Source organism: Vibrio sp. 10N.247.311.49, assembly GCF_041467655.1.
GTDB classification, from domain to species: Bacteria; Pseudomonadota; Gammaproteobacteria; order Enterobacterales; family Vibrionaceae; genus Vibrio; species Vibrio crassostreae_C.
On sequence record NZ_JBFSVA010000017.1, the window covers coordinates 1 to 102,250 of the forward strand.

Consider the following 102,250-nt stretch of genomic DNA (forward strand, 5'->3'; position numbering starts at 1 on the left):
TTTTTTACTTTCCATTCACCTTCACCGTAGACCTTTAGCCCTGTTGCATCAATGGCTAAATGCTGTATTGCGCCTCGGGTCTTTGTCTTGAATGACACATTAACCGTTTTGGCTCGTTTACTGATGCATGAATAATGAGGACATGACAACGGGAGTTGAGCGAGTTTGAAAACAGAATCGATGAATCCTTGTAACGCTCTCAACGGCATCGCGAATACTCGTTTAACCATGAGGGCGGTCGTAATGGCTAAGTCACTAAACAATCGAGGTCGACCTCGTTTACCTTGCTTGAGTTGCTTCCACTGTTGAATCGTTTCCTCATCAATCCAGAATGTCAGTGAGCCACGATTGATTAGGGCTTGGTTATATTGTTTCCAGTTAGTTGTTCTGTAGCGAGGCTTTGGCATTGCTCTAAGTATGTGAGTGAACTTAGATGATCTGATCGTAGCTTTAAGCATTAGTTCCCTGATTTAGGAAACAAAGCCGTGTACATCTGCAATCGTGGAACTCTAGAAACAAGCTGACCTTCACGAAGAATAAAGTTAGTCACAAAGCCATCAGCGGGTGCATAAATCTTGGTGCTATCAAGATCCCATTTTGCTTTATTCACCTTCTGAATTGTTTCGTTAAAGTCTGACTGACGGGATTCAACCGAGAGTTCCGCTTTGGTTATTTGTAGCTTGGCTTTCTCTACATCAGATTTCTTTTTGCTCAGCTGTGACTCAAGCTTGGCCACAGTGTACACAGCAGAATCGGCGACCGTTTGCTGGTTATCAATCATGCTTTCAGTGATCGTATTACGCACGACTCGGTTTTGTTCAAGATAACGCTTCAACGTTCTTTTCTGTAAGTCTCTATTTGACTGAGCAGCTGAAAGCTCACTTTGTGTCATTTCAAAATCATGTAACGCTGCCTGATAGCTGGATTCAGCGATTTTTACTTCTTCAGCCGCAGTGCTAACCGCTACGTTTGCCGAGTCGCGCGAAATCTTCGCTTGTTCATAAGCAATTTGATAAGGCTCGTTTTCAATCTCATAGATTAACTGCCCTTTCTCAATGCGTTGGTTCGGGGTGATATAAATCTGGTCGACCTTGCCCGAGACATTGGTTGAGGTTGGGCGAAGCTGAATGTGAGGAGACTGCACCACAGAGCCTCCCGACAAATCCATTGGTGTATAGTTAATTAATCCTACCCACACAAATAACAACCAACCACTGCCTCCTAGATAAGCGAATGCTTTAGTCCCTGTGTTCCAAGGCATGCCAACAAGCCTTAATAAATAGATGAACAAACACCAAACCGCTAAACCTTCTAACATTTAGACATCCTCTGATTGATTAACTTGAGCCGGAGAATTCCATAAATCACGCAGTCGGATAATGGCTTTTTCAAAATCTACAAACGCAATGATAATGGCGAGCACCCACACCCAGTGCCAAATGAAGCCAATCCAAGTGAGCGCGGTAATCAACCCTATCTGATGGTGGTCAGTCTTATGAGCCTTTTGAATAGGGATCTCGTGAAGCTTCCAAAAACCGAACAGGCCAGCCGCTATGGTGCTGATCAGCACGATAGCGGCTGCTATATGTAAAACGGTATCTGCAGAGGTTTCTACATAAGGGATACTGATTAAACTCATTGCTCATACTCTTGTAAATTAAGACCAACACAGGATATATGCCACCCACTTACAACGGCAATTTTAGATAAATTACGTCATATAAAATAACATGATGATATAAATCACCAGATAAGGTGTGCGATATATCAAAGTAGCAAGGTATTAAGTTCAGTAGCCTGACGCTATTAAGGAGAGCTGATGAGATTCACAGCTAACGCTGCTTAAGTAGGTGGGAATGCCGATAGAAAGATTAGATAACGACAAAACATGGCAAGTCATGCACCAACGTAGATTAAGCAAAGTAGGTGATGTCTATGATGTCTGTTGAAGTGGCTTTTTTACCTATACAAGTTTAGGCAGCTATTTCCGAACACAATGTTTTTATCAGTAATGGTTTACACACCATAAATACTAGAACATTAAGCCAATGGAACATTATTCAGCAGACTTATACCTCAACAAAAACACAAAAATTTAACATTTAGCTCTAAAAACACCACGCAGCGCAAACAATCACCCTAAAAGTAAACTATTCCTAGACACCCTCTTAGATCCCGCTAATATGACCGCCCATTCCACTAGTGTATAGTTGGATTTGGTACAACTTTATAAAAAAATACATCACTATAATAAATTAACAATTGCAGGTATTTTATGCAAAATCACAACATGCTCGCCCGCATCGCTCGTGGAAATCTCGTTCTACAGATCCTTGCTGGTATTGTTTTCGGTGTCGTTCTCGCCATGGTTTCTCCTTCAGCAGCTCAAGATGCAGGCCTATTAGGTAGTCTGTTTGTTGGTGCTCTGAAAGCTGTTGCCCCAATTTTAGTATTCATTCTTGTTGCAGCTTCTATCGCAAACCAAAAGAAAGGTCAGCATACTCATATGCGTCCAATCATTGTGCTTTACCTGATTGGTACGTTCTCTGCAGCACTGACTGCTGTAGTACTGAGCTTCATGTTCCCAACCACTTTGACACTGGTTGCTGGCGCTGAAGGTGCTAACCCTCCTCAAGGTATCGCGGAAGTTCTTCATACGCTTCTATTCAAGCTTGTAGATAACCCAGTTAGCGCACTAATGAACGCTAACTACATCGGTATTCTTGCTTGGGCAATCGGTCTTGGTCTTGCTCTGCACCACGCATCAGCAACAACAAAAGCGGTTTTCGAAGACCTTAGCCACAGTGTTTCACACATTGTTCGCTTCATTATTCGTCTTGCGCCATTTGGTATCTTCGGCCTTGTTTCGACTACATTCGCAACAACGGGCTTCGATGCACTAGCAAGCTACGGTCAACTGCTAGCGGTTCTACTAAGCTCAATGCTGATCATTGCTCTTGTCGTTAACCCACTGCTTGTCTTTGTAAAGACAAAACAGAACCCATACCCACTTGTGCTGCAATGTATTCGTGAGTCTGGTGTAACGGCATTCTTCACTCGTTCAAGCGCTGCAAACATCCCAGTGAACATGAACCTTTGTAAGAAGCTAGAGCTAGATGAAGATACTTACTCTGTATCAATCCCTCTAGGCGCAACCATCAACATGGCGGGTGCTGCAATCACCATCACTGTGTTAACGCTTGCCGCTGTACACACAATGGGTATTGAGATTGATATCTTCACTGCGATTCTACTAAGCCTTGTTGCTGCAATTTCAGCATGTGGCGCATCAGGCGTTGCCGGTGGTTCACTGCTACTGATTCCTCTAGCTTGTGGCCTATTCGGTATCTCAAACGATGTAGCGATGCAGGTTGTAGCGGTTGGTTTCATCATTGGTGTGATTCAAGATTCGGCTGAAACAGCGCTTAACAGCTCAACTGACGTAGTGTTCACTGCGGCTGTATGTAAAGCTGAGCAAAACAAAGCTTAACAGCTCTTAGTATTAGGCTTTAGCTCTAAGCTCTAAGCTCTAAGCTCTAAAAGCAAATAGCACACAAATAAAAAGGGAAGCATTCGCTTCCCTTTTTTGTTGTCTTGGTTTTCTAGATTACGGCTAGGAGCTATATAGATTTATAGCTTTATAGATTTATAGATTTATAGATTTATAGATTTATAGATTTATAGCTTCAGTCATTCTTGTCTAACTCATCAAAGATAACCAACACGTTTTAGTGGTTGCTTTTCCAGCTTGGATCCACTGCTGCCTGACTGAAGTCTAGAGAGTTAGGGCTTGCTTCTTTGTTATGCGTTGCTTGATCGCTGGGTGACCCTTGATTCGCAGCACCGCTATCATGGTTTGGCGTCGCCTGCTGGCTGTAATCGACGTTAGCACCTTGCTCACTCGACGCTTTGGTATCTAAATGACTACCATCGACATTTAACTCTTCGCCTTCTTCATCGGACGCTTCTTTCACTTTCTTAGGGATCGGTATATTGCGCTTGTAGAGCTTATTGAGCGCTTTAATGATTGAATGCTTAGTGATCGCTTCTTGAGTCAACTTAGTCATGATCGGCTTAGTCAGAGCTTGTAAGCCCACGACGGCATCGACACCCAGTTCACCACCAACTTTATCCCGCAAATGCTTCGCTTCTGAGTAGCCAAAATGAGCAGACAAAAATAGCCAGATATAAGCAATCGCGTTGCCGTGTTCACCATGGTCAATCCAAGCTTCGCCAGCTCTAAACATGGCTTCTGCACTGTTCTTTTCTGCGGCAGTTTCAAACCAGTACACCGCTTCGCCGTGATTCGGTTCAACACCAACACCGTTCAAATAGCTCATACCCAGTTTGATCTTGCCGTCTAGGTTGTTTTTTTCAGCGGCCTTTTGGTACCACTCGACAGAGCTTTCAGCCGAGTAATCTGGATTCTCTTTATCTAGACACCAGTCACCGATAAACAGCATCGCTTCGGTATTACCACCAGCCGCAGACTCTTCAATATAGGTATAACCCTTAGGGATGTTCTTATCGGTTCCACGACCAAAGACGAGCGCTTTGCCCATCTCGAATTTCGCCGATACGTCATTGTCTAAAGCAGAGATTGCTAGCTGCCAAAAGTTGGCTTTCTCTCTTAAAATGAGGTCTTCTTTACGCTTCATGCTTAGGCGCACAATGCCGTACATGCCATTGATATTATCGAGTTGCGCCGCTTTGTCGTACCAATACAGAGCTTCCTTTATATTGTTACGTTCAGCTTCTTTTGCCAAATACAGAATCGACGGTACATGACCGGTTTCGGCTTTGAAGTGACGCTCTTTTTGCTCTTGTATGCGCGCTTTTTCAATCGCTTTTCGGTAAGCGACAGCACGAGCCTTACGTTCTTGTTCCAAGCGCTGCTTTCTTAGCGATAAAGAGATCAGCCACACGGCGACAAGTATTAACGAAAGAGCCGTCGCACCAATTGCGATTCCCATTGTACTCATAAAATATTTAACCTAACTCGGCAGATACAAGACTCGACGTTGAGAGTGTGTTCTACCCATAGTGAATGTTATGTTTCGAATTACAGGGAAAAGTGCAGTTACTGGCACGTTCCGCCTTAAAATGAACTTAGTTCAGTATCTCAGGATTACATTGCGATAAGAAGCCTAGGAGGTTCAATCCGTATGCAGTCCATAGACGATGTGATCTTGCTTCAATATAGATAAATTATGAAGGCTGCCTTTCATCAGGAAAGTCCTAAAGCTTGGTGACGAAATTGATGTTTTTCCCATCAACAATTTCGTGCAACTGCCGTACAACTCTCTTACAGGAATAGCTCTATACCTAGGTCAATTGACCGTATATGTAAGCCAACTCGGCAACCGTCTTCGCTGAGAATTTCTTCATCAAGCTTGCTCGGTGTACTTCCACTGTTCTCATGGCAATGCACAATTCATCGGCTATTTTCTGGTTACGCTTACCGTCGATAATTTGTTTGAGGATGTCTATCTCACGCTCGGTTAACGACGCGTACGCTTGGCGATACACATTCATGTGTAAGTGCTTTTCTGAAGCGTCCAAACCTTGCTTGATCGCCTCAGCTAACTCATTGCCTTTAACTGGCTTTTGAAAGAAATTCACCGCGCCGGCTTGTAAGGCTTCAACCGCCATTGGCACATCACCGTGCCCCGTCAGGTAAATCACCGACAGTGGGCTCTGCGCTTTTACCATCAACTCATGAACTTGCTGCCCTCTCATCTCTGGCATTCGGCTGTCTAAAACCACACAACCCGGCGCACTCAAGTCCACTGAGTCTAAAAAACTGGGGCCATCTTCAAAAGCTGACACAGTGAAATCATGCTCTTCTAATAAGAACACCAACGAATCGCGCATCGACTCATCGTCATCAACCACATAGACAGGAAGCCTTTGATGAAGTTCAGACATAACAAGATTCCTTATGAATCATTTGAAAGAGAGAAAGGCAGTGTCACCGCAACATGACATCCATGTGGGGTGAGTGACGTGATCGTCATTTGACCACTGTGATCTTCAATAACATCTTGGCAAATCGCGAGCCCAAGCCCCAAGCCATTTTCTTTGCTGCTCACAAAGGCTTGAGTCACTTCTTGTTCAGTGAAATCTAAACCGGTGCCGTTATCGATAATCGACAACATTATTTTATCCGGTTGATACTCGGTAATCACTTTAATTGTCGATGGTTCGTTGTTTTTGTTACCAATATCAGACGTAGCGCTTTGTTCGCGATGCATCTGAGCATTACACGCATCAGTCGCATTGTTGATCAAATTTACAACCACCTGCTGCAATCCGACGGGGTCAACATGTAGCGTGATAGGTTTACCCACGACATAACGTTCAATGGTTATCTTGTGTTTCTGTAATCGAAATTGCAGTAGCTCGATGGTATCTGTAAGAAGAGCTTCTATATCAGTTTGAGATTTATCTGATGAGCGTTTTTTGATCATGTTTCTTAAGCGCTGGATGATCGCATCAGCACGGTCCACTTGCGACTGGATCTTCTCAAATACAGGCTCTATGTCAGTCAGCGGTTTGTTCTTCGAAATCCGCAGTAAACCACCTTCGCTATAATTCCGAATAGCTGCCAAAGGCTGATTAATCTCGTGTGCCAAGCTACTTCCCAGTTCACCAACTACCGCGATTCGTTGTGAGTGCTCTAGCTGTTCACTCTTACTTTTCAGCTTATAAAGCGTCGCTTCTAGTTGCTTTTTGCTGCGACTGAATTTGTATTCTAGCCAGAAGTGGTAAGCATTCAGAGACACGACAAGAATAAAGAACGCCCATGCCCACTGTTGATTGTACTTGAGCCAGATTAACGCTTCTTTCCACCAAGGTTGTTGCAGTGGATGCATGTCGAGTTGTTGATATAGCTTGTCGATCGCCAGCAAGCTTGTCGGTGACGTCCAACCCGATGCATTCGCTGCAATGGCCGGTGCGCTGCTCTTAGGCATCGCAAATAATACCTGACTCATCTGTTTGGCCAGTGCCGAAGAAGCCCGCTCTGTTTTGGCGAACGACCAGTTGGGGTACAACGGCGTAGACACTTGGCATCGGAATCCTTCTGGCGCTTGATTCTCGATAATTCGATATTGCCCCGCCACCAGCAAACCTTCACTGATCATGTTCTCAACTAAACAGCTTGGTACGACAGCCGCTTCAATGTGCCCTTCACGTAGTTGATACAAGCTGGCGTCGATCGGGAAACCTAAAAATTGGGTGTTAGAGAAAAAGTGGTTGGGATTAAGCCCTTGTTGCATCACTTGGTAACGCATAGTGAGGTAACCGCCAAACGCATTTTCAGAGACAGCAGCAATCGGCTTTCCACTAAGTTGCTCAAACGAGATATACGGTGACATTCTTCTGACCACTAATGCAGAACCGATACTGCGCGTGCTGCTCACACCTTGATCGTCGTAATTGTGACTGGTCATGGTCGCCATCCAAGAGAGCGCGTATTGACGTCCTAAACGCACTGCTTGGCCGGGATTGGTGACAACAAAATCGACCGTGACATCTTTCACCGCTTCCGCCATCTCTTCTAAGTTGAAAGGCTTGAGAACAAAGTGTTTGCCGGGAATGCGCTCCGACAACCAATCCATCGTCGGCTGCCAACGCTGCTGCGCGGAAAGCTTGCCTCGAATAGCCAGCACACCGACCTCAATCACCTGTTCCGACTCAACAGTGTTTGATGTTGTAATCTCTTGCTCCGCTTGAGCGGCTAAACAGATTCCTGCAGTTAGACTCAACCAACAAAGGCTAACGATTGATATTAGGTTTCGGACTGTCACTAAAATCTCTTTCTCCACACTGATGGCATGTTCACACTCGAATAACGCATTGACGACACGTTAAATAGAGCCTTTAAACAAAGCATAACAGCTAGATTGGTAAAACCACATTTGTTCTAGATCAACTTTGATCTGGGTATGTGGAAATCCACAATACCCCGCGTACGCCCAAAATCTGACAATGAGCCCAACAGATAGAATACCCATTTATAGGTACCAACATGGACTCATTGAAAAGACGGTTTCTCAGCCAATTCGGCAAGGTTTCCGCTGGTGCTGCGCTCATTCCCATCACCGGAATCAACACCGTAGTCGCAAGCACAGCCATTCGCAATAACAACCAACCTGACCGCAAAGGCGAAGTAGGTAAACGCTACGCCATGGCGGTTGATTTACGTAAGTGCGTTGGCTGTCAGGCGTGCACTGTTGGCTGTAGCGTTGAAAACCAAGCACCAATTGGCCAGTTCAGAACCACCGTAAAACAGTATGAAGTCTCCCTTGATGATGGTTCGACTGCTCAACAAGACGTGAAATCTTTCATGTTACCTCGCCTCTGTAATCACTGTGACAACGCCCCCTGCATCAAGGTTTGTCCAGTTCAAGCGACCTTCCAACGTGAAGACGGCATTGTAATGGTCGACAACGAACGCTGCGTAGCCTGTGCTTACTGCGTTCAAGCCTGCCCTTACGACGCTCGATTCATCAATAACGACACCCTTACCGCAGACAAATGCACCTTCTGCGCAAACCGCCTTGAAGACGGCTTACTGCCTGCTTGTGTAGAAACCTGTGTCGGTGGTGCTCGTGTGATTGGTGACCTCAAAGACCCAAACAGCGAAATTAACCGCCTGCTCAATGAAAACCAAGACGACATAAAAGTGCTTAAACCAGAGCAGAATACCAACCCCCATGTTTTCTATATCGGCATGAACGAGCGATTCGTTAGCCACATTGAAGGCCAACCTGCGATTTATGATCCAGCCGCCATCGATAACTCATCCTCTAGCAAACAAGAATTGGCAATCGCGACACAAGGCAAACAAGGAGAGACAGCATGAATATCACTGAAGTGTTAGTTCCCGCTCAAGAGATCGCTTGGCTACCGTGGGCGGTTCAATATTTCTTCTACATTGGTTCAGCTTACGCAGCGGCTATTCTGTTTTTGATTGCACTGATATTCAAAAACTCAACCAGCCATCAATTCCGTTCTGCCCTTGTGCTTGTGATGGCCATCGGCGCGATTGTTGGGCCATTAGCATTAACCGGTGATTTGCACCAACCGGGACGTGCTTGGCACTTCTACGCCCACATCACGCCTTGGTCATGGATGTCATTGGGCTCTCTGTTTCTGCCTTTGTTTTCTGGTCTGGCTGTTGCGACTGCTTGGGTTTACCTGCGTGATGACATCGCACAGCTCAAAGAGAGTGAAAACCCACTTCTAAAACGTTTGTCTTGGCTGACGCTAGGTAAATGGCAAATATCATCAAAGCTGATGATTGCACTCGCTGCTGTGACGGCTATTTCGGGCCTAAGCATCGCGCTTTATACAGGCGCAGAGATTGCGATTTTGGCGAGCCGACCGCTTTGGCATCAACCGGCTTCTCCACTACTTTGGTTCACGACCGCATTCTTTGCTGCTACAGGTTTAACGCTGTTGATTTGGGCTCTGCTGCCTTCAAGCAAACCAAGCTTAAAACCAACAGACCTAGCTCTGATACAAAGAACCATTACCTTGACAGGTGGCCTTGCCATCATTCTTACGTCGATTTGGGCATCTAACCATGGTCACATCAATCTCTATGAGAACAACGCTTGGGGAATCAACTTAGGCATCATGACCACCAGCATTTTGCTGTGCATGATCTTGGTTCTCCCCCTACAACGCCTATCGCAAAGCAAGCTAGGAATTGTCTGTGTAGCACTTGCGACCATGATTTCAGCATGGGCGGTACGTTGGGTCACCATGATGGAAGTTCAAACCATTCCACGTTTTGATGTAGGCCCATTCCCTTATGAACTGCCGATGGGTAGCGCTGGGTTACTTGGCATTATTGGTATGTGTGGCCTTTGGTTAGCGCTTGCGCTATTTGCTTCTGAAATCGTGTCTGCTGGATCGTCAAGAACAACTGGCTCTGCGACAAAGACAGCATCTAAGCCAAACCAAAACACACCGTCACCACTTAACCGCTCACATAGCTTGTAGTCTGAGGAATCATCATGGATAACAAACGTCGTCAATTTTTGAAAACAGGCCTTGCTGCCGGTGGTGTTGGAGCTTTTGCTGCAGGTTATGCGACAACCACAAAGCATATGGTTCACGGTGCTATTGATGGCACCGCAGGTAAGAAAACCAATCACATCCATCACGGTAATTCGTTAGAGACGGAATACAGTGTCGATGAACAAGGTAAGATTTCGCCGAATCCAAACCAACGCGTGGCACCATCAATGTGTTTCGGCTGCTGGACACTGTGTGGCTTGCGTGTACGTATCGATAATCGCAATGACGAGATCTTGCGTATCTCAGGTAACCCGTACCACCCGCTATCAAGTGATCAGCAAATCCCGTTCAAAACGCCTGTAAAAGACGCCTACATTGGCTTGTCTGGTGAATCTGGTATCAACAATCGTTCGACAGCCTGCGCCCGTGGTAATGGCATGTTAGAGATCCAAAACAGCCCATACCGAATCACTCAACCCTTAAAACGTGTTGGTAAACGAGGTGAAGGCAAGTGGGAGCCGATCAGCTACGAGCAACTTATCTCTGAGATCACCAAAGGTGGTGACTTGTTCGGTGAAGGCAAAGTTGAAGGCTTGCGATCGATTCGCGACATCGAAACACCACTCGATCCAAATAATCCTGAATACGGACCGAAAGCGAACCAGTTATTGGTGACCAATGCAGGTAATGAAGGTCGTGACGACATCTTGAAGCGCTTTGCATTTAACAGCTACGGCACACGCAACTTTGGTCACCACGGCTCTTACTGTGGTTACGCGTTCCGTGCGGGTTCAGGTGCGATCATGAACGATCTAGACAAGTTCTCGCACTTAAAACCAGATTTCAACAACGCAGAGTTCATTCTTTTCATCGGTATGTCTCCGGCTCAAGCGGGTAACCCGTTCAAGCGTCAAGCAAGACAGCTGGCTGAGGCTCGTACCAACGGAAAACTGAGCTACACCATTGTGACTCCAAGCCTTCCGGCAGGATCGTCAAGCCTTGCGGCGGGCGATCGCAATAACTGGCTACCGATCAAACCGGGCACCGATTCAGCATTAGTTCTTGGCATGATCCAATGGATCATCGAAAACCAACGCTACAATCACGACTTCTTGTCTCGCCCAAGTGCGCAAGCGATGCAAAAAGCAGGCACCACCCACTGGTGCAATGCATCTCACCTCGTGATCAGTGACGAGTCGCACCCACAAAATGGGCGTATGCTTCGTGCATCGGATATAGGGTTGCTAGAAACAGGCGAACCGATGTCTGACGATGACGGATTTATCGCACTTGATGTGACAACGTCACTATTGGCATCACATATTCAGGTGAATGAAGCGGCTCTGTTCGTCGATCAAGACGTAGAAGTTGATGGCCAGACTGTTCGTGTTAAGTCCTCTCTGCAAAGATTGAAGGAAGAAGCCTTCAAATATGACCTTGCATACTACAGTGAGCAGTGTGAGATCCCGCAGGACCAAATTATTGCGCTAGCGAAACGCTTTACCAGTTACGGGACGAAAGCAGTAGTGGATACTCACGGTGGCAACATGCACACCAACGGCTTCTACAACTCGTTCTCTATTCTGATGCTGAACGCGCTGATCGGTAACATCAACGCGAAAGGCGGTGCGATGGCGAAAGCAGGTGGCTACCCGACTTCTGTTGCAGGTCCACGTTACGACTTTACCAAGTTCAAGGGTAAGACTAAGCCGCAAGGTGTGTTCTTGTCTCGCAGCAAATTCCCGTATCACAAGACCAGCGAATACAAGCGTCGCGTTGCTGCAGGTGAATCACCTTACCCGACACGCGCGCCGTGGTATCCAATCTCAGCACCGCTGTTAACCGAGCATTTATCAGCTGCGATTGATGGCTACCCTTACCGAGCAAAGGCATGGATCAACCACATGGCGAACCCACTTTATGGTGTTCCGGGTTTAGACAACTTGCTGGGTGAAAAGCTTAAAGATCCAAAACAGCTTGGCTTGATCGTGTCTATCGATGCCTTCATCAATGAGACCACAGCGTTATCGGATTACCTCGTGCCAGACACAGTGACCTACGAAAGCTGGGGCATGGCAACCCCGTGGCATGGCGTCGCGACCAAAGCGATCACCGCTCGATGGCCGATTGTTGAACCTAAAACCTCACGCACTCAAGACGGGCGCGCCATTAACCTAGAGAACTTCTTTATTGATCTGGCGAAAACACTGGGCTTAGGTGGCTTCGGCGACAACGTAATCAAAGACAATCAAGGTAACTGGCACGGTATCCATAGCGCTGAAGATTTCTACCTGCGCTCGGCTGCTAACTTAGCGTTCGTAAAAGGTGGCGTGCCGAATGTAGACGCCGAAGATATTGTTTGGTCTGGTCTGGAGCGCCTAGTGCCTGTGATGAACAAAACGCTCAAGCCTGAAGAGATGCTCAAAGTAGCGTATATCTTTGCGCGTGGCGGTCGTTTTGAAGACGCCACCAATGCCTACACCAATGAAACCATGAAGTACAAATGGACCAAACCACTGGCTATTTGGAATGAAAAGCTTGGCACCTCTCGCAACACCATCAGTGGCGAGCAGTACATGGGTTGCCCGACATGGTATCCACAAAAGCTGGCAGACGGCACGCCATTAGCAGAGCAATTCCCAGCAAAAGAGTGGCCGTTCACCCTGACCAACTTTAAGTCCAACATTCACAGTGCGGTGTCCAACTTGTCACCACGCTTGGAGTCTATCAAAGGCGTGAACCCGGTTTACATTCACCCACAAGACGCCTCTTCTGCAGGCATCAAAACCGGTGACGTATTTGCCATTGAAACACCGAGCTCAACCACACACGCGTTGGCGATGGTGATTGATGGCATCAAACCGGGCACATTAGGCTTTGAACATGGATTTGGCCACAAAGAACTCGGTGAGCGTGCACACTGGATTGGTGACACACAACAACCGGTGAAAATGAAGTCAAACGATGGCGTTAACATCAATGATATTGGCTTGATTGATCCGACGAGAGAAGGCAAAGGCGTGATGTTGGATTGGGTTGTGGGCGCAGCAGCAAGACAAGCGCTTCCGGCTAAGATCTACAAGGTCTAGCTTAAACTCAGCAAGCTATAACTTAGGCACAGAGTCAAAACACTTCCTTATCTGATCTGCAGATGAGAACACAACAGGGCAACTTCGTCATTTGAGGTTGCTCTGCTTTTTCGCCCCCTTGATCTAGAAAAGCACCCTATTTGGATAAACGTCCAATCTACATAAAGTACCCAATCTAGATAAAGCATCCGCTCTAGATAGAGTAATCAACCCAAAGCCATTAGGTAATCTTCATTTCACCACAACTTTTTTAGCCCGCCTCCATAAAGCAGCTATGCTTATACAATCGGTGCCATAAAAGAGCCTTAACAAGCAGTTATACCGAGGCGAACATGGCAGTTCCCTTGCATTTCATAAACGGCAGTTGGATCAACCTATAGAAGTTCACATCAATACCATTATGGTGATTGAGGTTATTAATGTGAGACTCACCTCAAGTTCCAAGTGAATTAATGTGGAAATCCACAATAGCGCGAACAACCAATTATGTCGAAAATGCATACATTACAACCAATAGCGACGCCTCATGACTAAGCTGACAATTAAAACTCAAACTCTAACGCTTTGCATCGCTGCTCTAGGAAGCCTTTCTTTATCCGCTTTTGCACAAGCAGCACCTAATCCAATGCCAGAAGCCGCAGAAACTTGTAGCGGCTGCCATCAAGCCGACGGTAAAGGCATGCCCAACATTGCCCCTATGCTTGCAGGGCTCAATGCTGACTATCTAGAACATCAACTGGTTCTGTTCTCAAATGGTGAGCGTCAAAGCGCGATCATGAAGGGAATGGCTGACGGTGTATCTGATCCCGCTGTTCGTCGTGAAGTTGCAGAATACTTCGCTTCATTACCTTCATACGACTTCACCGATTTAGAACAACGCGGCTCACAAGCCGATATCGATAACCCGTATCGTAAACTTGTATTCCAAGGTGATTGGGATCGAAACATTCCTGCTTGTGCTACCTGTCATGGACCAAGTGGTATGGGCGTAGACAAATTTCCTCGCCTAGCGAGTCAGCATGCCGACTACATTCAGACTCAGCTCAACGCTTGGAAAAACGGCACTCGTAAGGGTGATGATTTAAACATGATGGGCAATATCGCCGGCAAGTTGACCGACGATGAGATCAAAAACCTCTCTTACTATTTCGCATCTTTCCGATACTAAAGGGCTCGCATGAAAACATTACTTCTAATTACCGCAACCCTTGCCTCTGGAATCGCTTATGCCGAAGGTGAGTTGCCCGATCGCCAAACCGAACTGCCCGCCGTTGAAAAACCACAAGATAATAAATATCTGGTGCCACGCGACTTGGTAGATATTCCTGATGGGGAATTTGGTGACAAAGTAAAACTGGGCTATTCCCTGTTTGTCGATTCACAACAGATGCGTGGTACGTTCGTCGGCAATGAACAAAACTGTGTCAACTGCCACATGCAAGCGGGCATGAAGCCTAACGCTGCCCCTCTTTGGGGTGCGTACATGGCCTACCCTGCGTATCGTTCTAAGAATGACAAGGTAAACAGCTACGCAGAACGTATCCAAGGTTGCTTCACCTACTCAATGAATGGTCTGCCACCGGCTGAGGGTTCAAAAGAGATGGTCGCACTGACGGCGTATTCATACTGGCTGGCGATGGGCGGCATCTTAGACAAGAACGGCATGCAAGATACACCCGTTCCTGAGATTAGCGATGCCGACTTACAAGTCGGTGGTAAAGCGGAAAGCTTCCCTCTCCCTGAAGAGCTGTTAAGCAAATACCCAATCGATGGCCGCAGTAAGTTGGCAGGGCGTGGCTATCCTAAGATTGATAATCCTGAACAAGAGCCATCGATAGCGCGTGGTGAAAAGGTTTACCAAACCAACTGCCAAACCTGTCATGGTCAAAATGGTGAAGGTATTAAAGGGGCTGACGGACGTTCATACTTTCCACCATTGTGGGGCGAAAACGCGTATAACTGGGGCGCGGGTATGCACCGGGTGAACACCGCTGCCTATTTCATCTATGAAAACATGCCGCTTGGAAAGAGCCAGCAACTTTCGATTCAAGATGCATGGGATGTGGCTGCATTTGTGAATAGTCATGAACGCCCACAAGATCCTCGATACAAGGGTGATGTTGCTAGCAATGCTAAGCGCTACCACAATCACCAAGGTTACTATGGCAAAGAAGTTGATGGTCATGTACTAGGTACCAAAGCTTATCCGAGTGGTAAAGAAGTGATTCATGAGCATTAATAGGTATTAGTGAATATGAGCCGTTCACGCCAGCTATAGCTATGCTTTACATTGTAAATCAGTGATAGCCGGAACAATTAAAAAGGAGCCAGATCGTGTGACGATCTGGCTCCTTTTTAGTTTGAACTATTAGAAACACAACTAACCTTGCTGCATCTTCTCCCAAATCGTCGGAGAGCCAATATAGTCTTGAACCGTAGTGATGAATTCTTTGACTAGTTTGGTTTGCTTACGGTGCGGATAGACAGCGTAGATTGCGGTATCAATCGTAGAGATCGGATAATCCGGCAGTAAAGTGACCAAGCCAAGTTCTTTCATTGAGGCATACAGGTTTGATTGGTCAAGGAAGCCATAGCCCAAGCCATCTTTTACGCAAGAGACCATGGTGCGAACATCACTCACCTTATAGTTGCCACGAATCGTCAGGCTCTGGAAAGTATTTCCTCCCGGCTCTTCACTGATTCTCAGATGATCGACCGTCATATCACCATTGGTATAAATCACAGCGGGTAACACGAGCAAATCTTGTGGCGTTTTAGGTTCACCATGCTGCTTCACAAAGTCGTTCGAGGCGACCAACATAAAGTTACTGTCGGCAATCTTCTTGGCAATCAAATTCGATTCAACAAGCTTGCTGAAGCGAAACGCGATATCAAACTGCCCTGCAATGATGTTGGCGATCTTATCGTCTAGTGAAAGTACGATCTGAACATCTGGGTACTTTCTCATGAACTGAGTTATGATAGGTTGCAGATATTGCTGCCCAAAATAGATCGGTGAAGTAATTCGTAGCACGCCTTTTGGCTCTGACTGGTATGAATCTGCAATGCCTTGAATCTGATTGATGGTGTCTTTCAGTACATAGGTTTGTGCGAGAATATCTTCCCCTGCCGACGTCAACGAAAACGAGCGTGTAGAGCGGTTCAGCAGCTGAACACCTAAATCTTGCTCGAGCTTTTTGATCTGTTTAGAGAGTGATGAGTTGTCCATATCATGTAAGGTTGCCGCTTTGGTAAACGACCCTTGTTGAACCACATCTAAGAACAATAACAACTGATTAGTATTTGGCACTGCGCCTCTCCTGAAATAAAACTCGACTAGCGTTCGTCTTTAGGGGTGTCCATCACAACCATAGTCGTAATAGATTGCACCTGAGCACATTCCCCAAGCACATCGGCATGAAACTTCTTATAGCCCGGTAGGTCTTTGGTTTCTACCCTTAGCAAGTACTCGTTGGCACCGGTAATGTTGTGACACTCCACCACCTCTTTTTCCATACTGACATGCTGTTCAAACTCTAGTTGAGCCGCTTTGCTGTGGCTCGATAAACCAATCGAAACGTAAGCAATAAAGCCAACGCCCATCAGGCCATTATCCAGAACTGCACGGTAACCTTGAATGATCCCTTTACGCTCGAGATCTTGTACTCGCCTTAAGGTCGCTGAAGCCGACAAACCAATTCGTTCAGAAAGCTCAATATTGGAGATTCTGCCGTCCAATTTAAGCTCTTGCAATATCCTTTCGTCAAATCTATCCATAAGTACTTATTATTGTGCATTAAGTGATAATTGAGGAAATAAAAGCACATAATTGCCTCACTTTCCACCTACTATGTTTCTCAACACGTGAAAGTCATGACCGGTCAGTCACTTCGTTCATTTTACTGCTGGAGAACCATAATGCCTTTAGAACAACTTAGCGCACTTGCCTTGTTTGCGTTTGTCTCGACCTTCACACCAGGTCCAAATAACATCATGCTCATGACATCAGGAGCAAATGTTGGCTTTGCCCGTACTATTCCACACATGCTTGGCATTGCTCTAGGGTTTGCAGCCATGTTGCTGCTGGTTGGCTTCGGTTTAATGGGCATTTTCAACGCGTACCCAGTTACTCACCAAATACTGAAATACCTGAGCCTTGCTTACCTCGTGTACCTTGCAATCAAGATAGCATTGAGCGGCAAAGCGAAAAGTACTGAAGCTTTTAAACCAATGACCTTCCTCGGCGCTGCCAGTTTTCAGTGGGTGAACCCTAAAGGTTGGTCAATGGCGCTGACTGCGATTTCAGTTTATAGCAGCGGCAGTTCATGGTGGGAACTTGCAATCATCGCAGGTATCTTCACGCTAGCCAACTTGCCTTCTGTGACCTTCTGGACGGTAGCAGGCAAGCAACTACAACACTGGTTAACAACACCAGTCCGCATTAAAAGCTTCAACTACGGTATGGCTGGCTTGCTTCTAGCATCGACCATTCCGATGCTCTAGTTGAATAACTTCTGTATTTTAACGGTTGGTACTCCTGTGCTAACCGTTATTCTCTTTATAAATAACCCACAAGTTCACTAAGCCAACGACCAAGCATCGTCTGCCCGCTCGGCGTTAACGTCCACACAAACGCCGCAACATTCACTGCCACTGTCACCCAATATATGGCTCTGAACGGCTGCTTCTGCGTTTTATGACGCAGCTTATCTTGAGCAATCAACGCCCCTAGCCAGCCACCAGCAACAGAAAAAATATGCAGAGTTTTCTCTGGCACACGCCAATTGCCATTGATCGCTGCTCGCTTGTCCTTCGCGTACACAAAAAACGTCACGAAACCGATAACCAAATACCACACCAACAGCGCTTTAGAACTTTCCGCAAACAACACAGACACCGCCACCAGAACCAAATAAGTGATAACGATTTGAATAGATGAAGACAACATGACTCCTTTTGAGCAACAGCTCACATACTGTAGCAATTACGCCCTGTAGATTTTGATAAGGATGAGTAAGGCATATTGTAATTCGGTTAGCCTGCAAAGAATAAACTAGCCCTTTCATCGCTACATAACATGATGGAAGTTAAAGGAATTATAAATATGTACAACCAAAAGTACGCCATCTACCAAGTTTTTACGCGTTTATTTGGCAATAAAAACACCCAACATGTTCCATGGGGCACAATCGAGCAAAATGGCGTCGGTAAGTTCAGTGATTTTACCGACAAAGCGCTGTCTGAAATCCGCAAACTCGGTATGACTCATATTTGGTATACCGGAGTGCCACATCATGCGCTCATCAATGACTACAAGCACCTTGGTATTTCAGACGATCACCCTAGCGTGGTAAAAGGCCGTGCGGGATCACCATATGCCGTCAAAGACTACTATTCCGTAAACCCAGATCTCGCAGACAACCCTGAATGCCGACTAGAGGAGTTCGAGGCACTAATCAAAAGAAGTCACGACAATGGTTTAAAAGTGATTATCGATATCGTACCGAATCACGTTGCGCGTCATTATAAAGGCTTAAACAACCCAGAAGGTGTCAGTGACTTCGGCGCTCAAGATGACACAACGCTGGAATACCACAAAGACAATAACTTCTACTACATTCCCAACAGCACCTTTGAATTGCCAGACATAGAGCCCGCCTTTACGCCGCTAGGTGGTGAACAGCACCCTAGCCTAAGCTCCCCGTTTATAGAGACGCCCGCCAAATGGACAGGTAACGGCTCACGTTTAGCCAAGCCTAGTTTCGACGATTGGTATGAAACCGTAAAGATTAATTACGGTGTGCGCCCTGACGGTTCAAAAGATTTCCCTGAGATCCCCAAAGACTATGCCCAACGCGATTACCGAGAGCATCACCAATTCTGGGAATCGGTCGCTGTGCCTAGCTCTTGGGTTAAGTTCCGAGACATCGCCTTGTTCTGGTTAGACAAAGGCGTTGATGGATTCCGTTACGACATGGCTGAAATGGTGCCAGTTGAGTTTTGGAGCTACCTCAACTCATCAATAAAGATGAAAAACCACGATGCCTTTCTGATGGCAGAGGTGTATCAGCCGGACTTGTACCGTGAATACATTCACTTAGGCAAGATGGACTACCTCTATGACAAGGTAGATCTGTACGACGCCCTCAAAGCCATCATGCAAGGCAAGGCTTCAACGGCAATCATCCCTGAAATCCAACATCAAATGCACGACATTGAACATCATATGCTGCATTTTTTGGATAACCATGACGAGCAACGAATCGCCTCACCAGAGTTGGTAGGCAATCCACATATCGCAAAGCCTGCGATGCTAGTTAGCGCTCTATTGAGCAGCTCTCCAACCATGATCTACTTTGGGCAAGAAGTCGGAGAACCCGGTGCGGAGAATGCAGGCTTTGGACAGCCCTCACGAACTTCCATATTTGACTACATCGGAGTCCCACAACACCAAAAGTGGATGAACCACGGCGCATTCGATGGTGAGTTACTAAACAATAACGAAAAGCAACTGCGTCACTTCTATCAAAAGGTAATGAACTTTTCGCTAGAGCACTCGTCGATGACAGGTGATTACCAAGACTTACACCAGTGCTGTAACTTAAGTGATTCAGTCTACGCATTTCTGCGCTCTGACCACCAAGAGCTAACCATTGTTGCAGCTAATTTCAGCCAACATACCACTGAAAATATTCACTTAAAGATTCCAAGTGATGTAATCCAAAAACTCAAATTAGTTGATGGTCGTTACATACTCAATGAATATATTGAAGGCATAGCGCAACAAGTGCTCGACATTGAGAACAGTGTTGGCAGTTTTAATATTGAATTGAAACCGCTGGCGTCTTTGGCTTGGGTGTTATCCTTAAATGGATGATATACCTATCAATATAAATTACCGAACAGCTCGCTTTTAGCTAATTGATAAATAACTTAATTTCCATATTAAATTAACACTCTCTCAATTCGATATATTACTCACAATAATAAGGATGAGCTCTCATCCTTATTAACTACGCCTAGCCTCTACGCCTTACATTATTGATATTATGCAAATGAGTCATTGATCCAATTAATTTAACAATAACCAAATACAAAGCGTGATATTGACACTAGGTTTCCTATATTTACGAATTTAAAATAACTTTATACATTGCCATCACAAATAGTTGACCTTGGTTAAAGCTAGGATATTCATCTTCATAAAAAGTGAAATATGGATATCAAAACGTGAACAACATAAATATTAATAAAATTATCTCTCTACGAAATACCTTCAACAATACCAAAAAGAAGAGCTTCAAACGCTCTACATTGGCCAAAGCAATGTTACCGCTCTTCACCGCTACTTTGATCGCGGGTTGTGGTAGTGATAATGATAGCGACAACGGTACAGCCCCTGGCAACAGTGGTTTATACCCTGCTGCTGAAAACGAAGTCGTTATTTACTACAAACGCGATGTTGCCGCTGCCAGCTCATCTGGCTCAACTTACGACGGTTGGGGGCTTCACCTTTGGAATGGTGAAGGCTGTACCAGCACAGACTTAGTCGGCATGGGGTTGAGTGAAACCGGAACCGATTGGAACAGCCCTTACGAATACGATGGTATCAGCGATACTTACGGTGCCTATTATGTGTTGAAAGTTGACCCAGATGCCTCTGACCCACACAAATGCATGAACTTCATCTTGCACAATGGTGATGAGAAAGCATTTGGCAGTGCGAACTCAAAAGTCGAGTTAACTAAGCTTGGCGATTCACAAGGCGTATTTGGTTTCCATGGCAGCAGCGAGTTGTACTACGACCCTATTTCAGAGCGACCAGTCAATATTGATGGTCAAAAAGCACACTGGCTAGATGCAACCACAATTGGTTGGGAAGCGGCTAGCAATGCAGACTCTGTGAAGCTTTTCTATGCACTAGACAACAGCATCACAATGAACGATGACAAAGAGATTGTCGGTGGAACTGCAATTGAACTAAGCAAAGACGGAGAACTATCTTCTGAATTGAAAGAGCGTTTCCGACACCTTGCAAGCTTACCTGCCCTAGCTATCGATGTTGACGACAGCACACTTCGCACTATTTTAAAATCTCAGATAATTTTTGTTGCCTACAATGCCAATGGCGATGTTATCTCTTCAACTGAGGTTCAAAAACCTGGTGTGCTTGATGCGGTATTTGCTAGCGAAGATGCTGGTAATGCAATGGCTGAAGAACTCGGCGCGATTGTTGAAGGCAGTGCGGCGACCTTCAAGCTTTGGGCACCAACCGCGCAAGATGTAGAGCTAGTTCTTTACAGCGAAGACCTGAAAAGCTCACAAGTTTTTCCAATGACAGAAAGCACTGAGACGGGTATTTGGGCGACTGACGCGGTACCTAACGCTGTCAACAGTTACTATCGCTACCAAGTGAAGGTTTACCACCCAACCACAGGCAACATTGAGACTCGCCTAGTGACAGACCCATATTCTCTCAGCTTATCGAAGAATTCGGCATACTCTCAAGTGATTGACCTAAATGATTCAACCTTGAAACCAGCGAACTGGGACAACTACCAACGACCAACCGTAGAAAAAGACGAAGACCACGTACTTTACGAATCACACCTACGTGACTTTAGCTTCAGCGATAAGCTCGGCACAGCTAGCCTAAATGGCAAGTACCTCGCTCTTACAGAAGCCGATCGTGAGTCGGTCAAACACCTACAAGCTCTCCAAGAAGCAGGTTTAACTACGCTGCATATCTTACCAGCATTTGATATCGCTACCGTCGATGAAGATGCCGCGAGCCGTGTTGATATCACCGACACCGTAGGAAAACTGTGTGATGTAAAACCGACAGCTACCTTATGTGGAAGCGAAGACGAAAACAAAGTCATCGAAGACGTACTCGATGGTTATGACCCTTCAACGGGTGACGCACAAGCATTAATGAATGACCTTCGTATGCTTGATAGCTTCAACTGGGGCTACGACCCATTCCATTACACAGTGCCTGAGGGAAGTTACGCGACCGATCCTAATGGTTCTCAGCGTATTCTCGAATTCCGTCAGATGGTCAAAGCTACGCACGACATGGATCTTAAGCTGATCATGGACGTGGTATACAACCACACCAATGCGTCTGGTGTGAACGATAAGTCGGTACTGGATAAGATTGTCCCTGGGTACTACCACCGTCTTAACGTCAACACTGGTGGCGTAGAAAACTCGACTTGTTGTGACAACACTGCGACCGAAAACCTGATGATGGGTAAATTGATGGTCGACTCACTTAAAGTGTGGGCTGACGACTACAAAGTGGATGGTTTCCGTTTTGACTTGATGGGCCACCAGCCAAAAGATGTAATGGTCGAAGCATTGGAAGAAGTGCGCAAAATCGACCCGAATACTCTGTTCTACGGGGAAGGCTGGGACTTTGGTGAAGTCGCCAACAACGCCCGCTTCGATCAAGCAAACCAAATCAATATGGCAGGTACTGAGATCGGTACATTCTCAGACCGTTTGCGTGACGCCGTTCGTGGTGGTAGTCCGTTCGACGGTGGCGTCGATTCAGCAGGCAACCACCCACTTCGCTTTAACCAAGGCTTTGGTAACGCAGCGATTGCCAATGAAGAAACCAAAGTTGATCAAGATTCGATCAATGGTCGTTTACATAACCAAGACCTTGTTCGTTTGGGGATGGCAGGTAACCTCGCAGAATACGTACTGATTGATTACAAAGGCGATACCAAATTGGGTAAAAACGTTGATTACAACGGCGCGCCAGCTGGTTACACCAAGATGCCTTCAGAGAACATTTCTTACGTATCGAAGCATGATAACCAAACGCTTTGGGATAACAACGCTTACAAAATCGCCACTGGTACTAGCTCTGCAGAACGTGCTCGTATGCAGTCTGTATCACTCTCGACCGTCATGTTGGGCCAAGGCATCCCGTTCATCCACATGGGGTCTGAACTGTTACGTTCTAAATCGATGCAGCGTGATTCTTACGACTCTGGCGATTGGTACAACCGTGTGATGTTTGATGGTACTGGCAATAACTGGAATGTTGGCTTACCTCGTGAAGACAAAGATGGTGCCAACTGGGAACTCATCAAAACCATCATTGCCGACAGCACAGCCAAGCCTGCAAAAGAGGACATTGACCTAACCAAGCAGCAATTCCTAGAGCTGTTAAAAATCCGCAGCTCAAGTGAACTGTTCCGCTTAGACACAGCAGAAGAAGTCATGAAGCGTGTCGACTTCCGCAATGTGGGCAAAGATCAAATCGAAGGCCTGATCGTGATGTCAATTGATGACGGAATCTCCACGGGCAAAGACCTAGATACTACCGCTGATGCGATTGTGGTTGTTATAAACTCAACGAGTAAATCTCAATCGTTCAAGATCACGGGAGCAACGGGCTTTACACTTCACACCGTTCAACAGAGCTCTGAAGATGACATTGTAAAAGGTGCAAGCTTCGCCGCTGAAACCTTCACAGTCCCTGCACTAACCACCGCTGTATTTGTACAAGCTCAAGGCGATGCACAAGGTGCTGGTTTGCCGGTTGATAACTCAGGCAAGGATGTATCGAGCATTCCGCCATACGGCCAAACAACCGTCTACGTTAAAGGTGACATGAATGGATGGGGCGCAACGGATGATTGGGCAATGAGCTTTGTCGCTAATGGTGTTTATTCTGTGACAGGCAACTTGGAAGCGGGTAACTATGGCTTCAAGTTTGCTGATGCTGATTGGGTATCACCTAACTTTGGTTGTGATTCCGTTGAACTTGCTGATGGATCAATCGACCTAGGTACTGATGGTAACTGCCAACTAAGCGTAACAGAAGCTGGTAGCTATACATTCACTCTGAATGCGATTCACGAGCTGGATGACGACGTAGATGGCCCAGTTGTTTCAGTAACCAAGAACTAAGTCTTAAAGCTTGGAATTCTAATAAAAAGATAATAAAACCAGCGAAAGCTAGCCTTTGGGAGACGTCAGTCTCCCTTTTTTACAACTATTGAACCCAGCAGATTTAAGCAAATAATAAACAACTGCATCGCCCATTAAAATTCGGGGCATTTCCAACCATACTTTATAGCCCCTACATTCGATTACATGGCTGAAAACTTAGAACTAAAGGGAAAGGATATTCCTTAGAACCGTTAAAACCAGATCTTAACGATATATCATAGTAGGAATGCCGCTCTCCCTTAAGTGAACAGAATTAATCCTGGCAGCCTTTTTTGAAGGGTTACGCCCTACAATTACGATTAAAATACATTCAATTCTCGATGTAATATTCTATCAACAGCAAAACACCGCAGTTGTTTGCGGTGTCGTTAAATTTTGATTAGGAAAACTTCCATGAACCGTAAACATATCATCAAAACCATCCAAATGGGCATCGTGACCACAGCATTGATGGGCGGGATGGCTTTGGCTAATACCACTGATCTTGTAGAATCTACCGACGCTGCTCGCGCCCTGGCACATACTCCTAGCACTGCAACAACGCAACAAATACAAGCTGAAAATGCCGCGCACAAACAGGCACTGCAAACACTTGAAAGCAACGGTAATGTTGATCAATATATGGAAACGGATAAAGCAGGGGAAACGACTACTGGTCACGTATCAAAATGCGAAAATACAGAAGTCCCTTTAGGCGAGAAAGTTGCTGAACATTGCAAATAAAAAGCATATACATTAAAGCGGTATTCGATAGGGTTCCTTAGAAGATGCTAACCGATGCTTAACTTACAAGCATTGCACTTTTAAAGGAACCCTTTATCTATATTACTTGGCGTTGACGGCTCGCACAAAGGCTTCTTGTGCACCTTCAATACCAAGGGCTTTTGCTTCATCTAATAAGCTAAGAGCTTTAGGAATATTGTCTTCAGTTACAGCTGTTTGAATCGCATTGTGATAGTAGGTTTGCGTTTCAGGTTGAATAGTATCGATTTTAGCAACAGCAGGTTTAGCATTAGATTCACTGTTTGATGAACCAATTGAGAAGAAGCTCGCTTTATCGATTGTAACTTCTATCTTACCAACGTTAGCATTTGGAATCGGGATATCTTTTACTTCAGGTAAATAATTACCACGGCCTTCCGCGTCCAAGCGAGCAGGATGGATCACATCAGTAAAACCACCAAGATCAGCTTGATCTGTATAGATAACTAAATAAACTGATTTTGCTGTTGTCGGTGGGTAAAAATCGTTCTCAGCAACGAGGCGGTTTCCTAAGTGTAGTCTTGGTTTTGCGTATTCGAAGCTCTCTTTACCATAACGCTCTAGCTCACGACCGTTTTCGTCATAGATGACCGCATTTGGAACAAACGCTGTGTCGCCGATAATGCTGGTGATATTAATCGAGTACTCACCGCGATCTGCAGGCAGTTCAACCGCGACTACAGGGCTGTTTATTCCTTGGTAATTTAATACTTGGCTATTTGGTGTCACATCAAAAATTGCCGAACTTGGTAGCTTCATAGGAGCAAATTGAAGACCAGCAATAGAGTTAACTTGTTCAGCTTGTGCAACTTGCACTTGCTCTACTACTTGCGCAGATTGGCAACCAGCCAATGCAACACAACCACTCAACATCAGAGCGCGAAAATACATAGTTCTTCCTTATTTTTATTTTTTTAAGAAATTTACTTAGTTAATTACCATAACGAAAATAATTAACCTAGGAAACCTTTTTACTAATCGTACATTCCTTAAAAAAATAGCCGACGTAAGCCGGCTATGAATTAGGACAGTTTAGGATTTTAAGCTAAGTGGCTTACCACCAAGCTTCAACTTGGATACCAACAACGAAATCGTTGTCAGCACCTTTAGCCTTTACAACACCATTTTCTTTAACTTCACCGAATGAATCGTTTTCTAGATCCATCAGGTAGCTACCGTATACGCGGATTTCAGGACGAGCCCAGAAGCTGTCACCCATTGCCCATGCTTGAGCAACAGTAAATTTAGCGCCACCAAAATCTTCTACACCAGTGCCAGCTTGATTAATCTGCTCACCCGCATTGTAGCCAGCTTCAAAAATAGTACGCATAGTGTTGTTCCACTTGTACATTGGACGAACAACTACAGAATATTGGTTGATGTCTTGCTTTGAAGCACCGATATCAGAACCAGCTAAGTAGGCAAGTTGGTGACCCATTTCCCAAGACTCGCCAAGGTTCATTACACCCCAGTTAAGGATTCGGTAACCGAAACCATCATCCTGGTCTCCAGAGCGGTCATAATAAGCACCAGAGCCCCACAAATTAGCCATTTGAACACCGTAACCAGCCGTACCTACTTGAACGACCGTTTGGTTAAAGCCATTGCTCATACCTTGGTGGATGATACCTGTAGCAAGTAGGCCGTCATCGCCATCGTATTTGCCATTCTTGTTTTCAGTACCGAAGTTGTATACAACTCCAAGCTCTAAGCTAGCATCTTCCCACAGACCGATATTCGCTAGGCGAGCATCAGCCATGTAACCAGCACCGTTCACATCTTCGCCATCTTGAATAATTGCTAGAGAAAGTTTTTGATTACCAACTGAAATATTTTCAATACCACCACCAGTACCTGATGTATTTAGAAAGTAGAAGTCAGTGATGTGAATATCTTTACGTTGGTAGTATGTTTTACCAGCCCAAAGTGTCGCTTCTTCATCAAAAGATAAGACGCCAGTTGCTTTAACAGCAAACTGAGCAACGTTAAAGTCACCGTCTTCCCAACCATTTGCGCCATCAGCACCAGAAGCAATCATTGACTCTAAACGCCAAGTTTGCTCACCAGTTTTTAGTTCTTCAGCCAGACCAAACTCAGAATAGTTGTCGTTTTCATTACCTAGACGGCCAATACCATTCTTCATGAATGAAACGTCACCACCATCATTTCCGCTAATACCAGTACCAGCACGCATGTAGCCATTAAAATCTACAGCGAACGCAGAGCCAGCAGCTAATGTAGTTGCCACTGCAGCAGCAATCAAACTTACTTTTTTCATTCTTAACTCCATTAAGGACGATTTATTTTAGGTTTTTATATTTTTGCTCTCTTGCGGCAACCAAAGGCAGTAATGGTAGTCGTAAGATAGAGAGGTTTAGGGTTTCCCCTGATTCGTTTCAACGGGGTCAATATTAAGAGGGGATGACAAGTTTGACTTCCTCCGCCCTGAACTAAATTAAGGGGGATGAGAAGGGAGTAGAAAATATACAGAATGGTGTTTTAAAGAGGTAGATCACTTAATATAGGAGGAGTAGACAGCACACAGATCTAATTATTCAACATAAGTGAGATCTAGCTCAAATATATAATTTGAACTTCATCGATGAATTATTTTTTTACCGTAATTAATCTGTGAAGTTGCTTGACCTTATTGTGACAAAGCTTTTTACTTATAGTTCACTGATGTCGATAAACGAACAAGAAATCAAGCAATGACTAGAACGCTCGCTCGCCCTTATCCGCTAGGCGCAACGCTAGGTAACACTGGCTGCAACTTCTCTATTTATTCTCCTGACTGTAAATCTCTTTCACTCGCTCTTTTTGACGAGAACGACGAATTCACCACTTATAAATTGGAAAATGAATACGCTGATATCAGATATGTCTTTATTGATGGTATTAAAGCGGGGCAAAAATACGGCTTCATTGCCGAAACGGACAATGGCCCTATCCTGCTTTCAGACCCGTATGCCAAAGCAATAAGCGAACCGCTCGATTACGTCACGCCATATACCAATGAAAAAAGCTTTGCTATGGCGAAATGTGTCGTTGTTGATGACACCTTCGATTGGCAAGATGTAGAAAAGCCACGCATTAGCCGCGAAGATACCGTTCTTTTTGAAACGCATGTAAAAGGTCTATCTCAACTGCACCCAGAAGTGGCTGCCAATACTAAAGGACGCTACTTAGGGTTAGTGAGCCCTGAAATGCTTGCGTTCTACAAACAGCAAAATATCAACTCTCTACAGCTTTTGCCCATTGCCGCATGTATGCATGAGCCTCATCTCTTGGACATGGATAAAGTGAACTATTGGGGTTACAACCCATATTTGTTCATGGTGCCAGACCCTCGCTACGCAGAAAAAGACGCTGTTAATGAACTCAAAACTGCAATTCGTGAGCTGCATCGCAATGGCATCGAAGTCATTCTAGATGTCGTGTACAACCACACAGCAGAAGGTGGGGAAGGCGGAACCACCTTCAACCTAAAAGCACTCGATAGCCGCTACTACATTAAACATGGCTGCCATTATGCGAATTTCACGGGTTGTGGAAACACAGTAGATCTCACCCACCAGCCCGCACTCAACTTAGTGATGGATACGCTTCGTTACTGGGTGAGTGAATTCAAAGTCGACGGCTTCCGTTTTGATTTGGCCGCGACGCTGGGACGTGAAGGCGATAATTACAACCCTGAAGCTGCTTTTTTCAAAGCCGTTGCTCAAGATCCTGTGCTCAAAGAGACCAAGTTGATTGCAGAACCGTGGGATATTGGCCCTAACGGTTATCAAGTAGGTAACTTTCCACTAGGCTGGAATGAATGTAACGACAAACTGCGTGATATCACACGTAGCTTCTGGCGCGGTGATCAAGGCTATCTAAAAGAGTTTGCGACGCGCTTAATGGGATCTCGCGATATCTACAGCGCAGCACACTGGCCATACAGACTAACCGTAAACTACATCACGTATCACGACGGCTTCACAATGCAAGATCTTGTCTCTTACAAACACAAGCACAATGAAGATAACGGCGAGAACAACCGAGATGGACACGGTGATAACCGCTCTGATAACTACGGTGTTGAAGGGGAAACCGAAAACCTATTGGTTGTTGCCACACGCGAAAAACAGAAACGTAACTTCATGGCGAGTCTGTTGTTTGCCTTTGGCATTCCACATATTCTGACAGCTGATGTGTTATCTCACACTCAAAAAGGCAACAACAACGCTTACTGTCAAGATAGTGTAACTAGCTGGATTAACTGGGAAGATTCTGAGCGAAAAACTTATTTCAAGACTTGGTTAGCTGAAATGATCTCTGCACGTCAACAATATATGGTGCCTTTTATTAAGGCGTTCAGCGGAGAAAAACGCAACTCGAACCGCATCTTCTGGAGCCGTGTCGATGGCACACTCATGGAGCATGATGATTGGAATCGTTTAAGCTCTGTTGCGCTGCACTTAGGTATTGGCAAAGACGGTGACGAATTGATTTATTTGATAAACCAAACCAACGCACCCGCTCGATTCTCGTTACCGACTGATCGCGACCAAAACTGGGTCACCATTTGTGATACCAACTTACGAAATGTAAAACCAGGTCATGCAGAAGGTGAAATGCTGCTATCGCCGACTTCGATGGCAATTTTGCACTACTCGCCAGATAACACTGATTTGATTGAAGTAAAAGCTAAGCTAGCTTAATAAAACGCCAAAAAACCATAAAGGCCAGTTATATTTATAGCTGGTTTTTTTATTAGCTGAATATCACATAAATCATTCTTTTATATGGAATCATTTGCATTGATGTGATGGATGAAACTGTTTAGTATTGCCGTACTATAAAAATGAATCTATAACGTCTTGGATATCATGGCTTTACCTAAAACACTTATTCGGCTTTTCAAACCATACATACTCTTACTAACCGGAGGAATGCTTTATTTAGCTATCGCTCAACTAGAGAAAGTTGAAACTACAGCAACTAACCAATCATCATCAAATATTCGTATCGCTAGTTCCACTATTCGCTCAAATATCGAAGCCGTTTTCGGCAAACTCTATTTTTTAGAAACCAGTCTAGGCTTGCCTAAAACGGCTCCAATCGGTGATAAAAAATTCAGAGAATTGAGTGATAATATTCTAAGAAGAACACCAAATTTCTCCGATATCGTTCGATACCAACCTAACTCCCAACATTATGTCTCCACTCGTGGCCTTCCTCTTTCCAATGAACAAATCGCCACAATACAATGGCATTCAATAGACGGTGTTGTAGAAGATTTTTACATCTCTTCCGTTTACCAAAAAGCCGATGGACGATGGGTTTTCGCCGTTAAACACACTGCAGAAAAGCTCAACGAAGAAACCTGGATTGAGTTTGATTTAATGCATACCACGCAAGGTTTAAGAGATTTAAAAACGCTTAATCACGGCTATGTATTTGTCGTTGACAGAGCAACAGAGCGACTGGTATTCCACCCGGATCCACAGCGTATCGGTTCTAAATCCATCAGCTTCCATGCAGGGATCAGCCACCAACTATCTCAAGGTGAATTGGCGGGTAAACATGAATACTACTATCAAGATAACTTCAAAATATCGGTATTTGACGCAGACAACAGCTTAAATTGGGTGTTCATTGCGGTCACCGATCGCCACGATATCTTAACCAGCTCACACCAATTTACGCTAACTGGCTTGGTACTTGGTTCACTGCTTCTATTGTGGATTGGCGCAAACTATTTGGCTTATCGTTTGAACGTGTCCTTGTCACAACTGAATAAAGTCGATGACCTTGTAAGCTTTAAACGAGAATTAAAATCCATACTGGATAGTTTCACCTACCAAAAAGGCATTCAATTCTGTCTCTATCAGCCTGAGAACCACGCATTCAGTACCATCGACTATCACGGAAACAAATCAACGGTACATTGTGACAAAGCCCTTGCCGAACGATTTACACCGGACACCATGGCTTACCGAAGCGGAAAGTACGCAGACCCATTAGCGTGTAAACTCAAAATACACCAACGCCATTACTGTATTCCTTTGCACTCTCGCAAGCAGTTGATCGCAGTGTTGTACGTAAACGCAAACTTACCGATCAGCCAGAGTATTCTGCGTATGATCAGAGATTACACGGAAGTCTCACTGTCCAACTTACTGCTTCAGCACCAGTTGAGTAGCAAGGACTTGATGACGCAATTAGACAACAAAAGTAGCTTTAATATTGCACTGGAAAACTACGCCAACCAGCCTGAAACCTATGTCGCTCTGCTTGATATCGATAACTTCGACCACGTAAACCGAGCCTACGGTGAAGCGGTGGGCGACAAGATGATCAAGCTGACTGCAGAATCGATACGCAGTTACTTCCCCAAGCCAAAGGGACTTTGCTTGGCTCGTGTTGGAGGAAAGGAGTTCGCAGTATTATTCAAAGCCAATGATGTGAAAGATGCCAAATTCCAGCTAGACCAGTGCAGAGTCGCAATCGCGGAGAAAACCATCGTCACTCCAGATATCACCTTATCGCTAGGGGTTAGCGTGGGATACTCGCAAATAGAGGGGGAAACAGACTCAGCTTTAGCGCTGGCGGAACAAGCGAAACTTATCGCGCAACAACTTGGTAAGAACCGAGTGGAAAGCCATATCAGAGCCGTTGCCAAAGCATCGTAAACCTATACTTACATTTCTGTAGCCACTACAAAGCACCTAGGATTCATACCCTAGGTGCTTTTGTTTTTATGGAAAGTCATTACAATGCGCGTTCAACACGACAATACCCCTTTTCTAACGACACGAGCCTTATGAAGCTAAGTAACCGACTGCAAACTCTCCATTCCCTTGTCAGCAATGACTACCAACATATTTGGGACTGTTGTTGTGATCACGGCTTCTTGGGTGTTCAACTGTTGTCGGATAACAAAGCACCTCAGCTTCACTTTGTCGATATTGTCCCGTCTCTTATGAGCGATTTGGAAAGCAAACTTACGCGTTACTTTCCGCAAGGTGCAATAGCAGAACAGAAAGTGACTAGCCAATGGCAAGTCTACTGTATGGATGTCGCCGCTATCCCGCTTGAGAAACATACTGGCAAACACCTGGTGATTATTGCGGGCGTCGGTGGCGATCTTACTCAAAAGCTCGTCGATGATATTCATCGTCAACACCCAGACAAAGCGATCGATTTCTTGCTTTGTCCGGTGCATCAGCAATTCGAGTTGAGAAGCCATTTAAAGGCGATCCATTTTGGTCTTATTGATGAAGTGTTGATTGAAGAGAACCGTCGTTACTACGAGATTTTATTGGTGAGTAATAGTCGCGGTGATTCAGAAAAGAGCCAAACCGTTAGCGAGATATCAAACGTCGGTGACAAGATCTGGACACCAAGTTGTGATGAACAAGTGAAGGTATCACAGCAATACAAAGCCAAAACATTGCAGCACTACTTACGTATCCATCAAGGACAAGAGAAGCAAGGCAAACCTAGCCAAGTAAAGCATATTATTGATGCTTACCAGGCGGTTAAGCCATAGTAAGTACTAACTTAATGGTTTGAATATTAAGAAAGTCAAATTAATAAAAAAGCCGATAGTTCAATGAGCTATCGGCTTTATTAATGCTATCGATTCAGTTTTAGCTTACTGTTCTTGTTTCTTATAAGCCACATCAGGCTCGTCAACTGTCTCTACCTCAGAAGGCTTATCAACCCCATAAACCGTATCAAGGTAGACGTCTTTCTCTTTCCACGTGCTGTTCAACCAATTGTGGAAGCGACGTTTAAAAGCCTTATCTTCAAAGTAATTACCGTTCACGTTCTCATCCATTGGATGCAATTTAATACGCACAACGACCTTAGTCATTTTGCCCTTCAGCATATCTTCAAACGGAGAGGTTTGGTTTTCAGGGTAAGCTAAGGTCACATCCACGATGCCATCCAAAATTGGGCCCATTGCAGATAAAGCAAATGCCACGCCCCCAGTTTTCGGCTTCAATAAGTGGCGATAAGGGGTCTTTGCTGACGCCAGTTTCTCGTGGTTTGCACGAGTCCCTTCAACAAAATTAACCAATGTTGTCGGTGCTAATTTGAACTTAGTACACGCTTTATTGATTGCATTAAAATCATCATTACGGCGTTCTGGGTTGCGTAATAGGAACTCACGAGAGTGGCGTCTCATGAATGGCATATCTAAGCCCCAGCAGGCCAATCCAACAAAGGGAACATACAACAGTTCGTGCTTGAGGAAGAACTTAGTCATCGGCATCTTGTCTTTCAAGATTGAAGACAAGATCACGATATCCGCCCAGCTCAGGTGATTCGACATCATCAGGTACCACTGCTTGGTCGAGATATCTTCCCCTCCTTCGACTTGCCACTCGATATCGTTATTCACATTCAACATCCAAAGGTTAAGCGAAGCCCAACACCAAAACGTGAAATTTGCTAAACGAGTACATGACTTTTGAACAATAGAGATTGGAAGAATCAGTTTGATGAGGCCAAAGAAGCTCACGGTAAACGCAGTCATTGCGGTATTGATAGTCACGAACAATACGTTCAAGGCCATACGAAGATTATCAAGCATAAAACACAGTTATATTGAGAACGAAAGCCGCCATTATACGCATCTATAAATTATTCTCTTCAGTAATTGATTGAATATCCTAGGGGTCAAACCACTCAACCTATGTTAACGATGTTCAACCAGCTAAAGTCTATTAAAACGAAACCAAAACACATGCACGAGTCATTTGGACTCAAATAGTATATTGTCTTTTTGACAACATTCGACCCAATAATTAACCTTTAATCAGTATTGATAAGCATTCTCATTATTGGCGTGGTACATGCAACTCTAAAGTGTAAATAGTTGAGTATCCTTAATGAGATAACTTCTCTTCTTAAAGGTGGATGATATGACAGATATTCCTCATGGTTTAGTTACAGGCAAAGTCCTAAACAAAACAGAATGGACAGATCAATTATTCTCACTCCAGGTTAGTGCACCTGTCTCTTCTTATCAGGCAGGTCAGTTCACGAAACTTGGCTTACTTAACAGTGAGGATGAGTTCGTAAGACGCGCCTATTCGATGGTGAACGCGCCAGAGCACGAACAAGGTCATCAACATCTGGAATTTTTGATTATTAAGGATCAGAACGGTCAGCTTTCACCTCAACTTCATGAGTTGAAGATGGGCGATGACATCTTTGTCGGCAAAGACCCAAGTGGCTTTATGACCTTAGATGAGATCCCAGAGATCGCCGACGATCTATGGATGCTTTCAACCGGAACCGCGGTAGGCCCATTTATCTCAATACTTGAGAGCATGCAGATACAGCAAAATGAGTTGGCTTCAGACAAAACCTCTTCATTCAAGAATCTGGTTCTAGTGCATGCTGTAAGAACAGAGCAAGACCTGACTTATCGAGATCGTATCACTCAACTCGTTAATCACTTTCAAGGGAGACTTAAATATGTGCCAATTATTTCTAGAGAATCAGTTACCGGAACTTTGCGCGGACGAATCCCAAATTTGTTACTTGGAGGCGACCTCGAGCAAGCCGCGTCTGTCGCTTTCAATCAAACCCGCAGTTTTTTCTACCTTTGCGGCAATCCGCAAATGGTTCGTGACACAAGCGAAGCGCTAACTAGCTTAGGTTTCGAAAAGCACTTACGCAGAAAACCCGGTCAATTCAGCAGTGAGAACTACTGGTAAATAACAACCGCCACTCGTTAGACAGAAGCACAACTTTCAAAGAACAGTTAGAGAAGAGGTTTTATATGAGTCATTTACGTATTCCGTCACACTGGAAAATTCAACGTTCCACACCCGAAAGTAATATTCATTCAATATTGATGAACTTATAAGCAAGCAACCTCGTAATGTGATTTTTAATGTTCAATAAGTGAAGACAAAAGATCAAATAACCATAGCAATTACAATGACTAATGGTGATAGACAAGAGAAAAAAACTCTAGCACACTGAATAGAGTTATTAGTTTTAATCCCGTTTCAGAGAATGAATTAGTGGGTTATTTATATTTTAGGTAAGAGAGGAAGCCATGCTCAACATTGCTTTTTTTAGCTCAAAATCATACGACGAAAAATCATTCGAACTGGCAAAAGGCGAACTCAACGCTGAGTTTCATTTTCACGATTTTCGACTCACCACAACAACAGCAAAAATGGCGCACGACAACGAAGTGGTTTGTGCGTTTGTAAACGATGACCTATCGCGAGACGCGTTAGAGATTCTTGCTCAAGGCGGCACCAAGTTAATCGCGATGCGCTGTGCGGGCTTTGACAAGGTCGACCTAGACGCAGCCAAAGAGTTTGGCTTGCAAGTGGTTCGCGTTCCGGCTTACTCACCAGAATCGGTAGCAGAACACACGGTTGGCATGATGATGTGTTTGAACCGTAAACTACACAAGGCATACCAACGCACTCGTGATGCGAACTTCTCTCTTGAGGGGTTAGTTGGCTTTAACTTCCACGGTAAAACGGTCGGTGTGATTGGCTCGGGTAAGATTGGCCTAGCGACGATGCGAATTCTGAAGGGTTTAGGCATGAATATCCTATGCTATGACCCATATCCAAACCCGTTAGCTGTTGAGTTAGGCGCTAAATACGTTGAACTCGATGAACTTTACCAAGAGTCTGATGTGATTTCTCTGCACTGTCCGATGAGTAAAGAGAACTACCACTTATTGGATGCAACGGCATTTGAGAAGATGAAAGATGGCGTGATGATCGTCAACACCAGCCGTGGTGAACTGCTGGATTCAACCGCAGCGATTGAAGCGCTCAAACAAAGCAAAATCGGCGCGCTTGGTCTTGATGTTTACGACAACGAGAAAGAGCTGTTCTTCCAAGACAAATCTAACGATGTGATTGTCGATGACGTATTCCGTCGCCTATCTGCTTGTCACAATGTATTGTTCACAGGTCACCAAGCTTTCTTGACCAAAGATGCTCTGTTCAACATCGCCAATACAACGCTCACCAGTGTTGATGCCTTCTTTGCTGGCAACACCAGCGGTAACGAACTCGTTTAATCGCTAATTGAGTTAATAGCAGACTGAGTTAAAAACAAACTAGGTCTACAAATACAAAGCCACGCTATTCTGAAGTGAACAGCGTGGCTTTGTCGTTTATCCAGTATCCTAAAAACGTTCCTAGACGCAGAAATGACAATCTTCGGTGTCTAAACCATACACGCCTTTTCGAATGGCAAGGTGCTCTTCACCCGCTTTAATGCCCATCTCATAACCTGCATTAAGAGTACTTTGATCCATAGTTAAACGCTTTACTGCGAACGCTTCTGGCGGCGCTATCACTTTAATGGTCGCATCTTTGGGTGGGTTACGAATGAACTCCAGAGATTGATTGTAGTTGTCGGCACGCACCGCCATCGACTCAGCAATATTTGGGAATTTCTTTAATAGTTTCTTCAGCATCCATTGGTGCTTTTGAGGCTTCATTCGGTAACTTAAAGGATGAGAAAGAATCACCGTAATGTCTCGCGCACCACGACGGTATGCTTCACGCACCGGAATCGAATCCGCGACACCACCATCGGTATAACAGCCACCAGAGAAACACGGTGTTTCGCGGTAAGCGATAGGTAAAGCGGTGGTCGCTTCCACCACGTTAGAAAGGTTTTCTGGCTTAATATGGTAGTAGTCTGCACTGCCCGTATCGACATTTGTGACAGCAGCAATGAGTGGGATACTTGAAAACAGCTCACCACAATCGAGCGGATAACGTTGATTGGATTCGTTCCATAACCATTTAACGTCTACCAAGTTGCCGCCCTTGGCAAAGCGAGCAGGGTTAAAGAAGGTCTTATCGGTCGCCATCGTGGTGATCACATCATAACTGCGTTTTGGTGCATGAGATAAGTAGCCAACCAGATTCGACACACCTGCAGATACGCCGATGGCAAAGTCATAAGGACGGAAATCGTCTTGCATAAAGGCGTCTAAAACTCCGGCAGCAAAAATGCCTCTCATTGCTCCACCTTCAACGATTAATGCGCTCTTATTCATCTCAAACTCTTCTACTTTATAAACTGATAGTCGTAGAATAATCCCATCACTCTTACAAAGATAATGGGATAGATTTATCAATTCGATAGGTAAAAACTATCAATGTGGATTATTAAATTTTTCAATGATTTAGGGTTGCTTAATAAACAGCGAGATCAAAAAAGGCCGTTGAGTGATTCACTCAACGGCCTTTCAATTAACGAATCAAGATGATTGATTACGACTTAAATTCGCTCACATCGATTTCAAGCAGTTTACCAATGCCTTCACCGTATGCAGGGTCAGCTTTGTAACAGTGTCTTAGGTGACGCAATTGAATCTCTTTTGGCACGCCGCCTAGGTTACGAGCAGTGTTATCAAAAAGAATCGCTTGCTTCTCTGGTGTCATTAGGCGGAACAAGTCACCCGGTTGCGAGAAGTAATCTTCATCTTCGCGGTGATCCCAGTGTGCTGCTGCGCCATCTAGGTTCAGTGCTGGTTCAGCGAAATCTGGTTGCTCAGCCCATTGACCTTCGTTGTTTGGCTCATAACCTAATGTGCCACCGAAGTTACCATCGACACGCATCGCGCCATCACGGTGGTAGCTGTGTACTGGGCAACGAGGCGCATTCACTGGAATGTGCTGATGGTTTACACCCAAACGGTAACGTTGTGCATCACCGTAAGCAAACAGACGACCTTGCAGCATTCTGTCTGGAGAGAAACTGATACCCGGAACCACGTTAGCAGGGTTGAATGCAGACTGCTCAACTTCAGCGAAGAAGTTCTCAGGGTTACGGTTAAGCTCTAGCTCACCCACTTCGATCAACGGGTAATCTGCATGAGGCCAGATCTTAGTCAAATCGAACGGGTTGTATGGAACCTTCGCTGCATCCGCCTCTGGCATCACTTGTACTTTCAACGTCCATTTCGGGAAATCTTGGTTATCGATGCTGTCTAGCAAATCACGTTGGTGGCTTTCGCGATCATCACCGATCACTTGTGCCGCTTCTTCGTCAGACAAGTTCTTAATACCTTGCTGAGATTTGAAGTGGAATTTAACCCAGAAACGTTCGTTGTCAGCATTGATGAAGCTGAACGTGTGACTGCCGAAACCATGCATGTGGCGGTAAGTCGCAGGGATACCGCGATCACTCATCACGATAGTAATTTGGTGAAGTGCTTCAGGTAAAGAAGTCCAGAAATCCCAGTTGTTCTTCGCGCTGCGCATGTTAGTGCGAGGGTCACGTTTCACGGCGTGGTTTAAGTCTGGGAACTTAAGAGGATCACGAAGGAAGAATACTGGCGTGTTGTTACCCACCATATCCCAGTTGCCTTCTTCAGTATAAAACTTCAATGCAAAGCCACGAATATCACGTTCAGCATCGGCAGCACCGCGCTCACCCGCAACTGTTGTGAAACGTGCAAACAAGTCGGTTTTTTTACCTATTTCAGAGAACAATTTTGCCTTGGTGTATTTTGTGATGTCGTGTGTAACGGTAAATGTGCCGTAAGCACCTGAGCCTTTCGCGTGCATACGACGCTCTGGAATCACTTCACGATCAAAATGGGCCAATTTCTCCAAAAACCAAACGTCTTGAAGAAGTTGTGGACCACGTTTGCCCGCCGTTTGAACATTCTGGTTATGAGCGACAGGACAACCTGCTGCTGTAGTTAGTTTTTTACTCATGATCGATTCCTTAGAGGGTAAATGTGCACAATCGTTGTGACACCGTAAATTTAAGTAGACCCAGCATTTAAACCATTGAATTAGTGTGGATAAAGAATAGGTCGGCATTAAAAATAAACATAATCGTTTCTATTTATCTTTGTTATAGATAAAACCTATCAAGTTGACTGTTCATTTCTTCACACGAGACTGAACAACAACATCCCCGCCAAAGTTGGCATAATCCCATAAGAAAGACCATGGTATCAGTTTGCGATCAAATTTCACTACTTGCATATTGAAATCATAGTTTGAGGGCATCGTTCAAAACTTTGGGCTTAGCAGAGTGGCGTTGAATTAATCGATGATGATATAGTCCACCATAATAAAATATATTGGATATTATCATGCACTCTAGCGACATTATGAAACTGGCAAATTTGGGCGTTAATATCGAAATTTCAAAAGATTCTTCATTGCATCCTTCTGATGCGTTAGAGGTCGTGAAGATTGTTGCTGAAATCGGTAGCCAAATCGTCATCAAGAAGAAATACCATACGGACTACCTAATTAAGATGGCTGAAGTAGGCCGTGATCATGTGACTATTGCTGTTTAAGAACAGCCACTATTTCGAAATTGACATAACCTCAGCTTCAACAGTTTAGAGCGACATGTTGATATAAAAATGCAGCATATTGGGGGGCAATATGCTGCATTTTCTCTTTTCGTTAGGAGCATTGAGAACGCAAAGAGAAACGGGTTAATCATTCTAAGTAGAGCTAGTGGTCAAACAACATCGGAACACCCGTTTGCACACATACCTCGTTCAAACGCTTTTGTGCCGTCAGAATATTCTCTTTCCAACGCTCATCTTGAGCCCACATCTCAATCACGAGTGGTACGACACACTCCGTTTCTTTCAATGTTTCAAAAATGGCATTAAAGTCGACTTCACCATCACCAATCACTAAGTCTCGAAATTGACCTTTGTATTCGTCAGTCACTTTATAAGTGTCTTTGAGGTGGATCTGAGTGATATGAGGCTTGCTCAACTTTAGTTCCGTCACTATGTCGTAATTCCAACCGGAGATATTACCCACATCTGGATACGCCGTGAAATACGGTGAATTGACTTCACGACTCAGCACTTCAAACTTGCTCAAAGAGTTCAAGTAATCGGTATCCATGATCTCCACAGCGAGCATAACGCCCGACCTTTCCGCCAACTGCGCAGAAAGCTTCATGCCTTCAATGAACCTCTGGTGAGTCACCTTATCCGCAGGCTCGTAGTAAACGTCATACCCAGCCAATTGGATGGTACGAATACCCAATTTGTAAGCGAGTGAGATCGCTTTTTCCATATGGATAGCCGCTTGTTCACGAATCACCGGATCTGCAGATCCAAATGGGAACTTGCGATGCGCGCTTAAACACATGGATTGCAGCGCTACACCATGCTTTTCACACAGGCGACGTAAGACATACACTTCATCGTCATTCCAATCCAAACGGCTACGGCGCTCGTCTGATTCATCTACCGATATCTCAAGAAAATCAAAGCCGAGCTCTTTGGTTGTTGCCAGTTTGTCTTCCCAGCTGAGTTCGTTAGGTAGGGCCTTCTCATAAAGCCCTACTCGGTGGCGTAATAAGTTTTGGTACATAACGCCTCCTAATTCCAGTAACGGTCGATCTGAGCTTTTAGTGCTTCTGCTGTTTCTTTACCTTTTTCACCCGCAAGTGCGCGACCTGCAATAAAGGTTTTCGCTTTAATGCCTTCAAATAGGTAAAGGTCTTCAGGCACGATGCCACCTGTGATAGAAAGCTCGATGCCCATTTCAGACAATGCACGCATCTTCACAAGATCTTCTTCAGTCCAGCCCACACCAGCTAATTCAGCGTCACGAGAACGGTGATAGATAGCTTGAGAGATACCTAGGTCGACCCAAGATTGAGCATCGTCCATTGTCCAATTGCCGTAAATTTCGATTTGTATTTCACCGTTAAATTCGTCAGCGACTTTCTTACACGCACCAATGGTTGCGATGTGTGCAGCCGCAGAAACGGTTATCCAATCAGCACCCGCTTCGAATGCCATTCGAGCCAAAATTGCGCCGCCATCGGTGGTTTTCATATCGCACACAAGGATATGGTCTGGGTGGTTTTTACGAAGGGTAGAAACCGCTGTCATCCCTTCAGCAAAAGCCAAAATAGTGCCCACTTCAATCACATCAACAAAGCTTTCAACGTTGTTTGCCACTTCAATTGCGGCAGGAAGATTTGTTTGGTCTAGGGCGATCTGAATCATTGGTTTAGTCATGTTGTTATCCTTTAATTTGTTCACGTATTAGACGGGCTAAGCCATCATGGTTGTTATCTGTTGAGCACACGCGTTGAACGTGTGATTTGACGATGTCATCAGCATTGAGCATCGCTATACCGAATCCGGCGTACTTAATCATGGATATGTCGTTGTGGTTATCACCGACGGCAATGACGTCATCGGCGTGATAACCGAGTTCTGCGATGTATTCAGCAAGGCGTAGGCCCTTACTGTTACCTTTTGCAGCAAAGTCGATTCGGTTTGACCAAGAACGCTCACCGTTGAAGTTCTCTCCTATCCATGGGTGTTGCATTAAACGGTCGACGGAATCTTGGCTCCCCTCTACCACAAACTTCCAAACGTGTTCAGCTTGTTGAGCTGTTTCTATGAATGATTCCACTTGGTAAATTTGTGGGCGATGTTGCTCTGGTGCCGTTTCAGCCCAGCTTTCCAATGCCAACATGTAGGCAAATGGGTTGTACTGTGAGTACGTCATGGCATGAGTTATATACATCACCATCTTGAGCTGAAACTCGTCAGCCATGTTAATGAAAGTAAGTGCTTTATCTTTCTCTATGGCGTTTTGAGTCAATACCGTTTCAGTTTGATAGTCATAAACATAAGTGCCGTTACAGCAGATGATTGGAGTATCTAGCCCCAATTCGTAATAGTAAGGTCGTGCTGCTGTGTGGTGTCGGCCAGTAACAATCATGACGTGACAACTTTGTTTGGCTTCTTGAATCGCCTTTTTTACTTCTGGATGAATCGTGTGATCATCCTTTAACACGGTTCCATCGAGATCTAACGCCAGCACTTTATACATAGAGTCCTCTACTTATTCCCTGAAGTCGGGCCTAATCAATATTGAAGCTACTTCGAATAGAAACGACTTACTTAAACGAAATCCGATTTACTGTTGGCCGTAATAAGCATTTTCACCGTGCTTACGTGAGTAGTGTTTGTCGGATAGTTCTGGCTGAATTTTGATGCCGCTATTCAAGGTGCGCGTTGCCAACGCCATTGCCGACACTTCTTCTAATACCACCGCGTTATGAACGGCGTCGTTGGCATCTTTGCCCCAAGAGAACGGCGCATGTCCTGCAACAATCACACTTGGAACGGCCATTGGATCGATTCGACGTTGCTTGAACTCTTCAATAATCACCAAGCCAGTATTTTTCTCGTACTCTTCAGAAATTTCAGAGTGAGACAATCGACGTGTACATGGGATGTCACCGTAGAAATAATCAGCGTGAGTGGTGCCTAAGGCTGGGATGTCGATACCCGCTTGTGCCCAAATGGTGGCACTGCGTGAATGCGTGTGAACAATGCCACTCACTTCAGGGAAAGCTTTATAGAGCTCTAAGTGCGTTGCGGTATCGCTTGAAGGATTGAGTTTCCCTTCAACAACCTTGCCTTCGAGATCGACGACCACCATGTCTTCAGCCGTCATATCACTGTATTCGACACCTGATGGTTTAATCGCTATCACTCCGTTAACACGGTCAAACTCAGAGACATTACCCCAAGTAAATGTCACCAAACCGTATTTCGGAAGTTGCAAATTGGCTTCTAAAACACGTTGTTTCAATTGGCTATATTTAGACATCGTTGCCTCCTTACGCCGCTTCCGCTTGAAGCAATGCAGCATCAATTAAACGCGCCACTTCTTCTGGGCTTTTGCACGCGCGAAGTTTTGAGAAGTCTTCATCGAATTCAATCAAGTTCGCCACTTGCATGGTGCCTTCGATGTGCTCTTCTGAGTCCTTACCCGCTAGTGTTATCAGCACATCTACAGGCTCATCAACACCTTCAAACGTAATTGGCGTTTCAAGCACGGTTAGCGCAAACCCAGTACGAATAACACCGTCTTCAGGGCGGCAATGTGGCAGTGCGAACGCATCGTGAATACAGATATAAGGGCCTTCTTCACCAATCGCTTTGGTAATCGCGTCGTAGTAACGCTCTTCTGCAATACCCGCTTTCACCAATGCATCAGTCCCAAGCTTGATCGCCGCTTTCCAGTCAGCTGCTTTTGCGTTCAGTAGGATAGAGTTATTCTTGATAAGAGATTCTTTTAAGTTCATGTTATTGCTCACTTATATAATTGTTTTTATTGGCTCAGCAGTGCGACACCACTGAGCCGTTTTTAATTATTTATGGAAGTTGTTCTCGATGATGGAAACAAGTTCGTCGCCGAAAGTTTTCACCATAATCATGTTCTTAACCGCTAACTGTTGCTTACCTTCCGGCAGACCCGTGATCTTCGCTGCAAGAGCAACCGAAGTAACGATGATGTCGAATGAACCAAGGTGTGATTTGTAATCAGTGATGGCGCTGTTAAAGGTCGAGCTTGGGATGCCTTTCTTGTCCAAATACTCTTTGATTTTCTTAGAGCACATCATTGAAGAACCTTGTCCTGAGCCACAGCACACTAAGACACGAACCGGTTTCTGGTCAGCGGCTGGTGAGATTCGAGTTTCTGATGTTGTAGAAGCTGCCGTTGTTGAAACAGATGGTGCTTCAGCGGTTGCTGTCGATTGTTGTGGAACCGCGACTTCAACCTCAATACCTTCAGGCGTTACTGCGGTCATTGTTTCAGCAGCAGCTTCTGCGTCTTCTTCAGCTCGTAGTTGCTTAGAAGCGAAGTACATGTAGATGCCAGCCAAAGCCAAAATCACAAAGAAGAACATGCTAGAGCTTGAGATACCTTGCATGATTGGTGGGAATACCAGAGCCCAGTCAGCCATGCCCATCCAGCCATTAAACTCAGTACCTGATTGAGCGAAGATATGGATTGCCCACGCAGAGCCAACCACTTCGATGATGCCCATCACGAAACAGATCTTCATCACCGCTTTCCAGCCACCAAAGTGGTTAGCAAACACACCGATAGTGGCGTTCGAGAAGAACATTGGGATAAAGCCAGGAATGATCATGATTGGTGCGTCAAACGCTAGCATTGCAAGAACAGCGGTGAATTGACCCACTGCGCCCCACATGAAACCAAATACCATTGCGTTAGGAGAGTAGGCGTAAATAGCAGCACAATCGATTGCTAAAACAGCGTTAGGAATAAGGCGTTGAGAAATACCGTTAAATGCCTCGGACAGTTCCGCAACGAACATGCGAACACCAGTAACGATGACTTGAATGGCAACAGCGAATTTCAAACCAGTTTCAAAAATGTAGATAAACCAGTGCGTTTTACCTGCCATGTCCTGAAGGTTATCAAGACCGAACGAAAGAAGAATAATGCCGAAGAAGCCAGTCATTACTAACGTTGTTGCAGCGATACTGTCGTGGAAAATGTGTAACCACTTAGGCAGTTTGATGTGGTCAACACTGTCGTTCTTGTCGCCAAGCTTCGGTGCAACCTTGGTGGCTACCCATGAAGCAAACTGTTGTTGGTGACCAATCGAGAAACCCGCACCACCAGTGACTTCTTGAGTCGGCTTGAACATGATGTTTGAGGAGATACCCCAGTACAACGCCATCAATATTGCTGAATAAATAATGGTTTCCCACATACCTGCACCAAGCACGAAGTAGAAAACAGCAATGAGGCCAGCTTGCTGGAACATGATATGCCCAGTCAGCATGATGGTTCTGATACCCGTAATACGTCGGAAGGCAACAAGTAGAATGTTTAGCCCAAGAGCCAGTAATACTGCATACCCAACCCAAGAGTAGTTGTCGCCCATGGCTTCCATGGTGGACATCATGGAGGTGTACGGGTCAATTACCGATCCCGTTAATCCATGTATTTCACTCATTTTTTCAATAACCGGTTTAAAACCCGCTACCAATGTTCCTGCACCTACCTGCACTATCATGAAACCAACGATGGTTTTAATAGAGCCGGAGATAACAGTTGTTGCGTCACGTTTTAGAAGGATGTAGCCGAGACAAGTAACAAGACCGAGTAGCAACGGTGCTTTGGTCATTACCTGACTGTAAAAAATATAGAAAATATCGTATAAGAATTCCATATCTTTACCCCTGATTGATTTTTAATTTTAATGATTTGTAGGATGTGATGATTCTAGTTTTGCTCACGAACTAGACTTTACCAATCAAAAGTAATCATTCAATGCTCACTTGTGATTACTTTGATTTATATCAATTAACCATACCCAGAATGTGCTTAATTGAGCTTTAGATCACACGTAAAAATTATAAATACAATAAAATCAACAACTTATAAAACATTGTGATTAATGTCTGGTTTTTATAGCGATGTGGTTTGACAATCATGATGGTGATTATTAGAATCAAAACAAATCAAAAGTAATCATTAAATTGTCACAACGACAAAAAGAGTGATAAATATGAATGAAGTACAAAGACATAACGGCATCTTGTCGCTGTTAGAAGATATGCAGACAATCAACGTCTCTCATATTATTGATAAATTTAGCGTTTCTCCTGCTACTGCTAGGCGCGATATCGCTAAGTTAGATGAAGTTGGCCGACTTAGAAAAATTCGAAATGGTGCGGAACGAGTAGAAACTCAGAAGAGAAAGTGGTCACCACTGAATATCAACAGCACTGAGTTCTATGAAGAGAAATCAGAGATTGCACAAGCAGCAGCTGGACTTTGCGAGGCTGGCGATACAGTCGTTATCAACTGTGGTTCTACTGCGTTCCTACTTGGACAACAGTTATGTGGGGAAGATGTTCAGATCGTAACGAACTACTTTCCACTCGCAAGCTACTTGATCAACGAAGATCATGACGATGTCATCATCATTGGTGGTCAATACAACAAAGCGCAGAACATCTTTCTAAACCCTGCCCCTAATTCATTAGGCGGCTATGCGGGAAACTGGATGTTCACCTCAGGTAAAGGCTTAACCGATGCCGGGCTGTACAAAGCCGACATGTTAACGGCCGTAGCCGAACAACAAATGCTCGAACAGGTCGATAAGCTTGTCGTCGTGGTCGATAGCTCAAAAGTTGGACAACGTACCGGAATGCTCTTTTGCAGCACCAAGCAAATAGACATCGTCATCACCGGTAAAGACGCCAATCCCGAAGTCGTAAAACTGATTGAAGCTCAAGGGACGCAAGTCATCCTAGTTTAAATCGCAGGGCTAACTAGCCCACCAATAATAATAAATTTAGCTCAGTGCCTTAATCCAAATTAAGGCGCTCGGCTCCCTACATCCAAAATTAATCAAATTATTGAAATAAAAGGTATTATCATGAGCAATGTAAACGAAATCACTCGCGAGTCTTGGATCCTAAATACATTCCCTGAGTGGGGCACATGGTTAAATGAAGAGATTGAACAAACAGTTGTGCAACCGGGTACGTTTTCTATGTGGTGGCTGGGTTGTACAGGTATTTGGCTAAAATCAGAAGAAGGTGCAAACCTATCAATGGACTTCTGGTGTGGTACTGGTAAAAAAACACAAGCCGTTCAAAAAATGAAAAACCAGCACCAAATGATGCGTATGGGCGGTGTGGAAGCACTTCAACCAAACCTACGTACCGCGATCTTCCCATTGGACCCTTTCGCTATCAAAGAGATCGATGCAGTTATGGCATCTCATGACCACGGCGACCACATTGATATCAACGTTGCAGCGGCAGTTCTACAAAACTGCGGCGACCACGTTAAATTCATTGGCCCTAAAGCGTGTGTTGATTTATGGATGAAATGGGGTGTGCCAGAAGATCGTTGTGTTATTGCTAAAGTTGGCGACGAGATCAAAATCAAAGACGTGAACATCAAGGTTCTTGACGCATTCGACCGTACAGCTCTAGTGACACTTCCTGAAGGAACATCTTCCCTAGACAAAGAAATTCTAGACGGAATGGACGACCGTGCAGTGAACTACCTAGTAGAAACAACAGGCGGTTCAGTTTACCACTCTGGTGATTCTCACTACTCAAACTACTATGCTAAACACGGTAATGACCACAAGATCGACGTTGCACTGCTTTCTTACGGTGAGAACCCACGTGGCGTAACAGACAAAATGACATCTTCAGACATTCTTCGTGCTGCTGAGTCTTTGAACTGTGAAGTAGTTGTTCCGTTCCACCACGACATTTGGGCTAACTTCCAAAATGACCCGCGTGAAATCGAAATGCTGTGGAACATGAAGAAAGAACGTCTTCAATACGGCTTCGCACCTTTCTTCTGGCAAGTTGGTGGTAAATACACATACCCAACAGATAAAGGCCGCATGCACTACCAGCACTTCCGTGGCTTTGCAGACATCTTCACAAATGACCCAGAACTGCCATACCGCGCATTCTTGTAAACATTAAGAAAAGCACTAACTAGGGAGCAATGCGCTCCCTTTTTTTATCATCGAATAAGGATGTTGATATGGTATTACGTGAGTTCAAAAAACATTTCAGTCGTGGCGACCTGAAAGCAGCAATTGGTGTCGTGTCCCCTGGAGCTAATGGTTATTACTTAATGGTCAAAAGTCATAAGTGGGGAGTAAACAGCTTTCTTGAATCCGACAGAAAAATGCAACCCAGGGTATTCAAGACTCAACAAGCTTTGTTGAACGCCGCTAAAGCAATCGGTTTTTCCTACCACTCGATTGATATCCAACATTTATAATCAAGATGGTTAGATATTGGGTTGATTCTGTTATCGGTGTCGCTTCGTAAAATAACCAAACATTCAGAGCCTGAATACCACAACTCCAAAATCATCTATTTATCCACTCGATAAAAATAATTCTTACAATTAAGCGTGTTTATTCGTTAATAATATTGTTACTCAACGGCATAATAGTCATGAATCCATTCAAAGAGTTAGGTTATGTTCTACAAGCGTCTTTTGGTATTGGCTTTACCGCTTACTTTTGTGTTTTCCACCCATGCTGAAACGTTTGGTGAACGAATGGCGCGCATCGAACAAGAGAATGTACTGGCGAAAACCATGAGTGAAGAACAAGTTGAATTGATACAAAAAGTCGTACAGACCAACCACTGCGCTAAAGTGGCGTTAACCCATCACCAACGCATTTTGGGCCAATATAAGGTTGAGACATCTTCTTCTAAGGTATTCGTAAAATGGCGTCAACTCGGTAAGCAGTTAGACGCTCAATACGAGATGGATTACCCCGGCTACCCTAAGCACGCTTTTCAAGAATATCCTGCGGCTTCAGGCAAAGTCGATGGCTACCTTTTTGCTCTAATCGACAATGGTTTAAACGAGCAATCGTGGATCGCCAAAGAATTTAAGCAGTGTAAAAAGAATAAGCTCATATCCCGAACCTAAGCTCTAGTCTGCTCTGGTTCGAGAGTGCTCACTCGCATTAGTTCTAATAAAGTAAGAACAGCCCTTCATAACCGCCAATTTCTATTTCACTCACATAATCACCAACGTTACCGTTAGCATCAACAGGTTTCATTGGAACATCCAGCGCGATGGTGAGTTTTGCCGCGTCATAAAAGCTCGGATTCTTACCGTGGAAATCCGTGCGATACAACACACGACCATTGCTGAACTCTCTCGCTAACACCATGTCCTCAGGGCCACCAGCAACCACCTGATTTTCAGATTGATACATAAAGTACGTGAACGTCGGTAGAACGTGAGTGATACCATTGGGCAGATCAGCATGCACCATTTCGTTCATCGAGGAATCGCCAACGATGGTGTAGTCAGCAGGCTGAGGTGTCGTTGTCGAAAGCATCAAAGGAATCGGCGCAAAGCCATGTGGGATTTGATGACTCGGCTCTCCCAAGTCAACGGCCAATAACGAACTGGGTTGGTAGGCGATGTTTTTAGGGACACCACTTTGCCAGAAAGTGTCAGCCGTCGTATTGCCACTTCCATAGACGTAACCATTGTTCCACTGATTAAAGTAGCTATGTTGAGCGTGTCGATTGAGGTGGTAGATCGCTAGGGTCGAGTATTGGTCTTGCTTCCAATTATCTTCACTATTTCCAAGATACTGAACTCGCCCATAACGCGTTGTCGCCTGAAAAATAACACTTTGCCCATTGTAGGCGAGCGCAGAATTATCCCAGAATTTTGAGATCCCCGAGTAACCACTAAACCCAGTAGACGGAAAAATGTAGTGCTCGCGTAAATACAGAGAGCCCGCCTCGCTAAGATGAGACTGTCCATTTCGACCCAGTAAGTTCGCGGTTCCGATATTCAACCCAATCGACGCATCACTTTCTAAAGCAGAAAGATTTTTGAGAAACGCTGAAAATTGTTGCTTGTAGAGATCATCCGCTTGATTCGAACCCGCAACAGCTCCTAACTCTTGAACATGCCCGCCAGAGTGAACATAGAACTGGTTCGAGCCAATGAGTTTATTTGTGTCGTCGTTGTACGCACCATTCAAACCTTGTCTTGCCCAGCTTTGCTTGTAGTAGCGATGAATAGCAGATAGATAATCCGCGTTTGCGACGTTCGTTAGCGACCAAGATGAGTTAGCGCTCCACATTCGACCAAATGGCACCACTCTTGATTCCCAACGAAAACGTGCTGTCGCGTTCTTATTGGTTCGATTTCGATACTCGCTTGGCGACAAGTAGTTATCACCATCTAGGTCTGCAGACACATCAAAACCACGGATTTTTCGCCATTGGCTGATAGCATTGCCGTCCGGGGTTGAAGTCGGAGCATCGGTTAACTTGACGGTTGGAAAACTGTTTTTGAGTTTTACTTCTTTTAAACGCGGCCTGTCGTCGGCATTCTCACTTTGCCAACGAACTCTCACAACGTATAAGCGCCCACCATCTCTCAAAAAGGTTGAACCAAAATACTGGCCGCCGCCATAACTCGCACCGCTCCCATCATGAGTTGTAGCTCTTAACCAGTTATCCGGAAGGTTCCAGATCACCGATTGGTTTTTGGTCATATTGAGCGTTTTGTCTTTCTTTACATCAAGCCTTTCCCATTGTGAAACCCTACCCTGAGAATCAATAGCAGTTGGGTATTCAATCCAAAATTCACCGCTGCCAGCAAACTGTGAGAACTTAAAGGTCAGCCGTTCGAACTGTTCAGCATGATAGACATACAAAGCCCCACCCTGTTCGAAATTCTCAAACACATCGGCATCCCACGGAGGCTCTTGATACAACCAAAAACCAGCATGGTCTTCACTGGCTGTATAACCCAAGATCATAGGTTTTCGGTTTAAAAGGGTCTTTTCGCCATGAGTTTTATCAACTTCGGCAATGACAGTATCTTCAGAAAAGTGCAGGAAATAGTCTTCGAAATTGAGGCCTTCTAACTCAGCTTGGTTACGGAGATCGTTCTCCAACCAACCCGAGTTCATCGCCATGACTTGGTTGTACATATAACCAATTGTCGTGGCCCGCTCATTGTCGGCTTTGTCGGCATAAGCTCCGAACACAATATCACTGTTGGAAATTTCCCAATCAATGACGGCATTCGTAGATAGTGGGGAGCCCAAAAGATCAACACCAACTTCATGTTGCCCTGGCAGCACAACCGCTGTACCAACAGCAAAAGCGTAACCAGCGATTAAACATGACGGTATGAGTGCGAGCAGCCCAGAAATGTAGGTTTTCATGATTCAAATTTCCTAATCGATACTGTCATGCCTTAAATCACAAAACGAAAAGTCAGCCAACTTACGTGTCAATTTAGGAATCAAAATACGAAAAAAGTATCGACTACATGGCTCTATTGTTCAAGTGCTCGTCTGTCTTGTTTCATCGGTGGCAAGTAAAACGAGCAAATGCCGATTCAAAATCAATGCATTAAGGAAAATATAAGTTTTTGTGATTTTAATTTTATTTGGAAACCAAGTATCTCCGGCTAACGAGAAATCAGCTCAGACTTTCTCAAAATGAGAATAATACGGTTTGGAAGATGAGAAGTTATCAGAGCCTAGAACTCAGAATAGGACTTGGATTTGCTGTATCGAATCTCAGTTTGAGCGCCACACTATTGAAACTCAATTTGGATAGGCTGTCTAAACAAGAACGATGACAACGCTCCTTAAAGCCTCTTGTTCCACTTCCCTTGATGGTCGCGATCGCAATTTTCTTGCGTATCGTAGCTAACATGCTTATCGATATTCTTCAGTTGAATTCCAACTTGATTGAACGCTTGTTGAATAGCCCCTGAGACACTCTGTTGACCTTCGCCACTTAAGAAGTTCGTTCTATCCTGATTGGTATCGAATACACAGACAATTTTCAAACTTTGCGGAAAAGAGGAAAAGTTGACCGAGTGAGTCACCCACAAAAAACCATCGAAGCCTTTCAGCGTGTCTTCACAAACGTCAGTTAACACGTCTCTGATTTGATTCTCGATTTTCTTATCTGATTTACGCATGCGGCAAAGGTCCTATTTAACACCTTAAAAAATAAGGTTTTTCGGTCAGTTTCGTACTACCTGATATTGGACACTGTGGCGGTTTCAAATGCAAAGTATTTATTGGGGAGAGTCGACTGGAAGATATAGAGGAAACGCCTCATGTTTGATAGCTTACGAGGCGATCAAACATGAGACGAGTATAGAATTTACTAAAACATTAGCTCGCCGCTTGTTCCCAATCAGTTAATAACTTCATGATTACGCGAGAGTCTTGGTGGGTTGCCATTGGCGCAGCAAGTTGTGTATCACCTTGCTCAACCGCTTGGCGGATATTGCGCACTTGATAATGGAAACCATCACCTTGCGCTTCGACTTTCACTTCACGTGTCGACGTTTCATAGATCTCTACCGTAAACGTGTTTTCTGCCGTCGGTAGCCATGGATTAATATCTAGCGTGATACAGCCTTTGCTGCCTAGGATCGTAAAACCATGCTTTAAACCGTGGTCTTCAGCAGTGTGGATTTGTGCGGTAAAACGGTCGTTGAAATGCATCATCGCCGACGATTCACAGATATTGCCATCTTCGCCTCGTCGACCGATTGCTGAGATCTGCACGTCATCGAACACGCTCTCACCAAATTGCTGCTGCGCAACAGAGTGAATCAGCGACATTGGGTAACAGCCAAGGTTGTATAGCGCGCCTGTGCTCGCAGGATTCACGAACTGATCAATCGCCGCAACGTAGGAACCTTGAATTGAACGCACTTCGCCAATCTCACCAGTTGCCAGTTCTTGATGAAGCTTGGTGATAAGTGGATGGTTTAAATACATCAAACCTTCAGCAAAGAATACGCCCGCTTCTTTCACGGCTAGTAAAGCTTGCTCGGTTTTTTCCATATCTACCGACAAAGACTTCTCACACAAGATCGCTTTGCCTTTTTGAGCCGCTTTAATCACATACTCATGATGAACGTGGTTTGGTAGAGCAATGTAGATAATGTCGACCGACTCATCTTCAATCAAGGCTTCATAGTTGTTGAAGGTTCGTGTTGGCTGGTATTGGGCAGCAAACTCATTGAGTGTTTTCTCTGTGCGTCCAGCAACAGCATACAGCTCACTTTGAGCATCGCCTTTAATCGCATCCGCCATTACGCCTGAGATAAAGCTGGTTCCTAGGATTCCCCATTTCATGTCTTAGATCTCCTGCTCTTGTGCTTTGATAGGCCCACGTTGCGTTTCGAATGCTTGAACCAACTCGGTAATATCACGCTCAATAAACGCTTGGGTATGAGGCATCACAAAGTGCTGATTGATCGCCTCGCGGTTTACGTATTGCTCAAGCAAGATCACACGATCGCTTTGGCTTTGATCATAGGTTGCAATTGCTTGTAGGCAGCCCGGTTCGCTTTGCATGTCTAAACAAAACTGTTCGATAGCTTCGAGCGCAGCTGCTCGTTCTATGTTGGTTTTGATCTTAAGTTCGGCAGTAACAAAGATAGTTTCATTCGTTTGAGGCATTGCACACTCTTATTTTAGTTAATTATCGGTTTGCCATTAATATAATTAACCCCTAATAATTGATAAACTCACCTTTTGTTTATTGTTTATCAACCAAGAGTGTTCAATGGATAAGTTAACCAGCATGAAAGTCTTCGTCTATGTGGTGGAACAAGGTAGCTTTCGCAGCGCCGCAAACCACTTCAACCTGTCGGCGACCATGATAAGCAAACATGTCCATTCCTTAGAAGCCAGTTTGAAGTCTCAGCTGATCCACCGCACCACGCGTAAGCAATCGTTAACCGATTCAGGACAACTTTACTATCGTGAGTGTAAGCGAATTCTCGAAGACATCAGCAATGCAGAGAACCTGATTCAAACCTTGGAAAATCAACCACAAGGCACGGTAAAAATAAACTGCCCTGTCACCTATGGAAACAAGGTACTCGCCCCTATCGTAGCTAAGTTTCTCGCGCATCACCCAACCATTAACGTTGAGCTGATGTTGAATAATGACCTTGTTGATCCTTATTCATCTGACATTGACCTGATTGTGCGAATTGGTGACCTATACGATTCAAGCTTGGTCGCAAGGTATTTAGGGGATTATGAGATGTGTTACTGCGCGGCGCCCGCTTACCTAAACCAACATGCTGAAATCAGAGTATTGGAAGACTTGGCGCAGCACCCATCGCTTGGATTCAGTTACAGCAGCCAAGCTCCTCACGCCACACCGAATAAAGAACGTGTGCGCTTGATGTCGAATAATGGTGATGTGTTGCGGTATGCCGCCCTGCAGGGTGTGGGCGTGTTGTTGCAACCGACTATCTTAGTCGCAGAAGAGATTGATCGTGGAGCGCTGTTGGAAATCCTACCCGGCATGGCGCCGTTACCAAAGCCGATTCACTTGCTCTACAAAACCAAGCAACTGTCGTTGAAGAACAGAACCTTTGTCGAGTTCTTGTTAGCTGCGTTTGCTGAGTAACTAAGCGCTTTCTAAACAACAAAGACCGCTAGACTGTTTGCCATTGGCTCATCAAGCGCTTGCCAAGATCAGAGGGCGTGGTGTTATGGACGATCATCTCATCACATTGGTTGAACACCATGAAGTGTTTTAGTTCATCGCATAAAGCATGAACCAACAACTCATGGTTTTTAATTCGCTCTTCCACAACCAAGTTACGGATATTGAGCAAACCACTCTTCCTGTCGACCTTGCAATCCATTCGTGCCACCAGCTCACCTTGCCACAGAATCGGTAAGCTAAAATAACCAAACTGACGCTTGGCCTCTGGAACATAGCATTCTAGGAGGTAATCAAAGTTGAACAATGATTGCATTCGCTTTCGTTGAATCAGCAGGTTATCAAACGGAGACAGTATCTTAAGCTTGGTTCTGGAAAGAGGTTGATTCAGCAGTTCAAAAGCACCTGGCAGGACATAGTAATCAGAGCCTTGAATATCTACTTTCAGAACCTGCTTATCTTCAAGCATCTGTTGGAGTGCTCTCTGAATCAAAGGCTTTGTGTTCTTGAGTAGGTAGCTCATTTCCGACGCTATTCCAACTCCGTTAGCCTCTAAATAACGTGTTATCAGATGCTCGATGTACTCTTGTTCTGTCGGCTCAGAGGTATCAATTCCGCTCGGTAAAACTCGCTCGGTTAGGTCATACACCTTATGAAAGTTAACTCGGCTTGGCACCATTAAGTCGCCTTGCATGAACAATGTTTCTAATGCTTGCTTGGCCGGTTTACCGCCCCAACCGCCGGGGTTTGGCCTATCCCCTTCAAAATCTTTCGCCATCAACGGCCCTTCATTCTCAATACGTTTGAGAACATGAGCTATCAGTGCGTCATTCTTTTTATACCAATGCTTGAGCTTACCGCTCGCAAAGCCATTCTTGCGGTGTAGGCTGAATCGGAAGTCACGCATGGGTAAATACGCGGCGGCATGCGACCAATACTCAAATACTTCTCGACGCTCTAACAGCTTATCAAGATGGTTCAGTTGGTAATCTTGATTGCGATTCCAAAGCGTGTGGTGGTGAGCTCGCTGAATCACAGAGATGGTATCAATTTGCACATAGCCAAGGTTTTCAATCGCAGACAACGTGTTCGCCAAAGCGCCCCCATTGCGTTGCTTTTTAGGTGGCAACTTCTTAGGCGGCAGCTTTTGCGAAAGCAATACCAGTTTTTGCGCTTGAGCGAGTGACAGTGATTCCATGAAATTCAGACTCTAATTGATAGCAATGATCCGTTTATGATTCAGCAATAAGCTCTTGAAGAATCTGCTTGTAGGTTTCTACCGTCTGCGCGCCCGTTACTGCACTCTTACGGTTGAACACCACAGTAGGAACCGCAGAGATCCCCATGCGTTGCCATTCAAACTCTTGCGCTTCAATTTGCTTCAAGTTGTCGGTGTTCTTTAGGCGCTTCAGTGCCTTCGTTGAGTCTAAGCCAACCGCTTCAAGCTCTTGTGCAATGACTTCAAGATCGGACAGGTCTTTTTGCTCTGTGAAGTGAGCAGCAAAGAAGCGTAGCTTTAACTCAGTCTGTTTGCCGTGCGCTAGTGCAAAATCGAGAAGTACATGTAGATGACGTGAATTGACCATTCTCATACTGTCATAGAAATTGAAATCGAAACCAACCGCTTGGCCGCGAGCCGAAAGCTGTTCTCGTGAACGTTGGCTCTCTTCTGCGCTAGAACCGTATTTTCTCATGATATGGGCACGCAGGTTTTCGCCCTCTTGCGGCATGTCAGGGTTAAGCTCAAACGGCTGCCATTCAAGTTCAATCTGGTCTTCTAAACCAAGTTCCGCAACGGCTAGCTCTAAGTTTTTGTAACCGACTACGCACCACGGGCACATTACGTCAGAAATAATATCAAGTTGAAGTTTCTTGCTCATAATCATTCCAAATATCGTTACTAAGGCGTATCCAATTCAAAGTGAATACCCATCTTTCTGGTTAGACTACAACAAGCTGAACACTCGTTCAAATTTAACTCAATACAACAGCAGCCAACAAAAAAGCCAACTCATTTTCACGAGTTGGCTTTGATAAAAATCGAATCTAGCTTAAGAGCGTTACGCTAGCAACTTCTCAAGTACTTGGAACACACCCGCGTCAACGTTACTTGGCGCGCCAAAACGCGCGATCTCTTTTAACTTTGGATGCGCGTTTTCCATCGCGTAAGAGTGGTAGCTCTCTTTAAGCATTTCCAAGTCATTTAGGTAATCACCAAAGCTCATGGTCTGCTCGTAAGTGAAACCTAATGTGTTCTGTAGATGTTTAATCGCCGCACCTTTTGACGCTTCAGCGTTCATCACATCTAACCAAATTTTTGCGCTTACAACCACTTGGTAGTTCTCACCGAATTTGGCATCAATAGTTGGGTTCACTTTCTCTTGTGAACCGTCGAAGTGACAGATAGCCACCTTGATGAAATCGTCTTCTACCGCCAGTAAGTCTTCTACTTGCTCACGGCGATGGTAGTACTTAGAGATCTCCGCCAGAGCACGCTCATCTTTGGTTTCGATGTATGCCGATTTCTTACCGCATAGCACCACATGCGCGCCTTCAATAGCTCGAGCTTCTTTAATGATCTCTTTAATGGCATCGGTATCAAGCAAGCAGCTGTAAAGTTCTTGGCCTTTGTGCATCACTAATGTGCCGTTTTCAGCAATAAACATCATGCGATCTTTAAGCGGGGAAAATGTTTCTAGCAAGCTGTAATACTGGCGGCCAGACGCGGCAGCAAAAATAATATCTTGCGCTTCTAAGCGCTCATAAAGATTGAAAAACTCAGGGTCGAGCTTTCCATGCTCATCGAGTAAGGTGCCATCCATATCAGTCGCGATAAATTTGATGTTTTGTTGGGGCATGTCGGGCGTACCTATTATTGGATTATGATCATTCGTTATCTTGAGTAACGGTTCTGGGTTCGATTATATCGCTAGAGTCGCTGGTGAATACAATGCTTATTTTACCGCCTGTCAGTCACTGTTTCACATCTTTCCAAGGCAAACGCTAACAGAAGCGCATTCCAGTTTGAAGGGTTAAGTCCTACATACAAGATGTGCGTTAGATCACACTCCACTATATTCTTTCCCGTCTCTCCATCACTTTATTCCGACCACAGTCATTATGATTTTAGCTATTATTACGACCTTGCTTTGCATCGTTACCGTCAAGTTTCTAATCACACTTGCGAACTTAGAGCGCCATCGTATTCACATTGAACCTAAAATATCGTTCAAAAGAACTGAGTGGCCGACTGTTTCCGTCATTATTCCTGCGCGAAATGAAGAAGACAATATTGAAATCAGCCTTGGCTCTCTATTGAAGCAGAGCTACCCAAAAGACAAGTTTGAAGTCATTGTTGTTGATGACTTTTCTACTGACTCAACCCGTGCAAAAGTAGAAGCATTGATCAGTAAGTTCGACGTTAACGCGCGCTGTATTTCAGGTAGAACGTTACCGACCGGATGGCTTGGTAAGAGCAATGCATGTATGGCTGGCGCACTCAACGCGAGCGGTGAATATGTGTATTTCATTGATGCAGATACCGATTCAGCACCCGCGATGCTACAGAGCGTTATCGACTTTGCTATCCAACAAAAAACTGATCTCTTATCGTTTAATCCAAAACAAACTTTTGCGTCTGTGGCAGAAAAAGCGACCTTGCCGGGCATCTTTCTATCGATCGCATCTTATATGAACTTTAAAAACTCGAACGACATGACTAAGGAAGAAGCGATTGCTAACGGTCAGGCGATGTTGTTTACCCGAAAATCCTACGACGCAGTCGGTGGACACGCCGCAGTAGCAAACGCGATATCGGAAGACATCGCCTTTGCAAAAGTCATGAAGGTCAATGGATTTAAGATTTTCTGGGCATTTGCAGACAAACTAATGAGTACGCACATGTATTCAGACTTCAACTCAATCTGGGCTGGCTTTTCCAAAAACATGAATCTTATTGTGAATTGTCAATCGCAAGCACAAGCTTTAAAAGTCTTCATCAAAGCCAACATCATCGCATGGGCGGGACCGCTTTTGATGCTGGTATCGGCGAACGCCTTCATCAGTGACATGTCTGCCATTCATGCTTATTCGCTCATTGTCAGCTCTGTGATGCTCTTGGTGTCGATCGTCACCTACTTCATTTTGGTTAAGGAACTGTTTGTTCCCGCAAAATTTGCGTTAACCGTACCCTTCGGTATTTGTGTTCAAAGCCTACTCGTGCTGAACAGTTACCGCTTATCTAAAACCAATAAAATCAGCTGGAAAGGGCGCTCATTAACATGATGAATAAGATTATTACTTTGCTTCTTCTTGCTTGTTCAGTTTCGGTGTTTGCATCAGACACCGATGGCTGGTCACTGGCACGCGATAAAAAAGGCATCGAGGTTTATAACCGTAAAATTGAAGGCAGTCACTTTAAAGAATTTCGAGCAGAAGGCGACATCAACGCGTCCCTCACTTCTATTATCGCACTCTTTATCGATACCTCTGTTGGCACGCAATGGGTAGAAAACATCGATGACATGGAAGAAATAGAGCATTTTAGTGCGGCGCACACGATCACCAAAACCTATACCAAGGCACCTTGGCCAGTTGCCGATCGTGAAGCTATCGTAGAGAACGTCATCACTCAAGATCCAAAGACGATAGTTGTCACCATTGATCAGCATGGTAGGCCTGATTACCTGCCAAACAATAATAAAAAAATCATCAGAGTGGCTGAATTAGAGGCGAGTTGGATCCTGACACCAATCGACGAAAACACCACCCATATCTCTTATCGAGTATTGAGTGATCCAGGTGGCGATATTCCGTATTGGCTCATTAACATGGTGGCCGTTTCTCAGCCTTACAACACGCTTCGCGGGTTATCTAAGATGTTGGATTCTGGTGAGTACACCGATCGGCGCCTTGATTTCATCGAGAACTACACGTCACTTTAACAATGCAATGAATACTCTAGAGGTCTATATTGTGAAATTTCCATTCTCTCCAATCGCAGCGATATTGCTTGTAGCATCAAGTTCAGTATTTGCTAATCAAATCATTGTCGATACTAAAGGTGTTGATGAAACACAGTATCACGCCGATCTGTATGAATGTGAGCAATACGCTCAACAAGTGAAGCCTGAAGAGGTCGATTCTCTTGGCAGCGATATTGTCGGTTCAACCGCTAAGGGTGCAGCGCTGGGTGCGGTTGGTGGAGCCGTCTCTGGCGGGAGTGGTCATGATGGTGCAAAAATTGGTGCTGGCATCGGTATTATCAGCGGCGCTTTAAAGCACGGTGCTCAAAAAAGACAATCCGCCGAGCTATCTGAGCAGCAGAAGTTTCAAGTGAATCGTAACTGTATGATCAACCGAGGCTATACCGTTCTTAACTAGCGGATAACCGAGCAAAATGGCGTTTAATCGATGTTCACGCCATTTTGCGTAGCTGAGTCAAAGCAGAGTTCAACCATAGTCCCTGAATCGCCACCTTAAAGTTCGTTCAAATAGACAGTGAGCATTGACCCCTATTTAAAATAGGCTTATCATTAATCGTCTTTTAACGATTAATGAAAGTGAGACGTCAATATGAACTCAACTTGCTCGACATCTGGTGGCTGTTCTCTGCCCATCGAACACGGTGATGCTAAAGCAGAAAAGCAAATGGCCGCACTGGCGAAAGCACTCGCTCACCCAGCAAGAATACGTATATTGAGTATCCTTTCCACGTTAGAAAAATCGGGCGGCTGCTTGAACAGTGATCTGGTGAGTGAATTGGGTTTAGCTCAATCAACGGTATCAGAGCACTTAAGAATATTGAAAGCCTCAGGTTTTATTACGGCTGAGTCGATTCCGCCGAAGATGTGTTACCGCATCGACCGCGACAATATTCAACGCTTCGAATCGATATTTAACAGCATTTTAAAATAGAAGTTCACGCTTGAATGATCGGCTTTGATAGCCTTTACTTTTAAGCGTGTTTTTTTGCCACAACCAATCGTTTTTCGACGATTTACGATATCAACTAAGAGAGATTATCATGAAACCAAAGTTAGGTTTTCTAGATCGCTACTTAACACTGTGGATTTTTATTGCCATGGGCCTTGGTGTACTACTCGGCACCCTATTCCCACAGATCGAACAGTGGAACGATTCAATGTCTGTTGGCACCACTAACATTCCGCTTGCGATTGGCCTTATCTTAATGATGTACCCACCTCTGGCTAAGGTTAACTACAACCTGCTAGGCACTGTGGTAAAAGATAAGAAAGCCATTAAGCTCTCTTTGATCATGAACTGGATCGTTGGTCCAATTCTGATGTTTGCATTGGCACTAACTTTCTTGGGAGACCACCCAGGTTACATGGTTGGGGTGATTCTGATTGGTCTTGCTCGTTGTGTGGCGATGGTTCTGGTTTGGAACGACATCGGCGGCGGTAACAAAGAGTACGGCGCGGCATTGGTTGCTCTAAACAGTGCATTCCAAGTGGTGAGCTACAGCTTTATGGCGTGGTTGTTCATCAGCGTTCTTCCACCAGTATTTGGTTACGAAGGCATGTTGGTTGATATCTCGATGATCGACATTGCACACAGTGTACTTATCTACCTAGGTATCCCATTCCTAGCGGGCTTCCTAAGCCGTAAGATCCTTGTGTCGATGAAAGGCGAGCAGTGGTACAACGACGTATTTATTCCACGCATCTCTCCAATCACACTGATTGCACTACTGGCAACCATCGTTCTGATGTTCAGCCTGAAAGGTGAAATGATTGTTGAACTGCCAATGGACGTTCTATTAATTGCGGTTCCACTGACTATCTACTTCACTGCGATGTTCTTCATCAGTTTCTTCATCGGTAAAAAGATGGGCATCGAGTACGACAAGAACGCATCAATTGCATTTACAGCAACAGGTAACAACTTCGAGCTAGCGATTGCCGTGGCTATCTCAGTATTCGGTATCAACTCAGACCAAGCGTTTGCAGGCGTTATCGGTCCACTGATTGAAGTCCCTGTGCTGATTTACCTTGTGAACGTGGCGCTTAAGATGAAAGACAAGTACTACAACGGTCAGACGGTTAAACCTAGCGTATAGCATCTACGTCTACACCTAGAACTAGAACTAACAAAAAGCAGCATCACTTTGAACAGAAAGGGTCACACGTTAAACGGTGAGCCTTTTCTTTATTCAGTTTCGTCTAATAGGCCTTTCAATGCTTGTTCAAGCCAAAGTAATGCAGGACCTTTTGAGCGTGTTTTAGACAGAACAAGATCAACCGGAGGCGACCAAGTTTTATGGTCAAATGACACATTCACCTCTACCAAGCGCTGTTTAATAAGCTCTTCTTCAACAAGGTGTTTCGGTAAGTATGCCCAACCGATATCGCTACCAAGAATCATCTCTTTAATGACGATAAAGCTGTTTGACCACCATACCTTTCCGGCAATCAGCGGAAACTGATCCATCACCTTACCTTTGTCTCCCCTCAACATTAACTGACGATGCGGGAGTAAGTCAGAGAGTTTCGCCACACCTGTTTTTGCGAGCGCATGACTTGGATGACACACAGCAATAAACGGTAAGTGACCGATAAAGCAAGGCTCAGAACCGACATCAAAAGCCAAGTTAGTAAACATTAATCCAATGTCGGCCCTCTCTTCGATAATTAACGGATTGACCTCTGTCGTGGTACACGCAACCAGTTCCACTTCAGTCGCAGGGAATTGTTGACTGAACTGACTAAGGATCTTAGATAGATTCGGGACCAATAGTGAATCATCTAATGCAATTTTGATGAGCCCCTCTTCACCACTGCCCATCGCACTAACCGTCACATTCAGATCTTCAACCTGAAGCACGATCGCTTTCACCTGTTTAAATAACTGCTCGCCCGCTTTGGTTAGTGAAGGCTTTCGAGTCGAACGATCAAAAAGCTCAACATTAAAATCTATTTCAAGATTACTGATGCCTTGGCTCACCGCCGACTGCACCTTCCCCAAATGACGAGCACTGGCAGAAAATGACCCTAATTCAACGGCATACACAAACATTTTCAGTTGTTCAATGTTGTACATTCGGTGTCTCCCAAAACTTACTATCACTATATGTGATGCTAACTATCTTTATATTATCACTTAAGTAGATATTATTTAGCCAAGTCATTAGCCCATCGGCGGCTATTTAATCGTAAAGAGAGTTAGAAAAATGTCACATAAAGAACGCATGTTGCACATGGTGCTATTTGAATTGGTTGCTTTGGTTTTGATGGCAGGGCTTGCAACCTATATTACAGGAAACGGCGCAGGTGAAATGGCAGGCTTAGCGCTCGCAATATCATTGATAGCGATGGCTTGGAACTACGTTTACAACTATGGCTACGACAAAATTTACGGAGCAGACCGAAGCAAAAGAACCACGAAAACACGTATCCTGCACGGATTAGGTTTTGAGCTTGGCTTAATGACAGTGACTCTACCTGTCTTGATGTGGGTTCTACAACTCGACTTCCTAACCGTACTGATCATGGACATCGGCCTAGTTATCTTCTTCGTACTTTACGCGATTGCGTTCAACTGGGCGTATGACTCAGTTCGAGATCAATTGGTTGCGAAAGGAAAAGTTGCAGCTCTGGTTTAGAGCGGTAAGTTCGTCTCGTATAACAAGAACATACACCCAAATTAAAACTGCCAAACTACAACATAGTTGGCAGTTTATTCATTTATGCATACAAGCTCATTTGTTAACGCCCTTGTTACATAGCAAAAACATCACACAGCCCTCCCTAATTAAGTCTAATAATCCGCCACTCACGAAGTAGCATCACAAATCCAAACATAAACTCCTCGTACCAGTTGCGCATTCATTTACATATAGGTAGTTTGAGCGGCTTCGCAACCTATCAATTCGAGCAATGACGTTCATGCGAGCATCTTTTTCGAGCAAAAGTGTTCGGATTAACATTTCAAGTGACTTTAATTAACAATTTTATGCTCAAACGCTCACTTTTGATGTTCGTTTATTTTCGAGTTCGCAAATATATGCACAATACACGTGCTAGATAAGCAAAACTAAAAAGGACTCGAACATGACAACAAACAAACACCCTTCTTTATTTGGGCAATGCTTGGCTGAATTTATCGGTACAGGATTACTCATATTCTTTGGCGTTGGCTGTGTGGCCGCTCTGGTATTAACTGGTGCGACATTCGGACAATGGGAAATCAGCATCATCTGGGGCTTCGGTGTTGCGATTGCAATTTACTGTACTGCCGGCGTTTCAGGCGCACACATCAACCCAGCCGTAACGATTGCACTGGCCATGTTCCATGGCTTTGATAAAGCGAAAGTGGTGCCTTACATCATTTCGCAACTGCTTGGTGCTTTCTGCTCTGCAGCATTGGTTTACAGCCTGTACAGCAACCTATTTACTGACTACGAAATCGCACATAACTTCGTTCGTAGCAGCCAAGACGCACTATCAACTGCTGGTATCTTCTCGACTTACCCACATGCTTCACTTTCTTTCTTCGGCGCTTTTGCTGTGGAATTCGTGATTACTGCAGTGTTGATGTTTGCCATTTTAGCGTTAGGTGATGAGAACAACGGCGCATCTCGCGGTGCAATGAACCCTCTACTGATCGGTATTCTTATCGCGGTTATCGGTGGTTCTTTAGGTCCACTGACGGGCTTTGCAATGAACCCTGCTCGTGACTTCGGACCAAAACTGTTCGCTTACTTTGCAGGTTGGGATTTCGCACTAAGCGGTGCTCGTGATATTCCTTACTTCATCGTTCCAATTCTTGCTCCAATTGCTGGTGCGTGTTTTGGTGGTTGGTTGTACCCACGTGTTATCGGTGCTTACCTACCAGTAGAAGGCCAAGGCTGCACAATTCCAAACCAATGTGAAACAGAAGAAGAAGCTGAACAAGCTCAAGCTTAATCCCTAAGCGACCTTACATTTACTAAAATATAAATAACGAAAGAAAAAGGATTCTTACCATGACCGAGCAAAAATACATTGTTGCCCTAGACCAAGGCACCACAAGTTCTCGCGCTGTAATCCTCGACCACGATGCAAACATCGTTAGCTCTTCTCAAAGAGAATTCACTCAGATTTACCCGAAAGCAGGTTGGGTCGAGCACGATCCAATGGAAATCTGGGCGACTCAAAGCTCTACATTGGTTGAAGCTCTTGCTAAAGCAGGCATCCGCAGCGATGAGCTAGCGGGCATTGGTATCACGAACCAACGTGAAACCACCATTGTTTGGAACAAAGAGACAGGCAAGCCTGTTTATAACGCAATCGTATGGCAGTGTCGCCGTACTGCAGACATCTGTGAAGACCTTAAAGCACGTGGCCTAGAAGACTACGTACGTGACAATACAGGCTTAGTCCTTGACCCGTATTTCTCAGGTACAAAAGTAAAATGGATTCTAGACAACGTTGAAGGCGCTCGCGAAGACGCTGAAGCTGGCAAATTACTGTTCGGTACCGTTGATACTTGGTTGGTTTGGAAGATGACTCAAGGACGTGTTCACGTTACGGATTACACTAACGCGTCACGTACTATGTTGTTCAACATCAACGACCTATGTTGGGATCAAAAGCTACTTGATGAAATGGGTATCCCGTCATCAATGATGCCTGAAGTGAAGCGTTCTTCTGAAGTTTACGGTCAAACGAACCTTGGTGGTAAAGGCGGTACTCGTATTCCAATCGCGGGTATTGCGGGTGACCAACAAGCTGCACTTTACGGTCAAATGTGTGTAGAAGCAGGCCAAGCTAAGAACACTTATGGTACTGGTTGTTTCCTTCTAATGAACACAGGCCAAGAGAAAGTCACATCGAAAAACGGCCTTCTAACCACACTGGCATGTGGCCCTAAAGGCGAACCTGCATACGCACTGGAAGGTGCGGTATTCATGGGCGGCGCATCAATCCAATGGCTACGTGATGAAATGAAACTACTGGCTGGCGCAGAAGACTCTGAGTACTTCGCAACGAAAGTGGATTCTTCAAACGGCGTTTACGTAGTCCCTGCGTTTACTGGTTTAGGCGCACCATACTGGGATGCTTACGCTCGCGGTACGATTGTTGGCCTGACTCGTGGTGTTAACTCTAACCACATCATCCGTGCAACACTGGAAGGTATTGCTTACCAAACTCGTGACGTATTGGATGCGATGCAAGCGGACTCTGGCATCAAGCTAGCAAACCTACGTGTTGATGGTGGTGCAGTAGCGAACAACTTCCTAATGCAATTCCAATCAGACGTACTAGATACAGAAGTTCACCGTCCTGAAGTAACTGAAGTAACGGCTCTGGGTGCAGCATACCTTGCTGGTCTAGCAGTTGGTTTCTGGGACAGCATCGATGAGCTTCAAGACAAAGCAGTACTAGACCGTACGTTCTTGCCACACCACGATGAAGAAAAGCGTAACCGCCGTTACAAAGGTTGGAAGCGTGCTATCAAGTGTGCACAAGTTTGGTCTGAACTGCACGATGACGACGAAGAGTAAAATCGAGCGTTCGAATAATCACTCTCTTATCGATTGAATTGTTCGTTCCTCAGTAAACGAAACTAAAAAGAGCACTATTTTGTGCTCTTTTTTGCGTTTGGAGCCAATTTTTCATGTTTTGATCAACGTTTTTGCGGTTTGGACATAATTCCTTACTATCATTACTTCTCTCTCCTCATCAATTCGAGCACAATAGCGCGAGTTAATATTTTCGATTGTGACGCGCTAGAGCCCATAGCGTGCAGGGAGTGGTAAGTTAAGTGAAGCAGATACCAAGACACCAGCAGATTGTAGACCTGGTAAAAACACAAGGATATGTGAGCACCGAAGAGCTCGTAGAGAAGTTCGATGTTAGCCCACAAACCATCAGACGAGACCTCAATGAGCTGGCTGATAGCAACAAAATCCGTCGTTATCACGGTGGTGCAACCATTCCTCTTAGCTCAGAAAACACCTCTTACAACACGCGTAAAGCGCTTAACTTCAATGAAAAAGATGTGATTGCCGACGAGCTGGTTAAACACATTCCAGATGGTGCAACCTTGTTCGTTGATATCGGCACCACACCAGAATCGGTGGCACGCGCGCTGAACAAAAACCACAAACAACTCAGAGTCGTGACTAACAACATCAACGTTGCCAGTATCCTGCTACCAAACCCAGAGATAAAGGTTATCTTGGCAGGTGGCGAAGTGAGAAACCGTGATGGCGGTATCGTGGGTGAAGCAACACTCGATTTCGTGAAGCAGTTCCGCCTCGATTTCGGCATTCTAGGGATCAGCGGCATCGACTTTGACGGCTCACTGCTTGATTTTGACTACCATGAAGTTCGAGTGAAGCAAGCTATCATCGAAAACAGCCGCAGCATCTTCTTAGCCGTCGACCACAGTAAGTTTGGTCGCAACGCAATGGTTAAGCTGGGTAACATCTCTCAAGCACACATGGTGTTCACCAATAAACAGCCACCAGAAGAGATCCTGAACATCCTCAAGGATTCATCGATCCCATTGGAAGTGATCGAGACCGCGTCTCAACCACTAGCGTCGGACGAATAAAAAAACGCTCAGAAATCATGTTCATTAAAAGAGCCCATTATTGATAGATCACTTTATCGATAATGGGCTTTTTTGTTACTTGGAAAGTCGCACTTGAACATGATTAATATCACTTCTATGCTCGAATGAGAGTTATTTGGAACCTTCGCTGTCATAAGCGAAGGTTTTTTTATGCGCAAATCACATAAAACGCGCATAAACGAAAATAATAAATGACCGCAAACGAAAGTTCATATAGGATTCAATTATGTTCTAAAATGCTCGTTCGCTCAGAAAGAGGTCAAAACCATGAGTGCTCAACAAAATAATTCAAACAACAGTACATCTTCCACTTTAGACTTGATCGTGATTGGCGGCGGCATCAATGGTGCAGGCATCGCGGCAGATGCAGCAGGTCGTGGTCTAAACGTTGGCTTATACGAAGCAAATGATTTCGCGTCTGCGACGTCTTCCGCTAGCTCAAAGCTTATCCACGGTGGCCTACGCTACCTTGAACATTACGAATTTCGTTTGGTTTCGGAAGCACTCGCTGAACGTGAAGTCTTGTTAAGAAAAGCGCCTCACGTTGCACAACCAATGCGTTTCCGTTTACCTCATCGACCATTTTTACGCCCAGCTTGGATGATTCGCTGTGGCCTATTCCTTTACGATAACTTGGGTAAGCGCACCACTCTTCCTGGAAGTAAAACGGTGAACTTGGCTCAATCAGGTTTGCTTAAACCAGAAATGAAAACAGGTTTCGAATACTCAGACTGCTGGGTAGATGATGCGCGTATGGTATTGCTGAACGTGTTGGCGGCGAAAGAAAACAACGCAGAAGTACGCAACTACTGCCGAGTTGAAAAAGCACACCGCGAAGGCGACATTTGGCACGTAACGATTCTTGATGTGATGACAAACCAACGTTTCGAGCGCAAAGCGAAAGCATTGGTCAACGCAGCTGGCCCTTGGGTGAAACAGTTCTTTGATGATGGTTTAGAGCAGGCTTCGCCTCGTAATATTCGTCTGATCAAAGGCTCACACATTGTTGTGCCACGCATTCACGACGAACCACAAGCGTACATTCTGCAAAACAAAGACAATCGTATTGTGTTCATGATCCCTTACCTAGATAAGTTCTCGATCATCGGTACTACCGACCTTGAATACAAAGGCGATCCTCGCGAAGTGGCTATCGACGATGTAGAAGTTGATTACTTGATTGATATCGTTAACCAGCATTTTGTTAAGCAACTAGAGCGTGACGATGTTGTGTGGACATACAGTGGCGTAAGACCGCTTTGTGATGATGAATCTGACTCGCCACAAGCGATCACTCGTGACTACACACTGGAGCTGGATGCAGAAATGGATCAAGCACCACTGCTATCTATCTTTGGTGGCAAGTTAACGACTTATCGTAAACTCGGCGAAGCGGCACTGAACAAGCTAGAACCTTACCTGAAACACATGGGCGCACCTTGGACAGCTAACGACACACTACCGGGTGGTAACTTCAGCTGCAGCAGAGAACAGCTCGCTAAGATGATCCACACCAAGTACCCTTGGATATCAGAAGCACTGTTACTACGTTATGTGACTCAATTTGGTACTTACACTTGGAAGCTGCTGGAAGGTGCAACGAGCGAAGCTGATCTTGGTACCCAATTCTCAAGCGAAGCACACGGCGTTTATCAAGCTGAGATCGATTACTTGATCAATGAAGAGATGGCGATGACTGACGAAGACATCTTGTGGCGCAGAACCAAGCTTGGCCTGTACTTAAGTGAAACAGAGCAGCATGCAGTTTCTAGCTACTTAAAAGAGAATCTTGAAAGCACTGTGGTGAACTTTTCTCAAGTCGGTTAGTTCTTCTAGCAAAACCATCCGCTCCTGAATATAAATAATGACAAAGCTTAGCGCTCCCCACGCTAAGCTTTTTTATTGTCTACTATTCCGCTCAGCCTGAGACTTTATTCACACCTCTATTTTCAACAAAAACTAAATAGTGTTTTATTAATCCGGTTGATTATCAACTTCACAAAAGGTTGCTATTCTTTATCTCAACGAAACAACACATTTAAAAACGCTCACCATGTCAGCGCTTTAATAACGTTTGTCTCTATGTTTTCTCCCAATACGGCGGATTACCATAATATTCAGAGAAGTAGTCAATGAAGGCTCTCACCTTTGGTGCAAGTAACCTTGTACTTGGGTACACAGCCCAAATTGCAGGCTCTGATGTTAATGGGTAATCTTCTAATATTTGAACCAGCTGACCGCTTTTCAGTTGTTCATAGGCACACCAATTCGATGTCACCGTGATCCCCATACCACCTGAGGCTGCGTCACGCAGTGCTTCCCCGTTATCTGCCCTGAACGACCCAGATGCCTTAATCGTCTTAGGCCCGCTTTCAGTATTGAAGGTCCAGTTTTCTAAACCAATTAAGCTAATACACTGATGATCATTAAGATCTCGAGGTGTAGCTGGCTTACCATATTTGATTAAGTAATCAGGCGATGCACACACAATACGTTTGTCTGTCGCCAATTTTCGGGCAATCAGTGTCGAGTCTTTCAGCTCCGAGATACGAATCGCGATATCAAAGCCACCCTCAACAACATCCACCATCGAGTCTGATAGCCTGAGATCGACTTTTAACCCAGGGTAGCGTTCTAAGAATCCAGGTAAAGCAGGAACAAGATGCAAACGTCCAAAAGACGCAGATGCGGTAACTCTCAGCGTTCCGGTTGGAGAATCACAACCCACACCGACCGCCGATTTGGCAGCATCCACGCTCGATAACACTTCTTCAGCATGAGGTAAGAATGCTTCCCCCTCTTCGGTTAAAGAGACCTTACGAGTGGTTCTGTGGACCAAGCGAACGCCTAAATTGTCTTCCAGTTTACTGATGTGCGAGCTTGCAACAGCAGGAGACAAACCAAGCTCTTGCCCAGCCATGCTGATGTTATGTGTGGAAGCTAAACGAACAAACAATTTGAGGTGTTCAATATTCATGAGATTACCAATAAAATCTTAAAAATCGTGTACCAGTAACCCTCATTATGCGTCATTCACATAACAATACAACGTATTAACTCAGTTGAATTGTGAAGATGTTATTGTGCCAAAACGAAAAAAACTCCCGAAGGAGTTTTTTTGTCTAAGTCTGCAATTCGCCATTTAGCTAATCAGCAAAATTACTAGCTCACTAGCCAGTTAAACGTGCATGCAGTGCATCTTTCAGTACAGAACGATCATGTTTCAGTTGGTGCATCGAGCCGTCATCAATGGGTGAATCTTTCAGCTCAAGCTTACGAATCTCTTTATCAAGGTTGTCGTATGTCTTCATATCTTCTGCAAAGCCATCGTCAGTTTTAGCAAGCTCAGCAATTTTGTCTTTCATTTCAGGAAATTCGTGAACAAGAGAGTGATTTTCACCTAGCATAGAAACCTCTTAAGTTGAGTAAAGTGATTGGTAGTACACATTCATTATTTACCTTAGCAAGGGACTCAAATAACAAATGAGATCCAGTACACAGCCTAGAATATAGACAGTTCAGATTCACAAATTTACAACATCCACCTAGAAAAATAAGATGCTTTACATAGAAGAAAGCCTTGTAAGAACACAAGGCTTTATAAGGTAGATCTATATACAAGTAGAGTTAACAATCGTTATCGAAGCAGCTGAAAAATGTTTCTACAAAGAGATTAGCTACTGCACCCGCTTGTATCTACTTTATTCATTTGATCATGTGAAGATGTTTCAGAGCCTGTTGATTGGCATCCCGCCACAAACAATAGCGTTACAGATAAGATAAGCCATTTCATAATTAATCCTCTTTTAGTCATGACTAAAGCATAGTGCTTAAAAGCGCGAATACCTCAGTCATTAACTAAAACCTTACCTACCGATAAGGCCTTGGTTAATGAACAAAGCATCGCTTCTTTAACTAACGACCTGCTTTTGTACAAAAAACTTTCACTTCAACGAATGAAAATCGTACAAGAGCGAAAATAGGACAGCTATGGAACTAAGAATAAGAACTAGAAGTTAGTCACTCGTCGCCAAACGTACAGCCGCTTCTGCATGAATGGCTGTGGTATCAAACAAGGGAACATCAGTGTGTTGCTGCTGAATCAGGAGGGCGATTTCAGTACAGCCCAGAATAACGGCTTCTGCACCTTGTTGGCCTAGCTTCTCAATGATTTGACGGTATACATCTCGAGATTCTTCTTTTACTTGGCCTCGACACAGCTCTTGATAAATGATGTTGTGGACTTTCTCTCGGTCACTCTCATCAGGAATCACCACATCGATACCGAATTTGTTAGTCAGACGGCCTTTATAGAAATCTTGTTCCATGGTGAAAGCGGTACCGAGTAATCCAACTTTCTTTACACCCTGTTCAAGCAACTTCTGCGCTGTGGTATCAGCGATGTGCAAGATAGGAATCGTGACCTTCTCTTCGATCTCAGGAACGATCTTATGCATGGTATTGGTACAGATCAGGATGAAGTCCGCTCCGGCTTTCTCTACCGATAAAGCCGCGTCCGATAAGATATCCGCCGTCTCAGCCCAGCGACCTTGATGTTGAAGCTTTTCTATCTCATCGAAGTTCACGCTGTACATACAAACCTTTGCAGAATTGAGCCCGCCGAGTGTGGCTTTAACGCCCTCGTTGATGGATTTGTAGTAGCTCACTGTCGACTCCCAACTCATACCGCCGAGCAAACCGATCGTTTTCATTTTGCTATTCCTTTAATTTCCGACTAACTCGATTAAACCGTCATGCATTGAAAATTTATAGTACGTTCTTGCTTAAAGCGAACCCATAACACCTTATTCCTTTCAAACGATTGCTTTCAAACCGTTCATTCCCAAAACCTCCGCTCACAAAAAAGGCTCGAATTTAAAATCCGAGCCTTTGAAGTTTTGACCAAGGGTATACTTGGCGTTAGTACACCTCACACCAATCTGATTTCATGTCGATCAGTGTCCAATCCTCTCTGGAATTCGCCTCATCTAGCGCTTTATCAAGCTTGCCAACGTGAGACTCACGATCGTACTGCCACTCGCGCTCAGCATCAGTGTGATGAACAATCATCGCCATTGAGTTGGGTTGGCTCGTAGCCCATTGCATCATCGCTTGGTCACCGTCTGAGTTGCCGACCGCTAGAATAGGTTTCTTGCCGATAATATGCTGAATGTTAGTGACCTTTCCGGCTTTGTCATCAATGGTCAAAATGGACGAGTCTTTAGTAACGGTTGGCTTACCATCGTTGTAGCTGTAGTTGTATTTAAGCGCGCTACCGATGATTTGCTCTGTAGGAATATTATAAGCTTGTGGAGCCCACGCTCTCATGAAATCAACGCCTCCGCCCGACACAATATAAGTTTTAAAGTCATGCTCTTGCAGGTAAGTCAGCATCTCTTTCATTGGCTGATAAGTAAGGTCTGTGTAGGCTTTGTTGAAACGTTTATCTTTTGCTACCGTCAGCCATTGCTCAACGTCTTGCTGGTATTGCTCAACAGTCATACCAGAATGTGTCGCCATGATGATTTTCAATAGCCCTTCTTCACCGCTGCCCAGAACGCTCTCAATATCATCTTCGAGTACAAACTTAAACGGTGCTTCGGTTTTCCATTCAGGGTGATCAGGCGCCATCTCTTTTACACGATCTAGTGCAAAGGCTAATTGGAAGTAATAAGGCTTTTCCGACCAAAGCGTACCGTCGTTATCGAACACGGCAATGCGATCTTCAATTGCCACGAACGTATCAGACTCAGCTTTAGTAGCTTGCCCAACAAAGTCGACGATAGCGGATTTACTCTCGCTGTCCTTCCAAGAAGGCAGCAAGTTGGGATCACAATCTTTAGCAAAAGATGAGAAAGAGAGACTGGATAAGATCGCGACAGATAAGAGGGTTATTTTCTTCATAGCAACTACCATGTTGTTGAATTAATTGTAGGGTTTAATTCAATTCATCCTAGTTGGTCTACTCTGATTTGCCACTTATGAACACTATAACCAATGCTCATGTTGGTATTAGATTAGTACCACAGCTAAGCTGGCTGAGGGTGCTCTGCGATGTATTTATCGAGAACTTAAAAGGAGACAAACAAAAAAGCAGAACTTCAATTCCTCAAAGTTCTGCTTTATCAATCCATGACTGCTTACACTCTGCGCTTTTTGAAAGCGTGCCAGCCAGCGCTGAGAATTGTTTTTACCACCACGCTTAATGCGCTAAGTTTAGGGTCAGCATTCTTGCCAGAGGCAATGCGCCACATTTGATGTTCATACCAAGCCAGCCCGACCATCGCCATCTTGTCTAATGCGGGCTTTCCTGTGGTTGGCACCGTTAGTGGCATGCCGTGGCTAGGGTCTTCAATTAACTTGTTAGGGAAATCAGGATCAACCGCCATTGTGCGTGCAATACCAATAAAATCGGTCGCCGAGGTGTTTAATGCTTCATTCATTGCTTGCGCGGTTCGAAAACCACCCGTGACCACCAGCGGTGTGCTGACGAGTTTTCTCGCCTTCACCATGTAATCCATAAAATACGCTTCACGCTTTACCGTGCTGGCCTTGATTGGTTCAGCTTTGCTTTTCGAACCCATCATTGATGGACTTTCATAGGTGCCGCCGGAGATCTCAATCAGGTCGATACCGTTATCACTCAGTGTTTGCACAACCTGCATCGACTCTTCTTCAGTGAAGCCACCTTTCATGAAATCAGCACTATTGAGCTTAATTCCGACAGGGAAATCGTCACCGACCTCTTTTCGAATCGCGCGATAAACCTCAAGCACGAAACGAAGTCTGTTTTCGAGTGAGCCACCCCATTTGTCTTGGCGTTGATTATGTCTTGAAGACAAAAACTGACTCACGAGATAACCATGAGCACCGTGGATCTGCACACCGGTAAAACCCGCTTGTTTTGAAAGCTTTGCACTCAACGCGAATTTATCAATGATTGCGATTATTTCCGTCTCAGTCAGAGCTCGTGGCGTATTGAAGCCTTTTTCTAATCCGCGCTCTAAAGAAATAGCCGAAGGAGCAACCGGGCTATCACATAAGAATTTAGGGATTTGCTTTCCTGGGTGGTTCAATTGCATCCATATCTGCGAACCATTTTGTGTTCCAGCCTTCGCCCACTCACGAAATACGCTTAAGTCACTTTGCTCATCCAACACAACGTTTTTAGGTTCACCAAGCGCGCCTCTATCGACCATCACGTTGCCCGTCATGGATAGACCAATTCCTCCTTGAGCCCAACGCTGGTAAAGCGTGACTAAACCTTGCTTAGGGTTATGATGTTTATCACCTAGCTGTTCACTCATTGCCGATTTGAACAGGCGATTTTTGATCACTTGGCCATTAGGAAGAAAAAAAGGGTCGTTGAGGCAGATTGGATTCATGCGCGTGGTTACTTTCTTGGGTTTATATATTGAGTCCAGTATGCCCTATTTTATCCGACAGTTCTGAGCATTTGGTGCCTATTTCGAAGCAAGTTTCACTCAATAATAAAATGCCAGCGGCATAGCAGCTGGCATTAATCGATTATAAATAGAATCTCAAAAACTGGGCTGACGCTGCTGAAATATGTCAACCAGAAAGGCTCTAATGCCCTTTACGCTCATGGTAATTATCGTTATTGTGATTCTCTACGCCATCATCACAAGGACTGTCTGAGAGTTATGAACAGCACGATTGAAACTATTCTGGGGCACCGCTCCATTCGTCAATATACAAATCAACCGATTGAAAAAGCACAACTTGATGTGATTATTCAGGCTGGTCTCGCGGCTTCGTCATCGAGCTTACTGCAGGCTGTTTCTATCGTGAGAGTGACAAACAAAGAGAAGCGTAAACTGCTAGCCGAATACGCAGGCAATCAAGCTTACGTGGAGAACGCGGCTGAGTTTTTGGTGCTCTGTATCGACTATCAACGCCACGCTCAAATCAACCCTGAAGTGAAAACCGACTTTACTGAACTGACCCTGATTGGCGCTGTCGATTCTGGCATCATGGCGCAAAACTGCATGTTGGCTGCTGAGTCTCTAGGTTTAGGTGGCGTGTACATTGGCGGGCTGCGTAACAGCGCACAACAAGTCGATGAACTGTTAGAACTACCACAACATACCGCCGTGTTGTTTGGGATGTGCTTAGGTCATCCGGCACAGCAACCAGAGGTCAAGCCTCGCCTTCCAGCTCACGTGGTGATGCACGAAAACCAATACCAACCGCTGAGCCTAGATGACATTGCCAGCTACGATGATTCGATGCAAAGCTACTACGCAAGCCGTTCAAGCAACCAAAAACAGAGCAGTTGGTCACAGCAGATCACGCAAAAGCTGTCTGGCGAATCTCGCCCGCATATCCTGCCTTACTTGAACAGCAAGCAGCTGACCAAGCGTTAAGCCGTTAAGCCGTTAAGCCGTTAAGCCGTTAAGCCGTTAAGAGCTTCCAACAAACCACAGCAAACAGCAGTACAAACAAAAATGTCAGCGTAATATACGCTGACATTTTTATTTATCCGGAGGCGGCTAGCTTACAGATATTTCTCAATCGGTAACAACTGTAGGAAGCCTGACTGCATTCGTTCCCATTGACCAGTGTCAGGTTCGCTATCCCAACGTTGATCGCCTGAATACCAATACACATCACCGTCTTCCAATTCCAAGCGCCAGCTATTATCTTCACTCATTGCTTGCTCAATAGTGTCTGCTAACGTTTCAGCAATCTCTTTATTTTCGATGATCAAAACCGATTCAGTATTGAGGTAGGTAGAGCGCAAGTTGAAGTTAAATGAGCCGATGCTCGCGATGCTGCGGTCGAATACGACTGATTTAGCGTGCAAGCCATAGGCTGTCTCAGGCGCACATTTAGACACGTCTTGAGTCGATGCTTCACACAACTTAGATTCTGGTTTTAGCTCAAACAGATCGATGCCATGCTCCAACATATCGTAACGTCTGCCCGCATAAGCAGAATGATTAGTCACCAGATCATTAGAGGCCATAGAGTTAGTTAGCGCTTTTATCTCAACGCCCTTATTGTTCAACACTTGCCACTCTTCAAGCTGACCATCATCGAATACAAGGTAAGCCGATTCCAATAAGATCTCTTGTTTCGATTCACTCGCTAACTTACCTAGAAGAATCGCGGTCGCTTTCGGTTCATCGGTATTGTCTGAATCATCAGGAACAGGCTGATCGTAAACAAAACGCGCATTCACCCATGCCATCTCACCAATCACCTCTTTCAGCAAACTATCAGCAGCCTTACGATCTAGTGGCAATTCCGGGTAATTTTGATAATGCGGAACGACAATATTATCTATCTTCGAGAGATCAGGTTGTTCGTCATCATCCAGCATATCGACAGGGTAAGACCAACGGCTGTTCCAGTATTCAACAAAACTGGTTTGGATGGTGTTAACTACCGAGCCCATGACTAATACATCGCGGTCTCGGAAATTGATTTCATCAGAAAGGTCAAAGTATTCATCACCGATATTACGGCCACCCACCACAGACAAAGTACCATCGACGGTAAACGACTTATTGTGCATACGGCGATTTAAACGAGAAAAGTCGCCGACAAAGCTCAGCCATTTACTCAAACCGCGGCGTGTTGGTGTTGGATTGAAGATACGAATCTCGACGTTCGGGTGTGCATCCAGTGCCGACAGCAACCCTTCACGTTCGTTGAGGTTGATATCATCCAGCATTACGCGAACCTTCACACCGCGCTCGGCCGCTGCTAATAAACGGCTAGCGAGATAGCTGCCCGATTCGTCAGAGTTCCAGATGTAATATTGAATGTCGATGGTGTGCTCGGCACTTTCGACCAGCGCTAATCGCTGTGCCAAGGCATCCCAACCAGACTCTTGCAGACGAACCGCAGTGGTGCCTTGCTCTAAAGCTTCAGGCTGAAATTCATTGGTTAGAACCGATAAAGAACTAGGTGCAGGAGAGGTTGGCGGTTCTGTTGGATGATCGATGCCTTCAGGAAGTGAAGAACACCCACCTAAAACGGCGATTAAGATTAACGTTAAACTGATGCGTTGGAGCACAGGCATGTATCTGACTTCCTTTTCACGATGGCGTCTTTAGAAACTTTCCGTACAGCTTTTCAATGAACAAGCTATTCCGATCTATTCATTGATTATTACTGCTAAAGCCTGAAATTTATAGGTAATTATCCAGTATAAATTTAAAGGTCGGTAAATTGGCCCACAAATCACTTAAGTTGGGTGAGTGCCAAACAGTATAAACTCAGCGGCTTTTCGACCATGTCAATGGTGAGCTCTATTCGGTCTGGGTGATGCTTCACCATTGTTTGGAGATCTAGTTTCACCGCTTGATTTCACACTAACAGGCGTGTCGACTTACTTATATGAGATTGTGCAAACGCATTACTTACGTAAGCGCTAAAGCTGTTGTTCATCTAAGGGGCATGTAAGGATCAACACCGAAAACATTGTTCACGCTACATAACGTTTATCGTCCCTACACAAGCCTTCCCTACAAGCTCAAACGGGGCTGAATAAAGTCGATAAACGCCGAGATACGTTTAGAGACCGATGACGACTTGTAGTAAACCGCATTCACTCGCTCTCGGTCTGTGTTGGCAAGTTTGTCTTGTTCCAGAATAGGGATTAGGCGACCCGCAGCCATATCTTCCTGCACCATAAACCCCGATAAACAAGCAATCCCATTTCCAGCTAAGACTAGTTGACGCACGGTTTCACCATTACTGGCTGTCACAGTAGGCGCGACATCACTTTGGTTTGGTAAAGGCCAATGGTTAAGCACTTTGTTACCCGCAAACCCCACAATTTGATGCGAACTCAAATCTTCAGGTTTGGTGGGCAGCCCACGCTTAGCGAGATAATCAGGTGACGCCACAATATGGAGTAAACTTTTTCCTAACGGGCGAGCGTGCAGTGTTGAATCGGACAACTTACCGATTCGAATCGCAACATCAGTTCTCTTTTCGAGAAGATCAACGAAGCCTTCGTTGGAAGTGAGTTCCAACTCAATGTCTGGGTAAGCCTCTTTGAATGACTGCACCAACGGCACTAGCTGATGGAATACGAATGGACTGGCGGCATCGACTCTTAAACGACCTTTTGGCAACTCTCCGCGCGACACGATTTCTTCTTCCGCGCTCTGAATCATCTGTAATCCCACCCTGACTGAATCGACAAACTGCCGCCCTTCCTCCGTCAATTCCACGCGTCTCGTTGTTCGGTTGAATATTGAGACGCCGAGTTGCGACTCAACCTTACTCACCGAACGAGACACCTTGGCGACCTGCACATCCAGCGCCTCTGCCGCCGCAGAAAAACCACCAGCATCGACAACGGTGAGTACCATTTCTAAATCATCTGAACGGGTTAACATGAGGCTCCTTCGCTATCTTCATTTTGTTTAATGTCATCTCGCTTGTGCTCATCACAGCTCAAATCATCTGAGTCTTTGCGATCTCATCAGCTTAATCCAATAATCGGTTAACTCTCCAATTATTGCAAATAACACAAAGGTTATTTGTTAATGATGGCATTTTTCACAAATATATTTTGCTAGATAATCCTCGCCATCAAACGAAGCGCTCCTATTGCAGTCACAAGCTGCCCCATTTTATCGCGCTCGGTATTTAACAAAGAACAGTAAGAGAGATGATTATGCCATTAGCATTACTTGCATTGACGCTCAGCGCCTTTGCCATCGGAACCACAGAATTTGTCATCGTAGGCTTGATTCCTACCATGGCGAGCGACTTGAATGTATCTCTGCCATCGGCAGGCCTATTAGTCAGTTTATACGCGCTTGGCGTTGCCATTGGCGCACCAGTAATAACGGCATTAACCGGCAAATGGAATCGTAAGGCGGTGTTGCTGACCGTGATGGCATTGTTTGTCATTGGTAACTTATTGGCGTGGCAAGCTCCGGGTTATAACACGCTGATCGCCGCACGAATTTTGACTGGCCTTGCCCATGGCGTGTTCTTCTCGATTGGATCGACCATCGCGACAGGTTTGGTTTCAAAAGATAAAGCAGCCAGTGCCATTGCGATCATGTTTACAGGTTTAACGGTTGCATTGGTAACCGGCGTACCACTGGGCACTTATATCGGGCAAACCTTTGGCTGGCAAGCGACCTTCTTGATAGTGGCTCTGCTTGGTCTTATTGCTCTTATCGGTAGCGCTATCTTGGTTCCAAGCAACCTTAAGCAACCACCAGCGGCGAAGATTTCGGCACAACTAAAGGTTCTAACTCAACCACGCTTACTGTTGGTTTACGCTATCACAGCACTAGGTTATGGCGGCACATTCACAGCGTTTACGTTCCTTGCTCCAATACTGGAAAATGTATCAGGATTTGATTCGAGCTCAATCAGCTTAATCATGTTGGTTTACGGTGTGTCAGTGGCGGTCGGTAACATCTGGGGCGGAAAAATGGCCGACAAGATGGGCCCAATTAAAGCACTGACCGTTATCTTCTCTGGTTTAGCCGCAGTACTGGTGGTATTCAACTTTACCGCAGTAAACCCTTACGCAGCTGTTGCTACCATTTTGGTTTGGGGTGCATTCGCATTCGGTAACGTTCCAGGACTACAAGTGTATGTTGTGAAACTGGCTGAGAAATACACACCAGACGCCGTCGATGTCGCTTCTGGATTGAACATTGCAGCCTTCAACGTCGGTATTGCATTAGGCTCATGGGGCGGTGGTTTGATTGTCGCGAAATCTGGATTAATGAACACCCCTTGGGTAGGTGCTGTGATCGTTTTGATCGCTCTTGTTCTGACTCGATTCAGTGGTGCGTTAGATAAGAAGCAAGCACAACAAGCTGTTCCATCTAGCATCTAGCATCTAGCATCTAGCAAGAATAGAAAAAACAAAGCCCGAACCTAGGTTCGGGCTTTATCAATTCAATCTGATTATTACTCGTTATCGATCGCTTTCAGCACTTTACATGGATTACCGACTGCAACCACATTGGCTGGGATGTCTTTGGTTACGACACTGCCCGCGCCAATCACGCTGTTTTCGCCAATGGTGACACCGGGGCAGATAATTACACCACCGCCAAGCCAAACATTGTTGCCAACATTAATCGGTGTGCCAAACTCAACGCCTTCTTCTACACGGCCTTTCACATCGAGTGGGTGACCTGCAGTCAGGATTTGAACGTTCGGACCAAGCAGCACATTGTCGCCAATAGTCACTTCAGCCACATCCAAAATCACGCAGTTAAAGTTAGCGTAGAAGTTCTTGCCTAGCTTGATGTTCGAGCCGTAGTCACAACGAAATGGAGGTTCTAAATGCGCATTTTCACAGCCCGGAATCAGCTCTTGCGTTGCTGCTTCCCATTCGGGTGTGTCAGGAATACTGTTATTGAGTTTTTGAAGCACCTTGCGACATTCGATACGAGCTGCATAAAGCTCTTTATCCCAAGCCTGATAAGGTTCACCTGCTAGCATTTTTTGTTTTTCTGTTTTCACGTTACTTACCTGTTCTCACATCAATTAGCTATTTTCATATTACTTATCTAGCTTCACATTACTTAACTAATGGTGGTCAATTCATCGACCAAAAACGCAATATCGCACATCTAAATAACAGTGAATAAGGAGTGTTTGAGCTTGGTTTAAGAGATACGCAGCTCGTCACTTTTTGTAGGTAAAATATGAAATTCGAACAGTGCTAATTTAGCTTCGCTATCGAATCACGTAACACCAAACTACCAGTGGTATTGATGGTGGTCGCTTGCTCTGTTTCACCGACAATTTGCAGGATCGCCTTTTGCGTCATTTGCTCTAATGGCACACTCACAGACGTTAAGCTTGGCGTTAAAAACGCCCCCACTTTGCTGTTATCAAAGCCGACGATCGAAACATCTTGAGGCAATGAGTACCCAAGTTCGGTTAACGCCTTAATCGCACCAATCGCCATATCATCGTTTTCAGACAAGATAGCAGTGAATGTGGTTCTGCTTTTTGCCAAAGCCTGAGCCGCGTGATAACCGCTCTCCATCGTCCAATCACCTTGAACAACGTTGGACTCATCCAATGCAACACCATGTTTAGTTAACACATCTTGATAGGCTTGGTAACGCAGCTCATCGGTCGAAGAACCGGCTTTACCACGAATCACTGCAATATCGGTATGACCCTGCTCGATGATGTGTTCAACCATCAAACAAGCGCTCTGATAATGGTCGGTGGTAATAGCATGATTGGGCTTCGACGGCATTTCTCGGTTGAGTACCAGAATCGGAGTGTCAGTGCTTTCGATGATCTGAGCTATCTCGCTTTCGGTTAAACATTGCGGATAGATGATGATGCCCGCGCACTTCATATCCAGCAGGAAATTGATCGCCTTTCTTTCGTCTTCAGCGCTGTGTTTGCCATCGGTGATCACCAATTGGTGATTCGACTTTTCGCTATAAGAAGCCGCGTGATACATCAAGGAAGAGAAGTAAGGGCCATTGAACAACTCATTGGTAATTACAAAGCCGATGAAATTGGTCTTCTTGGTCGCCAATTGCTGAGCCAACAAGTTCGGTCGATAACCTGTTTCTTGAATCGCATCAAATACCTTTTTCACCACATCTGGGCGCACGATGTTCTTGCCATTTAAGACACGAGAAACGGTCGATTTAGATACGCCTGCGCGGTTTGCGACATCAAGCATGGTTACCATTCGCTTCTTTTCCTTTATAAAAAATTAGCCGACATAGGCCGACTAATTCATTGCAAAATGACAGCTCACAGTTCACATAACTGCGCTGGGGAATGCATTCTAAATAGTGGCACCGTTAGATGCAATCACACCTTTATACCACTCGAAAGACTTCTTGCGCTTGCGTTCTAGTGAGCCAGATTGATCGTTGTGCTTATCTACGTAAATGAATCCGTAGCGTTTTTTCATCTCGCCCGTGGTGAACGAAACTAAATCGATACAGCCCCAAGGGGTATAGCCCATCAAATCAACACCATCAATCGAAACGGCTTTTTTCATCTCTTTGATGTGGTCGCCAAGGTAAGCAATGCGGTAATCGTCATTAATGCTGCCATCTTCTTCAATGGTATCAACCGCGCCAAAACCGTTCTCAACGATGAACAATGGCACTTCATAACGTTCATACAGAGACGCTAAACAGAAACGCAAACCCGTCGGATCAATTGGCCAGCCCCAATCGCTAGACTGGATAAACGGGTTATCGACCGAATTTTCATGACCGCCGTCCATCGCTTCTTCTGTAGATTGGTGAGAAGAAGAATCCAAGGTATTCGACATGTAGTAGCTAAAGCCTAAGTAATCAGCCTTACCTTCTTTTAGGATCTGCTCATCTTCAGGCTGCATCTCAATGTTGAAGCCTTTGATTGCCCAGTCACGCGTAGCGTAATTTGGGTAATGACCGCGAACCATCACATCTGAGAAGAAGTAACGGTCACGCATCGCTTGTTGTGCCACCATAATGTCTTCCGGTTTAGAAGAACGTGGATAGAAAGGCACCATCGCACACATTGCGCCGATTTGAAGATCTGGATTGATCTCGTGACCTTTCTTAACCACCAAAGCACTTGCAACAAACTGATGGTGAACCGCTTGATACATCGCCTCTTGCGGCTTTTCGCATTGTGGAAACTTCACGCCTGAGCATAACCAACCGAAAATATCTGCCGAGGTGTTCATCTGGTTGTTGATCTCGTTAAACGTCATCCAGTATTTCACTTTGTGTTGGTATCGTTCCATCACTGCAGTTGAATACTTAACGAAGAAGTCGATCACTTTGCGGTTCATCCAGCCGCCATATTCCTTAGCTAGATGGTAAGGCATTTCAAAGTGGCTCAGTGTTACCACAGGCTGAATGTCGTATTTCAACAGCTCGTCAAACAGATCATCGTAAAACGCTAAACCCGCTTCACACGGTTCAGCTTCATCGCCATTTGGGAAGATACGCGTCCACGCGATACTGGTACGGAAACACTTAAAGCCCATCTCAGCGAATAACTTAATGTCTTCTTTGTAGCGATGGTAGAAATCCACTGCGACTTGGTTAGGATAGTTTTCGCCATCAATCACGCCATCGGTGATTCGACGTTGTACACCATGAGCGCCCGCTGTTAATACATCAACAACACTGACACCTTTACCATTCGCATCCCAGCCGCCTTCTAGTTGATGCGCTGCTACTGCACCGCCCCATAAAAAATCGTTCGAAAATTCGTTGTTCATACCATTACTCACTACAAGTTATTCGTGAAAAAGATCAGAATTTGAGCTGCAATTACAACTCTGAAATCGATTTCAATAAAAGCAAAGATACAGATTGAAACCGGTTTCAGCAACAGTTAAAAGATCTTTTTTGATCGATCTAAAGACTAATCAACAGTCAGCATTACGATCAATGCTGTTCAAAATACTGATCATGCAGTGATTTGCCAGATTGGTCTTGAGTGCCAGGGTAGAACTGAACGAGTGTCTGATCGGCTAGTGTGAGGTGAATCCAACCCTCTTTGACTTTCAGCCAATTGGTACCGTTGGTCTCATAGACGGCAGGAAACTTGCCCCAGCCAGACTCTGATACCTGCAGCTCTTGAAATAGGTTAATCGGGGCTAGCTTATTGCTGTCGAAGTTTGCGTCGGCATAGACAGATAAAGGCTCGATGGCATCGTTTGGCTTAAACGTATAACAGCTCACAGAGGCTGAAGTGCGATCAAACCACTGGTAGGGTTGTGCGCCTGTTAAATCGTAGACCGTGCAATCGTTAAATTGAATCGCCCACTCTTGATGGGCTTTGAAGCCAAGGTAACCTATGGGTTGGGATGGTTCAGGCTTTGAGTCCGCCTCCTGCTCATACACCGGTTCTGAGGTAGCACATCCCATAAGCCCAAGACTAAAAAGGAAAGTCACAGCAAGCTTCATCATTGTCATACCTCAGTTCCGTTAGTAGATGAGTAACTCAATTAAGTCTCTACATTAAACGGTAAGTTCCAAACGATTACCATCCGGATCGAGTACACAGCTCTCATAATAGCCATCGCCTGTTCTTCTTGGGCCATCTAAGCGCTCATAGCCATCTTCGACCAAACTTTGAGTCAGTGAATCGACCGCTTGTTCAGACCCTAGTGAAATCGCCATATGAATGAAGCCTGTGAACTGATCATAGATGTCGTCTTTCGATTCAGGGACAGAATCCATTTCCATAATCTCTAAACGACTTCCAGTTTCAAATGAGAGGAAGTAGGAAGAAAACCCTTTAGTTGGGTTGTGATATTTTGAGTTCGATGTCGCGCCGAAATAATCTTCATAAAATAGCTTCAGAACTTCAAGTTGTTTGGTCCAAATTGCGATGTGTTCAATCTTCATTTTGTTTGCCTAAGTTTGATGTCTAACGCTAGATTACTCATCAAATAAGGAACTATAAACAGAACGAAATTCATCGAAATTGTTCCTGATTAACGGACTCGATTTTATGTCCATAACTGCACAGTATTGGTATCTATGTTTGTGTAATAGTTATCTTTCCTCCATAGTCGGGTTTTACACATTCTGAGATATAAGCCGTGAACTTTCTAAAATTAATAACTCTCGCTGCGATATGGGGCGGTTCGTTTCTGTTCATGAGAATTGCCGCTAATCCATTGGGCCCAGCAGTGTTAACTGAAGCAAGAGTACTGTTTGCAGCAATCACGCTAATGTTGGTGTCTTTGTATTTAAGAAAAAAGCTGACGTTCAACACTCATGCTAAACACTTCTTTATTCTTGGGCTGTTTAATACCGCAGTTCCCTTTTTACTGTTCGCTTATGCCGCGCAAACACTTAACGCTTCGACCCTAGCCATCTTGAATTCTACCGCGCCAATATGGGCGGCAATCATTGGTGCGATATGGACTAAAACAGCACTCGAGGCGAGAGTTCTAGTAGGACTTGGGATTGGGGTAGCGGGAGTAGGAGTACTCGTTGGTTGGGATGCGATAAACATTGGCCATGAGGCTGTACTTCCGATTTTTGCTGCGGTGATGGCCGCGTTTAGCTACGGAATAGCTTCAAACTATACCAAACAAGCCCCTAAAGTTGAGGCATTCAACAATGCTCATGGCAGCATGTGGGCTGCGGTATTGCTGGTTTTGCCGTTTGTATTCTTTATTCCGATGAGAGAAACACCCGACGTTACGATCACTACATCGGTTGTCTTATTAGGCGCGGTATGTACTGGGTTAGCGTATCTACTTTACTTCAATCTCGTCTCTGAACTCGGCGCACCTTCAGCCCTGTCCGTGACCTTCATCATTCCGGTATTTGGTATTCTATGGGGTAACTTATTCTTAGATGAAGCAATTGGCATCAATACGATTGTTGGTTCAATTCTGGTTATCACCGGCACCATGTTGGTGACAGGAATGACGCCTTCTAAGATGATAGAGAGCGCCAAACAGAAACGAGCAGCAAGAGCGGCTCGTTAATCAGCCATATATTGCTGAATCTTGTTTCTCAGCCACTGATGAGCAGGGTTCAAATCGGTTCTTTTATGCCAAATCATGTATTGCTGCATAGGTAAGATTTCAAACGGCTGATCAAGGACTTGAAGCTGGAAGGATTCGGAAAATTGATTGGCAAAATCACGCGATGTACTGCCGACACAATCTGATCCCGATACCAGCACACACATGGTCATCAGCGAGTCACACTCGGCACTCACTTTTCTCTGTTTCAGTGGCGACTTGGTAAAATAATCTGCCGTGTATAAACGGGTTCGACGCATTCTAAAAGTAACATGCTTTTCGTTGTAATATTGCTCTTGCGTCACAGAGCCATTGATTCTCGGATGCCCCTTTCGAGCTATCAGCACCAACTCATCTTCAATCATCGGCTGCTTCATGTAGCCGTTAACTTGCGGGTAATGGATATCAATCGCTAAATCAGCTTGTTGCATGCTCAAGCCTTGCAATAATTCTTCTTCGTTGTTCGGCACCATATTGAATTCAATCGAGATATTGCCCAACGTCTCATCTTGCTCGACGAGAGGTTGAAGCTTGGTTAATCCAATCTCATTCACCAGGATACGAAACACATGATGCTGCTGATTATCAAATGTCTTTAAAGTGCTTACTGCGCTGCTTATCCCTTCTAGAGCAGGCTCTACTCGGTCTGCCAATTGCACCGCAGCGTTAGTCGGAATAATCCCACGCCCTTCACGAATAAACAGGTCGGTATCAAGCTGAGATTGCAATCGCTTCAATGCCCCGCTAACCCCAGGCTGAGTCATACCAAGCGATTCTGATGCAAGCGTGATCGACTTTAATCGATACACTTCTAAGAACACGCTCAATAGATTTAAATCCAACTTTTCCACGTCGCTCACCGTTACTCTCCCTGTCAATGTGGTCTTAATCAATCATAGGTCAGGATTCGCCTTCGTTCCCCAACCATTGCATGACTCAATACATAGCCAATCGTGATGTATTAAATAAAGCTTACTTTATTTTTTGCTATATGTCTTATTCCTATAATCGCCTCAACGAAACAAAATTCTGAAATGAAGAGGCTCTTATGACGACTTCACGCACGTTCAAAAATGCATCACTGTTCCTAGCTATCTCGCTCGCATTCCCTGCAGTTGCAGCTAACCATGACCACGCACACTTCAGCGAAATTGGCGACCAAGGTGGCAAAAGCGCAACCGAGATGACGACTAAGGCAAACCAAGAGTTCGCAAAAACACTTAACTTTGCCGACACTCGCGCTTTCGACAATAACAACAAGGGTCTTATTGCTAGCTTCGACCAAGAGACGGGCGACATCATTCGCAATAGCTTTAACTTTATCGACCCAAGTGTGACGAATGCAGACCAAGCACCAGATTCAGTAAACCCTTCACTGTGGCGCCAAGCGGTATTGAACCAAGCAGCAGAAGGCTTATATGAAGTTGTTCCGGGTAAAGTTTACCAAGTTCGAGGTGCTGACTTAGCGTCTATCTCTTTCATTCGTAGTGACAACGGTTGGATCGCTTACGACGTTCTTCTTACCAAAGAAGCGGCCGCTAAATCACTCAAATTCTTCAAGAGCAATGTGCCTGATGGCGGCGAACTGCCCGTCGTTGCTATGATTTACTCTCACTCGCACGCTGATCACTTTGGTGGCGCAAGAGCAATCAAAGACGCATACCCAGATGTAAAAGTGTACGGTTCGAAAAACATTACTAAAGAGATCGTCGACGAAAACGTATTGGCGGGTAATGCAATGTCTCGTCGTACCGCTTATCAGTATGGTGCAACCCTGAACCGACACGAGCACGGTATTGTTGATGCTGCACTGTCGAAAGGCCTATCAACCGGTAGCATTACTTACGTACTGCCAGACTACGAGCTGAACCATAACGAAGAGATTGAAACTCTGGTTATTGACGGCCTAGAAATGCAATTCATGGATGCTTCAGGTACCGAAGCGGCCTCTGAAATGGTGACGTATATTCCAAGCATGAAAGCACTTTGGACTGGCGAGCTGACTTACCAAGGCATGCATAACCTGTACACGCTGCGTGGCGCTAAAGTACGTGACGGCTTGAAATGGTCTAAGAAGATCAACGAGATGTTAGTCACTTGGGGCGAAGAAACAGAGGTGTTGTTTGCGTCTCACTCATCGCCAATTTGGGGTGAACAAGAGATCTCTGATTACCTAAAAATGCAGCGTGACGCTTACGGTTTTACTCATAACCAAACGCTTCGCTTAGCCAATAACGGTGTGGTTCTACAAGACATCGGGGACGAGATTTACAAGGTAATGCCAGACAGCATTCAACAGTCCTGGCACACCAACGGTTACCACGGTACTTACTCTCACAACGCTCGCGCTGTGTACAACATGTATCTTGGTTACTTCGACATGAACCCAGCTAACCTTAATCCATTACCAATCGAGCCAGAATCGGTGAAGTTTGTTGAGTACATGGGCGGCAGCGATGCTGTGATTGAAAAAGCGCAGCAAGATTTCCAAGAAGGTGAATACCGCTTCGTTGCAACAGCACTGAATAAGGTGATTCAAGCTGAGCCAGAGAACAAAGTTGCACGTGGCTTATTGGCAGATACATACGAGCAGTTGGGTTATCAATCAGAAGGTGCAGGTTGGAGAAACATCTACCTAACCGGCGCTCAAGAGCTTCGTATTGGCACACAACCGGGCGCACCGAAAACTGCATCTCCGGATGTGTTAGCGAACATGACGATTGAAAACCTACTCGATTACTTAGCCGTAAAAGTGGATTCGCTAAAAGCACAAGAAACACCATTTACATTGAATATTCAGTTGCCTGATGTAAAAGAGTTCTACTACGTTGAGATGTCTAACGGCAACCTGAACAACATCCAAGTATCAGAGCTGCAAGATGCGGATACGACACTGATCATCAATAAGTCTGACGTGTCTGACATCGTGCTTAAGAAAACAAGCCTTGGAAAACTGTTAGAAGACGGACAAGCAGGCGTGAAAGGTGATAAGACATCACTTAACAAACTGCTGTCTTCACTGACAGAAGCTGACACCTCTTTTGAGATTGTACCGCGCCCAAGTAAAGGCGAAGAAGTTGATGCAGAGCTATACCAAGATTCAGCGGTACACGCTCATTAAACGCCGGATACACTAAATAAAAACAACAGCAGTTAGCTAGAAAAACGTTCTATAAAGAACATAAAAACAAGCCCCTCCCTTTTGGTTGGGGCTTTCTTATTTGTTCTCAATATATGCTTCTGAATCGCTATTGAGTCTGCCCGTTTACGTCGCAATCCCAATAAGAAGGTGAACCATAATATTGAACAAAGTAATCGATAAATACGCGCACCTTTGGTGCAAGTAACTGAGCACTCGGGTATACCGCCCAGATAGCCGCCTCATCCTTTAAAGGGTAATCCGGCAACACCTCAACCAGCGAACCTTCCGCGAGCTGCTTGTATGCTATCCAACTCGTGCACATGGCAATGCCCAAGCCATCGACACATACATCCCTTACCGCTTCACCGTGATCGACGCGGATAGCACCTAGGCTCTCTTCGAGTTTTCCGATATGAATACTGGCTACCGGAGGTGACAACCCAAGCTCTTGTCCTGCTTGACCTATATTGTGCGTAGACGCGAGTCGCACAAACAATTTTAGATGTTCAATGTTCATCAATAATGGCTAGCCTGCGCTGAGTACACGCTGCTTATTGGCCGCAGCGGCACGAGGGATAATGTGAGTTTTAATATAGGCATTGAGCTTAAACCATGCAAAAGCGCCTGCTAAAGCATTGGCGACGGTCGCAGCAATAACCGCATTGATCATGTCTCCGGTTATCGAGCCAAGCCATAAAGCGGGAATGTAGAAAACAAACAAGCGTAGGAAAGAGACATTCAAAGCTTTACGAGGCACACCCAAGGCATTAAAGACCGACGCAACCAACATGCAAAGCCCAAGCGGCCCATAGCTGAACGGTATAAATAACAAGGTCACTTCAAACCAGCTGCGTATGCTTTGTTCTTCCGAGATCACAGGAATAATCCAGCCACTAAACAGCGCCAGCAATGCTGCCATCGCAGTGTGGAAAACCAATAAGAACTTCGCTGTTGTATTCAATAGTTCAGGGATTTTGCATCGCTGCTGCGCCCCTAGGTAACGACCAATCATAGGCGGTATGGACATCGTCAGAGCAAGAGAAAACACCAACATAAAACTTTCAACACGGGCGAGTAAGCTCCAAAAAGCCATCTCATCGGTTCCGATTCTCGCAATCAAAACCATTGAGAAGAACGCGCTGACCGCAGGTAATATCTGATTCGCAGTGGTTGGCATTACCGTCTTGAATAACTCAAAACTGTAGCCTTTGATTTGGTTGCTGCACGCGCCATTGAAGCCAAACCAACCTTTACCGCGAGACTTGATTAGCATGTAGATTGCGCCGAATGTGTAGCCAATGCTCGATGCGATCGCCGCCCCTGCAATACCCATGTCCAATCCAAAGATCAGAATAGGGTCGAGAATCAGGTTAATCACGCTGGCAGCCAAGAACATGCTGCCGGTTGTTTTGGTATCGCCATTGGCTCGATAAACGCAGGTGGCCAGATAAAGCACCGCCACCATCGATGCACTGAATAGCCACAACGGCCAGTACACATTAAAAATCAACAGCATGGATTGGTATTGAGCGTCAGAGACATCATTCACAAACGACGCAAAAACAGCATCGCTAAAAACAATCAGGCCTATGCAGATCAAAGCAATCACCAAGACACCGAACCCGACAGATAGTGAGGCAATTGAGGTGGATTTACGTTGTTCTTTTGCCCCTACCGCTTGAGAAATAATGGACGTTGCCGCGACACCGATTCCCACTTGAACACCGGTAAACGCCGCTTGGAATGGCAAGGTGATACCGTGAACCGCCAACTCATTCATCCCTAGCTGACCAATAAAGATCGAATCGACCAATTGCACCATCATGATCGCAAACACACCCAGCGTCAGTGGCAGCGTTTTCTCAATGATGGTTTTCAAAGTCGCGGATCTCATCTGCATAAGTCGGTTCACTCTTGTCTGTACCTTGGGGCTAATTACCTAGTTGAGCAGTATACGAAGCTAAATGAAAAGGATAAGAGCGCCAAACAAGGAATGAGTTTTTAGATTTCGTTGACAATCGAATTAGCAAGATACCTTCAACGCTAGAACACGAAGCTAAGATATTGAATAAAATGAAATTACTAAACTCATCAACACTCTTAATAATTCGTTAATAGTGTTTCGTTTAATGGTTAATTGTTGGTTCGAACATTCCTCGTTAGCCTGAATTTAGGTCGCATTCACACTGAATAGGCTGAAATGAAATCTCTCAGAAGGAATATGGAAATGGCATATCAAGGTTATACAACGTTTAAAGCTCAAGCCGAGAATGGAATTCTTACCGTCACTTTTGACTTCGGTACTGTGAATGTTCAAGGGCAAGAGACTTTGATGCTGACGAAGCCGAAGCACTCAAAGCGGAAGCTTATTAGTTGTATCAAGCTACGAGCAAAACCCCTGCGGTTAAGCGCTTCCAAATTGCCGATGAGCAAGGCCTAGAGCACGATATGGAAAACCAACGTAACTGGGAAACTCTGGTTATGAACGTTCAAGACATCAAATAACTCGGTCACTTCTCTTAATTTGGGTCAGTCACAAACTGACCCATTGTCTTACTTAATCGTTAAACGCCAACGGTTAACCACCAAGTGTTAAAATGGTCATTATTTGCCCCATAGACTCACATTTGAGTCTTCAGCTTGTGAGCCAAATGCAACTATGTGTCATTAATCTTTGTTATAACGTTGTTCAAACTATTTTTTGAAGGACGGAATATGCAAAAAATAATTCTGATCACAGGTGCCACGGATGGCATTGGTTTAGAGACCGCAAAAGCACTAACGCAGCAAGGGCACCATGTTCTAATTCATGGCCGCAACCCAGCTAAGGTCAATAAAGTCGTGACCGCTCTGTCTCGCCTGTCTAAGAATGCAATCATCGAAAGCTACATCGCAGACCTATCGACGCTCTCTGAAGTTGAGGCGCTCGCAACCCAAATCAAAAGCGATCACAAACGACTCGATATACTCATTAACAACGCAGGTGTGTATAAAGTGTCGGACATCACCACTCCAGACAATCTTGATGTGCGTTTTGTCGTAAACACCATTGCGCCGTATCTACTGACACAAAAGCTGCTTCCTCTTTTTGATGCGACAGGTCGTATCGTCAACCTATCTTCAGCAGCCCAAGCACCCGTAGATCTAGATGCATTAATCAGTCCGAATGCGGGCGAACTTGATGGTCCGGTTTACGCGCAAAGTAAGCTGGCGCTAACGATGTGGTCCATCGAATTAGCCAATACTCTTTTAGACAAAGGCACCGCAATTATCCCTGTAAACCCAGCTTCTTTCCTTGGTAGTAAATTAGTGAAAGATGCTTATGGCGTTGATGGCAACGACCTTGCGATTGGAGCCGATATTCTTTGTCGTGCTGCGCTCAGTGATGAGTTTGCCAACGCTTCTGGTCAATATTTTGATAATGATTCTGGGTTGTTCAAAGACCCGCACGCCGACGCATTAGACAACACTAAGAACCACAAGCTGGTGACAGTGCTTAATCAATTACTCGAAAAAAAGCTGTGCGTTACGCACTGATCATTCATTAGTAAAAAACGACCACTAACACTCCCCCCCACCACCACACACACAATCCAAGCCGCAGTTCTATCTATACAGACAAAGAACTGCGCGCTCTTTCGATTATTAAGATTTCTTTAATACTGATTCCCCACTTTGCCCAATTATCACCCCAGATGCAGATTGTTAAACTTGTCCTCGTCGAAACAACACAGGCTACGGCCGAGGAGCATTTATGCGTTTTGAAGGTAAAGTTTATCGTCCTTGGATGGAAGCAGAGAGCGTACTCATCCAGACAACATTGGGGTGCAGTAACAACCAATGTACCTTCTGCACGATGTTTGATGATAAGCGTTTCAAAGTAAGAGACATCAAAGACATCTTTGAAGATATTGATGCAGCGAGAAAAATCTACCCGCATGTTGAATCTATCTTTTTGGTCGATGGTAATGTGATGGCGATTAGAACCGAGATGCTGATTTCGATTCTGGATTACATCAAGATCACCTTCCCAGAGATCAAGAACATCTCTCTGTATTCAGGGTTCAATGACTTCCGTCGTAAGAGCTTGTCTGAATTAAAAGAGATTAAGTCGGCAGGTTTAAGCATGGCCTATTCAGGCTTGGAGTCCGGTGACCCAATTTTGCTTGAACGCATTCAAAAGCGCATGACGCGTGAGCATGCGATTAATACCACCAGCTTGTTGAACATCATGCAGCCAGATGCGATTGCACCGATGGCTTTAGCCGTTCAACCGGGATCGGTATTGGAAAAAGAAGTAAACCGTGGCGAGTTTGTTTTACCAACGCCATTGCAGATTCTGGAAGAAGAAAAATACTTGCTCGAAAACCTAGAAGATTTCGATTGCTACTACTGGGGTGACCACGGCAATAACATCTCACCAATGCGTGGCATGTTGCCTCAGGCTCGTAAGCCGTTTCTTGATAAGATAAATCAAGACATCGCGCATAACCCAATCACTAAGCAAAACGTCATTAAAACCTTTGCTTGGTAACGAGTAACCTCTACATCGTTTGAAGCAGCCACAAAAAGGGCCAGTGTCAGCTGGCCCTTTCATTTTCTAGCTATGTATCTCTCTATCGAACTATCTGGAGCCGACCGCTCGGACTAATTCTGCGATTCCATCCCAATCACCCTTGTCCATTTTGTCTGTCGGTACCATCCAAGTTCCACCGCAGGCAACGACTGATTTCAGTGCTAAGTAAGACTCAACGTTCGCTGGGCTTACACCGCCTGTAGGCATAAAGTTAACCGGGTAAACAGCCGTCAACGCTTTCAACATTGCGACACCGCCAGATGGCTCGGCAGGGAAGAACTTTAGTGTCTTAAGCCCCATTTCCATTGCTTGTTCAACCAAGCTTGGGTTACTCACTCCAGGAACAATCGTAACCCCTCTTTGCTGACAGTATTTGACTGTGGTTGGATTCAAACCTGGGCTGACAATGAAATCAACACCCGCATTAATGGCAGTATCCACCTGCTCTGTAGTCAGCACAGTACCTGCGCCAATCAGTAACTCAGGGTAAGCTTCACGCATCAAACGAATCGACTCTGCTGCCGCTTCTGTACGAAATGTCACTTCAGCACAAGGCAAGCCATTTTCAACCAGTACTTTCGCAAGCGGCACAGCCTGAGCAACGTCATTAATGGCGATCACCGGAACGATGCGAATATCTCTGAGTCGCTGTTCAATTGTTTTCATTGTTCATTTCTCTCATTATCAAACAGACAAATTAAGCCAAGTCGCTGCCGTTGCTTGCGATCACTTTTTTGTACCAGTGGAATGACTTTTTAGGAATACGATTTAACGTACCATTGCCTAGGTTGTCTCTGTCCACGTAGATAAACCCATAGCGCTTGCTCATCTCTCCGGTCGACGCCGCAACAAGATCGATACAGCCCCAAGGTGTGTAACCCATCAATGGTACACCGTCTTCCATTGCTTCATGCATCGCAACAATGTGCTGACGAAGGTAATCAATGCGGTAATCATCGTTCACTTCTCCATTGTCATCCAAGGTATCACGAGCACCTAAGCCATTTTCTACCAAGAAAAGTGGTTTCTGGTAACGGTCATAGAGTGTGTTCATCGTAATTCGAAGACCTGTAGGGTCAATGACCCAGCCCCAATCACTTGCTGGAAGATGAGGGTTTTTGATGGACTTAACGACGTTCGCTGCACTCGTATTTCCTGCATTCATATCAGCGGAAGCACAGCGTGAAGCGTAATAACTGAAAGAAATGAAATCGACGGTGTTCTTTAGAATCTCGAAATCTTCATCTTGTGTTTCAAGCACCACACCTTTGTTATCAAACACTTTTTGAGCATAAGATGGGTAGTAACCACGCGATTGAACATCGATAAAGAACAGGTTCTCGCGGTCTTTTTCCATAGCCATCAGCACATCTTCTGGCTTACATGAATATGGATAGAAGTTACCGCCCGCCAGCATACAACCCACTTGGTTTTGCTCATCAACTTCATGGGCAATCTTGGTTACCAAAGCGCTTGCTACTAGCTCATGGTGAGCTGCTTGGTACTTCACTTGATCGTGATTTTCGCCTTCCTGAAACAACAATCCAGCACCAGAAAACGGGCTCGCTAGTAAAATATTGATTTCGTTGAAAGTTAACCAGTATTTCACCAAGCCTTTGTAGTTTTCGAAACAGGTTCTCGCGTAACGGCTAAAGAACTCAATCATCTTACGATTACGCCACGAACCATACTCGTTGACCAAGTGCATAGGCACATCGAAATGGCACAAGGTAACGAGCGGCTCAATACCGTATTTCTTACACTCTTCAAAAACATCACGGTAAAAATCTAAGCCAGCTTGGTTCGGCTCTAGCTCGTCACCTTTTGGAAAGATTCGGCTCCAAGCGATGGATACGCGGAAGACTTTAAATCCCATCTCTGCCAGCAAGGCGATGTCTTCTTTGTAACGGTGATAAAAGTCTATCGCGTTATGGCTTGGGTAGAACTCGTCTTCGCTGAGCGTCACCTTATCAACCTGACCAAGCTTAATTGGCATGCGGTTCTCACCATAAGGGATCATATCTACGGTTGTTAGGCCTTTACCACCCGCTAAGTGAGCGCCTTCAGACTGGTTTGCAGCAATAGCGCCGCCCCATAAGAAATCTTCGGGAAATTGAATGTTTGACATCGAATACCTCGGAAACAATAAAAGTCACCTTACGCTGAAGTAAGGTGACTGAATAAATTAATCAATTCTAATTAAGACGCGGACACTACTGTCGGCTTGTCTTCTGCCTTACCAGCTTCTTTGTTTGCTGACTCTGAAGTTGCTTTCTCATCGGCATCATCTTCTGGAACATCTTCAAAGCCTAAAACTAGGGTTAGAACAAATGACAGAACAATAGACAATGCGATCAGACCGAACACCCAAACGATACTCATTGGGTCATTCACATCGAAGAACTGAACACTCGTAAACAAGCTTGGTGCTGCCATCGAGTGACTCGCAAGGCCACCCATGCCCGCTAATGCACCTACGATAAAACCAGTAATCATTGTTGCGATAAGTGGACGTTTCAGACGAACAAGCACGCCGTACAATGCAGGCTCAGAGATACCGGCGAAGATAGCTGAAGCACCTGCGGCTAATGATGTCTGCTTTAGTGCGCTGTTTTTGGTTTTGTAAGCAACAGCCAGACACGCACCACCCATACCGAGGTTGGCACCGATTTCTGAAGGCATAACCATACCTTCACGACCCGTCTCAGCAATGGTTTGAATAATCGTTGGAGTAAATACACGGTGCATACCAGTAAGAACAAGTAGAGGCCACAGTGCGCCCATGATAGCAACCGACAACCAACCTAATGTGTCATGAATTGTGTAAACAAGCGCTGAAAGTGCAGTACCAACCCAAATACCAAATGGACCGATAAGTACGATAGCAACCGGAGCTGCAATCAATACGATAAGCATAGGTTTCAGGAAGTTTTTAGTCACAGCAGGGGTAATGCTATCTACCCAACGTTCTATGTAAGAAAGAGCCCAAGTCATCACAAGTACAGGAATAACCGTGTAGGTGTATTTCACTGACGTGATTGGGATACCGAAGAAATCAACGTGCTTGCCTTCTGCTGCTTGCGCCATCAATTCCATAAAGTTCGGGTGGATTAAGACACCGGCAATCGCAATGGAAAGAGACATATTGGTCTTGAATTTGATCGATGCGGAAGCGGCAACCATAACCGGTAGGAAGAAGAAGGCGCCATCGCCAATCGCTTTCAAGATAATCAAGGTAGGTGCATTTGGCTCAACCCAGCCCAGCATCTCAAGTACCATGGCGAGCAGTTTGACCATTGAAGCGCCAATGATTGCTGGGATAAGAGGCGACATGGTACCAACCAGTGCGTCCAACATTTTCGCACCAATTGACTTAGCCGTTAGCTTCTCTTTTTTAGCAGGAACCTCTGACTCAGATACAGTGGATAGCTCACAAAGCGCCATCACTTCTTTGTATGCATACGATACCTCGTTACCAATGATAACTTGTACTTTGTCTCCATTATCAACAACACCCATCACACCTTTCAGTGCTTTTAGCTTGTTAATATCGACGCCATCTTGGCTGTGTAAAACGAATCGTAGTCGAGTCATACAGTGTGTTAGGGCAGCCACATTTGTCTTGCCCCCAAGATGCTCAACAACAGATTTCGCAATTGCGCGGTAATCGTTGGCCATTTTATCCCCCAAAGATCTCTTTCCAGTGATTTTTAAACGCGAATATAGTGAGATGTGACTAATTTTCCGTCAGTAGGATGCAAAAACAATCACAATTGTTGTGAATTGTTGTTTTGTGTCCTTCATCACACTTCCTTAAGTTACCGGTAACATGTTACCGGTAACGCTTATAAGATAAAGCCATATTTACAAGCGATGTTCAAAATTGAGATCACGCGCAAATTTGTTAAGAGGATTGAGTTATGGCTGGTAGTAGTGTCATCGTCATGGGTGTCAGTGCTTGTGGGAAAAGCACGATAGGCGAGCAGTTGGCAAAAAAACTTGGGCGTAAGTTCATTGATGGTGACGACCTTCATCCTCGAGCAAACATTCAAAAAATGGCGTCAGGCCAACCTCTTAATGATGATGATCGCATTCCATGGCTGGAACGCGTTCGTGATGCAGCGTACAGCCTAGAAAGTAAAAATGAGCACGGCATTATTGTGTGTTCTGCGTTGAAGAAGAAGTACCGCGACCAAATTCGCGAAGGGAACAAAAACCTCACCTTTCTCTTTTTAGATGGCAACATTGACCTGATCTTGCATCGAATGCGTCAGCGCCAAGGCCACTTCATGAAAGAGAACATGATTAAAAGCCAGTTCGAAACATTAGAAAGACCCGATCACGAGCCAGATACGGTTGTCATCAGCATTGATGGCGATATTGATGACGTTGTGGACTGTGCTGCGATTGTGCTTTCAATGACTGATGAGGCAGAAACAGCATGACCCTTCCAACCATCCAAGCGGTGACTCAACGATTAATTGAACGAAGCAAAGAGACTCATGAAGCGTTTCTAAACCGAACCCAACACCAAGCCTCTGCTGGCAAAGGTGGTAAAGGGCTTTCTTGCGGCAACTTGGCTCATGCTGTCGCAGCTTCTTGCTCCGATGAGAAACGCTCGATTCTTGATCTCACTAAATCCAATGTGGCGTTAATCAGCTCTTACAACGATATGTTAAGCGCTCACCAGCCGTATCAACACTATCCAGATCAGATCAAAAAGGCGTTAGCTAAGTTCGGCCACACCTCTCAAGTAGCGGGCTGTGTTCCCGCGATGTGCGATGGGGTAACTCAAGGCCAACCAGGCATGGATATGTCTTTGTTTTCAAGGGACTTGATTGCTCAATCGACCGCTCTTTCACTGAGTCACAACGTGTTTGATTCAACCCTATTGCTTGGCATTTGCGACAAGATAGCTCCAGGACAACTGATGGGCGCGCTCTCTTTTGCGCATCTACCAACTGCCTTTGTTCCGGCAGGCTTGATGGCAACGGGCATCAGCAATGATGAGAAAGTACACATTCGCCAAGAGTACGCGGCTGGCAAGGTAGGAAAAAGTGCCTTGCTGGACATGGAGTGCAACGCTTATCACTCAGCAGGCACCTGCACTTTTTACGGCACAGCCAATACCAATCAGCTGGTATTTGAAGCGATGGGGCTGACGCTTCCGGGCTCAGCGTTTGTTCACCCTGACTCTGAATTGCGCGCATCACTCACTCAGCATGCCGCCATTGAAATTGCTTCAATGACACCACAAGCCGCAAACTTCCGCCCACTTTCTGAAGTCTTTACCGCTAAAAGCTTAATCAATGGCATTGTTGCCCTACTCGCATCAGGTGGCAGTACCAACCACAGCATTCACATGGTCGCGGTAGCACGCGCAGCAGGATTTATTCTGACTTGGCAAGACATCAGCGATCTATCCGATGTGGTGCCTTTACTTGCTCGAGTTTATCCCAACGGCCCAGCAGATATGAATGCGTTCCAAGCGGCAGGAGGAGTTCCCGCGCTGTTACGCCGTTTAGATCAAGCCAACTTACTGCACCGAGATGTCACACCTACCTTTGGCTCGTTTGAAGATCAAATGAGTATTCCAGAACTTGAAAATGGAAAGCTAACGTGGAAAAAGTGCAAACAGTCGGCAGATGCAGAGGTAATTGCAGGCCAAGAACAGGTATTCCAAAGCACAGGCGGAACGCGAGTCCTTTCAGGGAACCTTGGCAACGCAGTGATTAAAGTGTCAGCGGTTGCAGAAGAGCAACGTGTAATAGAAGCACCTGCGGTAGTTTTTGATTGCCAACATAAGGTAGAAGCTGCGTATCAACGAGGTGAACTCAACAAAGATTGCATTGTTGTGGTGATAAATAATGGACCAGCTGCGAACGGTATGCCTGAACTGCATAAGCTCATGCCGATTCTAGGTAATGTTCAGAAACAAGGGTTTAAAGTGGCTCTGGTTACTGATGGGCGCCTTTCTGGAGCCTCAGGAAAGATCCCATCCGCGATTCATGTCTCACCAGAGGCTATTCGAGGAGGAACTATTGGGCTTGTTTGCGAAGGCGATATCCTGCGCTTAGATTGCGCGAGTGGCGAACTCAATAACCTCAACGACATGCAATCTCGCCAAGCGAAGGTATTTGAGGCAGACGCCAACCAGCAAACCATGGGGCGCAACCTATTTAGCGTGATGCGCCAAAGCGTTTCGAGTGCAGAACAAGGGGCGAGTTTTATCGTCTAGCTGTGTCATTACTTAAATGTAAAAGCAAAAGGGGCATCATTTCGATGCCCCTTTCAGTTTCCACGATACTTGGTTAAACGCTTTCGCCATCCGTGATGCGATAGCCCATATCCACTACCGTTTCCGTAACTGGCTCACCTTTCAATCGGGCAAGCAGTAGCTCGGCACTTTTCTTACCTATTTCATAACGTGGCGTATCCACGCTAGTCAGTTTTGGGCGTATGGTTTGACCAATATCTAACGCGTTATAGCCCACCACAGATAGCTGTTGCGGCACTTGGATTCCACGTTGCTGGGCAATGAGCAAGGTACCTATCGCGATGTCATCATTGGTGCAGAACACGCCATCTAGATCTGGGTAATCCGCAAGAGCGCGATCAAGCAGATCTTCAGCCAAAGAGAAGTTAGAGTGCTGTTCAGTCAACACGTGTTTAGGCTCTAATCCAGCCTCATACATCGCTTTGTCATAGCCTTGCAAACGCAACTTGGTTCGCGCATCCAATCGAGCGCCAAAGTAAGCAATAGAGCGTTTACCAGCTTCAATCATTCGCTTCACGACATGGTAAGAAGCATCAATATGGTCCAAGCCAACAACCATATCGATCGGATTGGTTGGGAGTTCCATCGTTTCAACAACAGAAACACCTGAATTCTTGATCATCTGTAACGTGCGGGGGGTGTGGTGGCTTTCCGTCAATATCAACCCATCAACTTGATACGAAAGCAGCGAAGCAATCTTTTCCTCTTCTTCCACAGCATCATAGCTAAAGTGAGCAAGCAACGTCTCGTAGCCATTCTCTTTAGTAACCGTTTCGATACCTTGAACAAACGCGGCAAAGATTTGGTTTGATAACGAAGGGAGCAAGATACCGATCGCTTTACTCGACGATTTAGAGAGCATAGCTGGCGCTTTGTTTTCGATGTATCCCATCTCTTCAATAACCGCTGCAATTTTAACGCGAGTTTTGGCTGCGACTGAATCGGGATTGCGCATGTAACGAGAGACGGTCATCTTTGTGACCCCCACTTTGTCTGCAACATCTTGAAGTGTGGTTCGAGTTTTCTTCTGCTGTTCTGTCATAACTATTTGAACTCTTTATTATGTTACAAGTAACATTATAAAGTTCTCACCGCCTCAAGTTCAACCCATTCGTTCTCATCGACACATAGTATTGAAATCGTTCTACCATCGGCAAATTAGTTTGGCGTTAACGAAAGGTTGGTATCACGCATGCTTGATGAAAGCTTGGCTTAACTGCTGAAAGAGTGAGTCTACGTTGGGTAGAGTTGTCAGATGTGCGGACAACGGAGTATGAACTTGCGCGTCCACCACGGTTGGATTGCCACAAACTTGATTATAAAAATTTACGGGTGCAACGATGTTCTCTAGGTCGACATCCAACAAGATACAAGCTTGCGAAAGTACGATTTGGCCGCCCCCTTGTTTAAGCAAAACACGCTGCGCCGTGCCCACTATTTTTTGTTTATTGATATTGAGGTTGTAGTCACCATCACAATAAGAACCGGGAGTCGCGTGTACATCCACATCGATGCCCAGTTCTTTAAAAAACAGGGTTAAGACATTGCACAGATGTAGATACGCTTTTTGGATGTTGTAGGCTTCATCACGAGGCCAATGATAAATATGCGATAAGTTAATGATCCCCGGCAGTTGAGGAACGGGAGCACCACCCGTTTTACGTGAGGTGAGTTGCCAGCCTTGTGCCGCGAGTTGCTTTCTAGACTCGACCGTCACTGGCCACTTCTTACCTGCGGGCAAAACAAGTGTCGGCGCTTTTGCTTGCCACAACATTAAGGCTTGCCCAATCTCACCCGCCTGAATTTGCTGCAATAATTCAGCTTCTTTTTCAAACGCACGATCAACATCAATGTGCGGGTAACGTACGAGTTTATTGGTTAACTTCAATGCACTTTCCTCTACAGATTGTGGTGACCTATCATTTAACGTTCTGCAATGGTTGATGAGATATGGGACTATGTGCGATGAAACATAGCACCAAAAGTTAGTTATTGGCGCCATAGTAGCTTGTCAGTTGCCCATCTCAAAGGTGAGTGCTAACATTTGTACACACACCAATAAAGGAATACATCATGGACACTAGAATTCAATTTCGTGTTGATGAAGAAACAAAACGCCTAGCTCAACAGATGGCTGAGAGCCAAGGTCGCACACTGAGTGGTGCTTGCCGTGAGCTTACTGAGCAACTCGCTGAGCAACAAAGACAGACATTATCTCACGATGCATGGCTAACTGAACAAGTAAACCTAGCATTTGAGAAGTTTGACTCAGGAGAATCCGTTTTCGTTGAACACCAAACTGCTAAATCTCGAATGGAAGAACGCAAAGCCAGAATACGTAATCGAGGTAAGCAATGATTTTATGGGAAGAAGAATCACTCAATGATCGTGAAAGGATCTTTGAGTTTATCTATGACTTCAACCCTGATGCGGCAGAAAACGCTGACAACCTCATTGAAACAAAAGTAGAAAACTTGCTTGAGCAGCCTCTAATGGGTGTACAGAGAGACGGCATTCGTGGGCGATTACTTATAATTCCTGAGATTTCAATGATCGTCTCCTATTGGATCGAAGGCGACATTATCCGAATTATGCGCGTACTCCACCAGAAACAAAAGTTCCCAATGGATTGATTACTTCCTCTGGGCAACTAGCCCAATTAAGGGGTGAACAACGCCTCCACCCAACCTAAAGCATTGTGCCATAAACACTTAATTGAAGTAGGAGCAAAAGTGCCAAGCGTTGTGAATCCCTCTTAAATTGCTTGTTATAACACAATTGCTACACGTCACTTTCCGTTAGTATCTGACGACAATTTCGTACTGTAAGGACGCGAATTTCATGGCTGAGGCTATATATGATTCGATAGTGACCAAACAAGATTTCGCGGTAATTGGTATGAGGTAGCTCAGGAACCATTCGTCCCATGTCAGGCATACTTGAGAGAAGGTCTGTTTTATCGAATACCTCATTAACCCAGTTTTCTGCCGCCACTGGATTATCTAGCGAAATAAACTCGGCTGCATCACCTAACTTTTGTAATGCTAGTGGTGACCAGACTACTTTCATTTCTTAATGCGCCCCAATACTTGAGCACGAGCGTCTTCATTGGAAACACCTAAACCTGAAGCTAATTGTGCTTCAGCAGTACGCATTTCTTCCAGTAACTCGATCTTCTCTTGCATTGCTTCATATTCTGCAACATCAAGGACAACCGCAACACCCTTACCACGTTGTGTGATAACTAGTGGTCTGCGAGTTTCGTTAATCTGTTTAATAAATGACGTCACGCCAGCACGAAATTCAGACAAAGGCTGAATATCTTGATCAAAATGGATGCGGCTCATGTTGAACTCCCTATGGTACAATTTAATGTACAAATAATAGTTCAAATAGCAATTTTGAGCAATAGCCTGATTTTGTGTTATAACGAATGACATGGATTGCCCCTACCGAGGATCTGCCACACTTATGTGGTACTTAAATGCATCGGAGGCACCA

At 45.0% G+C, this 102,250-nt stretch carries 90 protein-coding genes and 3 pseudogenes; 43 read left to right on the top strand and 50 right to left on the bottom strand.

The features are described from left to right. The 3 genes and pseudogenes from AB6E54_RS15890 to AB6E54_RS15900 all read right to left on the bottom strand — a co-directional run. Positions 1-407: IS5 family transposase (locus tag AB6E54_RS15890; protein ID WP_372168947.1), on the bottom strand; the 407-nt coding region annotated here is incomplete at its 3' end. 77 nt (positions 408-484) lie between these two features. Continuing rightward, positions 485-1,318 (bottom strand): annotated as a pseudogene (locus AB6E54_RS15895) (HlyD family secretion protein); the annotation flags it as partial. After that, positions 1,319-1,639, bottom strand: coding sequence for a hypothetical protein (locus AB6E54_RS15900; protein WP_017072398.1), 321 nt, complete (start codon positions 1,637-1,639; stop codon positions 1,319-1,321). 636 nt (positions 1,640-2,275) lie between these two features. On the opposite strand from AB6E54_RS15900, the gene sstT reads away from it, so the two are divergent. Beyond that, the gene (gene sstT / locus AB6E54_RS15905; protein ID WP_004732110.1) at positions 2,276-3,490 is read left to right on the top strand and encodes a serine/threonine transporter SstT; all 1,215 of its coding nucleotides are present in this window, start codon (positions 2,276-2,278) and stop codon (positions 3,488-3,490) included. A gap of 238 nt (positions 3,491-3,728) precedes the next feature. Here sstT and AB6E54_RS15910 read toward each other — a convergent pair whose 3' ends face one another. From AB6E54_RS15910 to AB6E54_RS15920, 3 genes are all read right to left on the bottom strand, one after another. Further along, on the bottom strand, positions 3,729-4,973 hold the full coding sequence (locus tag AB6E54_RS15910; RefSeq protein WP_372106994.1) for a tetratricopeptide repeat protein: 1,245 nt from the start codon (positions 4,971-4,973) through the stop codon (positions 3,729-3,731). Positions 4,974-5,325: 352 nt separating this feature from the next. Further along, positions 5,326-5,928: a response regulator transcription factor gene (locus AB6E54_RS15915; RefSeq protein WP_048609831.1), complete on the bottom strand. Its 603-nt coding sequence runs from the start codon at positions 5,926-5,928 to the stop codon at positions 5,326-5,328. Positions 5,929-5,939: 11 nt separating this feature from the next. After that, the gene (locus tag AB6E54_RS15920) at positions 5,940-7,811 is read right to left on the bottom strand and encodes a PhnD/SsuA/transferrin family substrate-binding protein (RefSeq protein ID WP_372103963.1); all 1,872 of its coding nucleotides are present in this window, start codon (positions 7,809-7,811) and stop codon (positions 5,940-5,942) included. Between the two features lie 221 nt (positions 7,812-8,032). Here AB6E54_RS15920 and dsrO point away from each other — a divergent pair, with 221 nt between their 5' ends. From dsrO to AB6E54_RS15945, 5 genes are all read left to right on the top strand, one after another. Continuing rightward, on the top strand, positions 8,033-8,869 hold the full coding sequence (dsrO, locus tag AB6E54_RS15925; RefSeq protein ID WP_372106940.1) for a sulfate reduction electron transfer complex DsrMKJOP subunit DsrO: 837 nt from the start codon (positions 8,033-8,035) through the stop codon (positions 8,867-8,869). Further along, on the top strand, positions 8,866-10,014 hold the full coding sequence (nrfD, locus tag AB6E54_RS15930) for an NrfD/PsrC family molybdoenzyme membrane anchor subunit (protein WP_372106942.1): 1,149 nt from the start codon (positions 8,866-8,868) through the stop codon (positions 10,012-10,014). The genes dsrO and nrfD overlap by 4 nt, the downstream gene beginning before the upstream one ends. A 14-nt stretch (positions 10,015-10,028) precedes the next feature. After that, positions 10,029-13,121 carry a tetrathionate reductase subunit A gene (locus AB6E54_RS15935; protein ID WP_372106944.1) on the top strand — a complete coding sequence of 1,031 codons (3,093 nt, stop codon included), beginning with the start codon at positions 10,029-10,031 and terminating at the stop codon, positions 13,119-13,121. Between the two features lie 526 nt (positions 13,122-13,647). Further along, positions 13,648-14,289, top strand: coding sequence for a cytochrome c (locus AB6E54_RS15940; RefSeq protein ID WP_372106946.1), 642 nt, complete (start codon positions 13,648-13,650; stop codon positions 14,287-14,289). A 9-nt stretch (positions 14,290-14,298) separates the two neighbouring features. After that, on the top strand, positions 14,299-15,360 hold the full coding sequence (locus tag AB6E54_RS15945) for a c-type cytochrome (protein ID WP_017070612.1): 1,062 nt from the start codon (positions 14,299-14,301) through the stop codon (positions 15,358-15,360). 141 nt (positions 15,361-15,501) lie between these two features. Here AB6E54_RS15945 and AB6E54_RS15950 read toward each other — a convergent pair whose 3' ends face one another. Both AB6E54_RS15950 and AB6E54_RS15955 read right to left on the bottom strand, forming a co-directional pair. Next, positions 15,502-16,431 (bottom strand): LysR family transcriptional regulator, encoded by a 930-nt coding sequence (locus AB6E54_RS15950; protein WP_372106947.1) that lies wholly within the window; start codon positions 16,429-16,431, stop codon positions 15,502-15,504. Between the two features lie 26 nt (positions 16,432-16,457). Beyond that, positions 16,458-16,898: an Lrp/AsnC family transcriptional regulator gene (locus tag AB6E54_RS15955; protein WP_009845852.1), complete on the bottom strand. Its 441-nt coding sequence runs from the start codon at positions 16,896-16,898 to the stop codon at positions 16,458-16,460. A 141-nt stretch (positions 16,899-17,039) separates the two neighbouring features. On the opposite strand from AB6E54_RS15955, the gene AB6E54_RS15960 reads away from it, so the two are divergent. Next, a complete protein-coding gene (locus tag AB6E54_RS15960) occupies positions 17,040-17,624 on the top strand; it encodes a LysE family translocator (protein WP_372106949.1) in 585 nt (194 codons plus the stop codon). Between the two features lie 55 nt (positions 17,625-17,679). On the opposite strand, the gene AB6E54_RS15965 is transcribed toward AB6E54_RS15960, so the two are convergent. Continuing rightward, entirely contained in the window at positions 17,680-18,069 is a 390-nt protein-coding gene (locus AB6E54_RS15965; RefSeq protein WP_372106950.1) for a DUF1294 domain-containing protein, read from the bottom strand. Positions 18,070-18,225: 156 nt separating this feature from the next. On the opposite strand from AB6E54_RS15965, the gene AB6E54_RS15970 reads away from it, so the two are divergent. From AB6E54_RS15970 to AB6E54_RS15980, 3 genes are all read left to right on the top strand, one after another. Next, the gene (locus tag AB6E54_RS15970) at positions 18,226-19,998 is read left to right on the top strand and encodes an alpha-amylase family glycosyl hydrolase (protein WP_372106952.1); all 1,773 of its coding nucleotides are present in this window, start codon (positions 18,226-18,228) and stop codon (positions 19,996-19,998) included. Between the two features lie 353 nt (positions 19,999-20,351). Then, positions 20,352-24,050: a pullulanase-type alpha-1,6-glucosidase gene (pulA, locus tag AB6E54_RS15975; RefSeq protein WP_372106954.1), complete on the top strand. Its 3,699-nt coding sequence runs from the start codon at positions 20,352-20,354 to the stop codon at positions 24,048-24,050. A 435-nt stretch (positions 24,051-24,485) separates the two neighbouring features. After that, the gene (locus AB6E54_RS15980) at positions 24,486-24,815 is read left to right on the top strand and encodes a hypothetical protein (RefSeq protein ID WP_017058851.1); all 330 of its coding nucleotides are present in this window, start codon (positions 24,486-24,488) and stop codon (positions 24,813-24,815) included. 102 nt (positions 24,816-24,917) lie between these two features. On the opposite strand, the gene AB6E54_RS15985 is transcribed toward AB6E54_RS15980, so the two are convergent. After that, entirely contained in the window at positions 24,918-25,745 is an 828-nt protein-coding gene (locus AB6E54_RS15985; protein ID WP_065583774.1) for a MalM family protein, read from the bottom strand. Between the two features lie 163 nt (positions 25,746-25,908). Further along, on the bottom strand, positions 25,909-27,132 hold the full coding sequence (gene lamB, locus AB6E54_RS15990; protein WP_372106955.1) for a maltoporin LamB: 1,224 nt from the start codon (positions 27,130-27,132) through the stop codon (positions 25,909-25,911). A 433-nt stretch (positions 27,133-27,565) separates the two neighbouring features. Between lamB and glgX the strand changes: the two genes are divergently transcribed. The 3 genes from glgX (at position 27,566) to AB6E54_RS16005 (ending at position 32,394) form a co-directional block, all read left to right on the top strand. Further along, positions 27,566-29,560, top strand: a complete 1,995-nt coding sequence (glgX, locus tag AB6E54_RS15995) for a glycogen debranching protein GlgX (protein ID WP_372104673.1) — start codon at positions 27,566-27,568, stop codon at positions 29,558-29,560. 231 nt (positions 29,561-29,791) lie between these two features. After that, entirely contained in the window at positions 29,792-31,534 is a 1,743-nt protein-coding gene (locus AB6E54_RS16000; RefSeq protein WP_372106957.1) for a diguanylate cyclase domain-containing protein, read from the top strand. 131 nt (positions 31,535-31,665) lie between these two features. Continuing rightward, the gene (locus AB6E54_RS16005) at positions 31,666-32,394 is read left to right on the top strand and encodes a tRNA (adenine(22)-N(1))-methyltransferase TrmK (protein ID WP_017069730.1); all 729 of its coding nucleotides are present in this window, start codon (positions 31,666-31,668) and stop codon (positions 32,392-32,394) included. Between the two features lie 105 nt (positions 32,395-32,499). On the opposite strand, the gene AB6E54_RS16010 is transcribed toward AB6E54_RS16005, so the two are convergent. Beyond that, positions 32,500-33,444, bottom strand: a complete 945-nt coding sequence (locus tag AB6E54_RS16010; protein WP_372106959.1) for an acyltransferase — start codon at positions 33,442-33,444, stop codon at positions 32,500-32,502. A 331-nt stretch (positions 33,445-33,775) separates the two neighbouring features. On the opposite strand from AB6E54_RS16010, the gene AB6E54_RS16015 reads away from it, so the two are divergent. From AB6E54_RS16015 to AB6E54_RS16025, 3 genes and pseudogenes are all read left to right on the top strand, one after another. Beyond that, on the top strand, positions 33,776-34,576 hold the full coding sequence (locus AB6E54_RS16015) for a ferredoxin--NADP reductase (protein WP_372106961.1): 801 nt from the start codon (positions 33,776-33,778) through the stop codon (positions 34,574-34,576). A 65-nt stretch (positions 34,577-34,641) separates the two neighbouring features. Continuing rightward, positions 34,642-34,722, top strand: a pseudogene (locus tag AB6E54_RS16020) (cytoplasmic protein); the annotation flags it as partial. A gap of 201 nt (positions 34,723-34,923) precedes the next feature. Continuing rightward, a complete protein-coding gene (locus tag AB6E54_RS16025; RefSeq protein ID WP_017066331.1) occupies positions 34,924-35,916 on the top strand; it encodes a 2-hydroxyacid dehydrogenase in 993 nt (330 codons plus the stop codon). A 120-nt stretch (positions 35,917-36,036) separates the two neighbouring features. Here the strand turns inward: AB6E54_RS16025 and AB6E54_RS16030 are convergent, their stop codons facing one another. Next, positions 36,037-36,909: a patatin family protein gene (locus tag AB6E54_RS16030; RefSeq protein WP_050647742.1), complete on the bottom strand. Its 873-nt coding sequence runs from the start codon at positions 36,907-36,909 to the stop codon at positions 36,037-36,039. A gap of 217 nt (positions 36,910-37,126) precedes the next feature. Beyond that, entirely contained in the window at positions 37,127-38,578 is a 1,452-nt protein-coding gene (locus AB6E54_RS16035) for a catalase (protein WP_372106963.1), read from the bottom strand. 386 nt (positions 38,579-38,964) lie between these two features. Between AB6E54_RS16035 and AB6E54_RS16040 the strand changes: the two genes are divergently transcribed. Then, the gene (locus AB6E54_RS16040; protein ID WP_065583766.1) at positions 38,965-39,174 is read left to right on the top strand and encodes a hypothetical protein; all 210 of its coding nucleotides are present in this window, start codon (positions 38,965-38,967) and stop codon (positions 39,172-39,174) included. Positions 39,175-39,337: 163 nt separating this feature from the next. On the opposite strand, the gene AB6E54_RS16045 is transcribed toward AB6E54_RS16040, so the two are convergent. The 6 genes from AB6E54_RS16045 to AB6E54_RS16070 all read right to left on the bottom strand — a co-directional run bounded on the left by AB6E54_RS16045 (position 39,338) and on the right by AB6E54_RS16070 (position 44,870). Beyond that, positions 39,338-40,219, bottom strand: a complete 882-nt coding sequence (locus tag AB6E54_RS16045) for an L-ribulose-5-phosphate 3-epimerase (protein WP_017064000.1) — start codon at positions 40,217-40,219, stop codon at positions 39,338-39,340. Positions 40,220-40,227: 8 nt separating this feature from the next. After that, complete coding sequence (locus tag AB6E54_RS16050) at positions 40,228-40,875, bottom strand: 3-keto-L-gulonate-6-phosphate decarboxylase UlaD (protein WP_017064001.1); 648 nt, start codon at positions 40,873-40,875, stop codon at positions 40,228-40,230. Between the two features lie 4 nt (positions 40,876-40,879). After that, complete coding sequence (locus AB6E54_RS16055) at positions 40,880-41,701, bottom strand: pyridoxal phosphatase (protein ID WP_372057844.1); 822 nt, start codon at positions 41,699-41,701, stop codon at positions 40,880-40,882. An 87-nt stretch (positions 41,702-41,788) separates the two neighbouring features. Further along, positions 41,789-42,487, bottom strand: a complete 699-nt coding sequence (locus AB6E54_RS16060; RefSeq protein ID WP_372057845.1) for an L-ribulose-5-phosphate 4-epimerase — start codon at positions 42,485-42,487, stop codon at positions 41,789-41,791. Positions 42,488-42,497: 10 nt separating this feature from the next. After that, positions 42,498-42,965, bottom strand: a complete 468-nt coding sequence (locus AB6E54_RS16065; RefSeq protein ID WP_017064004.1) for a PTS sugar transporter subunit IIA — start codon at positions 42,963-42,965, stop codon at positions 42,498-42,500. Positions 42,966-43,031: 66 nt separating this feature from the next. Next, entirely contained in the window at positions 43,032-44,870 is a 1,839-nt protein-coding gene (locus tag AB6E54_RS16070) for a PTS ascorbate-specific subunit IIBC (protein ID WP_372106965.1), read from the bottom strand. 339 nt (positions 44,871-45,209) lie between these two features. On the opposite strand from AB6E54_RS16070, the gene ulaR reads away from it, so the two are divergent. The 4 genes from ulaR to AB6E54_RS16090 all read left to right on the top strand — a co-directional run bounded on the left by ulaR (position 45,210) and on the right by AB6E54_RS16090 (position 48,130). Further along, a complete protein-coding gene (gene ulaR, locus AB6E54_RS16075; protein ID WP_372057847.1) occupies positions 45,210-45,965 on the top strand; it encodes an HTH-type transcriptional regulator UlaR in 756 nt (251 codons plus the stop codon). Positions 45,966-46,085: 120 nt separating this feature from the next. Next, positions 46,086-47,153, top strand: coding sequence for an L-ascorbate 6-phosphate lactonase (ulaG, locus tag AB6E54_RS16080; protein ID WP_017060922.1), 1,068 nt, complete (start codon positions 46,086-46,088; stop codon positions 47,151-47,153). Positions 47,154-47,221: 68 nt separating this feature from the next. Beyond that, positions 47,222-47,464 (top strand): hypothetical protein, encoded by a 243-nt coding sequence (locus tag AB6E54_RS16085; protein ID WP_017064006.1) that lies wholly within the window; start codon positions 47,222-47,224, stop codon positions 47,462-47,464. A gap of 204 nt (positions 47,465-47,668) precedes the next feature. After that, on the top strand, positions 47,669-48,130 hold the full coding sequence (locus tag AB6E54_RS16090) for a hypothetical protein (protein WP_372106967.1): 462 nt from the start codon (positions 47,669-47,671) through the stop codon (positions 48,128-48,130). Between the two features lie 43 nt (positions 48,131-48,173). Here AB6E54_RS16090 and AB6E54_RS16095 read toward each other — a convergent pair whose 3' ends face one another. The 4 genes from AB6E54_RS16095 to AB6E54_RS16110 all read right to left on the bottom strand — a co-directional run bounded on the left by AB6E54_RS16095 (position 48,174) and on the right by AB6E54_RS16110 (position 52,676). After that, positions 48,174-50,405, bottom strand: coding sequence for a hypothetical protein (locus AB6E54_RS16095; RefSeq protein ID WP_017064008.1), 2,232 nt, complete (start codon positions 50,403-50,405; stop codon positions 48,174-48,176). Positions 50,406-50,836: 431 nt separating this feature from the next. After that, the gene (locus tag AB6E54_RS16100; protein ID WP_017060926.1) at positions 50,837-51,175 is read right to left on the bottom strand and encodes a hypothetical protein; all 339 of its coding nucleotides are present in this window, start codon (positions 51,173-51,175) and stop codon (positions 50,837-50,839) included. 199 nt (positions 51,176-51,374) lie between these two features. Next, positions 51,375-52,349 carry a Gfo/Idh/MocA family protein gene (locus AB6E54_RS16105; RefSeq protein ID WP_372106969.1) on the bottom strand — a complete coding sequence of 325 codons (975 nt, stop codon included), beginning with the start codon at positions 52,347-52,349 and terminating at the stop codon, positions 51,375-51,377. Positions 52,350-52,352: 3 nt separating this feature from the next. Beyond that, positions 52,353-52,676 carry a putative quinol monooxygenase gene (locus AB6E54_RS16110; RefSeq protein ID WP_229648088.1) on the bottom strand — a complete coding sequence of 108 codons (324 nt, stop codon included), beginning with the start codon at positions 52,674-52,676 and terminating at the stop codon, positions 52,353-52,355. Between the two features lie 106 nt (positions 52,677-52,782). Between AB6E54_RS16110 and AB6E54_RS16115 the strand changes: the two genes are divergently transcribed. Beyond that, on the top strand, positions 52,783-53,640 hold the full coding sequence (locus tag AB6E54_RS16115; protein WP_372106970.1) for a LysR substrate-binding domain-containing protein: 858 nt from the start codon (positions 52,783-52,785) through the stop codon (positions 53,638-53,640). Positions 53,641-53,668: 28 nt separating this feature from the next. Here the strand turns inward: AB6E54_RS16115 and AB6E54_RS16120 are convergent, their stop codons facing one another. The 3 genes from AB6E54_RS16120 to AB6E54_RS16130 all read right to left on the bottom strand — a co-directional run bounded on the left by AB6E54_RS16120 (position 53,669) and on the right by AB6E54_RS16130 (position 56,537). Then, positions 53,669-54,877: a winged helix-turn-helix domain-containing protein gene (locus AB6E54_RS16120; RefSeq protein ID WP_372106972.1), complete on the bottom strand. Its 1,209-nt coding sequence runs from the start codon at positions 54,875-54,877 to the stop codon at positions 53,669-53,671. 34 nt (positions 54,878-54,911) lie between these two features. Then, positions 54,912-55,559 (bottom strand): DsbA family oxidoreductase, encoded by a 648-nt coding sequence (locus AB6E54_RS16125; protein ID WP_017060931.1) that lies wholly within the window; start codon positions 55,557-55,559, stop codon positions 54,912-54,914. A 180-nt stretch (positions 55,560-55,739) separates the two neighbouring features. Continuing rightward, a complete protein-coding gene (locus AB6E54_RS16130; protein ID WP_017069716.1) occupies positions 55,740-56,537 on the bottom strand; it encodes a Cof-type HAD-IIB family hydrolase in 798 nt (265 codons plus the stop codon). A gap of 262 nt (positions 56,538-56,799) precedes the next feature. Here AB6E54_RS16130 and AB6E54_RS16135 point away from each other — a divergent pair, with 262 nt between their 5' ends. From AB6E54_RS16135 to arsB, 5 genes are all read left to right on the top strand, one after another. Continuing rightward, positions 56,800-57,963 (top strand): glycosyltransferase family 2 protein, encoded by a 1,164-nt coding sequence (locus AB6E54_RS16135; protein WP_017064013.1) that lies wholly within the window; start codon positions 56,800-56,802, stop codon positions 57,961-57,963. Beyond that, positions 57,960-58,622 carry an START domain-containing protein gene (locus AB6E54_RS16140; RefSeq protein WP_372106974.1) on the top strand — a complete coding sequence of 221 codons (663 nt, stop codon included), beginning with the start codon at positions 57,960-57,962 and terminating at the stop codon, positions 58,620-58,622. Before AB6E54_RS16135 ends, AB6E54_RS16140 begins: the two co-directional genes overlap by 4 nt. A 31-nt stretch (positions 58,623-58,653) precedes the next feature. Beyond that, positions 58,654-59,061: a glycine zipper family protein gene (locus tag AB6E54_RS16145; protein ID WP_029235181.1), complete on the top strand. Its 408-nt coding sequence runs from the start codon at positions 58,654-58,656 to the stop codon at positions 59,059-59,061. Positions 59,062-59,253: 192 nt separating this feature from the next. Next, entirely contained in the window at positions 59,254-59,595 is a 342-nt protein-coding gene (locus AB6E54_RS16150; protein WP_017064015.1) for a helix-turn-helix transcriptional regulator, read from the top strand. Between the two features lie 109 nt (positions 59,596-59,704). Further along, a complete protein-coding gene (gene arsB, locus AB6E54_RS16155; protein ID WP_102332363.1) occupies positions 59,705-60,760 on the top strand; it encodes an ACR3 family arsenite efflux transporter in 1,056 nt (351 codons plus the stop codon). A gap of 89 nt (positions 60,761-60,849) precedes the next feature. Here the strand turns inward: arsB and AB6E54_RS16160 are convergent, their stop codons facing one another. After that, complete coding sequence (locus AB6E54_RS16160) at positions 60,850-61,740, bottom strand: LysR family transcriptional regulator (RefSeq protein ID WP_017066099.1); 891 nt, start codon at positions 61,738-61,740, stop codon at positions 60,850-60,852. A 130-nt stretch (positions 61,741-61,870) separates the two neighbouring features. Between AB6E54_RS16160 and AB6E54_RS16165 the strand changes: the two genes are divergently transcribed. The 5 genes from AB6E54_RS16165 to glpD all read left to right on the top strand — a co-directional run bounded on the left by AB6E54_RS16165 (position 61,871) and on the right by glpD (position 68,088). Further along, positions 61,871-62,302 (top strand): PACE efflux transporter, encoded by a 432-nt coding sequence (locus AB6E54_RS16165; RefSeq protein ID WP_017064018.1) that lies wholly within the window; start codon positions 61,871-61,873, stop codon positions 62,300-62,302. 448 nt (positions 62,303-62,750) lie between these two features. Beyond that, positions 62,751-63,605, top strand: a complete 855-nt coding sequence (locus AB6E54_RS16170; RefSeq protein WP_004732234.1) for an MIP/aquaporin family protein — start codon at positions 62,751-62,753, stop codon at positions 63,603-63,605. Between the two features lie 59 nt (positions 63,606-63,664). Continuing rightward, on the top strand, positions 63,665-65,185 hold the full coding sequence (gene glpK / locus AB6E54_RS16175; RefSeq protein ID WP_017060940.1) for a glycerol kinase GlpK: 1,521 nt from the start codon (positions 63,665-63,667) through the stop codon (positions 65,183-65,185). A 260-nt stretch (positions 65,186-65,445) separates the two neighbouring features. After that, complete coding sequence (locus AB6E54_RS16180; RefSeq protein ID WP_004740378.1) at positions 65,446-66,240, top strand: DeoR/GlpR family transcriptional regulator; 795 nt, start codon at positions 65,446-65,448, stop codon at positions 66,238-66,240. 288 nt (positions 66,241-66,528) lie between these two features. Beyond that, positions 66,529-68,088: a glycerol-3-phosphate dehydrogenase gene (gene glpD / locus AB6E54_RS16185; RefSeq protein WP_102332361.1), complete on the top strand. Its 1,560-nt coding sequence runs from the start codon at positions 66,529-66,531 to the stop codon at positions 68,086-68,088. Between the two features lie 253 nt (positions 68,089-68,341). Here glpD and AB6E54_RS16190 read toward each other — a convergent pair whose 3' ends face one another. The 5 genes from AB6E54_RS16190 to AB6E54_RS16210 all read right to left on the bottom strand — a co-directional run bounded on the left by AB6E54_RS16190 (position 68,342) and on the right by AB6E54_RS16210 (position 73,646). Further along, positions 68,342-69,238 (bottom strand): LysR family transcriptional regulator, encoded by an 897-nt coding sequence (locus tag AB6E54_RS16190; protein ID WP_102332360.1) that lies wholly within the window; start codon positions 69,236-69,238, stop codon positions 68,342-68,344. Between the two features lie 193 nt (positions 69,239-69,431). After that, positions 69,432-69,668, bottom strand: coding sequence for a YdcH family protein (locus AB6E54_RS16195; protein WP_060980671.1), 237 nt, complete (start codon positions 69,666-69,668; stop codon positions 69,432-69,434). A gap of 609 nt (positions 69,669-70,277) precedes the next feature. After that, complete coding sequence (locus AB6E54_RS16200; RefSeq protein WP_372057865.1) at positions 70,278-70,973, bottom strand: aspartate/glutamate racemase family protein; 696 nt, start codon at positions 70,971-70,973, stop codon at positions 70,278-70,280. A gap of 208 nt (positions 70,974-71,181) precedes the next feature. Further along, complete coding sequence (locus AB6E54_RS16205) at positions 71,182-72,165, bottom strand: HAD family phosphatase (protein WP_108202399.1); 984 nt, start codon at positions 72,163-72,165, stop codon at positions 71,182-71,184. Between the two features lie 236 nt (positions 72,166-72,401). Beyond that, a complete protein-coding gene (locus AB6E54_RS16210) occupies positions 72,402-73,646 on the bottom strand; it encodes an NADH:flavin oxidoreductase/NADH oxidase family protein (RefSeq protein ID WP_372106977.1) in 1,245 nt (414 codons plus the stop codon). Between the two features lie 279 nt (positions 73,647-73,925). On the opposite strand from AB6E54_RS16210, the gene nfsA reads away from it, so the two are divergent. Beyond that, positions 73,926-74,648 carry an oxygen-insensitive NADPH nitroreductase gene (gene nfsA / locus AB6E54_RS16215; protein ID WP_372106979.1) on the top strand — a complete coding sequence of 241 codons (723 nt, stop codon included), beginning with the start codon at positions 73,926-73,928 and terminating at the stop codon, positions 74,646-74,648. Between the two features lie 131 nt (positions 74,649-74,779). Here the strand turns inward: nfsA and AB6E54_RS16220 are convergent, their stop codons facing one another. Both AB6E54_RS16220 and AB6E54_RS16225 read right to left on the bottom strand, forming a co-directional pair. Further along, positions 74,780-76,312 (bottom strand): phospholipase D family protein, encoded by a 1,533-nt coding sequence (locus AB6E54_RS16220; RefSeq protein ID WP_372106981.1) that lies wholly within the window; start codon positions 76,310-76,312, stop codon positions 74,780-74,782. 445 nt (positions 76,313-76,757) lie between these two features. Then, positions 76,758-77,639, bottom strand: a complete 882-nt coding sequence (locus AB6E54_RS16225; RefSeq protein ID WP_017064026.1) for a LysR family transcriptional regulator — start codon at positions 77,637-77,639, stop codon at positions 76,758-76,760. A 281-nt stretch (positions 77,640-77,920) separates the two neighbouring features. Here AB6E54_RS16225 and AB6E54_RS16230 point away from each other — a divergent pair, with 281 nt between their 5' ends. Next, complete coding sequence (locus AB6E54_RS16230) at positions 77,921-79,108, top strand: MFS transporter (RefSeq protein WP_017064027.1); 1,188 nt, start codon at positions 77,921-77,923, stop codon at positions 79,106-79,108. 74 nt (positions 79,109-79,182) lie between these two features. Here AB6E54_RS16230 and AB6E54_RS16235 read toward each other — a convergent pair whose 3' ends face one another. The 5 genes from AB6E54_RS16235 to AB6E54_RS16255 all read right to left on the bottom strand — a co-directional run bounded on the left by AB6E54_RS16235 (position 79,183) and on the right by AB6E54_RS16255 (position 83,618). Next, entirely contained in the window at positions 79,183-79,743 is a 561-nt protein-coding gene (locus tag AB6E54_RS16235; RefSeq protein ID WP_017059468.1) for a sugar O-acetyltransferase, read from the bottom strand. A gap of 202 nt (positions 79,744-79,945) precedes the next feature. Then, positions 79,946-80,944: a LacI family DNA-binding transcriptional regulator gene (locus AB6E54_RS16240; RefSeq protein WP_017064029.1), complete on the bottom strand. Its 999-nt coding sequence runs from the start codon at positions 80,942-80,944 to the stop codon at positions 79,946-79,948. A 99-nt stretch (positions 80,945-81,043) separates the two neighbouring features. Continuing rightward, positions 81,044-82,483 carry a 6-phospho-beta-glucosidase gene (locus AB6E54_RS16245; RefSeq protein ID WP_102332355.1) on the bottom strand — a complete coding sequence of 480 codons (1,440 nt, stop codon included), beginning with the start codon at positions 82,481-82,483 and terminating at the stop codon, positions 81,044-81,046. A gap of 169 nt (positions 82,484-82,652) precedes the next feature. Continuing rightward, complete coding sequence (locus AB6E54_RS16250; RefSeq protein ID WP_102332390.1) at positions 82,653-83,177, bottom strand: hypothetical protein; 525 nt, start codon at positions 83,175-83,177, stop codon at positions 82,653-82,655. A gap of 51 nt (positions 83,178-83,228) precedes the next feature. Continuing rightward, on the bottom strand, positions 83,229-83,618 hold the full coding sequence (locus tag AB6E54_RS16255; RefSeq protein WP_016794847.1) for a VOC family protein: 390 nt from the start codon (positions 83,616-83,618) through the stop codon (positions 83,229-83,231). Positions 83,619-83,815: 197 nt separating this feature from the next. Here AB6E54_RS16255 and AB6E54_RS16260 point away from each other — a divergent pair, with 197 nt between their 5' ends. Next, entirely contained in the window at positions 83,816-84,715 is a 900-nt protein-coding gene (locus AB6E54_RS16260) for a DMT family transporter (protein ID WP_372106983.1), read from the top strand. Here AB6E54_RS16260 and AB6E54_RS16265 read toward each other — a convergent pair. Continuing rightward, a complete protein-coding gene (locus AB6E54_RS16265; protein ID WP_017059462.1) occupies positions 84,712-85,614 on the bottom strand; it encodes a LysR family transcriptional regulator in 903 nt (300 codons plus the stop codon). The two genes, AB6E54_RS16260 and AB6E54_RS16265, sit on opposite strands and share 4 nt — an antisense overlap. A 188-nt stretch (positions 85,615-85,802) precedes the next feature. Between AB6E54_RS16265 and AB6E54_RS16270 the strand changes: the two genes are divergently transcribed. Continuing rightward, on the top strand, positions 85,803-87,875 hold the full coding sequence (locus tag AB6E54_RS16270; protein WP_372106984.1) for an alkyl/aryl-sulfatase: 2,073 nt from the start codon (positions 85,803-85,805) through the stop codon (positions 87,873-87,875). 127 nt (positions 87,876-88,002) lie between these two features. On the opposite strand, the gene AB6E54_RS16275 is transcribed toward AB6E54_RS16270, so the two are convergent. Both AB6E54_RS16275 and AB6E54_RS16280 read right to left on the bottom strand, forming a co-directional pair. Next, entirely contained in the window at positions 88,003-88,413 is a 411-nt protein-coding gene (locus AB6E54_RS16275; RefSeq protein WP_372106986.1) for a LysR family transcriptional regulator, read from the bottom strand. Positions 88,414-88,422: 9 nt separating this feature from the next. Continuing rightward, the gene (locus AB6E54_RS16280; protein ID WP_372106988.1) at positions 88,423-89,796 is read right to left on the bottom strand and encodes an MATE family efflux transporter; all 1,374 of its coding nucleotides are present in this window, start codon (positions 89,794-89,796) and stop codon (positions 88,423-88,425) included. A gap of 446 nt (positions 89,797-90,242) precedes the next feature. Between AB6E54_RS16280 and AB6E54_RS16285 the strand changes: the two are divergent. The 3 genes and pseudogenes from AB6E54_RS16285 to AB6E54_RS16295 all read left to right on the top strand — a co-directional run. After that, positions 90,243-90,401: pseudogene (locus AB6E54_RS16285) on the top strand (enoyl-CoA hydratase/isomerase family protein); the annotation flags it as partial. Between the two features lie 210 nt (positions 90,402-90,611). Further along, complete coding sequence (locus tag AB6E54_RS16290; protein WP_372106990.1) at positions 90,612-91,433, top strand: SDR family NAD(P)-dependent oxidoreductase; 822 nt, start codon at positions 90,612-90,614, stop codon at positions 91,431-91,433. A 217-nt stretch (positions 91,434-91,650) separates the two neighbouring features. Then, a complete protein-coding gene (locus tag AB6E54_RS16295; protein WP_372106991.1) occupies positions 91,651-92,430 on the top strand; it encodes a radical SAM protein in 780 nt (259 codons plus the stop codon). A gap of 90 nt (positions 92,431-92,520) precedes the next feature. Here AB6E54_RS16295 and AB6E54_RS16300 read toward each other — a convergent pair whose 3' ends face one another. The 3 genes from AB6E54_RS16300 to ascF all read right to left on the bottom strand — a co-directional run bounded on the left by AB6E54_RS16300 (position 92,521) and on the right by ascF (position 96,150). Continuing rightward, a complete protein-coding gene (locus AB6E54_RS16300) occupies positions 92,521-93,138 on the bottom strand; it encodes a bifunctional 4-hydroxy-2-oxoglutarate aldolase/2-dehydro-3-deoxy-phosphogluconate aldolase (RefSeq protein WP_065583747.1) in 618 nt (205 codons plus the stop codon). A 31-nt stretch (positions 93,139-93,169) separates the two neighbouring features. Beyond that, on the bottom strand, positions 93,170-94,600 hold the full coding sequence (locus AB6E54_RS16305) for a 6-phospho-beta-glucosidase (RefSeq protein WP_017067568.1): 1,431 nt from the start codon (positions 94,598-94,600) through the stop codon (positions 93,170-93,172). A 71-nt stretch (positions 94,601-94,671) separates the two neighbouring features. Continuing rightward, a complete protein-coding gene (gene ascF / locus AB6E54_RS16310; protein ID WP_017064040.1) occupies positions 94,672-96,150 on the bottom strand; it encodes a PTS cellobiose/arbutin/salicin transporter subunit IIBC in 1,479 nt (492 codons plus the stop codon). Positions 96,151-96,392: 242 nt separating this feature from the next. Here ascF and AB6E54_RS16315 point away from each other — a divergent pair, with 242 nt between their 5' ends. Both AB6E54_RS16315 and edd read left to right on the top strand, forming a co-directional pair. After that, the gene (locus AB6E54_RS16315; protein ID WP_017059452.1) at positions 96,393-96,917 is read left to right on the top strand and encodes a gluconokinase; all 525 of its coding nucleotides are present in this window, start codon (positions 96,393-96,395) and stop codon (positions 96,915-96,917) included. Next, the gene (edd, locus tag AB6E54_RS16320; RefSeq protein ID WP_137002220.1) at positions 96,914-98,710 is read left to right on the top strand and encodes a phosphogluconate dehydratase; all 1,797 of its coding nucleotides are present in this window, start codon (positions 96,914-96,916) and stop codon (positions 98,708-98,710) included. Before AB6E54_RS16315 ends, edd begins: the two co-directional genes overlap by 4 nt. Positions 98,711-98,783: 73 nt before the next feature. Here the strand turns inward: edd and AB6E54_RS16325 are convergent, their stop codons facing one another. Both AB6E54_RS16325 and AB6E54_RS16330 read right to left on the bottom strand, forming a co-directional pair. After that, entirely contained in the window at positions 98,784-99,791 is a 1,008-nt protein-coding gene (locus tag AB6E54_RS16325; protein WP_017059450.1) for a LacI family DNA-binding transcriptional regulator, read from the bottom strand. 144 nt (positions 99,792-99,935) lie between these two features. Beyond that, complete coding sequence (locus tag AB6E54_RS16330) at positions 99,936-100,637, bottom strand: lipoyl protein ligase domain-containing protein (protein WP_017059449.1); 702 nt, start codon at positions 100,635-100,637, stop codon at positions 99,936-99,938. A gap of 185 nt (positions 100,638-100,822) precedes the next feature. Between AB6E54_RS16330 and AB6E54_RS16335 the strand changes: the two genes are divergently transcribed. Both AB6E54_RS16335 and AB6E54_RS16340 read left to right on the top strand, forming a co-directional pair. Then, entirely contained in the window at positions 100,823-101,107 is a 285-nt protein-coding gene (locus AB6E54_RS16335) for a hypothetical protein (protein WP_017059448.1), read from the top strand. Beyond that, positions 101,104-101,382 (top strand): type II toxin-antitoxin system mRNA interferase toxin, RelE/StbE family, encoded by a 279-nt coding sequence (locus AB6E54_RS16340; protein WP_017059447.1) that lies wholly within the window; start codon positions 101,104-101,106, stop codon positions 101,380-101,382. The genes AB6E54_RS16335 and AB6E54_RS16340 overlap by 4 nt, the downstream gene beginning before the upstream one ends. 148 nt (positions 101,383-101,530) lie before the next feature. On the opposite strand, the gene AB6E54_RS16345 is transcribed toward AB6E54_RS16340, so the two are convergent. Further along, entirely contained in the window at positions 101,531-101,818 is a 288-nt protein-coding gene (locus tag AB6E54_RS16345; protein ID WP_017064044.1) for a type II toxin-antitoxin system RelE/ParE family toxin, read from the bottom strand. Beyond that, complete coding sequence (locus AB6E54_RS16350) at positions 101,815-102,096, bottom strand: type II toxin-antitoxin system Phd/YefM family antitoxin (protein WP_011080399.1); 282 nt, start codon at positions 102,094-102,096, stop codon at positions 101,815-101,817. The genes AB6E54_RS16345 and AB6E54_RS16350 overlap by 4 nt, the downstream gene beginning before the upstream one ends. Positions 102,097-102,250: the final 154 nt, after the last annotated feature.

What these genes read in the sequence shown, in the direction of transcription:
- AB6E54_RS15980 (WP_017058851.1), top strand. Translation starts at nt 24,486, where the DNA reads ATGAACCGTAAACATATCATCAAAACCATCCAAATGGGCATCGTGACC.
- AB6E54_RS16190 (WP_102332360.1), bottom strand. Translation starts at nt 69,238, where the DNA reads ATGAATATTGAACACCTCAAATTGTTTGTTCGTTTAGCTTCCACACAT.
- glgX (WP_372104673.1), top strand. Translation starts at nt 27,566, where the DNA reads ATGACTAGAACGCTCGCTCGCCCTTATCCGCTAGGCGCAACGCTAGGT.
- glpD (WP_102332361.1), top strand. Translation starts at nt 66,529, where the DNA reads ATGAGTGCTCAACAAAATAATTCAAACAACAGTACATCTTCCACTTTA.
- AB6E54_RS16315 (WP_017059452.1), top strand. Translation starts at nt 96,393, where the DNA reads ATGGCTGGTAGTAGTGTCATCGTCATGGGTGTCAGTGCTTGTGGGAAA.
- edd (WP_137002220.1), top strand. Translation starts at nt 96,914, where the DNA reads ATGACCCTTCCAACCATCCAAGCGGTGACTCAACGATTAATTGAACGA.
- AB6E54_RS16015 (WP_372106961.1), top strand. Translation starts at nt 33,776, where the DNA reads ATGACAGATATTCCTCATGGTTTAGTTACAGGCAAAGTCCTAAACAAA.
- AB6E54_RS16105 (WP_372106969.1), bottom strand. Translation starts at nt 52,349, where the DNA reads ATGAAATGGGGAATCCTAGGAACCAGCTTTATCTCAGGCGTAATGGCG.
- AB6E54_RS16230 (WP_017064027.1), top strand. Translation starts at nt 77,921, where the DNA reads ATGCCATTAGCATTACTTGCATTGACGCTCAGCGCCTTTGCCATCGGA.
- AB6E54_RS16135 (WP_017064013.1), top strand. Translation starts at nt 56,800, where the DNA reads ATGATTTTAGCTATTATTACGACCTTGCTTTGCATCGTTACCGTCAAG.
- AB6E54_RS16060 (WP_372057845.1), bottom strand. Translation starts at nt 42,487, where the DNA reads ATGTCTAAATATAGCCAATTGAAACAACGTGTTTTAGAAGCCAATTTG.
- AB6E54_RS16270 (WP_372106984.1), top strand. Translation starts at nt 85,803, where the DNA reads ATGACGACTTCACGCACGTTCAAAAATGCATCACTGTTCCTAGCTATC.
- AB6E54_RS16335 (WP_017059448.1), top strand. Translation starts at nt 100,823, where the DNA reads ATGGACACTAGAATTCAATTTCGTGTTGATGAAGAAACAAAACGCCTA.
- AB6E54_RS16240 (WP_017064029.1), bottom strand. Translation starts at nt 80,944, where the DNA reads ATGGTAACCATGCTTGATGTCGCAAACCGCGCAGGCGTATCTAAATCG.
- AB6E54_RS16345 (WP_017064044.1), bottom strand. Translation starts at nt 101,818, where the DNA reads ATGAAAGTAGTCTGGTCACCACTAGCATTACAAAAGTTAGGTGATGCA.
- AB6E54_RS16255 (WP_016794847.1), bottom strand. Translation starts at nt 83,618, where the DNA reads ATGAAGATTGAACACATCGCAATTTGGACCAAACAACTTGAAGTTCTG.
- AB6E54_RS16120 (WP_372106972.1), bottom strand. Translation starts at nt 54,877, where the DNA reads ATGGAATCACTGTCACTCGCTCAAGCGCAAAAACTGGTATTGCTTTCG.
- AB6E54_RS15910 (WP_372106994.1), bottom strand. Translation starts at nt 4,973, where the DNA reads ATGGGAATCGCAATTGGTGCGACGGCTCTTTCGTTAATACTTGTCGCC.
- AB6E54_RS16025 (WP_017066331.1), top strand. Translation starts at nt 34,924, where the DNA reads ATGCTCAACATTGCTTTTTTTAGCTCAAAATCATACGACGAAAAATCA.
- AB6E54_RS15985 (WP_065583774.1), bottom strand. Translation starts at nt 25,745, where the DNA reads ATGTATTTTCGCGCTCTGATGTTGAGTGGTTGTGTTGCATTGGCTGGT.
- AB6E54_RS15940 (WP_372106946.1), top strand. Translation starts at nt 13,648, where the DNA reads ATGACTAAGCTGACAATTAAAACTCAAACTCTAACGCTTTGCATCGCT.
- AB6E54_RS15915 (WP_048609831.1), bottom strand. Translation starts at nt 5,928, where the DNA reads ATGTCTGAACTTCATCAAAGGCTTCCTGTCTATGTGGTTGATGACGAT.
- sstT (WP_004732110.1), top strand. Translation starts at nt 2,276, where the DNA reads ATGCAAAATCACAACATGCTCGCCCGCATCGCTCGTGGAAATCTCGTT.
- AB6E54_RS15965 (WP_372106950.1), bottom strand. Translation starts at nt 18,069, where the DNA reads ATGTTGTCTTCATCTATTCAAATCGTTATCACTTATTTGGTTCTGGTG.
- AB6E54_RS16170 (WP_004732234.1), top strand. Translation starts at nt 62,751, where the DNA reads ATGACAACAAACAAACACCCTTCTTTATTTGGGCAATGCTTGGCTGAA.
- AB6E54_RS16010 (WP_372106959.1), bottom strand. Translation starts at nt 33,444, where the DNA reads ATGCTTGATAATCTTCGTATGGCCTTGAACGTATTGTTCGTGACTATC.
- arsB (WP_102332363.1), top strand. Translation starts at nt 59,705, where the DNA reads ATGAAACCAAAGTTAGGTTTTCTAGATCGCTACTTAACACTGTGGATT.
- AB6E54_RS16005 (WP_017069730.1), top strand. Translation starts at nt 31,666, where the DNA reads ATGAAGCTAAGTAACCGACTGCAAACTCTCCATTCCCTTGTCAGCAAT.
- AB6E54_RS16340 (WP_017059447.1), top strand. Translation starts at nt 101,104, where the DNA reads ATGATTTTATGGGAAGAAGAATCACTCAATGATCGTGAAAGGATCTTT.
- AB6E54_RS16050 (WP_017064001.1), bottom strand. Translation starts at nt 40,875, where the DNA reads ATGACTAAACCAATGATTCAGATCGCCCTAGACCAAACAAATCTTCCT.
- AB6E54_RS16085 (WP_017064006.1), top strand. Translation starts at nt 47,222, where the DNA reads ATGGTATTACGTGAGTTCAAAAAACATTTCAGTCGTGGCGACCTGAAA.
- AB6E54_RS16305 (WP_017067568.1), bottom strand. Translation starts at nt 94,600, where the DNA reads ATGTCAAACATTCAATTTCCCGAAGATTTCTTATGGGGCGGCGCTATT.
- AB6E54_RS16300 (WP_065583747.1), bottom strand. Translation starts at nt 93,138, where the DNA reads ATGAAAACAATTGAACAGCGACTCAGAGATATTCGCATCGTTCCGGTG.
- AB6E54_RS16150 (WP_017064015.1), top strand. Translation starts at nt 59,254, where the DNA reads ATGAACTCAACTTGCTCGACATCTGGTGGCTGTTCTCTGCCCATCGAA.
- ascF (WP_017064040.1), bottom strand. Translation starts at nt 96,150, where the DNA reads ATGGCCAACGATTACCGCGCAATTGCGAAATCTGTTGTTGAGCATCTT.
- AB6E54_RS16160 (WP_017066099.1), bottom strand. Translation starts at nt 61,740, where the DNA reads ATGTACAACATTGAACAACTGAAAATGTTTGTGTATGCCGTTGAATTA.
- AB6E54_RS16225 (WP_017064026.1), bottom strand. Translation starts at nt 77,639, where the DNA reads ATGTTAACCCGTTCAGATGATTTAGAAATGGTACTCACCGTTGTCGAT.
- AB6E54_RS16055 (WP_372057844.1), bottom strand. Translation starts at nt 41,701, where the DNA reads ATGTATAAAGTGCTGGCGTTAGATCTCGATGGAACCGTGTTAAAGGAT.
- AB6E54_RS16280 (WP_372106988.1), bottom strand. Translation starts at nt 89,796, where the DNA reads ATGCAGATGAGATCCGCGACTTTGAAAACCATCATTGAGAAAACGCTG.
- ulaG (WP_017060922.1), top strand. Translation starts at nt 46,086, where the DNA reads ATGAGCAATGTAAACGAAATCACTCGCGAGTCTTGGATCCTAAATACA.
- AB6E54_RS16290 (WP_372106990.1), top strand. Translation starts at nt 90,612, where the DNA reads ATGCAAAAAATAATTCTGATCACAGGTGCCACGGATGGCATTGGTTTA.
- AB6E54_RS16095 (WP_017064008.1), bottom strand. Translation starts at nt 50,405, where the DNA reads ATGAAAACCTACATTTCTGGGCTGCTCGCACTCATACCGTCATGTTTA.
- AB6E54_RS16205 (WP_108202399.1), bottom strand. Translation starts at nt 72,165, where the DNA reads ATGAAGAAAATAACCCTCTTATCTGTCGCGATCTTATCCAGTCTCTCT.
- AB6E54_RS16030 (WP_050647742.1), bottom strand. Translation starts at nt 36,909, where the DNA reads ATGAATAAGAGCGCATTAATCGTTGAAGGTGGAGCAATGAGAGGCATT.
- lamB (WP_372106955.1), bottom strand. Translation starts at nt 27,132, where the DNA reads ATGAAAAAAGTAAGTTTGATTGCTGCTGCAGTGGCAACTACATTAGCT.
- AB6E54_RS16130 (WP_017069716.1), bottom strand. Translation starts at nt 56,537, where the DNA reads ATGCCCCAACAAAACATCAAATTTATCGCGACTGATATGGATGGCACC.
- AB6E54_RS15945 (WP_017070612.1), top strand. Translation starts at nt 14,299, where the DNA reads ATGAAAACATTACTTCTAATTACCGCAACCCTTGCCTCTGGAATCGCT.
- ulaR (WP_372057847.1), top strand. Translation starts at nt 45,210, where the DNA reads ATGAATGAAGTACAAAGACATAACGGCATCTTGTCGCTGTTAGAAGAT.
- AB6E54_RS16045 (WP_017064000.1), bottom strand. Translation starts at nt 40,219, where the DNA reads ATGTACCAAAACTTATTACGCCACCGAGTAGGGCTTTATGAGAAGGCC.
- AB6E54_RS15960 (WP_372106949.1), top strand. Translation starts at nt 17,040, where the DNA reads ATGCCTTTAGAACAACTTAGCGCACTTGCCTTGTTTGCGTTTGTCTCG.
- AB6E54_RS16295 (WP_372106991.1), top strand. Translation starts at nt 91,651, where the DNA reads ATGCGTTTTGAAGGTAAAGTTTATCGTCCTTGGATGGAAGCAGAGAGC.
- AB6E54_RS16040 (WP_065583766.1), top strand. Translation starts at nt 38,965, where the DNA reads ATGCACTCTAGCGACATTATGAAACTGGCAAATTTGGGCGTTAATATC.
- AB6E54_RS16200 (WP_372057865.1), bottom strand. Translation starts at nt 70,973, where the DNA reads ATGAAAACGATCGGTTTGCTCGGCGGTATGAGTTGGGAGTCGACAGTG.
- AB6E54_RS16070 (WP_372106965.1), bottom strand. Translation starts at nt 44,870, where the DNA reads ATGGAATTCTTATACGATATTTTCTATATTTTTTACAGTCAGGTAATG.
- AB6E54_RS16220 (WP_372106981.1), bottom strand. Translation starts at nt 76,312, where the DNA reads ATGCCTGTGCTCCAACGCATCAGTTTAACGTTAATCTTAATCGCCGTT.
- AB6E54_RS16245 (WP_102332355.1), bottom strand. Translation starts at nt 82,483, where the DNA reads ATGAACAACGAATTTTCGAACGATTTTTTATGGGGCGGTGCAGTAGCA.
- glpK (WP_017060940.1), top strand. Translation starts at nt 63,665, where the DNA reads ATGACCGAGCAAAAATACATTGTTGCCCTAGACCAAGGCACCACAAGT.
- AB6E54_RS15970 (WP_372106952.1), top strand. Translation starts at nt 18,226, where the DNA reads ATGTACAACCAAAAGTACGCCATCTACCAAGTTTTTACGCGTTTATTT.
- AB6E54_RS16250 (WP_102332390.1), bottom strand. Translation starts at nt 83,177, where the DNA reads ATGATGAAGCTTGCTGTGACTTTCCTTTTTAGTCTTGGGCTTATGGGA.
- AB6E54_RS16035 (WP_372106963.1), bottom strand. Translation starts at nt 38,578, where the DNA reads ATGAGTAAAAAACTAACTACAGCAGCAGGTTGTCCTGTCGCTCATAAC.
- AB6E54_RS16350 (WP_011080399.1), bottom strand. Translation starts at nt 102,096, where the DNA reads ATGAGCCGCATCCATTTTGATCAAGATATTCAGCCTTTGTCTGAATTT.
- AB6E54_RS16140 (WP_372106974.1), top strand. Translation starts at nt 57,960, where the DNA reads ATGATGAATAAGATTATTACTTTGCTTCTTCTTGCTTGTTCAGTTTCG.
- AB6E54_RS15955 (WP_009845852.1), bottom strand. Translation starts at nt 16,898, where the DNA reads ATGGATAGATTTGACGAAAGGATATTGCAAGAGCTTAAATTGGACGGC.
- AB6E54_RS16210 (WP_372106977.1), bottom strand. Translation starts at nt 73,646, where the DNA reads ATGAATCCAATCTGCCTCAACGACCCTTTTTTTCTTCCTAATGGCCAA.
- nrfD (WP_372106942.1), top strand. Translation starts at nt 8,866, where the DNA reads ATGAATATCACTGAAGTGTTAGTTCCCGCTCAAGAGATCGCTTGGCTA.
- AB6E54_RS16090 (WP_372106967.1), top strand. Translation starts at nt 47,669, where the DNA reads ATGTTCTACAAGCGTCTTTTGGTATTGGCTTTACCGCTTACTTTTGTG.
- AB6E54_RS16115 (WP_372106970.1), top strand. Translation starts at nt 52,783, where the DNA reads ATGGATAAGTTAACCAGCATGAAAGTCTTCGTCTATGTGGTGGAACAA.
- AB6E54_RS16100 (WP_017060926.1), bottom strand. Translation starts at nt 51,175, where the DNA reads ATGCGTAAATCAGATAAGAAAATCGAGAATCAAATCAGAGACGTGTTA.
- AB6E54_RS16000 (WP_372106957.1), top strand. Translation starts at nt 29,792, where the DNA reads ATGCTTTATTTAGCTATCGCTCAACTAGAGAAAGTTGAAACTACAGCA.
- AB6E54_RS16165 (WP_017064018.1), top strand. Translation starts at nt 61,871, where the DNA reads ATGTCACATAAAGAACGCATGTTGCACATGGTGCTATTTGAATTGGTT.
- AB6E54_RS16325 (WP_017059450.1), bottom strand. Translation starts at nt 99,791, where the DNA reads ATGACAGAACAGCAGAAGAAAACTCGAACCACACTTCAAGATGTTGCA.
- AB6E54_RS15935 (WP_372106944.1), top strand. Translation starts at nt 10,029, where the DNA reads ATGGATAACAAACGTCGTCAATTTTTGAAAACAGGCCTTGCTGCCGGT.
- AB6E54_RS16275 (WP_372106986.1), bottom strand. Translation starts at nt 88,413, where the DNA reads ATGAACATTGAACATCTAAAATTGTTTGTGCGACTCGCGTCTACGCAC.
- AB6E54_RS15900 (WP_017072398.1), bottom strand. Translation starts at nt 1,639, where the DNA reads ATGAGTTTAATCAGTATCCCTTATGTAGAAACCTCTGCAGATACCGTT.
- AB6E54_RS16110 (WP_229648088.1), bottom strand. Translation starts at nt 52,676, where the DNA reads ATGCCTCAAACGAATGAAACTATCTTTGTTACTGCCGAACTTAAGATC.
- AB6E54_RS16065 (WP_017064004.1), bottom strand. Translation starts at nt 42,965, where the DNA reads ATGAACTTAAAAGAATCTCTTATCAAGAATAACTCTATCCTACTGAAC.
- nfsA (WP_372106979.1), top strand. Translation starts at nt 73,926, where the DNA reads ATGAACAGCACGATTGAAACTATTCTGGGGCACCGCTCCATTCGTCAA.
- dsrO (WP_372106940.1), top strand. Translation starts at nt 8,033, where the DNA reads ATGGACTCATTGAAAAGACGGTTTCTCAGCCAATTCGGCAAGGTTTCC.
- AB6E54_RS16125 (WP_017060931.1), bottom strand. Translation starts at nt 55,559, where the DNA reads ATGAGCAAGAAACTTCAACTTGATATTATTTCTGACGTAATGTGCCCG.
- AB6E54_RS16195 (WP_060980671.1), bottom strand. Translation starts at nt 69,668, where the DNA reads ATGCTAGGTGAAAATCACTCTCTTGTTCACGAATTTCCTGAAATGAAA.